The following is a 112,878-nucleotide window of genomic DNA, read 5'->3' as shown; positions in this document are numbered from 1 at the left end:
CTGCGCCGACACCTCGACACCCTCCTCGGTCGGCGTGATGCGCTGCGTCTCGGTGAACGACGTCGCGAGCAGCGCGCCGCCCTCGTTGGTCACCAGCATGAGCGGCGACTGCTCGTCGTCGTTCGCAGACCAGTCCAGCTCGGTCAGCTCGAGATCGGGGTCGGCTCGCTGCTCGTCCTTCCACGCCTTGCCGAACTGCTCGCGCAGCGCGTCGCCCTCCTCGCGGAACCAGGAGGCGTACTCCGAGTCGTCGCCGCGCAGCAGCACGTCGGCGTAGGCCATCGTGATCTCGCGAGCTGGCCGCTGCAGCAGCGGCGTGTTGTCCGGCAGGCTCGCCGCGCCGATCGTCGGGCTCGCGACTGCCGGCACCTGCACGCCGGAGGCGAGCGAGGTCTGGTACACGACGCGGTACGGCTGGCGCGGGTCCGGCTGCTCGAACACGAGCGTCGACTGCGCCTGCGCGGTGTCCTCCCAGGCGACGACGGCCATCACCGTTCGCGGCCAGCTCTCGGTCTGCTGCGGCAGCAGCAGCTGCACGTCGCCATCGGGGATGCCGGGCAGCGCTGCGATCTCGTCGCTCTGGCCGCGGATGGCGTAGTTGGTCCTGCGCGCTTCGAGCATGGGCCCCGCGACGCGACGCTCGATGAGGCGGAAGTCGCGGTCGGCATCGGCCTGCGCGACGGACTCGCGCGTGTCGGCGAGCACGCGCTCGAACTGGCTCTCGGTGATGGCGACCTGCGGCAGCGTCTCCTCCAGGCTCGTCGGCGTCGGCGCGGCCGAGGTCTCGCTCGGCGCCGGGCTGGGCCAGTACTGCGGGCCGCAGCCGGTGAGGGCGATGGATGCGAGCACCGGCAGGGCGATCAGGCCGAAGCGTCGGCGGGTGGGGGCGGCGCGTCGCTCTGCCTTGCCCGAGGTTGGCTGCTCGCCATCGGGCGTCGGAGCGCTCGGGCTCGACGGCTCGCCGGAGGGCAGCTCGGCTGACGACGCCTCCGACGGCCCATCCGCGCCCGCGATGGCGGGCTGCTCGGTGTCGACAGTCGTGCCAGCGACAGCGCCCTGGGCGCCGGACTCCGGCAGCGCCAGGCCGTCACGCGCGTCGCGTCTGAGGCTGCGGCGCTCTGCGCGGGAGAGGTCGCGGTGCGAGCGGCGCTGCGGACCGCGGCGGCGACGATGGCGACGGAGCGCCAACAGGAACAGCAGCAGCGCGAGCGCCAGGAAGATGAGGCCAGCGGTGATGAGCGGGCCGAAGAGCGGCGTCTTGGCGTCGAAGGGCCACTCGACGCGGACGTCGGCGGGCGCGGCCGTGCCCGGCTCGCCCTGGATCGCCATGGAGAAGCCGACGGGCAGGTCGATCTCGAACTGCACCTCGCCGTCTCCGGTGTGCTCCTCGATCCACATGTCGTTGCCGATCAGCGCCGGCAGCGGCTCGTCCGGGCCGGAGAAGGACTCGAGCGTCAGCTGACCCTCGTCGTCGAGCACGGCGAGCGCGTGCTCGTCCTCGCCGACCCAGCCGAGCACGTCGTGCTCGCGGCCGACGACGGCCGTGACGGGCCCGTCGCCGGAGATCGTGACGGTCTGGCGACCGTCGTGCTGGTTCATGGTCTCGCCGGGGACGACGATGATCTGGGCGTCCGTGGTCTGCTCGAGCTGGGAGACGATCGTCTCCGGCGGCGCCCAGATGGTGCGCTGTCCGATGCCGAGGCCGAGCAGGACGAGCGAGATCACGAGGCTCACGGCCGCGAGGATGTATCGCACGAGTTGGGGGTCCTTTCACGCTCGCCGAGAGGATGGCGGGCCGTCTGGAGGGCACCGCGCCCGGCAGGCAAGCCTCCAGGGTACCGGAATCGGGCGTGTCGGCGCCATCCCCGGCTGCAGCGCGCCTGGCGGGACCGGCCGGGCGGGCACCCTAGGATTCTGGATGTGAAGATCAGGAACGGCTTTCTGCTCGGGCTCGCCGGCGGCCTCGGTGTGCTGCTGGCGATCGCCATCGGCGCCGGCGTGCAACAGATCAGCACGGTGCTGGTGTGGGCATTCGCCGGCATCTTCCTGGCCTTGGGCGTCGAGCCGCTCATCCAGTTCCTGATCAAGCGCAAGGTCCCCCGCTGGGGCGCCGTGCTCATCGTCTTCGTGGTCATCCTCGGCATCGCCGTCGGGGCCATCTGGGTCATCATCCCGACGATCGTCGCGCAGTTCTCGGTGCTCATCCAGTCGATCATCGAAGAGATCGAGGGCGGCGCGCTCGAGAGCGTCTTCGACTGGGTGCGCGACACGTTCCCGCAGTTCGATCTCGAGCTCGCGCTCGAGCAGATCACCGGCGCGCTCACCGACTTCGACACCTGGTCGTCGCTGCCGCCGTGGGTGGCAGACCTCGCGGCCGGCATCGTCAGCGGCGTCGGCCAGCTCGCCTTCACGCTCGGCGGCGTGCTCATCGTCATCGTGCTGATGCTCTACTTCACCGGCTCGCTGCCGTCGCTCAAGTCGGGGATGTACCGACTCGTGCCGGCCTCCTCGCGACCGAAGTTCATCGAGATCGCCGAGCAGATCATGCACTCTGTCGGGCGCTTCGTGCTCGGGCAGGGGTCCCTCGGCCTGCTGAACGGCGTTTTGTCGTTCGTCATGCTCTCGATCGTGGGCTCCGACCTGGCCGTCGTGTACGCGTTCATCGCGCTCATCGCCTCGACGATCCCGCTGGTCGGCACGATCTCCGCATCCATCGTCATCTCGCTGCTGGTGCTGCTGCTCGACGGCCCGCAGACGGCGCTGCCGGTGGCGATCTACTACCTCATCTACATGCAGGTCGAGGCCTACGTCGTCAGCCCGCAGATCATGAACCGCGCGGTCAAGGTGCCGGGAGTCGTCGTCGTGCTCTCCGCCCTCATCGGCGGCACCCTGCTCGGCATCCTGGGAGCGCTCGTCGCGATCCCCGTGGCCGCAGCCATCCAACTGATCCTCAAGGAAGTCGTGATCCCGAGGCAGGACGCGAGATAGCCGCAGCCGCCGTCACGCGTCAGCGGGCGGCGGTCAGCTCGCGCGCCAGCAACCGGTGTGCCAGTGCCGGCGATCCTCGACCGCACGCTCGCCGAAGATGGAGTCGGCGCGCCACACGACCACGTGGGCCGTGCCCTGCACGACCGAGCCACCGCATCCGGGGCACACGTAGTCCTTCATCGCGCCGATGGCCGTCATCGGCTGCACGTGCCACTCGCCGGAGCCGCGCTGCTCGATCCGGGCGACGCCGTGCATGAGGCGGTCGACGTCGAGCGGCACGTAGGGCTGCGCGCGACGCTTCGGCCGCCGCGCAGGCATCAGTACCAGCCGACAGACTGCGAGTGGCCCCAGGCGCCGCAGGGCGTGCCGTAGCGGCCGGCGATGTAGCCGAGCCCCCAGGTGATCTGGGTGGCGGCGTTGGTCTGCCAGTCTGCGCCAGCGGTCGCCATCTTCGAGCCGGGCAGTGACTGCGGGATGCCGTAGGCGCCGCTGGAGCTGTTCTGGGCGTAGACGTTCCAGTTGGACTCCCGCTGCCACAGGTTGTAAAGGCAGGAGTACTGGTCTTCGCCCCATCCGCGCGCGAGCACCATCTCTCGTGCGACGGCCTGCGCGCTCCCGGGGTTGGGAGCGACGGCGCGCGGGATGTCGATGGATGCGGCAGCGCCACCCCCGCCAGAGGAGGCAGCAGCCTCGACGGGCTCGGGAGTGGGCGTCGGCGTGGGAGTGTGGACGATGATGTCGTCGCGCACGAGGGCGGCTTGCGCACCCGTGACCTCGTCGAGTGCCTGACCAGGACGGTTCTCGCTCTGCAGCGAGGCGGGCTCCGCCATCACCTCTGTGCTCGGGCTCGCGGCGAGCGTCACGAGCACGAAGCCGGCGGCCGCGATGAGCGAGAGTCCGGAGAGCACACCGCGGGTGCGCGTGGTGCGCGCAGAGGCGGGAGCAGATCGGGTGAACACGAGGAGCGAGGTTATCACGGAACGGTAACGAAGCCGAGGGGGCCTCGTCAGCGCACCGCCAGCATCAGGCTCACGACGGTGTCGAGCAGCGCGTCGACCTCGTCCTCGTCGTACCCGCCGAACTGTGCGTCGAACTGCACCGTGCGCACCTCGCGGGCGGTCATGTCTGGGCCGTCCTGCAGATACTCTGCGATGCGTGCCGCGAAGCGGTCGACCTCGGCAAGGCGGTAGCCGCGCGAGATGCGGCTGACGCGGCGGAACCGCTCGCCGTCGGGGAGCCGCAGCTGCTCGAGGGCGTCCTTGGCGCGAGCACGCACCTTGGCGTACCAGGGCTCCTCGCCGTGCTCGACGATGCCGCGCTCGTGCTCCCGCCGGGCGAACGCCTCCTCCAGCCGCTCGAGGGCCGCGTCGACGTGGGCGGGCGAGTAGCCGCCCTTCTGCATCGTGAAGCTCGTGCGACGGATCGTCGACGAGTCGATCGCTGTGGCAGCGCGAGCATCGGTCGCGTAGGCACGACGAGCGTCCTCGAGGAAGTCCTCGACCTGCTCGATGTCGTAGCCCGGCTGTGACCTGCGGGCTCTCGGGAACGTGCTCATCGTCTCCATCATGCCAGCGACCGGGCGTCGATCATGCGTGCGTCACCTGGAACAGGGCCATCATCACCACGGCGCTTGGCAGGATCGAGTCGAGACGGTCGAGGAACCCGCCGTGTCCCGGCAGGAACGAGCCGATGTCCTTGATGCCCAGATCGCGCTTGATGATCGACTCGGCGAGATCGCCGACGGTCGCGCTGGTCACCAGCAGCACGGCGAGGATGATCCCGAACCACCACTCCTGCCCGAGCATCCACACCGACAACGGGATGCCGGCGGCGATCGCGAAGGCAGCCCCGCCCAGCAGGCCTTCCCAGGTCTTCCCTGGGCTGATGCGCGGTGCGAGCTTGTGCCTGCCGAGCCACACGCCGACGGCGAGCGCGCCGGTGTCGATGACCGTCGTCATGAGGATCATCGCGAGCGCCCACCACTGGCCGCCGTCCTGCGCGGCGAGCAGCACGGTGAACCCACCGAGCACGGCGACGTAGGCGATGCACAGCGCGCCGGCAGTCACATCGGCGAAGACGGAGCCGGCTCCGGTGCGGGTGGAGACGTCGGCGAGCTCGACGAGCCGGACGAGGGCGACGATGCCGATCGCGGCGAGCGTCGACCACCACATGCCGGCAGCCCCGAAGTACCAGGTGACCGGCACGATCGCACAGCCCAGCAGCACGAGCGGCACGCGCGGCACGTCGCGGCCCGCGAAGCGCAGCGCACTGGCGAGCTCGAAGAGCGCGAACCCGATGAGCACGGTCGCGAAGACCATGAACAGCGTCTTGATCCAGAGCAGGCTCACGAGCACCGCGGCGACGAGCACCAGCGCGATGCCGAACGCCGCGACGATGTTGCGGCCGGTGCGCTTGTTGACGCGCTCGCGGGTCGCCTCGATCTGATCGCGTGCGGCGTGGATCTGCGCCTGGATCTGCGCCTCGATCTCGGCGGCGCTCCGATGCTCGCGTCGCATGCGTCGCCTCCCGACTGGCCCGGTCACAGCACGAGTCCGATCAGACCTCGAGGAGCTCGGCTTCCTTCTTCTTCAGCGCCTCGTCGATGCCGTCGATCGTCTGCTTGGTGCCGGCCTCGAGCTCCTTCTCGGCGCGGCCGATCTCGTCGTCGCCGACCTCGCCCTTGAGCTTGTCGAGATCGGTCATCGCCTGGCGACGCACGTTGCGCACCGCGACGCGGGCCTGCTCGGCCTTGTCCTTCACGATCTTGACGTAGTCCTTGCGGCGCTCCTCGGTGAGCTCCGGCATGACGATGCGCACGATGTTGCCGTCATTCGAGGGCGAGACGCCCAGGTGCGGGGCACCGACGATCGCGCGCTCGATCTCCTTGAGCGCGGTCTTGTCGAACGGCGTGATGACGAGCGTGCGCGCATCGGGCTGCTGGAACGACGCGAGCTGCACGAGCGGCGTCGGCGAGCCGTAGTAGTCGACGTTCAGCCGCTGGAACAGCGCGGGGTTCGCCCTGCCGGCGCTGACCGTCTGGAAGTCGTCTTTCGCGACCTCGATGGACTGCGTCATCTTCTCCTTGGCCGAAGCCAGAACATCGCTGATCACGTGGTTCCTTCCCTCACTGTCGAGTCTAAGCGCTCAGGCGCGCACGAGCGTGCCGACGGGCTCACCCAGGATGGCGCGACGCAGCTGGCCGTCGCCCTCCATGCCGAACACCCGCATCGGCATGCGGTTGTCCATGCAGAGGCTGAACGCCGTCGAGTCGACCACCTTCAAGCCGCGCACCAGCGCCTCCTGATACGTGATCTCCTCGTAGCGGGTCGCCTCCGGATCGCTCTTCGGGTCGGCGGAGTAGACACCGTCGACGCCGTTCTTCGCCACCAGCACCTGGTCGGCGCCGATCTCGAGGGCGCGCTGCGCTGCCACCGTGTCGGTCGAGAAGTACGGCAGGCCGGCTCCGGCGCCGAAGATGACCACGCGGCCCTTCTCGAGATGGCGCTCGGCACGCCGAGGGATGTAGGGCTCGGCGACCTGCGTCATCTGGATGGCCGACTGCACGCGCGTCTCCGCGCCGGCCTGCTCGAGGAAGTCCTGCAGCGCGAGGGCGTTCATCACCGTGCCGAGCATGCCCATGTAGTCGGCGCGGCCGCGCTCCATGCCGCGCTGGCTGAGCTCTGCACCGCGGAAGAAGTTGCCGCCGCCGACGACGATCGCGATCTCGACCGTCGCAGCGGCCTCGGCGATCTGTCGCGCGATGGCACCGACGACGTCGGGGTTGACACCCAGGCTGCCGGCGCCGAACGCCTCGCCAGAGAGCTTCAGGAGGACTCGACGGCGCGGCTGTGCTGGCATGTGGGGTCCTCCAGAGGGGTCGCGGCCCGAGCGCGGACCGTGCAGAAGCCTACCGCGATCACGTCCGACGACAGCACGAAGGGCCGGGGTCTCCCCCGGCCCTTCGTGCTGCGTTCTGCTGTCTACGCGCCGATCTTGAAGCGCGCGAAGCCGGTGACCGTGAGGCCTGCGGCGTCGAGCACCTTGGCGACCGACTGCTTGTTGTCGCGGGCGTAGTCCTGGTCGAGCAGGACCATCTGCTTGAAGAAGCCGGTCAGGCGACCCTCGATGATCTTCGGGAGCGCAGCCTCGGGCTTGCCCTCACCGCGAGCGATCTCGGTGACGAGCTCACGCTCCTTCTCGACCTCGGTCGCAGGCACCTCCTCGCGCGTGACGTAGCGCGGGTCGAACATCGCGATGTGCTGCGCGACGGCCCGAGACGTCTCTGCGTCGTCGCCCGTGTAGGCGACCACGACGCCGACCTGCGGAGGCAGGTCCTTCGAGGTGCGGTGCAGGTACACCGCGTGCGCTGCGCCCTCGAGGCGCGCGACCTTCGTGAGCTCGATCTTCTCGCCGATGGTGGCAGCCTGCGCCTCGATGATCGACTGCACGGTGCCGGAGTCTGCCGGTGCGGCGAGCGCCGCCTCGAGGTCGGCGGCGCCGGAGGCCGCGACGGCCGCCACGACGCGCTCCGAGAGCGCGATGAACTTCTCGTTCTTCGCGACGAAGTCCGTCTCGCAGGCGAGGGCGATCATCGTGACGGCACCCTCGCTCTCAGCGGTGGCGACCAGGCCCTCGCTGGTGGAGCGGTCCGCGCGCTTCGCGTTGCCCTTGGCACCCTTCAGGCGAAGGATCTCCGTAGCCTTCTCGACATCACCGTTGGCCTCGTCGAGGGCCGCCTTGGTGTCGCTCATACCGGTGCCGAGCTGCTCGCGCAGCATCTTGAGGTCGGCGATGCTGATGTTGGCCATGCAGCTGCTCCTTAGTTCGACTTGGACGCGTCGGCGTCCTCGGTGGTCTCTGCGGGGGTCTCCTCGGTGGCCGACTCCTCGGCAGCGGCCTCGACGACCGGCTCCTCGGCAGCAGCCTCAGCGGCGGGCTCCTCGGCAGCGGCCTCGACGACCGGCTCCTCGGCAGCGGCCTCAGCGGCGGGTGCTGCGGCCTGCTCCTCGAGCAGCTCGCGCTCCCACTCAGCCATCGGCTCGGCAGCGACGTCGCCGCCGCCGTGGCGCTGCATGAGGCCCTCGGCAGCCGCGTCGGCGACGATCTTCGTCAGCAGCGCGACGGAGCGGATGGCGTCGTCGTTGCCCGGGATCGGGTACTGCACGTCATCGGGGTCGCAGTTCGTGTCGAGGATGGCGATGACCGGGATGCCCAGCTTCCTCGCCTCGTCGATCGCGAGGTGCTCCTTGTTCGTGTCGACGATCCAGAGCGCCGACGGGGTGCGCTGGAGGTTGCGGATGCCGCCGAGCGACTTCTGCAGCTTGAGCATCTCGCGCTTCTTGAGCAGCAGCTCCTTCTTGGTGAAGACCGAGGTGTCTTCGAAGTCGAGCTCCTCGAGCTCCTTCATGCGGCTGAGGCGCTTGGAGATCGTCTGGAAGTTCGTGAGCAGACCACCGAGCCAGCGCTGGTTGACGTAGGGCTGGCCCACGCGCGTCGCCTGCTCGGCGATCGACTCCTGCGCCTGCTTCTTGGTGCCGACGAAGAGCACGCTGCCGCCGTGAGAGACGGTCTCCTTGATGAAGTCGTAGGCCTGGTCGATGTAGGCGAGCGACTGCTGCAGGTCGATGATGTAGATGCCGGAGCGCTCCGTGAAGATGAATCGCTTCATCTTGGGGTTCCAGCGTCGGGTCTGGTGCCCGAAGTGCACGCCGCTGTCGAGCAGCTGGCGAGTGGTGACGACGGCCATGGCCGCCTCCTTCTGTTGCGGTTCTGTCGGCGCGGCCGGTGGCCGAGCCCCTGGCGCCCTGACCCGCTTCCGCCAGCGGCACGGGCACGGGGCTCGAGCTGCTGGACCGAAGGAAGAGGTGTCGCGGTGGGCGCGCGAAGTCATCGCATAGACGATGCCCTCCTATGCTACATGCTGTTCGGCGAACTCCTCGGCACCGTTTGTCCACCGACCCGGTCGCCGTCCGCACGCGCTCCGGCGGTTCCGACGCACCATGGCTGCCATGCGCATCCTCGCCCTCCTCACCGTGCTCGCGCTCGCGCCCTGGGCCTGGCCGGTCGCGCCCCACGAGGTCGTGCGCGCGTTCGAGCCTCCTGCCACGCCCTACGGAGCCGGCCACCGCGGCATCGACATCGCCGCAGCTCCCGGCTCCCCCGTGCTCGCCCCTGCCGATGGCGTGGTGCGCTTCGCCGGCCCCGTCGCTGGCAGGCCGGTGGTCTCTATCGAGCACGACGGCGGGCTCGTCTCGAGCTTCGAGCCCGTGGCGCCAGAGGTCGCTGCGGGCGCATCCGTCGAGCAGGGGCAGCAGATCGGCGTGCTGCTGCCGGGCCATGTCACGGGAGGCGCCCGGCTGCATCTCGGCGCGCGCCTCGATGGCGCCTACGTCGATCCACTCGATCTGCTGGGCGTCGAGCGCCCGGTGCTGCTGCCGATGGGCGGCGGCAAGCACGGCAGGCTCGATCGCCGAGCGCGGGATCGCGCATGCGGCGAGCGGGGTGTGCTCAGGCGCGAGGGTGAGCGGTGCGGTAGGCCTCCGAGAGCCGCTCCAGCGAGACGTGCGTGTAGATCTGGGTGGTGCCAAGGCTCGCGTGCCCGAGCAGCTCCTGCACCGCCCGCAGGTCGGCACCGCCGTCGAGCAGGTGCGTGGCAGCGGTGTGCCGCAGCGTGTGGGGCCCATGCGGGCCGGAGCCGGGGGCCTCCTCGAGCAATGCGGTGACGAGCTCGTGCACACGTCGCTGGCCGAGTCGGCCGCCGCGAGCTCCGAGGAAGAGTGCGGGATGCGGCTCCGCGGGCTTCGCGAGCCGGTCGCGCCCCAGGCGCATCCAGTCGAGCAGCGCGTCGAGGGCCGGGCGGCCGAAGGGCACGACCCGCTCCTTCCCTCCCTTGCCGGTGACGCGCACGGTGAGGCGCTCGAGATCGACGTCATCGATGTCGAGGCCGATGAGCTCGCTGACGCGCAGCGCGGATGCGTAGAGCAGCTCGACGACGGCGAGGTCGCGCCGCGCGACGGGGTCGTCCTCCGCTGCGGCCGCCATGAGCCCCTCGAGCAGGCCGTCGATCGCCTGCCGAGACAGCACCCGCGGCAGGTGCTGGTCTCGCTTCGGCGTCCGCAGCCTTCCTGCGACGTCGGCACCGCCATTGGCGGCGATCCACCGGCTCAGACCCCGAGCAGCGGCACTGCGGCGCGCCAGCGTGGCCTTGCCGAGCCCAGCCTGCGCGCTCGCGTAGAGCCAGTCCCGCAGCGCGTCGATGTCGAGCGCGTCGGCGTCGGAGACGCCCGCACGCTCGCAGTGGTCGGTGAGACTCCGCAGATCGCCGCGGTAGCCGCGCACCGTGTTCGGGGAGTAGCCGCGCTCCCGCTCGAGGTGGGCGAGATAGCCGTCGACCGCCGCGTCGAGCTGCACGTCAGAGCGGCTTCCGGCTGAAGCGCTCCATCCGCGCAGCGGGATCGAGCTGCACCACCTGCTCGACGATGTGCGCGGGGAGCGTCTCGCGCGACTCGTGCGAGAGCGCTGGGACGACCGTGTGCGCGACCGAGTCGGCATAGATCTCGACGATGTTGAACGACTGCGTGGCATCGATGCCGTGCAGCGCGGGCGGCGGACCGCCGAGGTCGTCTGCATAGCTCGTCGCCCCGGCCAGGATCACCGGGATCTCTGCGAAGGTGCCGGAGCCGTTGACGTGCAGGTGACCGGAGAGGATCGCGCGCACATCGCCAGCGTCCAGCAGCTGCGCGAGCCGCCCCTCGTCGCGGAACTCCAGCAGCCGCATGAGCTTGCTGCGGTACGGCAGCGGCGGGTGGTGCATCACGAGCACCGAACCGAGCGCCGGCGGCTCGGCGAGCGCGGCTGCGAGCCACTCGGCCTGCCCTTCGTCGAAGCCCCCGTGGTGCCACCCAGGCATGCTCGAGTCGAGCGAGACGATGCGCAGGTCGCCGACATCGACCACCGAGTCGACGGGGTCGAGCGGGTCTCCGCCGAGACCGAGCGCCGTGCGCATCTGCGGCCGCTCGTCATGGTTCCCGGCCGCCCACACGATCGGCGCGCCGATCGCCGCCGCCACCGGCTCGAGGATCTCGCGGGCCAGAGCGTACGCCTCGCGCTCGCCCAGGTCGGCCACGTCGCCAGAGACGACGATGACGTCGGCGTCGGCTGCTGCCACGCGAAGGCGCTCAGCCGTGTCCCTGAGATGGGATTCGGTGTCGACGAGGCCGGCCAGCAGCGCGCCGCCAGCGAGCAGGTGGGTGTCGCTGAGGTGCGCGATCACCGCCGCGGGTTCTGGATGCATGCCGAAGCTCACTCGCCAAGGCTAACGGCGCAGCGGCCGTTCCGGCGCGCGGTGGTTCCCCTCCGTGGGTCAGGGCAGTCGGCGTGATGCGCAAAACTCTGAAAGGGTGTTGCAGAACTCGTGCGCTCGACGTATTCTGAAATCCTCTTTCAGAAAGGACGTCGGATGTCGACCCCCGAGAAACGCCAGACGATCACCGACCCCGCGGCGCTCGATGCGCTGGCGCACCCGATCCGGCTCGATCTGCTCAGCTTCCTCATGTCCAACGGGCCGGCGACCGCGTCGGACTGTGCCCGTGCCGTCGACGACTCCCCGTCCAACTGCAGCTATCACCTCCGCGTGCTCGCCAAGCACGGCCTGGTCGAGGCTGCCGCATCCGACGATGGCAGGGAGCGACCGTGGCGCGCGACCATCACGGGTCTGAGCCTGGACCTCGACTCCGACGATCCGTCGATGGTCGCAGGCGCCACTGCGGCGCTCGAGGCCTCGGTCCAGCTCGACTATCAGCTCGCCCGCGAGCACATCCGCCACCGCGACCGTCTGGCAGCGCCGTGGCGCGACGTCGATGCCCACGCGCAGTACGGGCTTCGGGTCACCCCGGAGGAGCTCCGGTCGATCGTCGAGCGCATCGACGCCATCGTCCGCCCCTACATCGGCGCGACGCGACACGATGCGCCGGCCGACGCAGCGGTGGCGAACCTGTCGCTGCTCGCGTTCCCGCGACCGACCTTCGGCGGCGCGTCGAGATGACCTCGCGCACCGCCTTCGCGATCCCTGCGTTCCGACGCCTCTGGGGCGCAGGACTCATCTCCGACATGGGCGACTGGCTGCTGTTCATCGCGATGCCGCTCATCGTCTTCCAGCTCACCGGCTCCGCCCTCGGCACGGCGATCGCGTTCCTGCTCGAGCTCGTGCCTGCCGTGCTGCTCGCGCCGCTGGCCGCGCGACTCGTCGGGCGGTTCGACCGGCGCTGGCTGATGGTCGCGGTGAACATCGGCCAGGCGCTCGCGCTCCTCCCGCTCCTCTGGGTGAACGACGCCGCCGATCTCCCGATCGCCTACGCCGTGATCGTCGTGCACGCGTCGCTCAGCACCCTGTTCGAGCCGGCGAAGAACACGCTGCTGCCCGACCTCGTCGATGTCGAGCGCCTGGTCTCCGCCAACGCTCTCATCGGCCTCAATCAGAACCTCGGGCGCCTCATCGGCGGCCCGCTCGGCGGTGTCCTGCTGGCGGTCGGCGATCTCGGTCTGATCGTGGTCGTGGATGCCGCGACCTATCTCCTCTCTGCCATCCTGATCGCCACGCTTCCCAAGGCCACCCCCGCCTCCCTGTCCACGGACCCCGACCGGCCGCCAGGGGGCCTCTGGGAGGCTCTCCGCATCCGTCGTCTGCTGGGCGCATACGCGGTCATCGTCATCACGAGCATCGCCCAGGGCATGTTCCTGCTGCTGTTCGTGCTCTTCGCGCTCGGTCCCCTCCAAGGGTCCGATGCAGACGTTGGGCTGCTTCGAGGCATCCAAGCCGTGGGAGCGATCATCGCGGGGCTGGTGCTCGGATTCCTGGTGCGAGGGTCATCGCCGCGCGCGCTGACGGCTGCGAGCGTGCTCGCCTTCGGCGTGATCTCGCTCGTGACCTGGAACCTGCCAGCGCTGACCACAGGACTCGGATGGTACGTCGTGCTCTTCGCGGCGGTCGGTGCGCCCGGCGTCATCATGTTCGCGGGGCTCATGAGCGTGCTCCAGCAGGAGTCCGAGCCTCGCCAGCGCGGCGCCGTCTTCGCCGCCGTCGGCCTCGCGAGCGCAGTCGGCCAAGGGCTCGGGATCCTGCTCGGCGCGCTGTCGGACACCGCCTTCGGGCTGCTGCCCCTCCTGCAGGTGCAGGGATGCCTCTACCTGTTGGGCGGTCTGATCGCGCTGCTCTGGCTCCCACGCGCCCTCGGCTCGGCGCGCGCACGAGATGCGGACGCCGTCGCCCGCATGTGACCCGCGACCCGCCGACTGTCAGGCGCGCGGAGGCGACGGAGAGCGCCCGAGGCCGCGCACCCAGCCCGATCCGCGCTCGAGGACCGCCCCGCCCAGCTCCAGCAGCGCGAGCACCGCCGTCACATCGCGCGGCGCCATCCCGGTGCGCACCGCGAGCTCGTCCACGCCGCGCGGCGCCCTCGCGCTCATCGCATCGAGCACGCGCAGCTCGTCGCTCGTGCCGCCGCCGAGCGCGACCGACTCCTCGAGCGGGCCGTCGATGAGCTCGACCACGTGCTCTGGTCGTTCGATGACCGCTGCGCCGTAGTCGCGCAGCAGCCGATGGCAGCCGGTGCTCGATCCGGACGTGACCGGGCCCGGCACCGCGCCGAGCGGCCTGCCAAGCGCAGCTGCGTGCCCCGCCGTGTTGATGGAGCCGGAGCGCTGCCCGGCCTCGACCACGACCGTGGCGCTCGCGAGCGCCGCGATCAGGCGGTTGCGTGCGAGGAACCTCCAACGGGTCGGCGGCACGCCGCTCGGCGCCTCTGCGATCACGCAGCCCGTCGCGACGACCCGCTGCAGCAGCTCGTCGTGGCCCGCCGGGTAGAAGCGGTCGAGTCCGCCCGCGAGCACGGCGACCGTCGTGCCGCCGCTCGCGAGCGTCGATCGGTGGGCCGTGCCGTCGATGCCGTAGGCACCGCCGGAGACGATGGCGAAGCGCCGGCCGACGAGCCCTGCGGCGAGCTGCCCGGTGACGAGCTCGCCGTAGCCGGACGAGGCTCGCGAGCCGACCAGCGCAGCCGAGCGGTCGCAGGCGGCGAGCGCCGCCGGGTCGCCCCGGACCCAGAGCGCGGCGGGCGCGTGCGGCCCCAGATCATCGATCGCCAGCGGCCAGTGCTCGTCGGCACGGGTGAGCAGGCGCTGCCGGTGGGCTGCACCCTGCGAGAAGGCTCCGAGGATGCGTTCGGCGCCCAAGCGCGGCAGCCAACGGCTGAGCGCATCGGGCACCATCTGCGCGACTTCGCCATCGTCGAGCGCTTGGGCCCAAGCAGTCGCACTCGTGCCCTCCACGAGCAGCTGCAGCGCGCGCACGTCGCCCACCCGCTCACGCACGAGCCCCGCGACGCCGTCTCCTGGCTCTGGCAGCACCGTCCAGGCACCGGCGGCGAAGCGCGCGATCACCTGGTCGTCGTCGGGCGGAGCCGCGTCGGGCGGCAGCGTGCCGAGCACGGCCTCGCGCAGCAGCGCGAGCTCGATGCGGAATGCCTTCATGCGGGGATCCCCTTCCTCAGCGCGAGCGCACGCCCGACGTGCGTGCGCGTCGGCGACGGCGCGTGGTCGAGATCGGCCATCGTCCACGCGACCCTGACCGTGCGATCGAGCCCGCGCATCGTGAGCGCGCCGTTCTCCAGCGCGCGCTCCAGCGGCGCGAGCAGCGCGCCGTCGAGCGGCAGGTTGCGACGCAGCCAGGGGCCCGGCACGTGACCCATCGCCGTCCACTCCGTGGCGTGCAGCCTGCGAGCGGCACGGGCGCGGGCCTCGGTGACGCGCGCGACCGCATCCGCCGTCGTGCGTCGGCCGTGGCCGCCGGTGTCGGCGCCAGGCACGACGCGATCGACGCGCACCTGCAGGTCGACGCGGTCGAGCAGCGGCCCGGAGAGCCTGCCGAAGTAGCGCCTGCGCTGCTGGGGCGCGCACGTGCAGTCGCCGGTGCCGAACTGCCCGCATGGGCACGGGTTGGCCGCGAGCAGCAGCTGGAACCTTGCGGGGAACGTAGCCGCGCCGGCGGCGCGGTGCACCGTGATGGTGCCCGACTCGAGCGGCTGGCGCAGCATGTCGAGGACGGTGCGCGGAAACTCGGGTGCCTCATCGAGGAAGAGCACCCCGTGCGTCGCACGCGCCGCGGCACCCGGGCGGATCGTGCCGGAGCCACCGCCGATGAGCGAGACCGCGGTGGCCGAGTGGTGCGGATGCTCGAACGGCGGCACGAGGTCGAGCCTCGAGGCCGGGGGCTCCCCCGACAGCGAGCGCAGCGAGGCCACGTCGAGCGCCTGCAGCTGCGTGAGCGGCGGCAGGATGCCCGGCAGCCGCATCGCGAGCATCGTCTTCCCAGCGCCGGGCGGGCCGACCATCATCAGGTGGTGCGCCCCCGCCGCGGCGACCTCGAGCGCGTCGACCGCGTCGCGGTTGCCGAGCACGTCGGCCAGATCGAGCTCGACGTGCGCGCGCTGCGGCACGGGATCGGCAAGCACCGGCTCGACCGGCTCGGGCGAGAGCTCGGCGCCCAGCAGCGCGGCAGCATGCGCGAGGCTCGGCGCACCCAGCACCCGCAGTCCCTCGACGAGCGAGGCCTCATCGGCAGAGGCCGTCGGCACCACGAGCCGTGTCATGCCCGCCGCTGCCGCAGCCCGGGCGAGCGGCAGCGTGCCGGCCACCGGCCGCAGCCTGCCGTCGAGCCCCAGCTCGCCCAGCAGCGCGGTCTCGCCGTCGTCGGGCGGCACCACGCCGCTCGCGCGCAGCACTGCGACCGCCATCGCGAGGTCGAAGTGCGTGCCTGTCTTGGGCAGCGACGCGGGCGTGAGGTTGATGACGACCCTGCCGGTGGGTGCCGTCAGTCCCATGCGCGCGATCGAGCTCCAGGTGCGGTGGCGCGCCTGCTGCACCGCCGGGCCAGGCAGCCCGACGATGTGCACGGCCGGCAGCCCCGAGGACGCGTGCACCTCGATCTGCACCCCGACGCCCGCCAGCCCACGGAGCGCGACGCACTCGGCTCGGCCGAAGCCGCTCACCAGATGCCCCGCAGATGCTCGACCCGCCAGCTGCCCGACCGCGACGCGATGACGCCCACCGCATCCAGCCGCACCGGCCCCCGATGCCCGCTCGCCTCGAGCCACAGGCCCGCGAGCATGCGCAGTCGACGCACCTTGGCGGGCGTGATCGCCTCGAAAGGGTGGCCGTAGGCGAGCCCCCTGCGCGTCTTCACCTCGACGAAGACGAAGGTGTCGCCGTCGACCGCGACGATGTCGAGCTCACCGTGCGCGCAGCGCCACCGCCGGTCGATGATGCGCATGCCCGCGTGCTCGAGGTGCACGCTGGCGGCAGCCTCGCCGTCGAGGCCCAGTTGATCCTTCGCTCGCATGGCGGCAGGAAAGCGGATGCGCCTGTCGGCGCGCGCGAGCCGAGGGCTCGGCTGTGGAGAAGTCGGCCGGGGCCGCCTCGATCACTCCTCGATCGCGAGGTCCTTCGGCAGCTCGAGGTCGCGGGAGGCCAGCTCTTCGACGTTGACGTCCTTGAAGGTCAGGATGCGCGCCGACTTGATGAAGCGGTCGGAGCGGTAGATGTCCCACACCCAGACATCGGTCAGCTCGAGCTCGAAGTAGAAGTCGCTGCCCGCGTCATGGCGGGTGACCTTCACGTCGTTGGCGAGATAGAAGCGCCGCTCGGTCTCCACCACATGCTTGAACATGCTGACGACGTCTCGATACTCCTTGAAGAGGGCCAGCTCGACCTCGCGGTCGTAGTCCTCGATGTCCTCGGGTTCCACGTCGTCATCCTATGGCCCCGGCCGGCACGATGCCGTGCAGCCAGGTGTGCCGGTGCAGCGCCGTCGGGCCGAGCTCGACGATCGCCGCCAAGTGCGCCGCAGAGCCGTAGCCCTTGTTCGACGCCCAGCCGTAGCCGGGGTGGCCCGCATCGACCTCGACCATGTGCGCGTCGCGCTCGACCTTCGCGACCAGCGCAGCCCCGGAGACCGAGGCGCAGTCGCGGTCGGCCTTCGCACGCAGCACCGTGCGCACGGGCCTGCGCAGCGCAGGGGCGAGCCAGTCGTGGATGCCGTCGAGCAGGATCGCCGCTGCCGGCACATCCACCCCCGCCTCGTGCAGGCCGACGAGTGCGCGCCGGCCCGCGAGCCCGAGCGCCACCTGGATGCCGAGGCTGTCGATCTCGTCGTTGCTCGCATGGCCGACGGCGCTGACGCCCCACTCCCGCACGAGCGGCGCGGTCGCGGTGCGCCGCAGCGGCGTCATCGTCTTCGAGTCGCGCAGGTGCTGCGGCCACTCGCCGCAGTCCGCCACGAGCGCGAGCGCTCCGACGCTGACGGGGCCGGCCAGCGCTCCCCTGCCGACCTCGTCCATGCCGATGACGATGGACGCATCCGCCCACAGTCCACGCTCGACCTCCAGCGTCGGCAGCACGGGCATCAGTGCGTCACCGCCTGCGGCAGGATCACCTCGGTCGACGCGGCCTGCGACTCGACGCCGACGAACGACTGCTCGTAGCTGTCGAGCCAGCTCCAGCGCTCGACCGGCCAGGACACCAGGATGGCGCGGCCGACGACCGACTGCATAGGCACGAAGCCGCCGCCCGGCGCGTCCATGTGCGCGCGCGAGTCGCCGGAGTGGTTGCGGTTGTCGCCCATCACCCACAGGTGCCCCTCCGGCACGGTGACCTCGAACGCCATCGAGCTCGCGGGCTGCCCCGGCTGGTCGAGGTGCAGGTACGGCTCGTCGATCGGGACGCCGTTGACGAGCAGCTGGCCGAAGTCGTTGCAGCACTCGACCGTGTCGCCGGGCAGGCCGATCACGCGCTTGATGAGATAGCCGTGGTCGTCCTCGGGCGCCAGGCCGACGAAGGTCAGGAACCAGTCGATGGCGCCGGCGACGCCGGTCTCCTGCTCCTGCGGCGGGTCGGGCAGCCAGCCGCCCGGATCCTCGAACACGACGACCTCGCCGTGGTCGACGGGGATCACGGTGGGCGAGAGCAGGCTCACGATGATGCGGTCGTCGACCTGCAGCGTGTCGTTCATCGACTCGGACGGGATCCAGAACGGCCGGATGAGGAAGGTCTTGACGAGGAACGAGATCAGCAGGGCGATGAGGAAGATCACGACGATGTCGCGCAGGAACAGCAGGATGCTTCGTCCTCGGCGGGCTCTGCCGTCGCCGCGGCCGGCATCACCGATCTCGACCGTGTCCGTCATCCCCGCCCTTTCGCCTCGGCAAGTCTAGGTGTGTGCGGCCCTGCGCCTCGGCACGTGGCCGCCGCGCCACATCACGATTCGGCGACGAACGAAAAGGAGCGGGGCCGGCATCTCGCCGGCCCCGCTCCTCACTCGATCAGCGCTTCTCGCGGATCTTCGCAGCCTTGCCGCGCAGGCCGCGCAGGTAGTAGAGCTTGGCGCGGCGGACGTCGCCGCGGCTGACGACCTCGATCTGCTCGATGACCGGGGAGTGCACCGGGAAGGTGCGCTCGACGCCGACCTGGAACGAGACCTTGCGGACGGTGAACGTCTCGCGCACACCGTGGCCCGAGCGGCCGATGACGACGCCCTGGAACACCTGGACGCGCGAGCGCGCGCCCTCGATGATGTTGACGTGCACCTTGACGTTGTCACCGGGGCGGAAGTCAGGGATGTCGGACTTGAGGCTGACTGCGTCGACCTTGTCGAGAATGTGCATGAGGGAATCGCTCTCTGCGGCCGCCACAGGTCGGTCGCGCTGGTGTGAAGAAAGTGGATGCGGTGCCTGGCGTGCGCTCCCCTGTGGCAGAGGCCGCCCGTGAGGGCGGACCGCGTGCGGCACCAACGATCTATCTTGCCACACCCCGGCCGGGTGCGCCAACGCATCCGCCCCTCTCGGTGTGCGACGAGCGGTGAGCTAGGGCTGCTCTTCGTCCTCGATGCGGATGACGCGGCCGGACTGCGGGCCGTCGATGCGCTCGAAGCTCGCATCCGCCTGGCGCGCCTGCTGCTCGAGCAACGGCGCCTGCATGTCGTTGACCACGCGCTCGACGCGCTTGCGGGTCTCGCGCCCGAGCTCGAGCACCTGCAGCCAGAACAGCACGATGCCGCCGATGATCGTCACCATCACGGCGATCGCGGTGAACGAGTGCGATGCCGTCAGCCAGCCGTCTCCGAACCATGCGGTGAGCGCGCTGCCCGTGCGGCCGCCCGCGGTGTCGACGACCGTGAGACCCATGAGGGCGATCACGAGCAGCCACGGGCCGACCAGGCGCAGGTCGCGCCATGCGACCGCGCGGGGCCCGCGCACCCCCTTGCGGGCGAAGGTCATGCCGACGACCACGGCGATGATGATGGCGAGGCCCGGCCCGAGGAACGCCTGCAGCAGCAGCGCCTCCCCCAGCGGTGCGCCCGCGAGACCGCGGCCGAACATGATCCAGGCCGGCAGCACGATGATCGCGGCGGCGAAGGCCCAGAAGGATGCGCGCAGGATCCAGTGCCGCGGTGCGGCCGGCTGCGCGGTGCGCTGCTGGCCGGTGCGCTGCCCAGGGAGCTGCTGTCCGGGGCTCGTCGGTCGGGGGCTGGTCGCCATGCCTCGAGGCTAGCGAGCGATCCTCTGCGCCGCAGGGGTGTTCGCTGAGGGCTAGCGGGTGCGGGGGGCCTCGGCCGGCGCCTCGGGCGGCAGCAGATCGGGCCGCACCCGGCGCGTGCGCTCGAGCGACTGCTCGTGGCGCCAGGCGGCGACGAGTGCATGGTTGCCGCTGCGCAGCACCTCCGGCACCTCGCGGTCGCGCCACACCTGCGGCTTCGTGTACGAGGGGTGCTCGAGCAGGCCGGACTCGTGGCTCTCCTCGACGAGGCTCTCCGGGTTGCCGACCACACCGGGCACGAGTCGACCGATGGCCTCGATCATCGCCATGGCGGCGACCTCGCCGCCGTTGAGCACGTAGTCGCCCAGGCTCACCTCGAGCACGCGGGCACGGGTGGCCGCGTAGTCGGCGACGCGCGCGTCGATGCCCTCGTAGCGGCCGCAGGCGAAGATGATGCGCGGCTCGGCCGCGAGCTCGCGCGCGAGCGACTGCGTGAAGGGCACGCCCGCCGGCGACGGGAAGACCACCACCGCATCCGTCGCGTCTGTCTCGCCGAGGAGCGCGTCGAGCGCCTCTCCCCACGGCTCGGGCTTCATGACCATGCCTGCGCCGCCGCCGTAGGGCGTGTCGTCGACCGTGCGGTGGCGATCGTGGGTCCAGTCGCGCAGGTCGTGGACGCCGAGCTCGAGCACGCCATCGCGGCGTGCCTTGCCCAGCAGCGAGACGTCGAGCACCCCGAAGAACTCAGGGAAGATCGTGACGATGTCGATCCGCACGGTCTACGCCCGGTCGGTGGCGGATGCGTCGGGCTCGGCGGATGCGTCGGGCTCGGTCGCCGCGTCGGGCTCGGCGGATGCGTCGGGCTCGGCCGCGACCTCGGGGGCATCCTCCTGCTCGAGCTCCTCCAGCAGACCGGCCGGCGGGGTGACCGTGAGGCGGCCGGCGCGCAGGTCGACCTCCGGCACGATCGCCTTCACGAACGGCACCAGGACCTCGTTGCCGTCGATGTCGACGATGAGCATGTCCTGCGCGGGCATCGCGTCGACGCGCACGACGCGGCCGATGCGGGCGCCATCGCGCCAGACCTCGAGACCGGCGAGCTGGTGCACGTACCAGGCATCGGGCTCGCCCGTCAGCTCGGTGGGGTCCTGCTCGACCCAGAGCACCGCCTTGATGAGCGACTCTGCCTCGGTGCGGTCGGTGACGCCGTCGAAGAAGGCGACGGGGCTGCCGTTGTAGACGCGCAGCTCGACCAGCTCGAGTGACTTGCCGTGCCACTTCGACGACGTCGGCACCTGCAGCGCGAACCGCGCGCCCGGGACGAAGCGTCGACCGGGGTCGTCGGTGTAGAGCTCGATCTTGATCGCGCCCTTGAGCCCATGGGCCCGTGCGAGCCGTCCGACACGAAGCTGGGTGCGTGCGGGCACGGCCGGCCTAGCGATCGGTGTCCACCACGTCGACGCGGACGCGGCGTCCTCCGGGGAGCGCACCCATCACGGTGCGCAAGGCGCCGGCGGTGCGACCGCCGCGCCCGATCACGCGACCGAGGTCCTCGGGGTGCACGCGCACCTCGAGGACCTCGCCGCGCTGCGTGTCGCGCGAACCCACGCGCACCTCATCGGGGCGATCGACGATCCCCTTGACGAGGTGCTCGAGTGCATCGCGCAGCATGCTCAGTCCTGCTTCTCGGCCTCGCCGGCAGCTGCCGGCTCGGACTCGACGACGGGCGTCTCAGCGGCGTCGGTCGACGCGACCTCGGCTGCGGGGGCCTCCTCGGCGGGGGCCGCGGGGGCCTCTGCCGGCTTCGCGGCCTTGGCCTTGAGCACGGGCTTCTTGGCCTCGTCGATGGAGAAGACCTTCTTGGGCTCGGGAGCCTTGACCTGGCTCTCCGTGGGGCCCTCGCCCGTGAAGCGACCCCAGTCGCCCGTGAGCTTGAGCAGCGCGGCGACCTGCTCGGTCGGCTGTGCGCCGACGCCGAGCCAGTACTGCGCGCGCTCGCTGTCGATCTTGATGAACGACGGGTTCTCGGTGGGGTGGTACTGCCCGATCTCCTCGATGACGCGGCCATCGCGCTTGGTGCGCGAGTCGGCCACGACGACGCGGTAGAAGGGCGCGCGGATCTTGCCAAAGCGCTTCAGACGGATCTTGACTGCCACAGTTCTCCTGCTTTTTGTGAGTTGTGTTGCACCGCGGCCTGCACATGTGGGGCAGCGCGACCGCAAAGCTCGGTGAGCATCGCGCGCCGGATAGAGGGTCGGCACGGGCTCGACCCCCCATTCTGGCACATGACACGACGACTCGCGCGCCACCGCTCGTCACCGCTTACGCTTCAGCCATGAAGTTCGCCGCGTCCCCCCGCTCGTCGCTCGGCGTCGAGTGGGAGCTCGCCCTCGTCGACCCGACCAGCGGCGACATCGTCCCGCGCGCCAAGGAGCTGCTCGCCGCCATCGACGACACGCGCTTCGACAAGGAGTTCCTCACCGGCATGATCGAGCTGATCACCGGGGTGCACACCACCACGGACGAGGCGATCGACGAGCTCAGGGCGATGCGCGACACGGCGTGCGAGGCTGCCGACCGGCTGGGCGTCGCGCTCATGGGCACCGGCACGCATCCGACCAGCAGATGGCGCGAGCAGGCGCAGGGCGACGACCCACGCTATGAGCGCGTCATCCAGAAGGCGGGCGACTGGGGCCGCCGGCTCATCATCTTCGGCGTGCACAATCACGTGGGCGTCGAAGACAGGGACAAGGTCGTGCCGCTCATGCGCACGATGCTCGACCGGCTGCCGCTCATCCTCGCGCTCTCGGCCTCGAGCCCCTACTGGCAGGGCCTCGACACGGGCTTCGCCTCGCATCGCACGATGCTCTTCCAGCAGCTGCCGACGGGTGGCCTGCCGCCGATGCTCGTCGACTGGGGCGAGTACGAGCGCACGCTGCGCGACATGCTCACCGCCGGCGTCATCGAGGATGTCGGCGAGCTGCGCTGGGATGTGCGGCCCTCCCCTGCGCTCGGCACGATCGAGGTGCGCGTCGCCGACGGCGCCCCCTCGATCGACGACCTCGCTGGCGTGACCGCGCTCATCCACTGCCTGATCGAAGAGGCCTCGCGCGCGCTCGACGACGGCGAGCCGCAGCGGCACCTGCCGTCGTGGCTCGTGCGCGAGAACAAGTGGCGCGCCGCGCGCGACGGCCTCGACGCGACGGCGATCGTCGACGAGGAGGGCACGCTGCAGCCCGTGCGCGACGCGCTGGGCGAGACGATCGAGCGGCTCGCGCCGGTCGCGGCAGATCTCGGCGCCGTGCGCTCCCTCGCGGCGGCCAGCAGCGTGCTCGATCGGGGCGGCTCTGCGGCGCAGCAGCGCGCCGCCTACGCGCGCGGCGGCCACCGGGCAGTGCTGGCCCAGATGCTCGAGGCGATGCGGGCGTAGGCGCTAGGCGTTCTTCCGGTCTTGGTTTCGACTGCGTCGGCCGGCAGGGCCGACGCGCTCTACCCGCTCCCTGCAGAACGCTAGGCGTTCTTCCGGTCGCGCCACTCGAGGAAGGCCGGCACGCGGTCGAGCGCATAGCCGTCGGCGCTGTCGTCGCCGGAGAGCGGGATCGTGAGCAGCCGCGTGCCGGCAGCGTGCAGCGCGTCGAGGCGGTCGAACCCGACGCCGCCGACGCCATCGCGCACGCTCGCGCCGTTGGAGATCTCGATCTCGTCGATGTCGCGGCCGCGCGCCTCGCAGTGACCGCGCAGCACCTCGAGCTTGTGCGGCAGCTCATCGGGGCCGACGAACGAGTGCCAGATATCGGCGTGCTCTGCGACCATCGGCAGCGTCTTCTGCTCGCCCTTGCCGCCGATCAGGATGGGCATGTCGCCCAGCGGCGGCGGGTTGAGCCGCTCCCAGCGGGCGCGGATGCGCGGCAGCGAGTCGGCGAGGGCACGCAGGCGCGAGCCCACCGTGCCGAAGTCGTAGCCGTACTCCGCATAGTCGCGCTCGAACCATCCTCCACCGATGCCGAAGATGAACCGGCCGCCGGAGATGTGGTCGATGGTGCGGGCGACGTCGGCGAGCAGATCGGGGTTGCGGTAGGAGTTGCAGAAGACCAGCGGGCCGATCTGCACCCGCTCGGTCGCGACGGCCCACGCGGCCAGCTGCGTGGTCGCCTCGAAGTGGGTGCCCTCGGGGTCGCCCGAGAGCGGGAAGAAGTGGTCCCAGCCGAAGACGGCGTCGACGCCCATCTCCTCGAGCCGCTTGGCGGCATCGATCGTGGCCTGCACGGTGGTGTGCTGCGGCGAGAGCTGCACGCCGATCCTGGTCGGGCGGTGGACGCCGTATCGCTCGGTCATGCTTCGACCCTATGGGTGCGCAGACGTAGGGTTGCTGCGTGCCAGAACTCTCCCCCATCGCCGAGCGCGCCGCAGCGCCTGCAGTCCTGCCCGTCATCACCGCCGGAGGGCTCCGCTGGCGGCCCGCGACGATCGACGACGCGCCGCTGGTGAACGCGCTCAACAACGCCATGGCCGCTGCCGACGAGGCGCCCTACCGCGAGACCGAGGAGGAGACGCGCGAAGAGCTCGGAGCCACCTGGCGCGATCTCGAGCACGACTCGCTGCTGGGCTTCGACGACGACGGCGTGCTGCGCGCATCCGCGCTCGTCATCGCGTTCCCCGGCGACACGACCACGGTGCGCGCCATCGCGTTCGGCGGCGTGCACCCCGAGCGACGCGGCGAGGGCATCGGCCGCGAGGTGTTCGCGTGGCAGGTCGCGCGCGCCCGTCAGATCCTCGCGGCCTCGGGCAAGGACCTGCCCGGGCGCATCGCCGCCTACGCGGAGGACGACGACCCGCAGTCGAGGCACCGCATGTACCTGCACGCGGGCTTCGAGCCACGTCGCTACTTCTCCGACCTCAAGCGGCCATTGACGGGCGACGCGCCGCCCATCCCCGAGGTCGCGCTGACGGGCTCGCTGCGGCTCGTGCCGTTCTCTGAGGAGGTCGATGACGCCACCCGGCTCGCGCACAACGACGCCTTCCGCGACCACTGGGGCAGCGAGCCGCAGACGATCGAGCAGTGGCAGAACGGCCGCAGCGAGTTCGCAGCGGAGTGGTCGTTCGTCGTCGTCGACGACGCGCCCGATGTGGCGGCGCTGCTGGCGGACGAGGCGACGGATGCGTCCACACGCGCCGCGCTGGAGGCCGGAGACCCGCTCGTGGTCGCCTACTCGCTGAACAGCCGCTTCACCGCCGACTTCGAGGTGCGCGGCTACACCTTCGGCTACACCGATCTGCTCGGCACGCGCCGCGCCTACCGCGGCAGGAAGGCGGCGGTGGCGGCGCTCGCAGCGAGCATGCGGGCGTTCGCTGACTCGGGCATGGACGCCGCGGTGCTCGATGTCGACACCGAGAACCCCTCTGGTGCGCACGGGCTCTACGCGAGCCTCGGGTACACGATGGAGCACGGCTCGCGGATGTACTCGATCGAGCTGTAGAGCGCGTTCCGCAGGTCCGCAGGTCGAGGAGCGCGCGGGCGAAGCCCGCTCGCGTCACGAGACCGCAGGAGCGGGCAGACACCTCCCGGCCTCGTGACGGCAGCGACCTGCGGTCGCGGCCTCCTCGACCGACGGCAGCCTGCCGTCAGGCCGGGGCGTCGAGCGCCTCGCCGACGGGCGTCGCGCCCGCGTTGCAGCGGATCGTGACCCCGCGCAGCTCGGGCCGCGCCACGACCTCCGCGATGAGCCTCGCCACCGTCGCGCGAGGGATCTGGCCCGCCTCGATCGTGCCCTCTGGCTCGTCGATCTCGATGCCGCCCTCGTCCTCGAGCGTGAGTGTCGAGGGAGCGAGGATCACCCAGTCGGCGCCCGAGGAGCGGATCGCCTCGTCGACGAGCGACTTCGCCTCGGCGTAGGCGAAGAAGCCGTTGTCCTCCGGCACGCCGTGCTCACGGCTCGATCCGAAGTACGAGACCATCAGCAGCCGCGCACCCGAGCGGCCCACCGCATCCAGCACCCTGAGCGCCGCGTCGTGGTCGACGGCGCGCGTGCGCTCCGCGGTGCCGCCACCGGCCCCCGCCGACCACACGACGACGTCGTAGCCCTGCAGCAGGTTGTCCACCGCCGACTGCTCGAGCGACTCGAGATCGGCGACGACCGGCTCTGCGCCGGTGGCCTCGATGTCGGCCGAGTGGTCGGGATTGCGGATGACGCCATGGACGGTGTGCTCCGCGTGCGCGAGCATGCGCAGCGCGAGGAGCGCGATCTTGCCGTGGGCGCCGAGGATGATGATGCGTGCCATGCCCCCACCGTACGCGGCCCGGGTGGCGCTCGGGTGCCCGCGCTCAGTAGTAGACGGCGAGCGGGCCGTTGGGTCCTTCGATGACCTGCACGGGGGTGTCGAAGACGCGCGTCAGCACCGCATCCGTCATCATCTCCGCCGCGGTGCCGAACTCGACGATCCGGCCGTCCTTCACGGCGCAGATGCGATCGGCGTAGTGGCCGGCGAAGTTGATGTCGTGCACCACCAGCACGATGGTGCGCCCGAGCTCCTCGGCGGCACGTCGCAGGTGCCGCATCATCTGCACGGAGTGGCGCATGTCGAGGTTGTTGAGCGGCTCGTCGAGCAGCACGTACTCGGTGTCCTGCGCGAGCACCATCGCCACATAGGCGCGCTGGCGCTGGCCGCCGGAGAGCTCGTCGAGGTAGCGGTGCTCGAGCGTGCCGAGGTCGACGAAGTCGATCGCCTGGCTGACGAGCTGCTCGTCCTGCGCGGTCAGCCGCCCCTTCGAGTGCGGGAAGCGCCCGAACGCGACGAGCTGCCGCACGGTCAGGCGAGTGATGAAGTGGTTCTCCTGCCGCAGGATCGAGACGACCTTCGCGAGATCCTTCGAGCGGGTGCGGGTCACGTCGTGCCCGCCGATCTCGATCGTGCCCGAGTCGAGCCCGAGCAGCCGACCGATCATCGTCAGCAGCGTCGACTTGCCCGCGCCGTTGGGGCCGATGAGCGCGGTGATGCCGCCCCTCGGGATCTCGATCGTGACGGGCCCGATCGAGACCTCGTCGCTGTAGTCCTTGCGGACATCCCGGAGCGTGATCACAGCCGGCCCTTTCTGAGGATGACGAAGAGGAAGACGCTGCCGCCGATGAGCTCGATGATGATCGAGACGACGCCCTCCGCATAGAAGACGTGGCGCATGATGAAGTAGGCGCCGCTCAGCACCACGAACGCGAGCAGCACGGCGACCGGCAGGATGCGGCGGTGGTCGTAGGTATCGGCGGCCTGGTAGGCGAGGGTCGCCACCAGGAAGCCGAGGAACACCATCGGGCCGACGAGCGCGGTCGAGACCGCCATCAGGATCGAGACGAGGAAGAGCACCTGCATGAGCTCTGATCGGTGCGACAGCCCCATGCTCATGCTGACGTCGCGGCCGAGCGCGAGCACGTTGAGCTTCCTCGCGCGCAGCCACAGCGCCCCGGCGGCGAGCACGCACAACGGGATCGCCACCGGCAGGTAGGCGGGGTCGGCGTTCGAGACGTTGCCGAACAGGCGCGCGCTCAGCACGTCGAACTCGCTGGGCGAGAGCAGCCGCTGCATGAAGGCCGAGACCGAGCCCAGTCCGCCGCCGATGACGATGCCGATCAGCAGCATCACCGGCAGATTGCCGTAGCGGCCCGAGAGCAGCCAGCCGTAGAGCAGCAGCGAGAAGCCGACCATCAGCGCCACCTGCAGCACGAACTGCGGCACGCCCTGCAGCGCGATGATGCCGGCGATGCCGAGGAAGTAGACAGCCGAGGTCTGCACCGCGGTGTACAGCGACTCGAAGCCCATGATCGACGGCGTGATGATGCGGTTGTTCGTCACCGTCTGGAAGCTGACCGTCGCGACCGCCTGGCAGACCGCGACGACGGCCATCACGATGACGCTCGTGACGCGCATCTCGGCGATGCGCCAGAAGCCGTCAGTGCCGATCGGCATGGGGTTGTCCCAGGCGAGCAGCCCGAAGGCGAAGCCGGCGGCGAGCACGATGAGCGACGCCAGCACGACGCGGTAGCGCAGCCGAGCCCTGCGGCTCGGAAGGGCAGCGGATGTCCGTGGCGGCAGGGTGCCGGCCACGGCCCGGTCGTCACGCACCTCGTGCATCTCAGCCACGGCGCCGCTGCCTCAGCAGGAGGGCGACGAAGACGACAGCGCCGAGCACGCCGAGGATGAGCGAGACCGGCACCTCGAACGGCGCGATGATCGTGCGGCCGACGAGGTCGCAGGCGGTGACGATGGCGATGCCCAGCAGGCACACCCACGGCAGGTTGCTGCGCAGGTCGTCGCCGCGCACCATCGAGACGATGTTGGGCACGATGAGACCCAGGAACGGCAGACTGCCGACGATCACGGTGACGACGCCGGTGGCGATGGCGACGAGCCCGGCCCCCAGCAGCACGACGCGCTGGTAGTCGAGCCCCACGTTGGTGGCGATCTCCTCGCCGAGACCCGCGACGGTGAAGCGGTCGGCGATGACGAACACCGCGACCGCGACGATCGCGACCACCCAGAGGAACTCGTACTGGCCGCGCAGCACCGAGGTGAAGCTGCCAGCGAACCAGACGCCGAGGCTCTGCAGCATGTCGGTCTGCAGCGCGATGAAGGTGGAGACGGCCGAGACGACCGCGCCCAGCATGATGCCGACGATCGGAACGATGAGCGATGCCCGCAGCGACACTCGCCGCAGGAAGAGGAAGAAGACCATCGTGCCGACGAACGCTGCGACGATCGCGCCGGTCATGCGCGGCAGGATGCCGGCGCCCGGCACGACGATCATCACCACCATGAGGCCCAGGCCCGCCCACTCGGTCGTGCCGGTCGTCGTGGGCTCCACGAATCGGTTCTGCGTCAGCAGCTGCAGGACGAGGCCGCACATCGCCATCGCCGCCCCCGCGAGCACGAGCGCGATCGTGCGCGGGATGCGCGTGATCGCGAACATCTCGCTGCCGTCCTCCGCGCCGACCACGTCGTAGACGCCCGTGAAGAGCGAGACGACCAGGAGCCCCGCGACCACCACGACGCCGATCAGCAGGCGCCAGTCGAACAGCTGCCGACGGCTCCGCACGAGCGGGGCCACCGCTGCATCCGTCATGCCTCGTCCATCCTCATCTCCTTCGACCGCGACGATGGCGGGGCCTCTCCGGCCCCGCCATCGCGCATGCGACTCGTGCGTCAGCTCGCGGATTCGAGAGCGTCGGCGAAGCCGTTCAGGAACTCGGTGAAGGTCTGGATGCTCTCGTTCGTGTAGGTGTCGGCGGGCATGTACACGAGGTTTCCCTCCTGCACCGCGGTGACTCCTGTCAGCGCCTCGGAGCCCTCGAGGATGTCGGCGGCAGGCGCGAATGCCGGGTCGTCAGCACCCACGGCGGCGTCGCGATCCATCACCAGGATCCAGTCAGGGTTGGAGTCGGCGATCGCCTCGACCGAGATGTCGTCGCCCTGGTGGTCGTCGGTGGAGCCTTCCACCTCAAGCGCCGGCGTCATGCCGAGGATGTCGAAGACCGGTCCGAGCGTGCGGCCGACCGAGGGCGCGAGATAGCCGATCTCGCCGCCGGTGGTCGTGACTGCCATGACGGACTGCGAGGCGTCGTACGCGTTCGCGGCACGCTCGATGGCGGCATCGAAGTCGGCGACGAGCTGCTCGGCCTCTGCCTGCTTGCCGAAGACCTCGCCGAGCACCGTCACCTGGCGGCGGAGCTCCTCGTCGAAGGCCTCGCCCTCACGCGGCTCGAGCTGCAGGATCGCGGCGTCGGGCACGAGCGCAGCGATGTCAGCGTCACGATCCGAGAATCGCTGGCCGCTGATGACGAGGTCGGGCTCGGCGGCGACGATGAGCTCGAGGTTCGGCTCACGGTGATTGCCGATGTCGACGATCGACTCGTCCTGCGTGTAGGCGTTGGTCTCCGGCATGAGCGCCACCGCGGCGGCCGAGAGCTCGACGCCCCAGTCGGAGAGCGTCTCGAAGGTGCGGTTGTCGAGCGCGACGACCGAGGTCGGGGCTGCAGGCACGGTCTGCGTGCCGCTGTTGTCCTCGACCTGGACGGTCTCGGCAGCGTCCGAGGTCTCGGCGGGGGCGGCGTCGGACGCCGAGCAGCCGGCGAGCACGACTGCTGAGGCAGCGAGCAGCGACAATGCGGCGAGGGATCGCTTCGCGGACATGGAGTCTCCTTGGTGAGGCGTTGTCAGATAAGGCAAGCCTAACCTAAGTTGCATCCGCGAGGGAACGCCACGACCAGATGATCGCTCGACAGGGCAGATCGGCTCAGCCGTTGCCAAGCATGCGCTGCAGCGCTTCCTGATCGGTGCTGGAGAGCTCGCCGAAGGCGCCCTCTGCCTTGGGCTTGCCGAATGCGCTCCCCTGCGGAGCGGCAGACGGGGCTGGCACCTCGGTGCGCTTCGCGGGGTTGCCGGAGCGACGCTGCTGTTTGCTGGGCTTCTGCACGGCCTTCTTGCCCTGGCGCATGCCGGGCATCGGCCCCATGCCGGGCATCTGCGGCACGCCGCCCTTGGCGACGGTCTTCATCATCTTCGCCGCCTGCTCGAAGCGCGCGATGAGCTGGTTGACGTCGGTGACCGTGACGCCAGAGCCGCGCGCGATGCGCAGCCGGCGCGAGCCGTTGAGCAGCTTCGACTGCCTCCGCTCCTGCGGCGTCATCGACTGGATGATCGCCTCGGTGCGCACGAGCTCGCCCTCGTCGAACGAGTCGATGGCCTCGCGCATGCCCTTGCCACCAGGCAGCATGCCGAGCATCTGCTTGAAGTTGCCGGCCTTGCGCAGCTGCTGCATCTGCTTGAGGAAGTCCTCGAGCGTGAAGCCGTCGGTCGCGATCGACTCGGCGAGGCGGTGCGCCTCCTCCTCGTCGAAGGTCTTCTGCGCCTGCTCGATGAGGGTGAGGATGTCGCCGAGGTCGAGGATGCGGCTCGCCATGCGGTCGGGGTGGAAGGGCTCGAAGTCGTCGAGCGTCTCGCCGGTGGAGGCGAACAGGATGGGCTTCCCCGTCATGCCGCGGATCGAGAGCGCGGCGCCGCCGCGGGCGTCGCCGTCGAGCTTCGTGAGCACGACACCGGTGAAGTCGACGCCCTCCTGGAAGGCCTTGGCCGTGGCGACAGCGTCCTGACCGATCATCGCGTCGATGACGAACAGCACCTCGTCGGGCTGCACGGCCTTCCGGATGTCTGCGGCCTGGCGCATCATGTCGGCGTCGACGCCGAGACGGCCGGCCGTGTCGACGATGACGATGTCGTACATCCGTCGCTTCGCCTCGGCCACGCCATCGCGCGCCACCTTGACGGGGTCACCGATGCCATTGCCGGGCTCGGGCGCGAAGACCTGCACGCCTGCCTGGCCGCCGACGACCTGCAGCTGTGTCACGGCGTTGGGGCGCTGGAGGTCGCTCGCGACCAGCAGCGGCGTGTGGCCCTTGCTGCGCAGGTGCTTGGCGAGCTTGCCGGCGAGCGTCGTCTTGCCCGCGCCCTGGAGGCCGGCGAGCATGATCACGGTCGGCGGCTGCTTCGCGAGCTCCAGCTGGCGGCTCTCGCCTCCCAGGATGCTGACGAGCTCGTCGTTGACGATCTGCACGACCTGCTGGGCAGGGTTCAGCGCCTCGGCGACCTCGGCGCCTAGGGCGCGCTCTCGCACCGCGGCGGTGAACGACTTGACGACCTCGAGCGCGACGTCGGCGTCGAGCAGCGCACGACGGATCTCGCGCACCGTCCCGTCGACGTCCGACGCGGAGAGCTTGCCCTTCGTGCGGAGCTTGGCGAGGGTCTCGGTGAGTCGAGTGGAGAGTGAACCGAACGCAGCCATGGTGCCGACCAGTCTACCTTCGCGCGGTGGCGCTCTGGAGCGGCGACCATTTCTGGTCGACGCCGCGAGCCCAGCGCCGCGGCCCGTCTCGGGCCGCGGACACCTGGCATGCTGGTTCCGTCACCGCAGAGGGGGGGTCCCGCATGCGCCTTCGAGGCATGCCGCCGACGCACGCACGGTCGCTCTGGCGCAGCGTGCGTGTGCACGGCATCACGATCACGGCGCTCGCGCGCCACGCTGCGCGTGTGCACGGCGACCGCGCCGGCCTGGTGGTCGACGGCTGGAGCGCGACCTTCCGCGAGCTGTGGCACGCGGCTGAGGGCGTCGCCGCCGTGCTCTACCTCGGCCCACTCGACCGCAGGCCGCTGCCCGTCGCGATCGCCTGCGGCGGCCCTGCCATGCAGATCGCGCTGCTCGCGGTCGCTCGGCTCGGGCTCGACGTCATGCCGCTCAGCCCCCGCGCGCTCGACGAGTTCTCACGCGCCGTGCCCCGCGACGCCCTGCTGATCCACGAGGGTGAGGCGCCGACCTGGCACCACGGGCCGACGGTGACCACCGAGCAGATCATGGAGTGGTCGACGACTGACGGCTCCGGCCTCGCGCGCACCCGCCATCGCGCGCGCATCGTGCTGCCGCTGAAGACGGCATCCGGCACCATCACGCCGCACGTGCAGGGCGCGATGGGCGTGCAGGGGCTCCGGCAGCTCGCCGGTCTGCACGACCGGCTCGGCATCGAGGGCACGGATGTGGTGCTCGCGTGCGCTCCCCCGCACCGCGGCCAGGGCCTGCAGCTGCTGGGCATGGCGCTGCTCGCGGGCGCCACGCTCGTGAGCGCCGCCCACACGCCTGCCGCCGACCGCATCCGCATCATCCGCGAGCGCTTCGTCTCGGTGCTCTCGGCCTCGCCCCGGCAGCTCACGGGCATCCTCGACGAGCTGGAGCGCTCGGGCGAGGCGCCGCCGCGGCTGCGCCGCATCCTGGTGGCGGGCGAGGACATCGACGCCGATCTCGTGCGGCGGCTGCACGCGACCTGGGGCCCGATCGTGCTGACCGCCTACGGCACCGTGCAGACCGGCACGATCGCCGTCGCGACGCCAGAGCTGCTCTCGGCGCATCCCGGCACCGCCGGCCTGCGCCTGCCGGGCAGCGACTTCGGCATCGTCGGGCACGCGGGCCGCGGCGATGCGACCGGGCTGCTGTGGGTGCGCGGCGCGCACGCGACGGTCATCACCGAGGATCAGGCGCGCATCGACGACGGCAGGCTCACGATCGTGGGTGCCCTGTCGCAGCCGGACACGGCCGACTAGCTAGCCGACGAGCTGCTCGACGAAGACGTGCGGCGTGAAGCCCGTCAGGTCGTCGATGCCCTCGCCCTGGCCGATGAGCTTGATCGGGATGCCCGTGCGCTCCTGCACGGCGAGGATGAAGCCGCCCTTCGCGCTGCCGTCGAGCTTCGTGATCACGAGCCCGGTGATGCCGGCCGACTCGATGAAGGCCTGCGCCTGCGAGACGCCGTTCTGGCCGGTGGTGGCGTCGAGCACGAGCAGCACCTCCGAGATCGGCGACTGCTTCTCGATCACGCGCTTGATCTTGCCGAGCTCATCCATCAGCCCGCCCTTGGTGTGCAGGCGGCCGGCGGTGTCGATGATGCACATCGTGTGACCGTGCTGCTTCGCCGCCGCGACGGTCTGGAAGGCGACGGATGCGGGGTCCTGGCCCTCGATCTCGGGCCGCACGACGGCGACGCCGGCGCGCTGCGCCCAGGTGGCGAGCTGCTCGACGGCCGCGGCACGGAAGGTGTCGGCGGCGCCCACGACGACCGACTGGCCGTTGACGACGAGGAAGCGCGCGAGCTTGCCGATGGTGGTGGTCTTGCCGACGCCGTTGACGCCGACGACGAGGATCACCGCGGGCCGCTCCTGCAGCGACAGCGTCGGGTCGTACTCGGCGAAGCGCTCCTCGAGACGCTCCCGCAGCATGCGGCGCAGATCCTGCGGGTCGTCGATCATGAGGCGGGTGACGTCGGCGCGCAGGGCGTCGATCAGCTGCTCGGTGATGTCGGGGCCGAAGTCGGCCATGATCAGCGCCGTCTCGAGGTCGTCCCAGGTCTCCTCCGTGATCGTCTCTCGCTGGAACATGCCCCTGAGGGCGCCGGAGAGAGACCACTTCGCTGCCATGCGTCCATGGTAGGCGGCCCAGCCGGTAGACTCTTGCCTCGGCGAAGGGGAGTATCCCGTCACGCCGCGATCGTCATCACGGAGCCGCAGTGCGGCGCCCGGTCGCGGCGGCGCAATCTGCGCGGGAGAGACGTTCGCGTCCATCCACGCACCCATTCCGAGAGGCCGGCCGCTTTGACCCCGTACCAGATCTTCGAGATCGTCTCCCTGACGCTGCTCGTCGGCGTGCTCATCTTCGACCTGCTGATCGTCATCAAGCGACCGCACGTGCCGTCGATGAAGGAGGCGACCGCCTGGGTCGTCTTCTACGTCTCGCTCGCGCTCGTGTTCGCCGGCGTGCTGTTCGTGATGGGCGACGCGCAGCACGCGGGTGAGTTCGTCACCGGCTGGCTGCTCGAGTACTCGCTCTCGATCGACAACCTGTTCGTCTTCATCATCATCCTGAGCCGCTTCGCGGTGCCGAAGGAGATGCAGCAGCGCGTGCTCATGATCGGCATCCTGATCGCCATCGTGCTGCGCGGCATCTTCATCGTCGTCGGCGTGCAGATCATCGAGTCGTTCTCGTGGGTCTTCTACATCTTCGGCGCCTACCTCGTGTACGTCGCCTGGAAGCAGGCCTTCGGCGGCGAGGACGAGTCGGGCGAGAAGGACAACTTCGTCGTGCGGATGCTGAAGAAGCGCGTCAACGTCACCGACACCTGGAACGGCGGCAAGGCGACGCTCACCCAGGAGGGCGTGCGCTACTTCACGCCCTTCCTCATGGTGATCCTGGCACTGGGCACGACCGACCTGCTGTTCGCGATCGACTCGATCCCCGCGATCTTCTCGGTGACGACCGATCCGTTCCTGGTGTTCGCGTGCAACATCTTCGCGCTCATGGGTCTGCGCCAGCTCTACTTCCTGCTCGGCGGCCTGCTCGACCGCCTCGTCTACCTGCACTACGGCATCGCGGCGATCCTCGGCTTCATCGGCGTGAAGCTCGTCTTCCACGCCATGGAGGCCAACGAGCTGCCGTTCCTCAACAACGGCCAGCCGATCGAGTGGGTCCCCCACATCGAGACCTGGCACTCGCTCGTCGTCATCCTCGTCTCGATGGTCGTCGCGGTCATCGCGTCGCTCATCAAGCTGCGCATCGACGCCCGCAAGACGGGCGACACGTCGCTGCACCTCGGCCCGTCCGAGGCCGAGCTGGGCGCCGACGGCCACTACCACATCGTCGACGCGACGGGCACGGCGTTCTACCGTCCGCTGCGGGTCGAGCCCACCGCCACCGGCACCCTGAAGGTCGTCGACGCGAAGGGCCAGGAGGGCATGGCATCCGACTTCCACGAGGACGAGCTGCGCAGCGCAGCCCGCGCCGACATGGACGAGAGCTCGCTCGAGGAGCTGCGGGAGCACATCCGCGAGCGTGACGCCAGGGCGGCCGGTGCTCGGCCGGCAGACGCACCGTCAGCAGACGCACCGTCTGCCGGCACCGAGGCCGACGACGCCGACCCGAAGGCCTGACGCAGCCGTGACCGGGGCGCCCGGCATCCTCGCGTGGCTCGCGCCGCGCGCGGTGCCGGGCGTCGAGGTCGTCTCCCCCGACGGCTACCGCCGCGCCCTGCCCGGGCCGCGCGTCGCCGGCGTGACGCTGCGCGATGACACGGTCGACACCTCCGACGCCGACCTCGCTCGCCTGTTCGACCTGGTCGACACCGGCACGAGCGGGGCGGATGCGCGGCGCACGGCCGACGAGCGGCTCGCGTGGGCTGCGACACGGCACGACGTGCCCGCGCTGGCTGCGGCGATCGCCGCGCGTCCCGCGCTCGCGCAGCCCGGCTGCGCGGATGCGCACGAGATGCTGATCCGCGCGATCGTCGGCCAGCAGATCACGGTGGCCGCCGCCACGCTGCAGCTGGGGCTGCTGGCCGAGCACGGCGACCCGCTGCCCGCCGCACTGGCCGAGACCGGCATCGATCGCTGCTTCCCCACGATGGCGCAGGTGGCGGCGGGCGCCGACGTTCTGCGCGGACCCGCCGCGAAGACGGCGACCGTGCGACGGGCGGCGGAGGCCGTCGCGAGCGGCGCGATCGATGTGCGCGTTCCCACCGAGGCGGGGGCCGCATCCGACCTTCCCGCGATGCGCGCGCTGCTGCTCGAGCTGAAGGGCATCGGGCCCTGGACGGTCGGCTACCTCTCGCTGCGGCTCGGGGATCCGGATGTGCTGCTCATGGGCGACGTCGCGGTGCGGAAGGGCGCTCGGCAGCTCGGCATCGCCGACCTCGAGGCGTTCGCCGCCGACTGCGCCGGGCATCGCTCGGCGCTCATGCTGCGGTGCTGGGCGGCGGCGTAGCGAGTCTCAACCACGGCTTGAGGTGACTTCAGACGCAGGGGTTGCGCCGGGCCCCGCGCACCACGCATGATGATCGAACCTTCTTCGGAAGGTGATCCTCCTCCGGGAGGATCGGGGGCCCCGAACACTCATACTGTTCGGGGCCTCCACCCTTTCCGGGTGTCCCGCCAGGCCCCGTGAAAGCACGAAGCCCGGCCACCTCATACGTGGCCGGGTTCCTGTGCTTCCATTGGATCAGCGGTCGGCGACGGCACCGTGGACCCCTGTCGGCGTGTCCGTATCTCGGCGGTGAACGTCGGGTGTCCGCGGGCTGTGGGCGTCGGGCCTGGTGTCCTTCGGCCCCGCAGTCTTCGGCCTGTGCACCAGCGTCACGAGCACGACCGACAGGATCATCAGCAGGAACCAGCTGACGATCTTCGAGCCCGATACCGGCTGCCAGCCGTCGACCTGGTCGGGGTAGAGCCACGCTCCCCCGAAGGTCGCGAGGTTCTCGGCGCCCCAGATGACGATCGCGACGAGCGCGAAGGCGACGACGATCGGCAAGCGCAGGTGCGTGCGCAGCACGCGGAACCGCATCACGCATCCACCCCACAGGATCAGCACCGCGGCGACGAGCACCCAGCGGAAGTCCCAGATCCAGTGGTGGGTGAAGAAGTTGGCGTAGATGCCGACCGCCACGAGGATCGTCGCCCACAGCGGCGGGTAGCGCGTGAAGCGCAGGTCGAACATGCGCATCGTGCGCACCATGTAGGAGCCCACTGCCGCATACATGAAGCCCGAGAACAGCGGCACGCCGCCGATGCGCAGCAGCCCCTCCGCGTCGTAGGCCCAGGAGCCGACGTCGGTCTTGAACAGCTCCATGATGGTGCCGCAGACGTGGAAGAGCACGACGACCCAGAGCTCGCGCACGGTCTCGAGGCGGAAGGCGAGCATCGCGACCTGGATGAGCACGGCCGCGATCGTGAGGGCGTCGTTGCGGGCGAGCGGGGCGGCCTCGGGCCACCACACGCGAGCGGCGAGGATGCACAGGAGCAGCAGCCCGCCGAAGATCGCCGCCCAGCCCTGCTTGAGCGCGAACACGCCAAGCTCGATGACGCCGCGACGCCAGCGCGAGCGCCCGCGGCCGTCGAGCAGGCGGTGGGCGGCGCGGTCGATGGCCTCTTCGACCGCCGTGAACTCGCGTGCGCCCGCGACGCCGCCGGTCATCGCCGGGTGGCGGTGACGGTGAACTTCGCGTCGCGGCTCACCTGCCGCGTCTCGCCGACGGCATCAAGCAGCGGGCGGTAGCCGAGCGGGCTGTTCCACACGCACCACAGCTCGCCGCCGGGGGCGAGCGCGCGGCCGGCGTCGGCGATGAGCCGCTCTGCGATGCCGGTGTGCACGGCCGCGCCCACGTGGAACGGCGGGTTGAGCAGGATGAGCCCTGCGGATGCGTCGGGGACGCCCTCGAGGGCGTCTGCCTGCCGTGCGTCCAGGCGGCCGGCGACACCGTTGGCTGCCGCTGTCGCCCGCGTGGATGCGACCGCTGCCGCGGAGTCGTCGGTGGCGAGCACCCGGATGTCGGGCCGCGCGAGCGCGAGCGCGACGCCCAGGACGCCCGTGCCGGACGCCAGGTCGATCGCGTGGGACGCATCCGGCATCGCATCCAGGTGCTGCAGCAGCGTCTGCGCGCCGATGTCGATGGAGGTGCCCGCGAAGGCCGCGCCGTGCGCGACGACGGTCAGCTGGCTGCCGCCGAACGGATGGCGGCGGCTGCGCGGCCAGCTGATGCCGGGGCGCAGCGGGCCCTCGGCGTGCAGCACGCGCGACTTGCGGCGGCCGAGCGTTGCGTGCACGTGCTTGAAGGAGCGGCCGAGCAGCGCGTTCATGCTCATCGACATGTGCTTGACGCGGCCGCCAGCGATGACGCGCACGCGCTCGTCGGCGTGCGTGGCGATGAGCTCGGCGACCTCGTCGAGGGCGTCGAGCGAGCGGGGCAGCTGCAGCAGCACGAGGGTCGCGCCGTCGACGAGGGATGCGTCGAGGGGGTGGTGCGCGAAGCCCGTCATGTCGAGCGCTGCCGCGTTGGCGAGGAGCGCGCGCTCCCCCACCACGGAGTCCTGGTGCACGCGCACCCGAGTGGCGCCGGCGTCGAGGGCGCCGAGCGTGAGCGCCCCGTGGCGGTCGCCGATGACGACGACGTCGCCGAGCGCCCGCCGCAGCGTGGCGGCCTCATCCAGGATCAGCGCGTCGGAGGCGTCGTGCGCCTGCAGCGTCGGATCCTCGACGTCGGGGCTGCGGCTGAGCCGCTCGAAGAGCGCGTCGCGATCGGTCACGCCGTCGATCCTCGCACCGATCGCGGCTGGTGCGCGTCAGTCGCCAGGTGTACGTTCACGCCCGTGACCGCTGCACAGCCTCGTCCGTCCGTCTCGTTCGCCCCGCTGGCCGGTGCCCTCACCGGCCGCCTGACCCTCCCCGACGACCCCGCCTACGACGCGGAGCGCTCCCCCTGGAACCTCTCCGTCGACCAGCGCCCTGCTGCCGTGGTGCATCCCGCCGACATCGACGACCTTCGTGCCATCCTCACGGCGGCGCGCGAGGCGGGCGCGACGGTCGCCGTGCAGCCGAACGGCCACGGCGCCGCAGGCTCCCTCGAGGGCGCGATCCTCACCCGCACGGCGGCCTTCGACCGCCTCGAGATCGATGCGGATGCGCGGGTCGCGGTCATCGGGGCCGGCGTGCAGTGGGGTGCGGTGATCGATGCGCTCGAGAGCACGGGGCTCGCCGTGCCCTCCGGCACCAGCCGCGTCGTCGGCGCCGCTGGCTACACGCTGGGCGGTGGCCACTCGTGGCTGAGCCGCTCCGCGGGGCTGGGCGCGCAGTCGCTGCGGGCCGCGTGGATCCTGCGGCCGGACGGCACGCACGAGCGCGTCGACGACGCATCCGACCCCGACACCATGTGGGCGCTGCGCGGCGCCGGCGGCACAGTCGGGATCGTCACCGAGCTCGAGCTCGAGCTGCTCGAGGCTCCGACGCTGGTCGGCGGATCGCTGACGTTCGACGCCGCCGACGGGCCGGCCGTGCTGCGCGCGCTGCGCGACCTCGCGGGCCACGCGCCCACCGGGCTCAACGTCTTCTGCAGCTCGATGCGCATGCCCGATGCGCCGATGCTGCCGGAGGCCGTGCGCGGCAAGAGCTTCGTGAGCGTCGAGGCACTGGCGCTCACCGAGAGCGACCTAACGGCGCTCGACGCCGTGCGCGCGGCGGCCTCACCGCAGCACGAGCAGGTGGGGCCGACGACGCAGGCGGCGATGGCGGCCGCATCGATGGAGCCGACCGATCCCTCGCCGAGCCGAGGAGGCTCGATCGCGCTCGCCACGCTCGACGACGCGACGATCGATGCGCTGTTCGCCTTCCACGCCGAGCCCGCGCAGGCCGCGCTCGTCGGCGTCAATCTGCGCATGCTCGGCGGTGCGCTCGACTCGCCCTCGCGGCCGGCGTTCGCGACGCTGCAGGGCGCGGGCTGGCTCGCGATGGGGCTCGCGCCGCAGTTCCCGGGCACGCCGCCCGAGCCGGGCGCTGCGAGCCTCGCGGGGCTCGATGCGCTGCTGCGGCCGAGCGCCTCCGAGCGCATGCTGCCGACGTTCCTCGACGAGCGCGGCACGCTCGGTCACTGTGCCTCGGCCGACGACATCACACGGCTGCGCGCGATCCGCGAGGCTGCCGACCCCGACGGCGTGCTGCACGAGGGCCGGCTGCCCCGCTAGGGCGCCGCCCGTGCAGCCAATGTGCAGACGTGACGCCTGAAGCGCGCGAAAGGTTGGGATGCGCTTCCCCACCCCGCGACCTAGCGTGAGGTCATGAGAACCATCGCGTTCATCGGCACGGCCGTCGTCGTCCTCGCCGTCGCGGGCTGTGCATCTCCCGCCGCCGACCAGACCGCCCCCGACACTCCGGTGCCGACCGGAGCAGCGGTGCAGGCACAGCTCGCCGAACTGCCGACGCCCGACCTCGACTCCGCCGTGCTGGCCGTGTCGACCGTCCTCGAGCAGTCGTCCGGCGACCTGCTGTGCGTGGGTCCCGTCGCCGAATCCGCCCCGCCGCAGTGCAGCGGGCTCGAGCTGCTCGGCTGGGACTGGGATGCGATCGAGCACCAGGAGACGGACGGCGTGCGCTGGGCGCAGGGCATCGCGATCGAGGGCGTGTACCAGTTCGAGCCGCAGTCGTTCTTCGCGACCGGCGAGCCGATGAGCGCCGCGGCGATCACGCTGCCGGCGATCGAGATCCCCGCGGGCGAGCTCGACGAGCCGACCATCGAGGCGGTGCAGGCCGACCTCGCGACGATCGAACGCGTCGACATCCTCGGCGCCAGGGGCCAGGAGGGCATCGTCGTGCTCGACGTGATCTGGGACGACGGCAGGCTGCAGGAGGCGGTCAACGCGGTGTACGGCGATGGCGTCGTGTTCGTGCTGTCCGCGCTGCGGCCAAGCGACCCGCCGGAGCAGCCCACGACTCCCGTGCCGCCCAGGGACACCGCGGTGCCGGTGATCACGGGAGCAGAGGCGCAGGCGAGCCTCGCGGAGCTGCCGACCCCGAGCGCGACCGAGCCAGTCATCGCCGTGGGCACGGTGCTCGAAGCCGCGAGCGGAGCGCTCGCCGGCACGCCGGTGCTCTGCAACAACGTGCACACGTCGCTCCCTCCGCAGTGCGGCGGGCCGGCAGTGGTCGGCTGGGACTGGTCGGCCGTCGAGCATGAGGAGCGGTCCGGCGTGCGGTGGATCGACAGCGTCGCGATGCGCGCCACGTACGACGCGGCGACGAACGCACTGACGCCGGCCGAGATGCTCGACCGGGACGACGTCGCCATTCCTGAATACGAGACCATGACCGGCACCGTGGACGCGGCGACCGAGCAGGCCGTGCAGGAGGACCTCCACAGCCTCGGGCGAGCGGATGTGATGGGCAGCGGCACCGGCACCGGCGTCGTGACGCTCGAGGTCGTCTACGACGACGGCTCGATGCAGGCCTGGCTCGACGAGTACTACGGCTTGGGCGTGGTGCACGTCTGGTCGTGGCTGCAGCCCTGAGCTTCGACGACGCGCAGAGCCGCGCCGGGATCGGTCCTCATCTCGCGACGCTACGCGTCGACGGTCTCGCGCTTCGTGCGCTGGCCGACGACCGCCGAGACGCCGTCTTGCCGCATCGAGACGCCGTAGAGCGCATCCGCGATCTCCATCGTGCGCTTCTGGTGGGTGATGATGATCAGCTGGCTGTTCTCGCGCAGCTGCTCGAACACCGTCAGCAGGCGGCCGAGGTTGGCGTCGTCGAGCGCCGCCTCCACCTCGTCCATGATGTAGAACGGGCTCGGGCGAGCCTTGAAGATCGCGACCATGAGCGCCACGGCCGCGAGCGAGCGCTCGCCGCCCGAGAGCAGCGAGATGCGGTCGATCTTCTTCCCGGCCGGCCGCACCGTCACCTCGACGCCCGTCTCGAGCAGGTTGTCGGGATCTGTGAGCGCAAGCGCCCCTGAGCCACCCGGGAAGAGGATCGGGAAGACCTCGGTGAACGCCGCCTTCGTGTCTTCGAAGGCAGCGGCGAAGATCGTCTGCATCGTCTCGTCGAGGTCGGCGATGATCTGCTCGAGATCCTTGCGCGTCGAGGCGAGGTCGGCGAGCTGCTCCGTGAGAAACGTGTGCCGCTGCTCGAGGGCCTCGAACTCCTCGAGCGCGAGCGGGTTGACTCGGCCCAGGCGGCCCAGCTTGCGCTCGGCGTCCTGCAGCCGCGCCTGCTCGGCCTTGCGATCCCAGCCCTCCTCGGGCTCGTACTCGGCCACCAGCACGCGCTCCTCGAGGCCCAGCTCGCTGCCGGCGCGCTCGAGCAGGTTCGACAGGTGCAGCCGCTGCTCGTAGGCCTCCATCTCGGCGACGTGCACGTGCTCGGTGAGCTCCTGCAGCCGCTCGCGCAGGCCGCCCTCGTCACGGCGCAGCCTGCCGAGCTCGTCGTTGCGGTCGCGGCGGGCGGCCTCGCGCTCGGCGAGCACGCCGCGCGCCTCCTGCACCGAGCGCTCCGCGACGCCCAGCACCGGCGGGATCGCCGCGAGCACCCGCGACGCCTGCTCGCGCTGCCGCTCGCGCAGCACCGCACGGCGAGCAGACTCCTCGGCCCGTGCACGCTGCGCCGCGACGTCGCGCTCGAGCGAGTCGGCCCGCGCGAGCTCTGCGCGCACGCGCTCCCTGGCGGTCTCGAGCTCGATGCGCAGGTCGGTCTCGCCGCCGCGCGCCGCCTCGAGCTCCGTGAGCAGCCCGTCCCGTGCTGAGGCGTCGAGCATCGGCCGCGGCTGCGCCTGGAAGCGCTCGAGCGCCTGCTCCGCGGCCTCGACGCCCCGGCCGGCCTCCTCGACGCCGCGCTTCGCCTCGCCGAGGGCGATCTCCGCGCGCTCGTGCTCGCCGGTCGCCGACTCGAGCCGGGCGCGGGCACGGCTGCGCTGCTCGCCGCGCGCCGCCGACGCCGCGTCGTGCGCACGCAGCGCCTCCAACGCATCCGCCGCCGCACGCCTGGCCTGCTGGTGCGCCTGGCGGGCATCCTCGAGCGCGCCCGCCTCGCGCTCGATCGAGGTCGAGAGCTCCTCGAGCCGTTCGGTCGCCGCGTCCCGCTCTGCGATGAGCTCGAGCCTCGACTGCGCGTCGTCGCTGCCGCCGCGCATGAGGTATTCGCTGACGTAGTCGCCGCGCTTCGTCACGATCGTGACGGGGCCACCCAGCTCGAGCCGCGCGATCGCGGGCCCCGCCTGCTGCGCCGCATCGAGCGAGTCGACGATGAAGGTGAACGCGAGCACGCCGAGCACACCCGCGGGCGCATCCACCACCGAGGGCGCGTGCACCGCACCCTCGACCTTCGCGACCGTGGGGCGCATCGGCACGGCGTCGCCGACCACCGCCTCGATGCGGCCGAGCCGCTCGCGGTGGGCGTGCTCGATCGCGGCCGCTGCCGCCTCGCGAGAATCGGCAAGCACCGCCTCGCCGAGCGAGCCGAGCGCCGCTGCGATCGCCGCCTCGTAGCCCTTCTTCACCTTGACGCGCTCGGCGACCAGACCGCCCACGCCGGCGAGCCCGGCGTCGAGGAGACCGGCGGATGCGTTGGCCTTCGACAGCGCGAGTGTCAGGGCTGAGGTGCGGGCGGCGATGGCATCGCGCTCGCGCTCCACCGCGTGCAGCGCCTCCCGCCGCTCGTCGAGCGCCGTGGACAGGCCCGCCTGCGCCTCGTCGGCGTCGCGATAGCCGGTCGAGAGCGATGCGGCGTCGTCGACCTCCTGCTCATCGCCGGTCTCCGCGGCGGCGGCCTTCGCCTCTGCGAGGCGCTGCTCGGCGTTGGTGAGCGCGCTCTCGCGTCGCGTCACCTCCGCCTCGCGGGCGGCGAGCGTCGACTGCGCGACCTCCACCTTCGAGCGGTGACCGGCGGCTTCCAGATCGTGCTTCGAGACGAGCGCGGCCTGTGCCGCGATCTCCTCGTCGAGCGAGTCGAGGTTGGCCCGTGCCAGCGCGGTCGCCGAGGCCGCCTTGCCGAGCCGCCCCTCCGCATCCGCCACCCTGTCCTTGAGCGCGTCGGCCTCGTCGCGCGCCGCCTGCACCATCTCGGGGCTCACGAGCGGTGCGGCGTCGCCCATCTCTGGAGCCTCCTCGAGCAGCGCGAGCCGCTGGCCCGCGAGCGCGTGCAGCGACTGCAGCCGCGAGAGCTCGCGCTCGAGCCCGTGCGCGACGTCGCGCGCCTGATCGACGTCGTCGCCGACCATCGACGCCTCGATGCGGCTCGCGCGCAGCTGCGCCTGCTCGAGCTGCTCCTGCAGCACGATGCGCTCCGACTTGCGCTCCGACTCGGAGCGGGCGGATGCGTCGAGCTGCGCGCGCAGGCTGATGACCTCGTGAGCGATGAGGCGGGCTCGGGCGTCGCGCACGGTCGCCTGGATGGTCGCGGCCTCCTTGGCGATCTCGGCCTGCTGCCCGAGCGGCTTCAGCTGCCGACGGATCTCGCCGGTGAGGTCCTGCAGGCGGTTGAGGTTGGCCTGCATCGCGTCGAGCTTGCGAAGCGTCTTCTCCTTGCGGCGACGGTGCTTGAGGATGCCGGCGGCCTCCTCGATGTAGCCGCGGCGGTCGATGGGCGTGGCCTGCAGCACGTTGTCGAGCTGGCCCTGGCCGACGATGACGTGCATCTCGCGGCCGAGACCGGAGTCGCTCAGCAGCTCCTGCACGTCGAGCAGCCGGCACGACTCGCCGTTGATGGCGTACTCGGAGCCGCCGTTGCGGAAGAGCGTGCGCGAGATCTGCACCTCGGCATACTCGATCGGCAGCGCGCCGTCGGCGTTGTCGATGACGAGCTCGACGTGCGCACGGCCAAGCGGCCCGCTCGTCGCGGTGCCGGCGAAGATGACGTCCTCCATCTTGCCGCCACGCAGCGTCTTCGCGCCCTGCTCGCCCATCACCCAGGCGAGGGCGTCGACGACGTTCGACTTGCCGGAGCCGTTCGGGCCCACGACGCACGTGACGCCAGGCTCGAACTGGAAGGTCGTCGGGCGCGCGAACGACTTGAAGCCCTTGACGGTCAGGGTCTTGAGATGCATGCGGCTCCCGGTTCGTGGCTGCGAACACCGTAGCCGGGCGAGTCGCGATTGCGCGGACGGCACGCGCTGGTCTAGCCTGCAAGGCTGCCCGCAGGCACGGTGCCTCGCGCGAGCGGCAGAGCCGACATGCACACCATCACGATCGACGACCTCGTCCTGCCTGCCAGCTGGGATGACGCATCCGACGCAGGCGAGACCTTCCGCGCCGCCGCCGCGCACGCCGACCGCGTCGGTGACGCCCGCTACGGCGCCGGCGTCACGACCCTCACGCTCCCCGAGCGGCTCGCCGCGTGGCAGTCGACCGACGCCGAGCGCGTGGAGCGGGCCGTCGTGCGCGCTGGCGACCGGGTGATCGCCGCGAGCGCCGTCTGGCTGCCGCAGCTCGAGTCGACCGACATCGGCGACCACATGCTCACGCTCGAGCCGGATCTCCCCGATGCCGACCGCCGCGCCATCCTCGAGGCGCTGCTCGACCACGTCGAGCGCATCGCGGCGGCGTATGGCCGCACGACGCTGATGGGCGGCTCCCCCGCGCGTGCCGACGGAGCGCTCACCGCAGCGACCGGCTTCGGCGCCGTCGACCCCGACGAGCCCGAGGCCGCCGCGCTCATCGCCCGCGGCTACGCGCTCGAGCAGGTCTACCGCATGAGCGTCGCCGACCTGCGCGAGCTCGAGCCCACGCTCGACGAGCGGTGGTCGGATGCGTCGGCCGCTGCCGCGCAGGCGGGCTACGACACGGTCGCGTGGTCGGGCCCGACGCCCGCCGAGCACCGGAGCGCGATGCGCACGCTGCACGAGCGCATGTCGACGGATGCGCCGGTCGGCGGGCTCGCGCTCGAGCCCGAGGTCTGGAGCGACGAGCGCCTGGCCGAGTTCGAGCGGTCGAAGACCGAGGGAGGCCGCACGATGCGCACCGTCGTCGCGCGCCACATCGCCTCCGGCGAGCTCGCGGGCTTCACGAGCCTGTTCGTCGGCAGCGGCGACGTCGCGCGGCAGCACGACACCCTCGTCAGCCGCGACCACCGCGGGCGCCGGCTCGGCATGCTGCTGAAGCTCGCCAACCTCGTGCAGCTGCGCGATCACCACCCGACGCATCCGCGTGTCAGCACCATGAACGCCGAGGAGAATCGGCACATGCTCTCCGTCAACGAAGCCACCGGGTTCCTGCCGGTCGGCTATGAGGCCGTCTGGCAGCGGAAGGACGCAGCATGACCATCGAGCTCCTCGACGTCGCGATCCCCGATCGGTGGGACGAGGAGTCGGAGACCGGTCGGCGGATGCGCGACTACGTGGATGTGCGCAACGCCGTCGTGGTCGACACCTTCGACGGCGACGAGAGCGTCGCGTTCTCCTACCGACAGGCGTGGGCGAACTGGCGCAGCCAGGAGGGCATCGAGGATGTGCTCCGTGTGCTCGCGCTGGACGACGGCGAGCCGGTCGGTCGTGGCTACGCCGCGCGCGGCCTGCTGGAGGCGCAATCGATCGGCGAGCTCGACGTGCTCGTGCTGCCAAACGCCCGCCGTCGGGGCGTCGGCGCCTCGCTCGCCGACGACATGATCGGCCGCATGCGCGAGCGCGGCGTCACGACCTTCCAGGCCTGGGTCACGCATCGCCCCACCACCGACGCAGACCCCGGCCCGCAGCTCACGCCGCCCACGGGCCTCGGCAGCATCGCCGCCGACACGTCGCAGGTGCGGATGCTGCAGCGCTACGGCTTCGCCCTCGAGCAGATCGAGCGCATGAGCGAGCTGCGGCTGGCGACGGCGAGCACCGCGCTCGCCGACCATCGCGCCGAGGCCGAGGCCCTCGCGCTCCCCCGCTACCGGATCGAGACCTGGGAGGGGCGCACGCCCGCCGCGCGGCTCGAGCCGCTCGCCGCGCTGCACGCGCGCATGTCGACCGACGCGCCAGCCGCCGCCCTCGACCACGAGGAGGAGCGCTGGGACACCGAGCGCCTCAGCAGGTACGAGGACGCCCAGATCGAGGGCGGCCGCACGCTGCTGCGCGCGGTCGCCATCGAGGAGGGCACGGATGCCGTGGCCGCGTTCACGACGCTCGTGAGCTCCGACGGCAGCGCCGCCCGCGCGCAGCAGGCCTGGTACCAGCACGACACCCTCGTGCACGCCGAGCACCGCGGACAGCGCCTGGGCATGCTCGTGAAGGCGGCGAACCTGCAGGCGCTGCTGACGCACGCCCCCGCCGCAGTGGTGCGCACGTGGAACGCGAGCGAGAACACCCACATGCTGGCCGTCAACGAGGCGCTCGGCTTCACCCGCATCAGCGACGAGGGTGTCTGGCAGCGGAAGGACGAGGCATGAGCACGCCGGGCGCCGGGCGGCCTGCCCACGATCGGCCCGAGCTCGATGGGCGCACGCTCGATGCGCCCGAGCTCGAGTGGCACCGCCTCGTCGCCCCAGCAGATGCCTTCGACGAGCCTGCGCTGTCGCTGATCGCGCGCTACGTCGCGACCGCCAACCGCGTGACGCAGGCGTTCTGGGGCGACGACGGCCACGACACCACCGTCGACGAGCTCCTCGCCTCGCTGCGGCACGTCGAAGACGACATCACCGAGCGCTTCCTGGTCGTCGCCGAGGGACGCGACGTCGGGCGCGCCATCGCATCCATCGCCCGTGACGAGGGCGCGTCGGTCGCCTACCTCTCCGCCTGGGTGGTGCCGGAGGCGCGCGGCCGTGGCATCGGCCGCGCCATCGCCGAGCGCATCGAGCAGGTCGCGATCGGGCTCGGCGCCACGACCCTGCAGGCATGGGTCGACCACCGCGCGCCGGTCGAGGGCGGCGAGGCGATCCCGGCAGCGACCGGCCACGGTGCGCTTGCCGCCGATCCGGCCGCACGGCTGGCCGTCTCGATGGGCTACGCGCTCGAGCAGGTCGACCGCATCTCCGAGCTCGACGTCGAGACGGCGCGGCGCACGCTCGAGGCGCACAGGGCGGATGCCCTGGCGCACGCGGGCGACGCCTACGAGCTGCGCTCGTGGGCAGGCGCGACGCCGCCGGAGCTGCTCGATGCCATGGCCGTGCTGCACGCCCGCATGGTCACCGACGCGCCGAGCGCCGACCTCGAGGTCGACGACGAGCGCTGGGACGCCGCGCGCCTCGGCCGCGTGGAGGCCGAGTGGGCGGAGGCCGGCCTGACTGCGCTGCAGGCCGTCGCGATCCACCGCGCGAGCGGCGAGGCAGTCGCCTTCACGGTGCTGCTGCTGCCGGCGCCCGGCAGGCCCGCCTTCCAGGAGGACACCCTGGTGCACGCCGACCATCGCGGCCACCGCCTCGGCATGCTCGTGAAGACCGAGAACCTGCTGCAGCTCGGCCGGCTGCACCCCGACCGCACCCGCATCGTCACCTGGAACGCCGAGGAGAACCGGCCGATGCTGCGCGTCAATGAGGCGCTCGGATTCGTGCCCATCGGTGCCGAGGGAGGCTGGCAGCGCCGCACTCCTCCGCCGGTCGAGGGTCAGCCACGGGCCGCGTCTCGAGACCGCACAGCATCGGCTGACAGCATGGAGGCATGAGCGACACCGACGTGCCCGCGACCGACGCATCCGCCGACCTCTCCGCATCCGCCGACCTCTCCGCATCCACCGATCTCGCCGCAACCGTCGACCCCACCGCATCCACCGACGGCCTGGCCGTCGAGCTGCGGGCCGCCGTCACGAGCGGGCTCACCCGCCCGCGTGCCTACCGCGAGCAGCAGCTCGACGCGCTCATTCGCATGCTGCTGCAGAACGTCTCGCTCTGGGAGACGGCCCTCGCGCAGGATCTGGGCAAGAGCCAGATCGAGGCGCACATGAGCGAGATCGCGTTCACGGTCGGCGAGGCGAGATCGGTGCGGCGCAAGCTGTGGCGCTGGATGCTGCCCACGCCCGTGCCGATGCAGCTCGCCCTGCAGCCCGCGATCGGCAGGACCGTGCCGGAGCCGCTCGGCGCGACGCTCGTGATCGCGCCGTGGAACTACCCGGTGCAGCTCGCGCTCGGCCCGCTGATCGGCGCGATCGCGGCGGGCAACGCCGTGGTGCTGAAGCCCTCGGAGGTGGCGCCCGCGACCTCAGCGCTGCTGGCCAGACTCGTGCCCGCCTACCTCGACGCGCGCTCCGTGCGGGTCGTCGAGGGCGGCGTGCCCGAGACGACCGCGCTGCTGGAGCAGCGCTGGGACCTCATCTTCTACACCGGCAACGGGCAGGTCGGTCGCGTGATCGCGGCAGCGGCGGCGAAGCACCTCACGCCCACCGTGCTCGAGCTCGGCGGGAAGAGCCCCGTCTACGTGCACCGCTCCGCCGACATCGCCGGGGCCGCGCGCCGCATCGCGTGGGGCAAGTGGCTCAACGCCGGGCAGACGTGCGTGGCGCCCGACTACATCCGCGTCGACCGCGAGGTGGCAGACGAGCTCGTCGAGCAGCTGCGGCAGGCGACCGCCGAGCAACTGGGCGACGCCCGCAGCTCCCCCGATTACTCCCGCATCGTGAACGGCAAGCACCTCGAGCGACTGCGGGGCCTGCTCTCAGGCGGCACCGTCGTCACCGGCGGCGACACCGATGCCGACGAGCGCTACTTCGCACCGACCATCCTCACCGAGGTCGACGAGGATGCGCCGGTGATGCAGGAGGAGATCTTCGGCCCGATCCTGCCGGTGCTGCCGGTCGACGGGGTCGACGGCTTCATCGCGTCGATGCGGGAGCGCGACAAGCCGCTCGCGCTCTACCTGTTCGCGAGGGATCGCGAGGTGGTGCGGCGGGTCGAGCGCGAGACCTCCTCTGGGGCCCTGGGCGTGAACGTCGCGGTGGCGCACTCCGCGGCGCGCTCGCTGCCCTTCGGCGGCGTGGGCGAGAGCGGGATGGGCAGCTACCACGGGCACCACTCGTTCGAGGCGTTCAGCCACCGCAAGGCGGTGCTGTCGAAGTCGACGACGATCGACACGCTGCGGCTGCTCTACCCGCCGTTCTCGCAGCTGCGCGGCGAGATCGTCAAGCGCATCGCCGGCTGACGCCCCCAAGCCCAGCCGATCCCCGATCCGCGATCCCGCCGCTCGCCGCAAGCCGCTCGCCGCAGGCCGCTCGACGCGCCGCGCACAACGCAAGCTCTGCAGCCCGCGATGGCTGCTTTCCGGCCCAGTCCGGCCCAACTGCCGCCGAACGCCCGCCGACGGCTTGCGTTGTGCACACGGCAGGGAGCAACGGGGCCCCAGTCCCTCGGCTCTGGACTCAGCCACTCAGCGCTTCGGCGCCACGTGCTCCGTCGCCCAGGCCACGAGCGGCTGCAGGTCGTCGACGGTGTCGAACACCGCGTCGAGCAGGGCGGGCCCCACCGCATCCGCCTCCGTCAGCTCGCGCCGCGCCGTGAGCCACTTGAAGCGCAGCAGCGCGATGCGCGGGTGCTCGGGGTCGACGCCGCGCGGCGCCGTCTTCAGCTGCTCGCCGCCCAGATCGTAGCCCGCCTGCTCGAGATCGGCGACGATCTGCTCCAGCTCGGTGCCGGCCCCGACAGCCTCGACCGCGGCGCGATAGGCCTTCGTGAACGAGGCGTCACCGAAGAAGCCGCCGCCGAGCGAGACGCCCGTGGCGTCGAGGTTCAGGTACCAGCCGATGCCGGGCGCACGCTGCGCGAACATGCCCTGCCGGGTCTTGTAGGGCGTCTTGTCGTTGCTGAAGCGCACGTCGCGGTATGGGCGATAGATCTTGACCGTGTTGGCGAGCGGCTCGAGCTCCTCGGCGAGCGCCTCGAACGGGGCTCGGACGTGCTCGTCGTAGCGCGGCTTGTTGTCGAGCCACCAGGCCCGCTCGTTGTGCAGCTCGAGGTCGCGGTAGAACGCGAAGGCCGCTGGCGTGAATCCTGCGAAGACCATCGATCCAGCCTACGCCGCGGCAACCGCACCCATCCGCCGCGACTGGGGCACCTGTGCCCGACTGGGGCTGGCACGCCGGCCCCAGTCGGGCACAGGTGCCCCACTGGGTGCGCGAGGCGGCGCAACCTACTGGCCCGCGCGCCGCGTCCACCTTCGGAACCAGCGGTACTGTCGCCGTATGCGCCGTGCGACACCCATCGTCTCCGCCATCGTCGCTGGGCTGGCGCTCGCTGCCTGCACGAGCACCACACCCCCCGAGCCTTCCGCCTCAGCGGCCGTAATCAGCGACGCCACAACCTGCGAGGCCTTCGGCGATGTGCTGACGATCACGTCGAACGCCGACATCGCGCGCGACGAGGGGCGCATCGAACAGGTGGAGCACAGCGGCTGGTACCGGCTGGCGACGCGAGTGCTGGACCGAATCCCGACGACCGGCGAGGGTGCAGTGAACGATGTCATCGTCGCGCTCCGTGACGCGGCGCCTCCTATCGCTTCCGGTGCCGCTGCAGCTGGCGGCATCGGCTCGACCGCATGGGACGAGGCCCTCGCAGCACTGCTGCCTGCTTGCCAGGCTGCAGGGTCTGATCTCGCCGTAGAGGGATTCACCGGAGGGTAGGCGGCAATGGGCCGCACCGACCCAGGAGCCGTCCGGGCGAAACCTACGGACGAGCGAGACCCCTCGGCCGCCGCTGGCACCGCGGGCAGCGCGTCGACGAGCGGTTCGCCCAGGGCTCGCGCACCATGAGCGTGCCGCAGCGCGGGCAGGGCAGCCCGCCGCGGCCGTAGGCGTTGAGGCTGTGCTCGAAGTACCCGGCCTGGCCGTTCACGTTCACGTACTGCGCATCGAACGAGGTGCCGCCCTCGGCGAGCGCCTGGTCGAGAACGTCGCGCACGTCGGCGAGCAGCCCGAGCGCTCGCGCCTGCGTCAGCCGCTGCCCGGGCGTCGCGTAGTGCAGCCGGCTGCGCCACAGCGCCTCGTCGGCGTAGATGTTGCCGATGCCCGAGACCAGCTGCTGGTCGAGCAGCGCGGCCTTCACTCCCTGGCGGCGCAGTCGCAGGCGGCGGGCCACGGTGGATGCGTCGAAGTCGGGGTGGATCGGATCGAGCGCGATGTGGGCGGCTTGGTCGGGCACGCCCTGGCCATCCTCGGTGGCGCGCATCGGTCGCACGGCCAGCCCGCCGAAGAGCCGCTGATCGGCGAAGCGGATCTCGAGCTGCCCCCTGCCGGCCGGGTGCAGCGCCGGCTGATCGAGCAGCAAGCGGATGCGCGTGTGGCGGTCGGCCGGTGCACCGGGCTCGCGCACCAGCACCTGACCGGACATGCCGAGGTGGGCGAGGAGCGCATGACGCGGGCGATGCGCGTGGAGCGCATCCGACCCACCAGCCTCCGGCTCGACGACGAGCGGAATCCAGAGGAACTTGCCTCGGCGTGCGGGCGCTTCGAGCGTGCGGCCGACGAGCGCGGCCTCGAACGCGGCGGCGTCGCCGTCGTGGCGGCCGATGGAGCGCGCGTCGAGCACCTCGACGCCGTCGATGCGGGCACCGGTGACGGCAGGCGCGAGGCCCGCGCGCACGACCTCGACCTCCGGCAGCTCGGGCATCGTGGTGGTCGTCAGCGCTGCTCGGTGAGCTGCGCGTGCGCTGCGAGCGCTGCCGCCATCTCGGCGACCTTCTTGCTGGTGCCCGTGCCGGTCGCGACGGCGGCGTCGTCGATGTGCACGGTGGCAGTGAAGCTGCGGGCGTGGTCGGGGCCCTCTGCCTCGATCTCGTAGGAGGGGGCACCCTTGCCGAGAGCGGCGGCGACCTCCTGCAGCGCGGTCTTCGGGTCGAGCGCGGCGCCCGTGCGACCCGGGTCATCGAGCAGCGGGCCGACGAGCCGCAGCACGAGCTGCGCAGCGGCAGTGTGCCCGGCGCTCAGGAACGCGGCGCCGAAGACGGCCTCCATGGTGTCGGCCAAGATCGACGCCTTGTCGGCGCCACCCGAGGCTGCCTCGCCCTTGCCGAGCAGGATGTATTCGCCCAGCCCGAGGATCCGCGCGACCTCGGCGAGCGCGACGGTCGAGACGACGCCGGCGCGACGCTTCGCGAGCTCGCCCTCCGTCGCGTCTGGCAGGCGCCCGTAGAGCTCGATCGTGATGGCTTGGCCGAGGATCGAGTCGCCGAGGAACTCGAGGCGCTCGTTGTGCGGCACTCCGCCCTGCTCGTAGGCCCACGAGCGATGCGTCAGGGCAAGCACGAGAAGCTCGGGGTCGATGTCGACCCCGAGCTGCTCAAGCAATCGGCTCAGCTGCGCGGTGCGCGCACGAGCCGCTGCGTCTGTCTGTTCCGTCACGCGACGGCGATCCTCGTGAGAGGGATCAGACGTCGGCGACCTTGCGGCCCTTGTACTCCATGTACAGCGGCGTGCCGGCCGAGTCCTCGACGACCTTCGCGCGGTGCGGGAGGCTGTAGACGGTCTTGCCGCCCTCGATGGTCTTGACCAGCTTGGGCGCTTCGGCCTTCCACTGCGAACGGCGCGCACGGGTGTTGGACCGCGACATCTTCCTCTTGGGAACAGCCATTGCTCACTCCTTCTTCGACGCCTGGGCGTCATCTTCCGACGTGTCGTCGGATACGTCTTGTTGGAATCCCTGCAGCGCAGCCCATCGCGGATCGATGGTCTCCTCCGGCACGTGATCGGTGCCAGGCTCGAGCCGCTCCCCTGTCTCTGGATCGAGCCCAGAGCAGTCCGGTCGGTCGACCGGTTGGAACGGCAGCGCCAGCACAACCACATCCCGAACCACCGAAAGCATGTCGACGGTGTCGTCGACAACGAGGTAATCGGATTCCGACGCACCATCATACGTGAACAGCTCCAGGAAGTCGACATCGACATCCAGGTCGAACTCCGTGAGGCAGCGCGCGCAGGTCGCGAGGGCCGTCACCCCGGCGGTGCCGGTGGCGAGGATGCCCTCGTGCACGCTCTCGAGGCGCAGCACGAGATCGATGGGCTGCTCGGGCAGCACAGTCGCGAGACCCTCGCCGATCTTCTCGCCGAAGGGCGCGGTCGCGTAGACCTCGCGCATCTGTCCGGGCTTCCGCGCGATCTCGCGCACAGAGATCACGAACGGGTGGGGGGTGGCCATGCACCCAGTCTACGGGCGGAGCCGCAGGTCGGGTTCTCCACAGGTCTACCTCTGGGTCGCTCGCGTGTCAGTGGCCGCTGATTGACTGCCTGCATGACCACGGATGGCCTGGACGCGGACGACTACATCGCCGCGATCCGCGCCGGTGCCGTCGACCCCTTCGGCCACACGGCCGACGAGCTGCAGGAGTCGCTCGAGGCGTTTGACCGCGACCTCACCGAACGCCTCATGGCGCTCTCGGATGCGGAAGTCGAGGAGGTCGTCGCCGGTCGCATGGCGCTGCCGCCGCTGCCGGGCCCTGTCGAGTCGGAGCACCTCGCTCGGCAGCGTGCGGAGTCGGCGTACGTGGGACACGCTCGCGCCCTGCACGTGCAGCGCGCCAGGATCGAGGCCGAGGAGCGGGAGCTGCTGGCGGCCCGCTTCGCGCGACTGCGCGAGGAGCCGGGCGTGCTCGACACGAACCTGCGCGAGGCGGCCTCGAGCCTCGCGGTCGAGCTGCACCTCTCGGATCGCACGATCGAGCGGCGCATGACCGACGCGTGGCACATCGTCTCCGAGCTGCCGCTGACCCACGACGCACACAAGGCCGGCCGCATCACGGCGGGCCACGTGCGCACGATCTCCGACGCGACCCGGGCGCTGCGCATCGACAGCGGTGTCGGCGCCGACGATCGGGCGCGGGTGGAGGCCGAGCTGGTCGCGGTCGCCGAGGTGGCCACGCCCGGGCAGCTGCGCTCGAGGGCGAAGCGGATCGTGGACCGCATGCTCACGGCGCCGCTGCAGCAGCGCCACGAGGTGGCGCGCGAGACGCGCTCGGTGGGCCTGTTCGATGCCGGCGATGGCATGGCCGATCTCTGCGCGCGCGTGCCGGCCGCGTTCGGTGCCGCGGTGCTCGACCGGCTCAGCCAGGCTGCCCGCGGCAAGCCGAAGGACGACCCGCGCACGTTCGACCAGTTCCGTGCCGACGCCTTCATCGAGCTGCTGCTCACCGGGCAGACGCCGCTCGATGCGACCGGCATCAACGCGCTGCGAGCCACGATCACCGTCACCATCCCCGCCACGGCCCTGCTGGCGGACGAGCAGCCCGAGCCCAGCTCGGAACTGCGCTTCCCTGCCCTGCTCGACGGCGACATCCTCGTCGACGCCGCCACGATCCGCTCGCTCGCCGCCGACACGGTCACCTGGCAGCGGCTCTTCCTCGACCCCGTCAGCGGGATCCCGATCACGGTCGACACCTACACGCCCTCCCGTGCCATGCGTCGCTGGCTGCGCGCACGCGACGGCCGCTGCCGCTGGCCCGGCTGCACCAACCCCGTCTCCCGCGCCGACCTCGACCACACCGAAGACTGGGCCAAGGGCGGCCGCACCAGCCTCGTGAACCTCGCGCACCTCTGCAGACGACATCACACGATGAAGCACGCCACCGCCTGGACGGTCGAGCAGCTCGAGCACGGCATCCTCGAATGGACCAGCCCACTCGGCGTCATCATCCGCGACGAGCCCGAACCCCAAGGCCCCCGATTCATCGACACGACCGCGAACGACGAACCGCTCTGGGGGCCGGTCGTCTGCACCGAACCCAGCCTCCCCAACGCACCACCGGTGGCGCTCCCGTTCTGACACCCGGTGCGGCTCGAAGGCCTCGACGCCACCGACCCCGCGCGGCGCAAAAATAATTCGCTGAGGATTCCTGCACCTGGGTGCCATGATGCATCCGTGACAGCGTTGCGCGCGGTGCCCCTTGCACTCATCGGCTGGCTCGTGTGCGTCGAGCTCACGAGCGGCGTCCTGCAGGGCTACTACGTGACGCTCACCCCCGATATCGCGCGGCACGTCGGCGTGACGGATGCCGACGTCAACTGGTTCGAGGCCGGACAGCTGCTGCTCTCCGCCCTGATGGTGCCGGTGTTGGCCAAGCTCGGCGACATGCACGGCCACAAGAAGATGCTGCTGCTCTCGACCGCGATCACGGCGGGCGCCAGCTGGTGGATGGCGTTCGCCGGCGACTTCTGGAGCTACCTCATCGCCTTCTCGCTGCAGGGCGCCTACACCGTGTGGCTGCCGCTCGAGGTGGCGCTCATCTTCGACCGCGGCCGGCGCACCGGCGTCGCCCCCTCCGCGACGAGGCGCGCTGCCGGCCTGCTCGTCATCGCTCTCGAGGCAGGCGCGATCATCGGCGCCCTCGGCGCAGCGATGGCGTTCGGCGCATTCGGCGAGGCGATGCCACCGACGCTCATGCTGCCCGCCGCCATGGTCACCCTCTGCTTCTTCGCGATCCTCTGGGGCGTGCCGGAATCCGAGCCGCTCCCCGACCGGAAGCTCGACGCGGGCGGCTTCGTGCTGCTCGCGCTCTCGCTGCTCACGATCACCTCCGGCCTCACCTTCCTCAAGATCGGCGGTCCGGAGGCGTGGTGGGGCTGGGCCGTCATGGCCATCGGCGTGGCGCTGCTGCTGCCGTTCGGGCGCTGGGTGCTCGGCAAGGACGACCCGGCGATCGACCTGCGCGTCATGCGCCGACCCGAGATGTGGCCGGTGCAGCTCACCGCCGGCCTCGTCGGCGTCAGCCTGCTCGGCGCCCAGACACCGCTCGCGACCTACGCCGGCACCGATCCATCGCTCGGCTACGGCCTGGGGCTCGACGCCAGCGGGCGCTCGATCCTGATCGGCGTCTACCTGCTCTCGCTCATCGTGGGGGCCGCGACCCTCACGGTGCTCTCCGCGCGCATCCGGCCCCGCCTGCTGCTCATCGCCGCCGCGACGCTCGTGGGCGTCGGCTACCTGCTGCTCGTGCCCTTCCACCTCGAGATCTGGCAGGTCTTCGCATGCATGGCGATCGCCGGCATCGGCTCGGGTGCGCTCGTGGGCGCGCTTCCCGCCGCAGCCGCCGCAGCCGCCCCGCGCGGTCAGACCGGCGTCGCGACCGCCATGACCAACACCACCAAGACGATCGGCGGCTCGTTCGCGTCATCGATCTTCGCCATCGTGCTCGCCGTCGGCGCCATCGGCACCGCTGCCAGCATCGGCGGCTACATCGTGGTCTGGATCATCTGCGGCGTCACCGCGCTGGTCGCCGCGGTCGGCCTCGTCGCCGTGCCGAAGCTCGCGTTCGCCGACCCGGAGCCGGTGCCCGAGTCCACGCCTGCCACCCGGCCCTGAGCGCGCCCACCGGCTACGCTCACGGCGTGCTCCCTCCCGAGTTCGTCGACATCCCCGGCGGCACCCTCCACCAGCGCGACGCCCGCACCGGCACCGAGCGCGACGTGGAGCTGCGTCCGTTCCGCCTGGGCAGCACGACGCTGGCGCGCGCCGACGGCATGCCGATGCACGGCATCCGCTGGAACGACGCGATCCGGCTGTGCAACACGATGTCGGCGGATGCGGGACGCACGCCGGTCTACGACGTGACGGGCGCGCACGTGGCCTGGGACGCATCCGCCGACGGCTACCGACTGCCGACCGAGGCCGAGTGGGAGCACGCGTGCCGCGCAAGCGCCGCGACGGCTGCCCCGGCGCCGCTCGCCGCCATCGCGTGGACCGCAGGCGACGGCATCGATGGCCCGCAGCCGGTCGCAGGCAAGGAGCCGAACGCCCTCGGGCTGCACGACATGCTGGGCAACGTGTGGGAGTGGTGCTGGGACTACGCCGATCCGGCGCGCTACGCCGACTACCGCAGCCTGCGCGGCGGCGGCTGGGCCGACCGAGCCTTCAGCGTGCGCGCATCCGTGCGGCGCGGCACCGCTCCCGATGCGCTGCTGGAGGACGTGGGCCTGCGCATCGCGCAGGGCGCCGTCGCCGAGCCTGGTGCGAGCGCTGCGCAGGGCTGGTCGGCCGCCGCCGATCGCGAGCGCGCCGACATCCGCGGCCCGCTGCCGGTCGGCTGGACGCCGCTGCGCGAGCTGCTGGACTGACGGTCAGCCCTTGGCGACCAGCGGGCCCTTGTGCACCATCCAAGGATGCGTCTGCGCGACCGGCTTGATGATCGTCTCGTCGACCGAGACGTGGCCGGGCAGCGCCAGGATGTCGGTCATCACCCGCGCGACATCGTCGGCCGAGAGCGGATCCTGCACGTCCTTGTAGACCGCATCCGCCTTCGCCTGATCGCCCTCGAATCGCACGAGGCTGAACTCCTCGGTCCAGACCATGCCGGGCGCGACCTCCATGACGCGGATCGGCTCGCCGTGCAGCTCGAGGCGCAGCACATCGACGAGCTGCTTCTCGGCCGACTTCGCCGCGTTGTAGCCGGAGCCGTTCTTGTAGGCGACCGTGGCCGCGATCGAGGTGACGACCATGATCTCCGCATAGCTGCCATCGGCCGTGGATGCGCGCAGCAGCGGCAGCACGGCGTCGATGACGCGCTTGGTGCCGATCACATTGGCCTCGAACATCCAGCGCCAGTCGTCGATCGTCGTCTCAGCCAGCTCCGCCGCACCCTTCGCACCGCCCGCGACCTGCACGAGCCCCGTCGGGCCGAAGGCCGCGGCCGCCTCGGCGAACGCCGCGACAGCGGCCTCGTCCGTGAGGTCGGCGACGAACGTCTCGCAGCCGATGTCGGCCGCGAGCGCCGCGAGCCGCTCCTCGCGCCTGGCGACCGCGAGCACCTGCCAGCCGCGCGCGACCGCCTGCCTGGCGACGGCCTCACCGATGCCGCTCGACGCTCCCGTGATGATGATCCGCTTGTCGCTCATACCGCCATGCAAGCATCCGAGGCACGCACCTCGCCACTCCGCGCGAGTGTTACGTCGTGCGACCTGCCGCGCTGGCAGTTTCCGGATGCTCGCACCAGACTCGAGGAAAGGCTTCAGACCGTCCCGGTGCAGCCGGGCCCAGCAAGGAGAGATCATGAGCGACTGGAAGTTCGAGACCCTGCAGGTCCACGCAGGTGCACAGCCCGACCCGACCACCAAGGCGCGCATCACGCCCGTCTACCGCACCACCTCCTACGTGTTCGACAACGCCGACCACGCAGCCCGCCTGTTCGGCCTCGCCGAGTTCGGCAACATCTACTCGCGCATCATGAACCCGACGAACGACGTCGTCGAGCAGCGCCTCGCCGCGCTGGAAGGGGGCAGCGCCGCCCTCCTCCTCGCATCCGGCCAGTCGGCCACCACCTACTCGATCCTCAACATCGCGAACGCCGGCGACCACATCGTCTCCTCGTCGTCGATCTACGGGGGCACCTACAACCTGTTCCAGTTCACGCTCCGCAAGCTCGGCATCGAGGTCACCTTCGTCGAGGATCAGGACGACCTCGACGAGTGGCGCCGCGCCATCCGCCCCAACACCAAGGCGGTCTTCGCCGAGACCATCGGCAACCCGCGCATCAACCTGCTCGACATCGCCGGCGTCTCCTCGGTCGCGCACGACGCGGGAGTGCCGCTGATCGTCGACAACACGATCGCCACGCCCTACCTGATCCGCCCGCTCGCGCACGGCGCCGACATCGTCGTGCACTCGGCGACGAAGTTCCTCGGCGGCCACGGCTCGGTCGTCGCCGGCGCCATCGTCGACGGCGGCACCTTCGAGTGGTCGAAGTCCGACAAGTTCCCCGGCCTCACGCAGCCCGACGAGTCGTACCACGGCGTCACCTTCACCGAGGCGCTCGGCGACGCGATCGCCTACATCATCAAGGCCCGCGTCACGCTGCTGCGCGACGTCGGCGCATCCGCCTCCCCCGACTCCGCCTGGCAGCTGCTGCAGGGCATCGAGACGCTCTCGCTGCGCCTCGACCGCCACGTCGCGAACGCCACGGCGGTCGCGCAGTTCCTCGAGGGGCACCCGCAGGTCGCCGGCGTGCACTACGCCGGCATCCCCTCGAGCCCCTGGCACGAGCGCGGCAAGCAGCTCGCGCCGAAGGGCACGGGCGCAGTGCTCTCGTTCGAGCTCGTCGGCGGCGTGGAGGCCGGCAAGGCGCTCGTGGAGTCGCTCGAGCTCTTCAGCCACCTCGCCAACATCGGCGACGTGCGCTCGCTCGTCATCCACCCCGCATCCACCACGCACGCGCAGCTCACGCCCGAGCAGCAGCTCACCGCCGGCGTCACGCCGGGCCTCGTGCGCCTGTCGGTCGGCATCGAGCACGTCGACGACCTGATCGCCGACCTCAGCACCGGCCTCGCGGCCGCGGCGGAGAAGGCGCAGTCGCTCGAGGCCTCCGCGGCCTGACGACAGACGGAGAGGGCGGGCATCGTGGACTGGCAGCTGAGCGACGACGCGCAGCCTGCCTCCAGGGTGCCCGCCGCCCGTCTGATCGACCCCGTCTCCGGCGCGCCCGGCTCGATCGAGGCGAGGCCCGTTCCCGTCACGGGCGCCTGGCGTCCGGGCGACGACCCTGGCGATCGATCCTTTGCCCGGATCGGCGATGTCGATGTCGAGGCGGGCGGGACGATCGCGGATGCGGTGGTCGCCTACGAGACGTGGGGCGCGCTCAACGAGGCACGCGACAACGCGGTGCTCGTGCTCCACGCGCTCACGGGCGACAGTCACGTGCGCGGCGCCGCGGGTCCCGGTCACACGACCTCCGGATGGTGGGAGGAGGTCGTCGGGCCTGGGCTCGCGATCGACACCGAGCGGCACTTCGTCGTCGCCCCGAACATGCTGGGCGGCTGCCAGGGCACGACCGGCCCGGCCTCGCTCGCAGCCGACGGGATCGAGTGGGGCTCCCGCTTCCCCCGCGTGACCGTGCGCGACCAGGTCGAGGCGCAGCGACGGCTCGCCGACCGCCTCGGCATCGAGCGCTGGCGCGCCGTCGTCGGCGGCTCCATGGGCGGCATGCACGCCCTCGAATGGGCGATCGCGCACCCGGAGCGCGTCGGCGCAACGGCACTGCTCGCCTCCAACGCGGCGACGAGCGCCGACCAGATCGCGCAGAACACGCTGCAGATCGAGGCGGTCACGACCGACCCCGGCTGGCTCGGCGGCGACTTCTACGACCTCCCGGGCCACGCCGGACCCGCCCGCGGCCTCGCGCTCGCCCGCCGCATGGCCATGCTGGGCTACCGCTCCCAGCAGGAGCTCAACGAGCGCTTCCAGCGCGAATGGCAGTCGAGCGTCGACCCGCTCGCCGGCGGGCGCTTCCAGGTGGAGTCGTACCTCGACGTGCACGGCAACCGCTTCACGCGGCGCTTCGACGCCGGCAGCTACGTGCGGCTCGTCGACGCCATGACCACGCACGACGTGGGTCGAGGCCGCGGCGGCGTCGAGGCGGCGCTCGAGCGCGTCAGCTCACCGACGCTCATCGTCGGCATCTCCAGCGATCGGCTCTTCCCGGTCGCCGATCAGCAGCGCCTCGCCGCGGGCATCGCCACCAGCACCTCCGGCAGCGACCCGATCGTGCTCGAGAGCGGATTCGGGCACGACGCCTTCCTCATCGAGTCCGGTCGCGTGGGCGACCTGCTCGCGACGCTCATCGACTGAGAGCGCATAGGGACCTCGCCGCGCTGCCCGCACGAGCATCCACACCGCTCCCACCAGGATCCCCACGTGCACGAGGTTGCGCAGCGTCAGCAGCAGCACTCCGAGCGGATCGGCGACCACGAGCCAGTCGTAGGTCCAAGGGAACTGCAGCTGCGTCAGCACCGCGACGAGCCCGATCGCCCCGACCCCGATCCAGTGCCGTCGCGCCCCGGCCTCGGCCAGCAGCACCGCCGGCACCGTGAGCCACAGCACGAATTGCGGCGAGCCGACCTTGTTCGTCACGATCATCGCCGCGACGAGCGCGACCGCCAGCCAGACGGTCGCCTCGCTGCCGTGCGAGCGCCGCACGGCGATGACGCCGAGCACGCACAGCGCCAGGACGGCAGCGACGAGCACGGGCGTGGCGAGATCAGCGACCCGCCCGACGCCGTCGAAGTCGACCTGGAAGGTGTAGATCTGCCGGTCGAAGTAGACGTAGGCGTCGCCGAGCGATGCCAGCCACATGAACGGCGTCGCCGCGACCGCCTCGATCTGCAGGCCGCGATCCTCCTGCTGGAACAGGAATGACAGCCCGTGCGGCGAGCCCAGCAGCGCCGCCACGAGCAGCACCGCGCCTGACACGAGCGCACCCGCGGCCAGGATCCGCAGCCGCTGCTTGCGCGCGATCAGCAGCGCCAGATAGAGCACGCCGGGCCACACCTTCATCCATGCCGCGACCGTGAACGCCGCGGCCGCCCAGCCCGGCCTCCCCTGCCGCAGCACCGCGAGCCCGATGATGCAGATCGCCACTGCGACCGTGTCGATGCGCCCGAGCGCCACCGGCCCGAGCGCGAGCTGCAGCCCGAGCCACACCCATGCGAGCACGTGCCCCCGAGGCACCCGCAGCAGCATCGCGAACGCGACCGCGTCCAGGGCCGTGACCATGAGCATCCAGACGACCGGCAGCGCATCCGGCCCCAGCACGTTCGAGACCAGGATCGGTGCCCACGCCAGCAGTGGGTAGACCCACTCGACGTCGATGCCGAACCACTGGCCCGCGAGCCCCTGCTCCACCCAGAAGGGGTAGACGGTGAGCACGTCGCCGTACGCATCGGAGACGCTCGGCACGTTGAGGATCGCGAGCAGGGCGTGCACGCCGCCGAACGCGAGCCACAGCCACGCGCGATCTCGGGTCAGAACAGCCTCCTGGTGGCGTCGCGCACCTCGCCGACGAGCTCCTCGATGATGTCCTCGAGGAACAGCAGCCCGGTCGTCTCGCCATGCTCGTCGAACGAGCGCGCGATGTGCGCGCCGGTCGAGCGCATGAGCGCGAGCGCATCCTCGACCTCGGCGTCCTGGTAGATCGAGGCGAGCTGGCGGATGCGCTTGGCCGGCACGGGCAGGTCGGCGTGCACATCGTCGGCACCCAGCACATCCTTGATGTGCACGTAGCCGTTCGGCGTGCCTTCGGCGTCGGTGACGATGTAGCGCGAGAAGCCGCGCTCGCGCACCGCCGCCTCGATGTCGGTGGGCGTTGCGCCGTCCGGCAGCGTGACGATCTCGTCGAGCGGCAGCGCCACGTCGCGCACGCGGCGCTCCGTGAACTCGAAGGTGCGGCTGATGGCCCCGGTCGGGTCGAACAGCAGCCCCTCGCGCTTCGAGGTCTCGACGATCGTCTCGACCTCGTCGATCGTGAACGCGCTCGCCGCCTCATCGACCGGCTGCACTCCGAACAGGCGGAGGATGCCGTTCGCGACCGCGTTCATGACCCAGATGATGGGCTTGAAGATGCGGGAGATCAGCACGAGCGGCGGCGCGAGCAGCAGCACAGCCTTGTCGGGCACCGTGAACGCCGCGTTCTTCGGCACCATCTCGCCCAGCACGACGTGCAGGTAGGTGACGAGCAGCAGCGCGATCACGAACGCGACGATCGAGACGGCCTCTGGCGCGAGCCCGGTCCATTCGAGCGGGCCTTCCAGCAGGTGGTGGATGGCCGGCTCGGAGACGTTGAGGATCAGCAGCGAGCAGATCGTGATGCCGAGCTGGCACATGGCGAGCATGAGCGAGACGTGCTCCATGGCCCACAGCGCCAGCTTCGCAGCGCGGTTGCCGCGATCGGCCATCGGCTCGATCTGGCTGCGCTTTGCGGAGATGACGGCGAACTCCGCGCCGACGAAGAAGGCGTTGGCTGCCAGCAGGATGAAGAGCCACATGATGCCGAGCCAGTCGTTCATCGCTCCTCCTCCTGCTCCACCGGGCGCATGATGTGTCGCACGCGATCAACGCGGCGGCCGTCGACGCGCTCGACGCGGAGCGTGCCGCTCTCGATCTCGACCGTGTCGCCGATCACCGGCAGCGTGCCGAGCTCGGCCATGATGAAGCCGCCGACGGTCTCGTACGGGCCGTCCTCCGGCACTTCGATGCGTGCACGCTCGAGCAGCTCGTCGGGGCGGAACTCACCGGGGAAGGTCGTCCAGCCCGGGCCTTGGATCACATCCACGTGCATCCGGTCGTGCTCGTCGGCGACTTCCCCAACGACCTCCTCGACCAGATCCTCGAGGGTCGCGATGCCCGCCGTGCCGCCGTACTCGTCGACGACGATCGCGAGCTGGTAGCCGCTCTCCTTCAGGTCGGAGAGCAGCGCGTCGAGATGCACCGACTCCGGCACGCGGTGGGCATCCTCGGCGATCGCGGCGACGGGCACGTCGGCCCTGCGCTCGCGCGGCACCGAGATCGCCTGCTTCACGTGCGCGATGCCGATCACCTCGTCGAGGTCGCCGTCGATGACCGGGAAGCGCGAGAAGCCGGTCTTGTGCGCGAGCGCGACAAGCTGGGCGACCGAGTCGCCTCGCTCGATCGCCTCGACGCGCGGACGCGGGGTCATGACGTCGCCCGCAGAGAGCTCCGAGAAGCGCAGCGTGCGCGAGAGCAGCGTCGCCGCATCCGCGTCGAGCGCGCCCTCCATGGCGCTGCGGCGCACGAGGGTCGCGAGCTCCTCCGCGGTGCGGGCGCCCGAGAGCTCCTCCTTGGGCTCCAGGCCGATGGAGCGCAGGATGCCGTTCGCCGAGCCGTTGAGCGCGAGCACCGCGGGCTTGAAGACCGCCGTGAACGCGCGCTGGAACGGCGTGACGCCGATGGCGGTGCCGAGCGGCTTCGCGAGCGCGAGGTTCTTGGGGACGAGCTCGCCGATGATCATCGACAGGATCGTGGCGCCGGTCATGGCGATCACGCTCGAGAGCGGCCCGGCGAAGCCCTCCTCGAGTCCCCACGAGACCAGCACGGGGGTGAGCATCCGCGAGATCGCGGGCTCCATCGTGTAGCCCGTGAGCAGCGTCGTGAGCGTGATGCCCAGCTGCGCGCTCGAGAGGTGGGTCGACGTCTGCTTGAGCGCCTTGATGGTGCCGTCGAGGCGAGCCTCGCCGCGTGCGCGGCGTGCTTCGACCTCCGAGCGGTCGAGGTTGACCAGCGCGAACTCGCTGGCCACGAAGAGGCCGGTTCCGATCGTCAGGATGACGCCCAGGGCGATGAGGATGAGATCCATCAGCCGATCGGTTCCGGCAACGGACTATGACTGTTGTCGTCGTTCACGCGAGCATCTTAGCGGCCACGGCCACGAGCATCCCCGTGCCCGACATCCATGCCGAGTCCGTCACCAGCTGACCGGCAGCGCCTTGCCCTCCTCGTAGCCGGCGGCCGACTGCACGCCGACGCGCGCGCGGTCGCGGAACTCCGGCACCGTTGACGCGCCCGCGTAGGTGAAGGAGGAGCGCACGCCGGAGGTGATCATGTCGAGCAGATCCTCGACGCTCGGTCGCTGCGGGTCGAGCAGGATCGTCGAGGAGGAGATGCCCTCGGCGAAGAGCGTCTTGCGCGCGAGCTCGTAGGCGTCGAGGCCGGCGTTGCGGTCGAGCACGGCCTTCGTCGACGCCATGCCCCACGACTCCTTGTAGAGGCGGCCGCGCTCATCGCGCTGCAGCCTGCCTGGCGCCTCGATGGTGCCGGCGAACCAGGAGCCGACCATGATGCTCGAGGCGCCCGCCGCGAGCGCAAGCGCGACGTCGCGCGGGTAGCGCACGCCGCCGTCGGCCCAGACGCGAGCGCCGAGCTCGAGCGCCGTCGCCGCGGTGTCGAGCACGGCCGAGAACTGCGGGCGGCCGACCGCCGTCATCATGCGCGTCGTGCACATGGCGCCGGGCCCCACGCCGACCTTCAGGATGGATGCCCCGGCGGCAACGAGGTCGCGCACGCCGTCGGAGGACACCACGTTGCCCGCCGCCACGGGGATCTCGTCGCCGATCGCGGCGCGCACGCTCTCGAGGGCGCGCAGCATGCCGCCCTGGTGGCCGTGCGCCGTGTCGACGACGACCACGTCGGCGCCGGCGTCGACGAGTGCCTTCGCCTTCGCCCCGGGGTCGCCGTTGATGCCGACGGCGACGGCGACGCTGAGGCGTCCGGATGGGTCGAGTGCCGGGCGGTAGATGTCGAGCCGAAGGGCGCCGAGGCGGGAGGCGACGCCGACGCAGCGGCCGTCGTCGACGACCGGCGCGACGACGACGCCCTCGCGCTCGAGCGCTGCGAACATCGTGCGGCCGTCGGCGGCGTCGGCGAGCGAGAGCACCGGCAGGTGCGAGTGCAGCAGATCGCCGAGCCGGGCATCGGGCAGCGCGGAGGCGAGGCGCTCAGCCGGAATCGCTCCCAGCAGCGTGCCGTCGTCGTGCTCGATGACGACGCAGTGGCCGGCGATCGCGGGCACGCGCTCGAGCACGTCGGCGACGACGTCGCCGGGCTTGGCGAGGTGCGGCGACTCGAGGCCGATCGGCTGCGCCTTGACCCACTCGATGGAGGCGATGGTCTGCTCGAGCGGCGGATCCTGCGTCAGCACGGCGAGCGCGCCGCGACGGGCGAGTGTCGCGGCCATGCGAGGCCCCGTGACCGAGTTCATGTTGGCCGCGACGATCGGGAGCGTCGCGGTCGTGCCGTCGTCGGGCGACAGGTCGACGCCCATGCGCGAGCCGATGTCGCTGCGGCTGGGCACCAGGAAGACGTCCGAGTAGGTGAGGTCGTGCTCGGGGACGTCGTCGATGAATCGCATGCAGCAAGGGTAATCCGGGTCAGTCCTTCGCCTGGCCCCAGTCGCCCACGATCGCGGTCTGCACGGGGAAGTCGATCGGGAAGCCGCCGAAGAGCAGCCTGCCGGCCTCCGCGGCGGCCGCCCGGATGGCCTCGGCCACCGCATCCGCGCGCTCCTCAGGCGCCTGCACGATCACCTCGTCGTGCAGGAAGCAGACGAGCGCCGCGCCCTCGACGTCTCGGATCGCGCGCCGCACGCCGGCCATCCACGCGAGCGCCCACTCCGCGGCCGTGCCCTGCACGACGAAGTTGCGCGTGAACCGCCCCCAGGCACGGGCCTGGCGGATGCCCCGCTCGTCGTCGCGCCAGCTGCCGGGCAGCGGCGACGTGCGGCCGAGCCAGGTGCGCACGCGCTCCCGCCGCTCCCCGGCACGGGCAGCCGACTCGACGATGCCCATCGCCTTCGGGTAGGCGCGGGCGAGCCGCGGGAGCACGACCGCAGACTCCCCCGTCGTGCCGCCGTAGAGCGCTCCGAGCATCCCGATCTTCGCCTGCTGCCTCGTCTCGACGACGCCTCGGTCGACGAGGCCCTGATAGAGGTCGGTGCCGCGTCCGGCCGCTGCGAGCGCCTCGTCGCGCGCGATGGCGGCGAGCGCGCGCGGCTCGAGCTGCGCCGCGTCGGCGACCACGAGCCGCATGCCCGGCTCGGCGGCGACCGCGCCGCGGATCTGCCTGGCGATCTGCATCGCACCCGAGCCCTCCGTCGCCCAACGGCCCGTCACGACGCCGCCGGGCACGTACTCGAGCGCGAGCCGACAGCGGCCGCGATCGTCGATGCGCGCCCAGCGCTGCGACCAGCTCCAGCCGTTCGCGGTGTGCAGCCGGGCGAGATGCTTGTACTCGATGAGCGGCGCGATCGCCGGATGCTCCTGCTCCTCGAGCTCCCAGCGTGAGGTCGACGCCACGTCGAGGCCCGCGCGCTTGAGCGCCTTCAGCACCTCCTGCGGCGAGTCAGGGTTGAGCGTCGGCGCCGACAGCGCATCCCGGATCTCGACCGCGAGCGCGTCCATGCGGCGCGGCCTCGCGGCCGGGCCGGCCCCGAGCGGTCGCTCGCCGAGCGCCGCCACCAGCAGGGCGTCGTGCCTGGCACGGTCGAAGGGCAGCCCCTGGCGGCTCAGCTCGACCGCGATCACGCCGCCCATCGACTCGGCCGCCGCGAGCATCCGCAGCCCCGCATCGTCGCCGATCGCCGCCTCCTGCAGCGACAGCTGCTCGGCCACGGCATCGAGCGACTCCGCCTCCGGCGCGAGCGAGAACAACCCCTCGGCATCCGTCCGCAGCGCGCGCGACCACCGCTCCTCGGCCTCGAGCCCGCGCGCCTCCGCCAGGATCCGGTGCACCAGCCGCACGTCGCGCACCCGCTCGAGCGCCACCCCGGCATCGAGCAGCGCCGGCACGATCGCCTTCGCGTCCTGCCAGACGATGCGCGCACCGGGCGCAGCCAGCCGCCTGTCGTCGGCGACGTGCGCGCTCGCGTGCACCGCCGCATCCGTCGCCCGCCCGTCGACGAGGGTCGCCACCGCGATGCGCGCGCCGCGATCGAGCGGTGCGACCCCTATGTCGATGCGCTCGGTGTCGATGCGCTCGATGTCGATGCGCTCGGCGTCGATGCGCTCGGCGTCGGTGCGTCCGGCGTCGGAGCGCACGGCATCGGAGCTCGCGTCGGCCATGACTGCACGCTAGTGGGCAGGTCCGACACCCGCCGTTCACCCGGATGCGGCACGATAGGCACTGGAGACAGCGATGACTGCGCAGGTGGTGGTGCTCAACGCGACGCTCGAGCCGATCGGCGTCGCTTCGCTGCAGCGCGCTGTCGCGTTCATCGTCAAGGAGCGCGCGCAGATCATGCTCGCCGCCGACGGCACCATCCGCTCGAACTCCGTCGAGCTGCCCGTGCCGCGCGTCGTGGTGTTCAACGACTACGTGCAGATCCCCCACACGCGGCTCTACGACCGCATGCCGTGGAGTCGCAGGGGCGTGCTCGATCGCGACCGGCGACGCTGCGCCTACTGCGGTGGCGCGGGGGCGACGATCGACCACATCCAGCCGACCTCGCGCGGCGGCGAGTCGACTTGGCTCAACACGATCACCGCGTGCGTCAAGTGCAACGGCGCCAAGGGCAGCCGCACGCCCACGGAGGCGAGCATGCCGCTGCAGTACGAGCCGCGCGTGGTGTGGCGCCGCGAGGTGATGATGCTCGCCGTCGAAGCCGCCGGCGTCGACCTGCAGGAGCTCGGCCTGGTGCGCTGACCGCTGCGCGTCGCCACTATGCTTGTTGGCAGTGTGGCCGCGGACTGCCTGCGGCATGCCCGGAGATTCGAAAGAGGCGATCGATACCGTGTCCACCCCTGCGGACGAGAACGATTTCGGAGCGAATGAGTGGCTCGTCGAAGAGCAATATCAGCTCTTCCTCAAGGACAAGGACTCGGTCGCCCGATCGTGGTGGCCCATCCTGGAGCGCTACGCAGAGCAGCGCGATGCAGGTGGGGCCGCGACCAGCATGAGCGAGGCTCCCAAGCCCGCCACGCCGAAGCCGACGGATGCCGCGCAGACGGATGCGGGGAAGGCCGACGCGGCGAAGGCCGACGCGGCGAAGGCTGGCGCTGAGAAGGCGACGCCGCCGCAGTCGGCCCCCCCAGCGGCAGCGCCTGCGCCTGCAGCCGCCTCGACCACGCCCACGAAGCCCGCTCCGCCGCGCCAGCCGACGCGCGCGCAGTCGCGCCCGGACCAGCCCGTCGACTCCGGCGAGGGCCAGCACGCGCAGGACGCCCCGCACGAGAACACCGAGGGACAGGCCGAGACTCCCGCGCCCGCGGCGAAGTCCGACGGCGGCATCGTCGCGAAAACCACGGCGCAGGCCGCACGGCCCATGCCGGTGCCGGCGGATGCGCCCACGGCAGAGGCGAAGAAGGCCGCAACTCCGGAGAAGGCCGTCGACGAGCCCGTCGTGACGACCCTCCGCGGCATGCCGAAGACGCTCGCGGCCAACATGGACAAGTCGCTCTCGATGCCGACTGCCACGAGCGTTCGCACGGTGCCGGCGAAGCTCATGATCGATCAGCGCATCGTCATCAACAACCACCTGCGCCGCACGCGCGGCGGCAAGGTGTCGTTCACGCACATCATCGGCTACGCGCTCGTCCAGGGTCTCAAGGCGTTCCCGAGCCAGAACGTCTACTACGACGTCGTCGACGGCAAGCCCGCGATGATCGCGCCGCCGCACATCAACCTCGGCATCGCGATCGACATCCCCAAGCCCGACGGCACGCGCGCGCTGCTGGTGCCGAGCATCAAGGGCTGCGAGTCGATGGACTTCTCGGAGTTCGTCGACGCCTACGAGGCCCTGGTGAAGAAGGCGCGCGCCAACAAGCTCGACGCCGGCGACTTCGCCGGCACGACCCTCTCGCTCACCAATCCGGGCGGCATCGGCACTGTGCACTCGGTGCCCCGCCTCATGCCCGGCCAGGGCTGCATCATCGGCGTCGGCGCGCTCGACTACTCCGCGGAGTTCATGGGCTCGAGCACCGAGTCGCTCGCGACCGCAGGCATCGGCAAGACGGTCACGCTGACCTCGACCTACGACCACCGCGTGATCCAGGGTGCCGGCTCCGGCGAGTTCCTGAAGATCGTGCACGGCCTGATCGTGGGCGAGCAGGACTTCTACAAGGGCATCTTCGCCGACCTGCGCATCCCCTACGAGCCCATCAAGTGGGCGACGGATGTGTCGGTGCGGGAGGCCGACGAGCTCTCGAAGCAGACGCGCGTCACGACGCTCATCAACGCCTTCCGCGTGCGCGGCCACCTGATGGCCGATATCGACCCGCTCGAGTACGTGCAGCGCACCCACCCCGACCTCGAGATCGAGCAGCACGGCCTCTCGTTCTGGGACCTCGACCGCGAGTTCGTCACCGGCGGCTTCGGCGGCAAGCGCTCCGCGCTGCTGCGCGACATCCTCGGCGTGCTGCGCGACTCGTACTGCCGCACGATCGGCGTCGAGTACATGCACATCGCCGACCCCTCGCAGCGCCAGTGGTTCCAGAGCCACCTCGAGGTGCCCTACGTCAAGCCCACGCACGACGAGCAGATGCGGATCCTGCGCAAGCTCAACGAGGCGGAGGCGTTCGAGACCTTCCTGCAGACCAAGTACGTCGGCCAGAAGCGCTTCTCGCTCGAGGGCGCGGAGTCGGCCATCGCCTTCCTCGACGCCCTGCTCGCGGGTGCCGCCGGCTCGGGCCTCGACGAGGTCGCGATCGGCATGCCGCACCGCGGCCGCCTCAACGTGCTCACCTCGATCGCAGGCAAGACCTACGGCCAGGTGTTCCAGGAGTTCGAGGGCGCTGCGGTCTTCCAGGGCTCTGGCGACGTGAAGTACCACCTGGGCAACGCCGGCGAGTTCACAGCGGCAGACGGCTCGACCGTGCCGGTGTACCTCGCCGCGAACCCCTCGCACCTCGAGGCCGTCAACGGCGTGCTCGAGGGCATCGTCCGCGCCAAGCAGGACCGCCTGGGCAACGGCGAGCACACGGTGCTCCCCGTGCTCGTGCACGGCGACGCAGCGAACGCCGGCCAGGGCGTGGTGTTCGAGACGCACCAGCTGTCGCAGCTGCGGGCCTACAAGACCGGCGGCACCGTGCACCTGGTCGTGAACAACCAGGTCGGCTTCACGACCCCGCCGTCGGAGTCGCGCTCGTCGACCTACGCGACCGACATCGCGAAGTCGATCCACGCGCCGATCCTGCACGTGAACGGCGACGACCCCGAGGCCGTCGTGCGCGTCGCGGAGCTGGCCTTCCAGTACCGCCAGGAGTTCAAGCGCGACATCGTCATCGACCTCATCTGCTACCGCCGGCGCGGGCACAACGAGGGCGACGACCCCACCATGACGCAGCCGCTCATGTACTCGCTCATCGAGCAGAAGCGCTCCGTGCGCACCCTCTACGCCGAGAACCTCGTCGGCCGCGGTGACATCACCAAGGAGGAGTACGCGTCCGCCCAGGCCGACTTCCAGGGCAAGCTCGAGCAGGCCTTCATGGAGACCCACGCCGCGGCGACGGGCTCGATGCCCGTGGTGACGCCCGAGCCCGCCGAGGTCGTGTCGGGCGAGCCCGAGACCACCGGGGTCGACGCATCCGTGATCGAGGCGATCGGTGACGCGCACGGCAACCCGCCGGAAGGCTTCAAGGTGCACCCCAAGGTGCAGCAGGTGCTCGACAAGCGCATCAAGGCGAGCCGCGAGGGCGGCGTCGACTGGGCCTTCGGCGAGCTGCTGGGCCTCGGTTCACTGCTGCTCGAGGGCACGCCGGTGCGCATGTCCGGCCAGGACACGCGGCGCGGCACCTTCGTGCAGCGCCACGCCGTCATGCACGAGCGCGACAACGGCCAGGAATGGCTGCCGCTGGCGAACCTGGGGGCCGAGCAGGGCCGCCTCTCGATCTACGACTCGCTGCTGAGCGAATACGCATCGATGGCGTTCGAGTACGGCTACTCGGTCGAGCGTCCCGACGCGCTCGTGCTGTGGGAGGCGCAGTTCGGCGACTTCGCGAACGGCGCCCAGATCGTCATCGACGAGTTCATCGCCTCCGCCGAGCAGAAGTGGAACCAGCACTCCTCGCTCGTGCTGCTGCTGCCGCACGGCTACGAGGGCGCAGGGCCCGACCACTCGTCGGCGCGCATCGAGCGCTTCCTGCAGATGGCCGCAGAGAACAACATGACGATCGCGCGCCCCTCGACGCCCGCGAACCACTTCCACCTGCTGCGTCGCCAGGCATACGCACGGCCGCGCCGACCGCTCGTCGTCTTCACCCCGAAGGCAATGCTGCGCCTGCGCGACGCGACGAGCGCCGTGGAGGACTTCACCAGCGGTCGATTCCTGCCGGTGATCGACGACCAGCAGGTGCAGGACGACGCCGCGGTGACGCGCGTGCTGCTGCACTCGGGCAAGATCCACTACGACCTCAAGGCGGAGCTTGCCAAGCGGGAGCGCAGCGACATCGCGCTCGTGCGCGTCGAGCAGCTCTACCCGCTCCCGGTCGACGAGATCAACGCCGCAGTCGACCGCTACCCGGGCGCCGAGCTCGTCTGGGTGCAGGAGGAGCCGCTGAACCAGGGCTCCTGGCCGTTCATCCACCTGGCGCTCCCCCGGCACCTGCACGGCCGCACGCTGCGCGTGATCGGCCGGCAGCAGTCGGCGAGCCCGGCGACCGGCTCGGCGAAGCGCTCCGCGCGCGAGCTCACGGCCATCCTGGAGGCCGCACTGGGCTGATCCGCGAACGGGCTCCACCGAGCCCGCGCGATGAGCCCGAACCTCAGCACTCCCTCAGCAGACAGAGATCCCCGCACCCCAAGAGGTGCGGGGATCTTTGGTTGGCTTCCCTCGCAAGTTTGCACATACTGTTACCAAACAGTGTTATCGCAATGACCGCGAGCAAGTCTCCCGGTCGACTGGGAGTGGGTGCGCAACGTGCAGAGAGCGACGCGGCCGGTGACGGCGCGCATGGCGACGCGGTGGTTCGGGGCAGCAGCAGCGGCGAGCGCGGCGACCGCCGATCGGCTGCCGACCTTCGCCCTCCCGGGAGCGCAGTCGCCTCGATCGACGCCCGCGCTCGCCCGCAGGCGCCAGTGGGAGCGCACGACGCGCGGTCGGCTGGCGCTCGCCGACACCGCCGTCGTGCTGCTGACGACAGTCATCGTGGCGATCGGCGTGCTCGGCACCGCCCCGACGCTCGAGATCGTCGCGCCGCAGCAGGTGCTCGCGGCCCCGGCCCTCACCTCGCTCGTCTGGCTCATCGCGCTGGCAGCACTGCACTCGCGCGACTCCGTGATCCTGGGCTCCGGCGCGCTCGAGTACCGCCGCGTCGTGCACGCCACCGCCCTCTCGTTCGGCCTGCTGGCGGTGCCGTGCCTCGCGACGGCCGACTGGCCCGCGATGCGGATGCAGCTACTCATCGCGCTGCCCGCGGGTCTGCTGGCGCTGCTCATCAGCCGGTGGCAGTGGCGCCGCTGGCTGCTCAGCCGCCGACGCATCGGCGAGCTGGCCTCGCGCACCATCCTGATCGGCGATCGCGAGGAGGTCGCCTACGTGCTCGAGCGGCTGGAGAGCACGCACGACCTCAGCTACCACGTGGTCGGCGCAGCCATCGCGGGCAGCACGGGCGAGCCGATGACGCTCGGCGGTCGCACCATCCCGGTGCTCGCCACGCGGGAGTCGATCGCGGCGACCGCAGAGCGCATGGGGGCAGACACCGTCATCCTGGCCAGCAATCCCGATGCCGATCCCGGCTATCTGACGCGCCTCAGCCGCCAGCTCGAGGGCACCTGCGCTCAGCTCGTGCTCTTCAGCAGGCTGACGGATGTCGCCGGCCCTCGCATCTCGTTCCGCCCGGTCGACGGCCTGCCGCTGATCCAGGTGCGCATCCCCACCTTCGACGGCGGGACGCACGTGCTCAAGCGCGCACTCGACATCGTCATCTCAGGCTTCGCGCTGCTGGCGGTCGCCGTGGTCGCCGTGCCGATCGCCACCGCGATCAAGCTCGACTCCCCCGGTCCTGTGCTGTTCCGCCAGCAGCGCGTCGGTCGTGATGGGCACACGTTCGCGATGCTGAAGTTCCGCACCATGCACGTCGACGCCGAGCAGCAGCTCGCAGCGCTGCAGGCGCAGAACGAGGGCGCCGGCCCGCTCTTCAAGATGCACGACGACCCGAGGGTGACCAGAGTGGGCCGCTTCCTGCGCGCACACTCGCTCGACGAGCTGCCGCAGTTCTGGAACGCGTTCATCGGCGAGATGAGCGTGGTCGGCCCGCGCCCGCCGCTGCCCGACGAGGCCACCACCTACGACGGCGTGGTCGTGCGCAGGCTCTACCTGAAGCCCGGCATCACCGGGCTGTGGCAGATCAGCGGTCGCAGCGATCTCAGCTGGGATCAGAGCGTGCGGCTCGACCTCCGCTACGTCGAGAACTGGTCGGTGATGCAGGACCTCATGATCATCGTCCGCACCGCGCGCGTCGTCCTGCGCCCATCCGGCGCCTACTGAGGAGCTCCCATGCGCATCGCCATGCTCGGCACCCGCGGCGTGCCCGCCGCCTACGGCGGCTTCGAGACCGCCGTCGAGGAGATCGGCTCCCGCCTCGCCGCCCGCGGTCATGAGGTCGTCGTCTACGGCGACCGCACGCATCCGGACGTCTCCGAGCACCTCGGCATGCGGGTCGTGCACCTGCCGTCGCTGCCCGTGAAGCAGCTCGAGACCCTCAGCCGCTCCGGGTTCGCCACGCTGCATGCCCTCGCCGGCGCCAAGCCAGACGTCGCCTTCGTCTTCAACGCAGCCAACGCCCCCTACGTATCGCTGCTGCGGGCGCGCGGGATCCCCGTCGCCGTGCACGTCGACGGGCTTGAGTGGCGGCGAGCGAAGTGGGGCGGCGCGGGCCGCGCCTACTACCGCTGGGCGGAGGCGCGCTCGGTGCGCACTGCCGACGCGCTCATCGCCGATGCGCCAGGCATCGCCGAGTACTACGCGGCCGAGTTCGGCGCGCCGACCGAGCTGATCCGCTATGGCGCCCCGGTGCTCCACAGCTGCAGCACCGCGCCGCTCACGGCCCTCGGCCTCGAGCCCGCGCGCTTCCACCTCGTCGTGGCGCGCTTCGAGCCCGAGAACCACGTGCTGGAGATCGTCGAGGGCTACCGCCGCAGCGGATCGACGCTGCCGCTCGCCGTCGTCGGCTCCGCCCCCTACAGCGCCGACTACACCCGTGCGGTGCGCGACGCTGCCGCGGGCGACGACCGCATCCGCCTGCTCGGCGGCGTCTGGGATCAGTCGCTGCTCGACGCGCTCTACGCGCATGCCTACACCTACGTGCACGGCCACTCGGTCGGCGGCACCAACCCCTCGCTGCTGCGCGCCATGGGCGCCGGCACCGCCACGATCGCCTGGGATGTGGGCTTCAATCGCGAGGTGCTCGCCGACGACGCGTGGGCCTTCGACAGCCCCGAGCAGCTCGCGGCGATCCTCGCAGAGGCGGAGGCTGACGAGCCGCTCGTCATCGCCAGGGGCCTGCGCTCGCGCGAGCGCGCGTCGCGCGTCTTCCGCTGGGACGACGTCGCCGACGACTACGAACGGCTCGCGAGCGAGATCGCTGCGGGCGCGTCGATCCACAGAACGAGCAAGACCGCCAGGAGGACAGTGCAGAATGCGAGGTGAGACCCCGAGAGAGGCGGCGCGATGACGCTCCACGAGTACGCCACTGCACTGCTCAAGCACTGGTTGGTCATCGTCGTGCTGGCACTGCTGGGCGCGGCCGCGGGCTACGGGGTGTCGCAGTTCATGGACGAGCGCTACCGCTCCGAGACGACGGTCATGATCAGCCCGGCACGCGGCGACAGCACGAGCGAGCTCGTGCAGGGGTCGAACTACGTGCAGAGCGTGGTGCAGACCTACGCGGTGCTCGCCCGCTCCCCCGTGGTGCTGCAGCCGGTCATCGACGAGCTCGGCCTCGACGAGACCGCGACGAGGCTCGCGGCGCGCACGGATGTGGAGGCGCCGCTGAACACGATGGTGATCGAGATCGGCGTGACGGATGCGACGGCCGATGCCGCGCAGGCGGCCGCCGATGCGATCGCGGCAGAGTTCGCCGATGCCGTGGCAGAGACCTCGCCAGAGGGCGCTGACGGGCAGCCCGCCGTGCGCGTGTCGGTGATCTCCCCCGCGCGGGCGCCCCTGTCGGCCATCGCCCCGAACACCCGCATGAACACGGTGCTGGGCGGGGCGGCCGGGCTCGCCCTCGGCGTGCTCGCCGCGCTCGCGCTGCGCCGCTTCGGCGGGCGCCTCGGCAGCCTCGACGACCTTGACGAGGCCGTCGACGCCCCGGTGCTGGGCGCGATCGGCCGTGCGAGCGGCGGCGTCGTCGAGGCGCTGCGCGAGCATCCGGCCGGCAGGGTCGCGGAGTCGGTGCGGCAGACGACGGCCGCCCTCAAGTTCGTCGACATGGATCACGAGCACCGGGTGCTCATCGTGACGAGCGCCGGGGCGGGTGAGGGCAAGTCCTCGACGTGCGTCGGGCTCGCGCTGACGCTCGCGGAGGTCGGCAGCCGGGTGCTGCTGGTCGAGGCCGACCTGCGCAGGCCGACGATCGCGCGGATGACGGGCATCGAGGGCGCGGTCGGCCTGACGACCGTGCTGGTCGGCGATGCGACGCTCGCGGAGGCGGCGCAGTCCTGGGGGCACGAGCGGCTCCACGTGCTGCCGAGCGGTCCGAAGCCGCCCAATGCCGGGCAGCTGCTGACGAGTGCGCGCCTGCGTGCCGTGCTCGACCAGGCGCGCGCCGACTACGAGTACGTCATCATCGACACGCCTCCGGTCGGGGCGGTGAGCGATGCCCTGTGGCTCGCACCGGCCGCCGACGCGGCGATCCTGGTGGCGCGCGCCGACCGCACGCGGCGCGACGCGCTGCGCAGGGCCATCGCCGCGATCGACGGCACCCCCGCTCCCGTGCTGGGCGTGGTGCTCAACGGCGTCGCGCTCGCGCGCGGCCCGTACGACCAGCGCGAAGGATGAGCTCCCTCCTCGCCCTCGCCGCCAAGGCGGCGACGATGGCGATCTCGCTCGTGTGCGGTGTGCTCACGACGAGGCTGATCCTGGGCGAGGCCGGCGTCGAGCACTACGCGCTCTACGCCCTGCTGACCGTGCTGCCGTCGCTGCTGGCCTTCACCGACCTCGGCGCGGGCGCCGTGATCGTCAATGGGGTCGCGACGAGCGACGACCCACGCGGCGACCCGCAGCTGACGGCGCAGCTCACCTCGGTGGGGCGCATCGTCGTCGGCTTCGCTGCGGTGCTGATGCTCGTCAACACGCTGCTGCTCGTGACCGGCGGCTGGAACGTCGCGCTCGGCGACGCGGGCGGCCTGCCGAACGCGGGCGTCGCCGCCTGGGCCTGCCTGACGGTGTTCTGCCTCGGCATCCCGGTCGGCATCTGGGTGCGGATCATGCTGGGGCTCCGCCGCAACCACATCGTGATCCTGCTGCAGGGCCTGATCTCGCCGCTCACGCTGCTGGGCGTCTTCCTGCTCACCCGCATGCCGGAGGGCGAGGGGCACGGCTTCCTCGCCATCGCCTCCTACGCCGCATCCTTCGTCGTCAGCGCCATCGGTCTCGCGCTCACCTGGCGCAGCACATCCCCCCTCATCCCGCGCGCGGCCGCGATGGTGCCGCATCCCCGCAGGCACCCGGGCGTGCGGGTGATGGATGTGGGCTGGCCGATGCTCGCGCAGCTGATCTCGTACCCGATCGCCGTCAGCACGCAGCGCTACGTGCTTGCGCAGTCGGGCGATGCCGCACAGGTCGCGGAGTACGGCGTGGTGGCGCAGGTCTTCCTGGCCCTGAACGGGCTCGTGCTGGCGGCGGGGCTCGCGCTCTGGCCGATCTACTCGCGCAAGCGGCACCTGGGCGAGCTGCGCCGCGGGCCGGCGCCCATGGCGTGGCTGTTCGCGGGCTCCGTCGCCGTCGCGACCGCGCTCGTCTGGCTGCTCGAGGATCCGATCTTCGCCTTCATCACCGACGGCCAGATCGACGTCTCGGGGTTCACCGTGCTCGCGTTCGGCCTGATGGTCACCTGTGTCGCGGGCGTCTACCCGCTCGGCATGTTCATCATGGACAAGCCCGGCATCCGCTTCCAGGTCGTGCCGACGCTCTCGATGGCGCTCGGCAGCCTGGCGCTCTCGATCTGGCTCGCGCCCGTGCTCGGTGCGCCCGGACCCCCGCTCGGCAATGCGGTGGCGCTGCTCGTGTGCCAGATCGTGCCGTTCTCGATCTACATCGCGCGGCATCGCGAGCGGCTCACGGCGAAGCAGACGCAGGATGCCTGAGGTCGTCGGCGCCGTCGGCTCGAGCGCACGACCGTGCGGGAGTGCCGAGCGCTCAGCGCAGCGCGGCGAAGGCCGAGATCGACGCGTCCCAGGCGCCGCCGAGCAGCCAGTCGGTGATGCGCACGTAGCGCTCCACGTAGTCGGCCTGCGTCAATCCGCGCTGCTCGCCCGCGCCCGCTTCCGGAGCCGGCACGCCGCCCGCGACGGCGTCCTCGAGGGCGCGCGCCAGCGCATCCGCATCCCCCGGCTCCACCAGCCGCGCGGTGCCGTCGACGTAGTCGTCGAGACCGCCGGTGCGCGAGACGACCAGCGGCCGGCCGGCACCCAGCGCCTCGATGCAGCTCGTGGTGCCGGAGGCGTGGCGATTGTGTCGCAGCGGCACGACGACGCAGCTCGCCTCCCGCATCGATGCCGTCAGGCTCTCGCGGGTCGCAGAGCGCACGCGCTCGACGTTGGCCGGCCAATCGATCTCGCCTGCTGCGCGACTGGTCGAGACGACGCGGAAGCGCAGCCTCGGCAGCCGTGCCGCGACGGTGGCGAGCAGCGCCCAGTCGCGGTCGATGTCGTTGCCGACCGCCAGCACGAGCGGCGGCTGCGCGGCGGATTCGGCTCGCACGCTCGGCAGCGCCTGCGTGCCGAACGGCACCAGCTCGGCGCGGCGGCCCGGCACCGCGGCCCGGGCATCCTGGAGGTTGATGCGCGAGTGCACGACCTCGATCGCGTGCCGGCGGAGCTGCCTGGCGATCCATCGCCGGCGCCAGGGCGCGATGCGGGGCCAGGCGTCCCACAGCCACACCGACTGCGCGAGCACGGGCGGGCCGGCGCCGCGGAGCACCGCTGCGACGGCGAGGTGCTCCCGCTCGGTGTGCGTCCACACGGCGTCGGCGCCGCGCAGCAGCGCGCGGTTGCGCCAGATGTGCACGAGGTCGAAGCCGAGCCGGGCGGCGAGCGCGCGGCGGACGCGGGAGACCGAGGCGGACTCGGGATGCGAGCGGGTCCAGGCCAGGTCGAACCGGTCGGCGGCTCGGTGGTAGCCGTAGGGCGTCGCGTCGAGCACCTCGCCGCGCGCATGCCGCTCGCGCCAGCGCTCGACGTCCTGGTCGTAGGACAGCGCGACCACGATGCGCGGCATCACGCTCATCGCTCGCTTGCCCGTGGCATCATGGCGCCATCATAGAAGCGCATCGAGCGCCCGACCGAGGAGAGCCCATGCAGGCGCCCACCGCTCGCGTCGCGCTGATCACCATCGCGGTGCCGGCGCTCGCGGCGGCCGCGGCGGGCGTGCGCCTGCTGGTGATGCCGGGCATCAGCGTGGCCCTCATCGTCGCCGTCGTGCTCGCACCGGTCTGGCTCGGCGCCCTCACGCGCTACCGCTGGACGCGCGCGCTGCTTGTGCTCGGGCTGCTCGCGGCGGCCTGGGGCGCGCTGCTCTCGGTGCTCGAGACCGCACGTCCCACCGGCACGACCCTGATGCTCAACCAGACAGGGCAGCTGCTCGCGCTGATCGGCGGCGCCGGGCTGCTGCTGTGGGCGCGGACCAGCATCGGCAGCGGCTGGACCACGACCGCCTTCGGCGTCGGCACGCTCGTGAACGCGCTGCTGATGGGACCGCATCCGGCCAACCCCTGGAAGTACTCGCTCGCGATCCCGATCTCCCTCATCGTGCTCGGCCTGTCGATGCATTGGCGCAGTCGGATCCTGCCCATCGTGGTGCTCGCCGGCCTGGCTGCAGCATCGGCGGCGTCGGACTCCCGCTCTATGACGTCGTTCCTGCTGCTCGCGGCGGCTGCGCTGCTGTGGCAGTCCTTCGCACCCAGCCCTGGCGCGAGGCCGAACGCAGGGCAGACGCTCGTGTGGCTGGCCGTCGCCGGCCTTGCGGCCTTCATGCTGCTGCAGGCGCTCATCCTCGACGGTGTCCTCGGCCAAGCCGCGGCGCAGCGCTCCGAGGCGCAGCTGGACACCTCCGGCTCGCTCCTGACCGGCGGTAGGCCGGAGCTCGGCGCCGCGATCGCGCTCATCGGCGCCGAGCCGCTCGGCTACGGTTCCGGCACTCGCCCGGTCTCGAGCGACGTGTGGCTGGCGAAGTCCGGCATGGATCTGCTGGGCTACAACCCCAACAACGGCTACGTCGAGGTCTTCATGTTCGGCGGTCACTTCGAGGTCCACTCCGTGCTCGGCGACCTGTGGGTGTGGTTCGGACCGCTCGGGGCGGCCGTCGCCATCCTCGTCGCAGCGACCGGCCTCTTCGGCACCGCTTCTGCGCTCGCGCGCCGCACCGCGAACGGTCCGCTCGTGCTGCTCACGATGCTGGGGCTGTGGGACGTGCTCTTCAGCCCGATGCTCACCTCGTACAGCACGCTCGCGCTGCTGTTCGCGCTTGCGGCGCTGCCGGCGGTCACGGCACCGGGGGTGGCGCAAGGCCTCAGCCCTGCGTCACCACCCAGCGGTCGAACCTGAGCACCTGCGTCGGGTTGGTCGAGACCGAGCTGAGCGCCGCGCGGATGCCGAGGAAGCCTGCGGCCTGCATGGCCGCCGTGCCGTCGGTCGACGAGGCCGTCCAGCCGCTCGGCTCGGGCGAGCCGTCGAGCCAGACCGCTGCCCGCACCGTCGTCGGGCTGGTCCCTGTCACCTGCAGCCGAACGTGCAGGTCTGCGCCCGCGGTGTAGGTCTGGGGCAGCAGCACGTTGCCGCCGGGCAGGATCGTCTGATCGCGCATCAGGTAGACGCGGATCAGCCCGTTCGGCTCGAGCCGCACGCGCGTCGAGTAGTACGAGGAGCCGACCTGTCGCCCGATCACGTCGATGCTCATCGTGCCGCCCGCCGACGCCTGGTCGGAGGACAGCGTGACCTCGACCTGGTTGCTCGTGCCGGTGATGCCGGCCATGCGGGCCTCGCGGGTCTGCGTCGGAGCCAGGGCGATGGCACCTTCCCCGCCGCTCACCGAGAACGCCGCCGTGCCGCCCAGCGCCGCCCATGCCGGACCGACCTCTGGCGTGCCCCATGCGCTGCTGGCCGTTCGCGTGAAGCTGTCGAACGAGACCGCGCCGGGCGGCACCGGGGCGCCGGCGGTGACGGCGCGCGTCACCTGCGCCGTCGCGCCCTCGTCGTCCGTGACCGTGAGGGTGACGTCGTACTCGCCGTCAGCCGCATACGTCCTGCTCGTGGTGGCACCGGTGCCGGTCGAGCCGTCACCGAAGCTCCACGCGTAGGAGGCGATCGATCCGTCCGGGTCGGTGCTGCCGCCCGCGTCGAACGAGACGGTCATGCCCGACTCGGCAGCGGTGAACGCCGCGGTCGGCGCCTGGTTCGGCGCGACGATCGTGACCGACTCGGTGTCGACCGCGGTCGCGCCCCGGTCGTCGGTCACGGTCAGCTCGATCGTGTAGTCGCCGCCGGCGGCGTAGTCGTGCGTCGCGGTGGCGCCGCTGGCCGTCTCGCCGTCGCCGAAGTCCCACGCGTAGGACGCGATCGCCCCGTCCGGGTCGCTCGAGCCGCTGCCGCTGACCTCGACCGACATGCCGTCGACCGATGCCGTCGCGACGGCTGTCGGCGCGGCGTTCGGGCCCTGCACCGTGACCTCCTCGGTCGCCGTGCCCGTGACGCCCTCCGCATCCGTCACCGTGAGCGTCACCGTGTAGGTGCCGCCGCCGGCGTAGGCGTGCGTCGGGGTCGCGCCGGTGCCGTCGTCACCGTCGCCGAAGTCCCACGCGTAGCTCGCGATCGTCCCGTCGGGGTCGGAGGAGGCGGATGCGTCGAAGTCGACGCTCAGGCCCGTGACGTCGGTCGTGAAGTCGGCCGTCGGCGCCTGGTTGGCGGCTCCCTCGGTGGCGAGCTCGTAGTGCTCGCGCACCTGGTTGGCCGTGAGCGGAGCGCTGTACACCGCGACCTCGTCGAGCGAGCCCACCCAGAACGGGTCGCCGACCCAGGTGGTGTCGCCGCCGAGCCGCCAGTAGCCGGTGTAGGCCTCGGCGGTCGCGATCGAGTTCGAGCCGATGAGCTGGCCGTCGACGTAGAGCTGCATCCCGCTCGGCGACTGCTGCCCGACCACGTGGTGCCACGTGCCGTCGTTGTAGGCGGCGGGAGTCTGCAGCACCTGCGCGCTGCCGCTCCAGATGCCGAACTGCAGCTGGCCGCCCGGCGTCATCATGATGTGCCGGTCGTACTGCGAGGAGGCGTTCGTCGCCGTGCTGTTGCTGGTGCCGAAGCCGACGAGCTTGCCGCCGCGAGTCGAGCTGGTGCGGAACCACGTCTCGACCGAGAACGACGTCGGGCTCTGCATCGAGCTCGCGCTCGCCACGATCTGCCGGTTGCTCCAGGTGCCAAGGATGTTGCGCGACGACGCGAAGCCGACCGCCGTGTTCGCGACGCCGTCGAGCGCGCCCGCCTGGCCGTAGCCGAACTGGGCGCTGCCTGCCCGCAGGTAGGAGCCGGCGAGCCCGTTCGGCCCGGCGTCCCGTGCGACCGTGCCGCTCGCCTCACCCAGGCGCCAGTAGAGCGTCGGGTCGTGGCTGAACACGGATGCGCCGTAGGCGTCGGCGGGAGCGGTCGGGATCGTGGAGGCGCGGCCGGAGGCGACGCGGTGCCCGTCGACCTCGGCGCGGGTCAGCACCCGGTCGTAGATGGCGACGTCGGCGATCGAGCCGCTCAGGAACCGCGCGTTGACGTTGGGCCAGCCGTCGATGTTGTCGCCGCCGACGCGCCAGTAGCCGTCGTACGGCTGCGCCGAGGTCGTATCAGCACGGGTGCCGACACGGGCGCCGTCGACGAAGAGCGTCATGCCGCCGGATCCCAGGGTGCCGACGACGTGGTGCCACTGGCCGTCGTTGTAGCCGGAACCGCTCTGCAGCACCCGCACCTGCCCCGGGTGGACGCCCCAGGTGATGGTGCCGTTGCCGGAGAGATAGATGTGCCGGTCATAGCTGGCTGAGGTGCCCGTCGGGGTGTTGCCGAAGCCGACGATCTTGCCGCCCTGCGTGCTGGTGGTGCGGAACCACGCCTCCACGGAGAGCTCCTGCGCGGCAGACTCCAGCGCACGCGTGCTGCCGTACGAGTTCGTCGCGCCGGTGAACGTGGTCGCTCGCGTCGAGCCATCGGTCGCCTGACCCGCGGCGGTGCGGCCGGTGTTGGCCGTCAGCGTCAGGTCGGTGCCGCCCATCCAGTCGAGCCCCGTCGTTCCGCTCGTCTCGCCCAGCGGCCAGTAGTGCAGGGGGTCATCGTCGAGCACGTCGAGCGCATAGGCCGGCGTCGTGCCGGCGGCGGCGATCGTCACGCTCGTCCAGTCGGACTGCGTCCAGTTGCCGTCCGCGTCGGAGACCCGCACGCGGTAGCTGTAGCTCTGCCCCGACTCGACAGTGGTGTCCGAGTAGCGCAGGAACGGGCGCTTCCAGTAGGTCGACGACTCGGTGACCGTGTGCAGCGGTGCGCTCACGCCCTGCCGGTAGACCTCGTAGGTCAGCGCTGCGCTGTCGGCGTCGTAGTTCGCCTGCCAGCCGATGCGCGCCTCCCCCTCGCGGAACGAGGTGGTGCTGATCGGGTAGAGACCGCCCTGGATGCTCGGCCCGATGTCGTTCGGGGCGACGTCACGAGGCGCGAATCGCACCAGGCCCTGCTGCCGGATGCCGTTGATGGAGGTGAACTCGCCGCCGTAGAGCACGTAGTCACCGGCGGAGGCCACGCTCCACCCAGCCTGGTCGATGCCCGACACCGAGCCGGTGCCCCAGATCGGGTACCAGTGCAGCAGCTTCGCTGCCGGGTTGCCGGTGAAGCTGCGGTAGCCCCAGATGTCGGGAGTGATGGCGTTGCCGCTGGGCTCGGCGTCGAACGCGAGCGAGTGGTTGAGGTACCAGGGGTCGAGCTGCGGGAACTCGCCGATGTTGCCGCAGTAGTGGGTGTGCGCGGCGGTGTAGAGGATGCCGTTGTGCGGCGCGACCGAGTAGGTGTCGCCGTGGCAGTCCTCCATCCAGATCATCGTGCCGTCTGCCCAGCTCGCCCGGAAGGCACCTTCGAAGTCGTCCTGCTGCTTGTTGCCGCCGAAGTCGTAGCCGGAGCCGTAGACGCTCGTGCTGTCGGCGGCGAGCGAGTAGATGGCGGCGTTGGTGCCGCCGTTGCGCAGCACGCTGTTGACGGCCCACGGCAGGCTCGCGCCCGTCTGCGCGTCGAGTGCAGCCATGCCCCGACCGGGGTTGTCGGAGCCGTTCGTGGTGAGGAAGGAGCCTCCCGCGACCACCTTCGAGCCGTCCGGCGAGACGACGACGGCGCGAGCGAGATAGCCGCCCGTGTGCACCGGGTTGAACGGCAGCAGCGCGCCGGTGGTGGCGTGCACGGCGGCGACACCGGTGCGCGTGGCGTTGGCGACGTTCGTGAACTGCCCGGCGACGTACACGGCCGAACCGGTCGTCGCGAGGCCGAACACGGTCGAGTTCGTGCCGGGTCGCCAGTTCGGCAGCAGCGCACCGGTCGCCACGTTGAACGCTGCGAGGCGGTAGCGGGCCTGGCCGTTGACCGCGGTGAAGGCGCCGCCGATGTAGAGGGTCGCGCCATCGGGCGAGGTCGCGGCGGCCATGATGCGGCCGTTGACCTGCGGTGCGAACGAGCCGTCGAGCACACCGGTCGTGAGGTTGTAGGAGAGCAGGTTCGATCGCGGCGTCAGCTGCGTGCCCGGGTTGGCTCCGGCTGGCCTGGCGTTCGAGAACTGTCCGCCGGCGAAGACCCGGTTGCCCGCGACGGCCTGCGCGTAGACGATGCCATCGATCTGCACGGTGGGCAGCGGATCGGAGCTGACGGGCTCACCGACCGCCGCGACGGCCTCCTCGACCGCCGGCGCTGGCAGCACCGGCGCGGCCGACGACGGGGGTGCCGCCAGCTGATTGCCGATGAGCAGGGTCGCCGATGCGACGATCGCGATGCCGATCTGGCCGAGTCTTGCGACGCGTGATCCCGGTGTCCGGAATCCGGCCTCTGCTTGTGATGCCACAGTGCAGCTCCCCGTTGACGGTCCGCCGTAGGGCGGGCACCTGACCGCACGTCATCGCACGGCCTGGGGTCACTGTACGAATGCCACCACTGCGGCACCACCAGTTTCCGAACAGTGTTTTCTTCAGGTTTCCACAGGAAGCGCGATCAGCGCAGGTCGCCGCGGAAGGTGAAGGTCGGCTGCCCGGGCACGACGTCGACGCCGACGAGCACATCGGCGAGCTCGGCGTCGCCCGCCTCGAAGAGGTACACGCCCGCTGCCGACTCCCCCGGCGCGATGCTGCCGCCGAACGGGCTGCCGCCGGGCTGCATGAGCGAGTTGCCGGGCCTGCGCGCGTCGCCGAAGTACGCGTTCACGACGATGAGGCCCGCATTCAGGGGCTCGCTCGTGGCATTGCTGACCTCGATCGTGAGCCGCACGGCGGGGCCGGCGATCTCACCGGGCGCGATCGCCTGGCCGTCGACCTGCTCGATCTGCGCGAGCTCGACGCGCACGGTCTCACCGTCGGAGACCTCCTGCTCGGCGACCTCCGTCGGTGCGACGGGCTCCGCCTCCGGGGCGATGGGTGCATCGGATGCCGGTGGTGCTGCAGTGGTCGCGGCCGGCGGCGGGGTGGCTGCCGGTGTCGCCGGTGGGGCCGAGGTCGCTGAGGGGTCGGCGCTGGGATCGACGGAGGGCGCCGCGGAGGCGCTGTCGGTCGGTGCAGTCGGCGTCGCGCCGCCCCCGGCTGCGACAGCCGCCCAGACGATCCCGACGACGATCAGCAGTGCGGCAGCAGCGATGATGATCCATCGACGCTGTGCGGAGGTCCGCTCGACCATGGCAGCCTCCCTCGACCGTGTCGGAAGTCTACGTCTGCAGCTCCGTGCGCCGACTCAGGGCTTCCTCAGCGATCCGGCTGCCATCGCGCAGGCCTCGCCACAGCGCTCGCAGCGGCCTGATCGGTCGCAGCAGCTGCCGCCTGCCGCCGCGCATCACGATCCGCCAGGCCGCCGGCAGCGAGCGCCGCTGCCAGCGACGGATCCCGTCCGCGTCCAGATGCCCGGCCGCGAAGCGCATCCGGTTGCGGATGTTCCAGTAGTAGTACAGCTCCGACTTCGCCTCCTCGCGCTGGCTCGTCTCCTTGTGGGTGCCGCCCTCGTCGTGGAGCGCAACCGCCCCATGGACCACCAGCAGCTCGCCGCCGCGCTCGACCACGCGGCGGGAGAAGTCGACGTCCTCCCAGTAGAGGAAGTAGTCGTGGTCGAAGCCGCCGCTGAGCTCCCACACCTCGCGGGTGATCCAGAGGCAGGCGCCAGACAGCCAGGGCACCGGCCGCCCGTCCGGGTGCTCCGGACGGCGCTTCGGATGCCGGATCTCACCGTCGACGAGGTCGATGTCGAGCCCCGAGAACCACACGCGCCCCGAGGGGCTGCGCACGACCGGCGAGCGCAGCGTGCGCGCATCCCCCGCCGCCGCGAGCGCCTCGACTCCCTGCCGGTCGATGCTCGCGTCCGGGTTGAGCACCAGCATCGCCGCCGCGCCATGCTCGAGCGCGTGGGCGACGCCCGCATTCACCCCGCCACCGAACCCGGTGTTGTCATCGAGCGCGACGAGATCCCACCCCATCCGCTTGGTGAGCGCCGTGACGGCGGCCCGTTCCTGAGCGGTGCTGAAGTTGTCGACCACGACGACGCGTGCCTCCGGCACCGCCGCCGCGGTCATCGCCAGGTGCTGCGCGAGCAGCGCGCTCGAACCGTAGCTCACCACGACGATCGCCAGCCCTCGCACGCGGCCCCCTTGTTCGTCGTCGCTCGGTCCTGGGTAGTGTAAGCCGCGACCTGGAGGTCGGATGCGGGTGCTCTTCGATGGCTACTGGTGGGCAGACGGCCCGGCGGCGAACCGCACCGTGCAGCGCGAGATCCTGTTGGCCTGGCGACGCGCGTTCCCCGAGGACCAGGTGGCGGTCGCGCTGCGCAGGGGCGCAGATGCCGACGGCCTCCCCGCGGGCGTCGGCGTGCGGCGCACCGCGCTGTGGCCGCAGGGCGTCTCGAACGCGCTCGAGCTCGGCGGCAGCGGCGCCGATCTGGTCATCGCGCACAACTTCGCGCCGCTCACCGGCACGAGCGCTGTCTTCGTCCACGACGCGATGTTCGTCGACCACCCCGAGTGGTTCAGCCGCGCGGAGCGCGTCTACTTCTCCGCCATGCTGCCGAGCGCCCGCCGCGCGCGCCTCGTGGCGACCTCCTCGGCCACCGAGGCGGCGCGCATCGAGCGTGTCGCGCCGCACCTCGCGCCGGTCGCCGCCATCGGCCTGGGCCCCACCCCCGCGATCGTCGACGAAGAGCCCGTGCGCCCGCAGATCGCGGCAGACCTCACGTCCTTCGCCCTCACGGTCGGCAGGCTCAACGTGCGCAAGAACCTCGCTGCCACCATCGCCGCAGCGGGAGCGAGCGAGCGCGTCACGGCGGACTCGCCGCTGATCGTGGTGGGCTCCGGCGCGCACTCCGGCGTCGCAGGTGATCTCGACGCCGCGCTCGCCACGCTGCCCGACCCGCATGCCGTGCGCATCGCCGGCAGGCTCACCGATGCCGAGATCGCCTGGCTCTACCGGCACGCGAGCCTCGCCATCAGCCTCTCCCTCGACGAGGGCTTCGGCCTCACGCCGCTCGAGGCGCTCGCCCTCGGCGCTCCCCTGCTCGTCAGCGACATCGCGGTGCATCGCGAGACCATGGGCGCTGCTGCGCGGTTCGTGGCACCGGATGCGGTGGCTCACGCGCTCGGCGCCGCCGTCGATGCGGCATGGGGAGCCGAGCCGTCGCCGGATGCTCGGCAGGCGGCGCTGGATCGCTGGAGCTGGCAGCAGGTCGTGCAACGACTGCGGAAATCTTGCGCCAACGCAGGGATACGCGAACCATAACGGTGTGATTGAATCCTCCTCAACCGGGGAGGCGTCACACTATGACCGGCATCAGCGAAGTCATGGCTCAGCTGCGCACAGCGCAGAAGTCGTCGAGGGGCGCGCCCGCATACTCGCGGTTCGTCAACCGTCCCCTTGGCCGCCCCCTCGCCGCCACCGCTGCGACGCTCGGCATGACGCCGACGCAGGTGACGCTCGTGAGCGGGGCATGCACCTTCGCCGGGATCGCGGCGATCGCGCTGCTGCCGATCGCCTGGTGGTCCTCGGTCCTCATCGCGGTGCTGCTGGTGCTCGGGTACGCCCTCGACTCGGCGGACGGGCAACTCGCGCGGCTCACCGGCTCCTTCTCGCACTCGGGTGAGTGGCTCGACCACATGTTCGACGCCGCGAAGGCGGTCACTATCCACCTCGCGGTGCTGGCGGCCTGGCTGCGCTACCCGGTGCTCGATCCGCGGCTGCTGATCGTGCCTGCCGCGTTCGCGGCGATCGCCAGCACCTTCTTCTTCGGCATCATCGCCGTCGATCTGCTGCGACGCATCCACCGGCTCGAGCACCCCGACGCGCCGGTCGCAGAGCGACGGGGCGGCACCTCGGTGCTGTACTCCCTCCTGGTCGTCCCCAACGACTACGGGCTGCTCTGCATCCTGTTCCTGCTGCTGTGGCTGCCCGCCGCCTTCGTGCCGCTGTACACCGCGCTCGCAGCAGTCAACGCACTGCTGCTGGTGGTCGCCGCCGCGCGCTGGCACCGCTCGCTGCGTGCACTCGAGACGCCGTCATGACGCAGCTGCGGGTCATGCAGTCGTTCCGCGCTCCGCGCCCCACGACCAACCCCTACATCACGATGCTCGACCGCGCTCTGGGCGACTCCGGTGAGGTGCTGCACCTGCGATTCGACTGGCGGCGGGCGCTCGTGGGCGACTACGACGTCTTCCACTGGCACTGGCCCGAAGGCAAGCTCCACGGCTCGACCTGGTGGCGGACCGCGGGCAAGACCGCGCTCACCGCCGCCCTGTGGCTGCGGCTGCGCCTCTCGCACCGCATCGCGGTCGTGCGCACGGTGCACAACGTCGAGCTGCCCGACGACGGCCGACTCCGCCGCGCCCTGCTGGCCAGGATCGAGCGCGACGCCGATCTGCTGATCGCGCTCAACTCCGAGACGCAGCTCGACGGGCGACCGCACGCGCGCATCCCCCACGGCCACTACCGCGACTGGTACGCCGGGCAGCCACGCGCCCAGCGGGTGCGCGGACGCATCAGTGCCTTCGGTGGCGTGCGGCGCTACAAGAACGTCGGTGTGCTCGTCGACGCCTACGCCGATGCCAGCAGCCACCGCGCCGACCTCAGCCTCGAGATCGGCGGACGCCCCTCGACCCCGGAGCTCGCCGAGACGCTGCAGCAGCGCGCCGAGTCGCTGCCGAACGTCGACATGCGGCTGCGATTCCTCCCCGACGACGAGCTTGTGCGGCTCGCGACGCAGTCGGAGCTCGTCGTGCTCGCCTACCGCTTCATGCACAACTCGGGCAGCGTGCTGGCCGCCCTCTCGCTCGACCGACCGGTGCTCGTGCCGCGGAACCCCGTCAACGAGGCGCTCGCGCTCGAGGTCGGCGACGCCTGGGTGCACATGTACGACGGCGAGCTGCGCGGCGACCAGCTGCTCGCGGCGCTTGCCGGAGTCGAGGCGATCCCGGCGGGCGCTCAGCCCGATCTGACGCTCCGCGAGTGGGCGCGCACCGCCGCCGACCACGCCGACGCGTACCGGCGCGCGGTCGAGATCAAGCGAGCCCAGGCATGAGCGCGCTCGCCGAGGCCGCGTTCCGCGCGAAGCTCGCCGTCGCTGGGCGCTCGAGCGTCGCGGCCCTCGAGGCCTTCCGCGAGGCGGATGCGCTCCCCCCCAAGCGCATCGAGGAGCTCTCGCTGCGTCGCGCCGCCGACCATGCACGCTTCGCGATGGAGCACAGCCCCTTCTACCGGGACTACTACCGCGATCACGGCTTCCGCCCCAGCGATCTCGCCGACCCCGACGCCTTCACCGTGCTCCCGCTGGTCGACAAGGCGATGCTGCGCGAGCACGGCAAGAGCATCCGCACCGACGAGGCCACTGACCGCACCGCTGCCACCTCGAAGACGGGTGGCAGCACCGGGCTGCCGCTCCACATCCAGCGCGACCTGCGATTCCCGGCCCGCGCGCTCGAATGGCGGCTGTTCTCGTGGTGGGGTGTGCGCCCCTGGGACGACCGGGGCATCCTCACCCGCCACATGCACCAGGGCGGCGCGCGCATCCGTCATGGCCTCTCCTGGTGGCCGTCCCGGCACATCCAGCTGGATGCCTTCCACATCGACGACGACGCAGCGCGGGCGTTCGCGGCGCAGTGGCAGCGGGTGCGCCCACGGTTCCTGCTGGGCTACGGCGGCGGCGTGCTCGACCTCGCGCGCAGGCTCGACCGGCTCGGCACCACGCTCGAGCCGCCGCACGCGATCGCGGTCACGGCGGCACCGCTCGCCCCTGGCACCCGCGCCGAGATCGAGGCGGCGTTCGGCGCGCCGGTGCACGACCACTACCGCTCGGCGGAGGTGCCGTGGCTGGCCGGCGAGTGCGCCGAGCACGACGGGCTGCACGTCTTCGCCGACGTGCGGCGCGTGGAGATCCTGGGCGAGGACGATCGCCCGCTGCCGGACGGCACCGAGGGCTCGGTGGTCGCGAGCGACCTGACGAATCGCGTCTTCCCCGTCATCCGCTATCGCATCGGCGACATCAGCCGCCGACTGCGCGGCACATGCGCGTGCGGCCGCGGCCTGCCGCGCCTCGGCGCGATCGCGGGACGGGCGTCGGATGCGGTGCGGCTGCCTGACGGGACGACGATCGCGGGTGCGCTGGGGCACATCTTCGACGACGCGCCGCTCTCGGTGCGGCAGTTCGAGATCGTGCAGGCGGCCGATGGTGGGGTGACGCTGCGCTGCATCCCGAACCCCGCCGATGCGACGGCCGCCGAGGCAGGCATCGCAGGCGCCGAGCGACGGCTGCGGCAGGCGCTGCGCGGGCTCGTGCCGATCGCCGTCGAGCGCGTCGCCGAGATCCCGCAGGTGGGCGGCAAGATGCGCTTCATCCGCAGCGAGTACCGGGAGGCCGCATGAGCTCCCGCATCGCCGTCGGCATCCCGACCTATCGGCGCCCAGAGCGGCTCGCCGAGCTGCTCGCGGCGATGCCCGCGCGCATCGCCGAGGTGACCGGTGACGTCGAGGTGGTCGTGCTCGTGGTCGACAACGACGCATCCGGCACCGCACGCGATGTCGCGAGCACCGCCGCCGTGCCCGTGCGCTACGCCGTCGAGCCGACCCCTGGCATCGCCGCGGTGCGCAACCGGCTGCTCGACGCAGCCGCCGACTGCGACGCGATCGCCTTCATCGACGACGACGAGGTGCCGCTGGCGGGCTGGCTCGCAGAGCTGGTCGCCACCTGGCGGCGCACCGGCGCCGCAGCGGTGATGGGGCGGGTGATCTCGGTGTTCGACGAGGACGCCGATCCCTGGGTGCTCGCGACCGGCGTCTTCCGGCGCCGCAGCCGTCCCACCGGTCTCGAGCTGCAGGCCGCGGCGTGCGGCAACCTGCTCGTCGACCTGGCGCAGGCGCGCTCGGCGGGCGTTGGCTTCGATCCGACGCTCGGCCTCGCGGGCGGCGAGGACACGCTGTTCTCGAAGCAGCTGATCGCGGCGGGCGGTCGCATCGTCTGGTGCGACGAGTCGCAGGCGGAGGACGCCGTGCCGGCCGACCGCGTGACCCGCGCCTGGGCGATGCGCCGCGCATTCAATGGCGGCAACACGGCCGTGCACGTCGAGCTGCGGCTGGCGCAGCGGCCGCACGCCCAGCTGCTGATCCGCGCGCGTCGCCTCACCGGCGGCTGCGCGCGTGCGGTCGCGGGCTGGCTCCGTCACCTGGTCGGCCGCGTCACCGGCGACCTCACCGCCGACGCACGAGGCATGCGCACCGCCTACCGGGGCCTCGGCATGGTGGCCGCCGCCGGCGGCCACCTGCATCGGGAGTACGCACGCGAACCACAGGGAGCGATCGCATGACGACGCAGGCCGGTGCGGTTCGCACGCAATTCCGCGGCCTCCAGGCGCTGCGGTTCGTCGCGGCGAGCAGCGTCGTCCTCCACCACTCATTGCTGTACGCGCACGAGCGGCTCGACTCGAGCGTGCCGGTCTGGGGCATCGGCGCCGTCGAGCTGTTCTTCGCGATCAGCGGCTTCGTGGCGGTGGTCGCGACCCGAGGCTTCCGCGCGCGCAGCGATGGCTGGAAGTACTACATCGTGCGCCGCGGCATCCGCATCCTGCCGATGTACTGGGTCGCAACCACCGTCAAGCTCGCAGTGCTCATCGTCGCGCCCGCCGCCGTGCTGCACGCGACGCTCGACTGGGGCATGGTCGCGAGGTCGTATGTGCTGCTGCCGTCGGTCAACATCGACGGCGATATCGCTCCGCTCCTGGGCGTCGCGTGGACGCTGCTGTTCGAGACCTTCTTCGCGGTCGTCTTCATGCTCGCACTTGTCATCGGCTGGCGACCCGTGCTCGTGACCGGCATCATCCTGTCGCTGTGCGCCCTTGGCGGACTGCTGCGGCCGGCCGAGTTCGATCCCATGCTGATCTACTTCGACCCGCGGCTGATCTACTACATCCTCGGCCTGGTCGTCGGCGTCTACGCGGCCAAGCGCTCCGCCTGGCTCTTCGTCGCCGGTATGGTCTGGGTCTACGCCCTGCACTTCATCCTGCAGCCGACGCGTCTCGACAGCCTCATCCGCATCACGGTGATCGCGGCCCTGCTGATCTTCGTGATGCTGGCCGAGAAGCAGCTCGAGCGCCTGCCGCAGCTCTTCGTCACGCTCGGCAACGGCGCTTACTCGCTCTATCTCTTCCACCCGCTCATCGCCCCGGCGGTGCCGGCAGCGTTCGCTGTCATCGGGCTGCAGGTCGGATGGCTCGCCGTGGTGGGCTCCGTCGCCGTCGCGATCCTCGCGAGCGTGCTGCTCTATCGCTTCGCCGAGGATCCGGTCACGCGATGGCTGCAGCGCGTGCTCCCCTACGGCGGCAGGCCGCCCCGACCAGCATCCGCACAGCATCCGCCGTCGGCGGTCGAAGAAGGAGCCCATCGATGACGACACGCATCGGCTACGCCGCAGGAGGCTTCGACCTCTTCCACGTCGGGCACCTCAACGTGCTGCGGCACGCGCGCGAGCATTGCGACGAGCTCGTCGCCGGTGTGGTCAGCGACGAGATGCTGCGCGAGGTCAAGGGCGTCGAGCCCGTGATCCCGACGCTCGAGCGGGTCGAGATCGTGCGCTCCATCCGCTGGGTCGACCGTGTGCACGTCGAGACGGTGCCCGACAAGCTCGACACCTGGCGCGAGGTGGGGTTCACCCACTTCTTCAAGGGCGACGACTGGCGCGGCACCGAGAAGGGGGCGCGGCTCGAGCGCGAGTTCGCAGAGGTCGGCGTCGAGATCGTCTACTTCCCCTACACGGCGCACACCTCGAGCACCGCGCTGCGACGGGCACTCGCTCGTCTCGACGAGATGTCGGATGCGGCGGCACGGCCCGCGCGCGCCGTCGCCGTCGGCCGTTAGTCCCGCGACGCCAGGAAGCTGTAGACCTCGGTCTCGTCGACGCCCGGGAAGGCGCCGGGCGGGAGCGCGGCGAGCAGGTGCGAGTGCGCCCTGGCGCTCGGCCACGCCTTCCCCGACCACTCCTCGGCGAGCTCCACGGGAGGCTGGCGGCAGCACGACGGGTCGGGGCAGCGCGACACGGAGCGCTCCTTCGTCGCCCGGCCGCGGAACCACTTCGCCTCCGAGAATGGCACGCCGATCGAGAGCGAGTACTCGCCGCTCTGGCTGCGCTCTGTCATCGCCGTGCACCAGAAGGTGCCCGCGGGGGTCTCGGTGTACTGCTCGAAGGGGTTGACCTTGTCGGCGACATCGAACACCTCGCGGCTCGTCCAGTGCTTGCACACCGGCTGCCCCTCGATCGCGCCCGTGTGGTCGGCGGGGAAGGTCACGCCGTCGTTCTCGTACGCCTTGTAGATGATCCCCGACTCGTGCACCTTCTGGAAGTGCAGGCGGATGCCCAGGTGCACCGTCGCGAGGTTCGTCAGCCGGTGCGCCGCCGTCTCGTAGGACACCGCGAACGCATCCCGCAGATCCTCGACCGCCAGCTGCCGCTCCTGCTTCGCCGCGAGCAGGAACTCGCTCGCCGTGCGCTCGGGCATCAGCAGCGCTGCCGCGAAGTAGTTCGTCTCGATGCGCTGGCGCAGGAAGCCGCCGTAGTCCGCCGGCACCGAGTGCCCGAGCACGTGGTGCCCGAGCGCCTGCAGCAGCACGGAGCGGGGGTCGTGCCCCGTATGGCTCGAGCGCGAGAGGTAGATGCGCTTGCGCTTGTAGTCCATCACTGAGCGCGTCGAGTGCGGCAGGTCGCCCACATGGTGCACCGAGAAGCCGAGCCGCTCGGTGATCGCGGCGATGAGGTGCTGCGAGAGCGGCCCGGCCTGGTAGCCGACCTTCGCGAGCATCGCCGCGGCCTCCGCCTCGATCTCCGGGAAGTGGTTGTCGCGGGCGCGCATCTCGCCACGCAGTTGCGTGTTCGACCTCCGCGCCTCCTCCGGCGTCGCCACGCGCTCCTCCGCGACCCGATCGAGCTCGTCGACGAGCGCGAGCATCGTCGTCAGCACGTCGTCTGGCGTGCGCGGCCCGACGCGCATCGTCGGCAGCCGCTTCTGCTGCCAGGTCGAGGACTGCATCGCGCGCTCGAGCCGCAGCTCCATCGCCGCGCGAGCAGAGGGCGGCGCCGTGCCGGTGAGCTGCTCGAGCGTCACGCCGTAGAGCGCCGTGAGTTGCTGCAGCTGCGAGAACCGCGCCTCGCGCTTGCCGTTCTCGAAGCCCGAGAGCTGCGAGGGCGCGAGCCCGACGGCGTCGCGGACGGCGTCGAGCGTCAGCCCGGCCTGCTTGCGCGCGTGGCGCAGCGACTTGCCGAGCTGCAGCGCATCGACCTGCTGCGGCTCGGGCGCCGAGCGGTCTGGCCGGTTCCAGGTGCCGGATGCGGTGCCGGATGCGGTGCGTGCGGTGGTCATGCGAGCACCATACGACAGAACTGCGCACCGTGGCAGAAATGAAGAACTTCATCAACGCATCCACCACCATCTGTGCAGATCTGCACCCAGAGTTGTGCTCACGACCACCGACGGGGTGATCAGGACCCCGACGAACGAGGAGGACACCATGACGGAGCAGCACGACAGCCAGCTGGCCACCGAAGCCGCAGAGCTCGAGCTCGAGTGGGCGGCCGACGCCCGCTGGACCGGCGTCAAGCGCGACTACTCCGCCGCCGACGTCGTGCGGCTCCGCGGCTCCGTCGTCGAGGAGCACACCCTCGCCCGTCGGGGTGCAGAGCGTCTCTTCGAGCGCCTCCACACCGACGAGACGCCCGTGCGTGCCCTCGGCGCCCTCACCGGCAACCAGGCGGTGCAGCAGGTGCGCGCCGGCCTCGAGGCCATCTACCTCTCGGGCTGGCAGGTCGCGGCCGACGCGAACCTCTCGGGTCAGACCTACCCCGACCAGTCGCTCTACCCCGCCAACTCGGTGCCGGCCGTCGTGCGGCGCATCAACAACGCGCTGCAGCGCGCCGACCAGATCGAGCGCAGCGAGGGCACCCCGACGGTGGCCGACTGGTTCGCGCCGATCGTCGCCGACGCCGAGGCCGGCTTCGGCGGCCCACTCAACGCCTTCGAGCTCATGCGCAGCATGATCGTCGCGGGCGCGGCGGGCGTGCACTGGGAGGACCAGCTCGCGAGCGAGAAGAAGTGCGGCCACCTGGGCGGCAAGGTGCTCATCCCGACGCAGCAGCACGCACGCACCCTGAACGCTGCGCGCCTGGCGTCCGACGTCGAGAACGTGCCGAGCGTCATCATCGCCCGCACCGACGCCGAGGCGGCCACGCTGCTCACGAGCGACGTCGACGAGCGCGACCAGCCGTTCCTCACCGGCGGCCGCACGAGCGAGGGCTTCTACGAGGTGCGCAACGGCATCGAGCCCTGCATCGCCCGCGGCCGCGCCTACGCCGAATACGCCGACCTGCTCTGGATGGAGACCGGCAAGCCCGACCTCGAGGTCGCCCGCGCCTTCGCCGAGGGCATCAAGAGCGAGTTCCCCGACCAGCTGCTGGCCTACAACTGCTCGCCCTCGTTCAACTGGAAGAAGCACCTCGACGACGACCAGATCGCCGCCTTCCAGCGCGAGCTCGGCGCCATGGGCTACCGCTTCCAGTTCATCACGCTGGCCGGCTTCCACGCGCTGAACCACTCGATGTTCGACCTCGCGAAGGGCTACGCCGAGCAGCACATGTCGGCCTACGTCGACCTGCAGGAGCGCGAGTTCGCCGCAGAGGCGCAGGGCTACACCGCCACCAAGCACCAGCGCGAGGTGGGAACGGGCTGGTTCGACCAGGTCGCGACCGCCCTCAACCCGAGCTCGGGGACGCTGGCTCTGGCCGGCTCCACCGAGTCCGAGCAGTTCCATTGAGCAGCACCACAGACAGCAGAAGGAGGAAGACGACATGAACATCCGCATCCGCATCACCGCCACCGCCGAGGGCCAGGAGCGCGTGCTCACCCACGACGCCCTGTCGTTCCTGCTCGAGCTGCACGACGCCTTCGAGCCGACGCGCCAGCAGCTGCTGCAGGATCGCCGCAAGCGGCGCGCCGCCTTCGCCGACGGTGAGACCCCGCGCTTCCTCGAGTCGACCAGGCGCATCCGCGAGGACAGCAGCTGGAGGGTCGCGCCGCCGGCCCCCGGCCTCGAGGATCGCCGCGTCGAGATCACCGGCCCCATCGAGCGCAAGATGACCATCAACGCGCTCAACTCGGGAGCCAAGGTCTGGCTGGCCGACTGCGAGGATGCCTCGAGCCCGCTGTGGCGCAACGTCATCGCCAGCCAGGTCAACCTGCAGGACGCGATCCGCCAGCAGATCGAGTTCACGAGCCCGGAGGGCAAGGAGTACCGCGTCACCGCCGCAGAGACGCCGACGATCGTCGTGCGGCCCCGTGGCTGGCACCTCGACGAGCACCGCATCATCGTCGACGGCAAGCCGATGTCTGGCTCGCTGGTGGACTTCGGCCTGCACGTGTTCCACAACGCCGACGAGCTCATCGCTCGCGGCTCAGGCCCGTACTTCTACCTGCCGAAGCTCGAGAACCATGCAGAGGCGCGGCTGTGGAACCGCGTCTTCGTGATGGCGCAGCAGCTGCTGGTCCTCCCGCAGGGCACCATCCGCGCGACCGTGCTGATCGAGACGATCACTGCCGCGTTCGAGATGGAGGAGATCCTCTTCGAGCTGCGCGAGCACTCTGCGGGCCTCAACGCCGGACGCTGGGACTACCTGTTCTCGATGATCAAGGCGTTCCGCCTCCGCGGGCCGGAGTTCGTGCTCCCCGACCGGGCGCAGCTGACGATGACGGCGCCCTTCATGCGCGCCTACACCGAGCAGCTCGTGCGTGCATGCCACCGTCGTGGCGCGCACGCCATCGGCGGCATGGCGGCCTTCGTGCCGAGCGCCAAGGATCCGGAGGCCACCGAGCGGGCGCTGTCGGCAGTCGCGAGCGACAAGTCCCGCGAGGCCGGCGACGGATTCGACGGCTCCTGGGTCGCGCATCCGGGCCTCGTGTCGACCTGCCGCGAGGCGTTCGACGCCGTGCTCGGCGAGCGGCACAACCAGCTCGACCGCAGCCGGGAGGACGTCGCGGTCGACGCCGCAGCGCTCATCGACCTGTCGACGACGCCCGGCGAGATCACCGAGACGGGCCTCCGCTCGAACATCGAGATCGGCATCCGCTACATGGAGGCGTGGCTGCGCGGCCACGGCGCCGTCGCCATCCACTCGCTGATGGAGGATGCGGCGACCGCCGAGATCTCCCGCTCGCAGATCTGGCAGTGGATCTACAACGAGTCGCAGACCGCTGACGGTCGCACCATCACTCGCGAGCGCTGCGAGTCCATCGTCGACGAGCTCGACCGCGGCTTCGAGCGCAGCAAGGGCAATCGCTACCGCGAGGCGATCGCGCTGTTCCGCGAGATCGCGCTGGAGACGACCTACCCGGCCTTCCTCACGCTCGCGGGCACCGAGCGCTACCTCGCGGAGGGCGTGGAGCGTGCGACGACCGGTCCCATCCCGGTGACGGATGCCTCGGCTCCCGACGTGCAGGACGCCGACGAGGAGCGCGAGGCAGCCTGATCCTCCAGCACACGCAGAAGGCGGGACCCCCGATCGGGGTCCCGCCTTCCTGTTGCTGGCTGAGCCAGTGAGCGAGCGGCGGTCTCGAAGGGTCAGGCGTGCTGCGCCTTCGCAGCACGCAGACTCTCGAGCAGCCGCTCGCGCAGCTCCTCGGGCGCGCGGTCCTTGCATGCACCCTGCAGGGCGACGGTCAGCGTCTCGCCCACGTGATGCTCTGCCGAGCACTCCTCGCAGGTGTCGAGGTGGGAGCGCACATCGGCGGCGTCCTCAGCGCACAGCTCCTTGTGGAGGTACTCCTCCAGCGCTGCCCGCGCCTGGGTACAGTCCTGTTTCTCATCGAGCGTGGTCACGACTTCTTCTCCTTGTCGGTGCTCGCCTGCACAGCGATGCCCTGTTCTGCCGCGTAGTCGGCCAGCATGCCGCGCAGCAGCTTGCGGCCGCGGTGCAGGCGACTCATGACGGTGCCGACCGGAGTCTGCATGACCTCGGCCGTCTCTGCGTAGCTGAGGCCCTCGACGTCGACCCAGTAGACCGCCATCCGGAAGTCGACGGGGACCTGCTGGAGCGCATCCTTCACGATGCCGGAGGGCATGCGGTGGATGGCCTCGGCCTCTGCGCTGCGCGACGACATGGCAGTGAACGACTCGGCGTCGCCGATCTGCCACTCCTCCATGTCATCGAGCGGGGCCTCGAAGGGGCGGCGCTGCTGCTTGCGGTAGGTGTTGATGTAGGTGTTGGTCTGGATCCGGTAGAGCCAGGCGCGCAGATTGGTGCCCTGCTTGAACGAGCCGTACGCGGCATAGGCCTTGAGCAGCGTCTCCTGCACGAGATCCGCGGCATCTGCCGGGTTGCGCGTCATGCGCATCGCGGCCGCGTAGAGCTGGTCGGCGTACTGCATCGCCTGCTCTGCGAAGTCGTCGCGCTTGCTGGCCTCGGCCTGTTCGCTTGTCATCGCCCGCGAGTCTAGTGTCGCCTCGCGCTCGCGCAGTGTCGCAGTGGGCACAGGCACCTCCTCCGGAACTCTCCCTGACCGATAGATTGCAACCGATGAGCCAGGCAGATCATTCCCACACAGCACGGCGATGGACGGCACCGACCGCGACCGCCAGGCTCGACGCGCGCGTGCAGCTGCCGGGCTCGAAGAGCCTCACGAACCGCGCGCTGCTGCTGGCGGCGCTCGCCGACGGCCCCTCGACGCTCCACCGCCCGCTCCGCAGCCGGGACGCGACGATCATGGCCGACGGCCTGCGTGCGCTCGGCGCTGTGATCCGAGAGGTGTCCGGCGATGGGGCATTCGGCCCCGACCTCGCCATCGTGCCGCAGCCGATCGCCGGCGGCGGGCACATCGACTGCGGCCTCGCGGGCACCGCCATGCGCTTCCTGCCCGTCGTCGCCGCGCTCGGCGACGGCCCCGTCTCGTTCGACGGCGATCCGCACGCGCGCAAGCGACCCATGGAGCAGACGATCGCCGCGCTGCGGGGCCTTGGCGTGCGGGTCGACGCCGACGAGCCGCGGCTGCCGTTCACGGTGCACGGGGCCGGCGGCATCGTGGGCGGCGAGCTCGAGATCGACGCGAGCGCCTCGAGCCAGTTCGTCTCCGCGCTGCTGCTCGCGGCTCCCCGCTTCGAGCGGGGGCTCACGCTGCGCCACCGCGGCGAGCGCCTGCCCTCGATGCCGCACATCGAGATGACCCTCGCGGCGCTGCGACAGCGCGGCGTCGAAGCCGGCCCGCTCGAGACCGGTGCGTCCGGCGCGGCAGCCTGGCGCGTCGAGCCCGGCGCCATCGCTGCGCTCGACGAGCAGATCGAGCCCGACCTCTCGAACGCTGCGCCCTTCCTCGCGGCGGTCGTGGCAGTGGGCGGCCGCGTCGTGCTCGACGGATGGCCGGCGCAGACGACGCAGGTGGGCGCCATGCTGCCGGAGCTGCTCGCGGCGTTCGGCGCATCGAGCTCGGTGGCGGATGGGTCCCTGACGGTCGAAGCCGTCGGTGGCGCGATCCCCGGTGCCACGCTCGACATGCACGCGGCCGGCGAGCTCTCCCCCACGATCATCGCGCTGGGCGCCATCGCCTCGGCGCCGGTGGAGGTGACCGGCATCGGCCACATCCGCGGGCACGAGACCGACCGCATCCAGGCCCTGGTCGACAACATCGCCGCGCTCGGCGGCCGCGCCACTTCGCTGCCGGATGGCATCCGCGTCGAGCCTGCACCGCTCACGGGCGGCGAGTGGGGCGCCTACGACGACCACCGCATCGCCACCGCCGCCGCCGTGGTCGGGCTGCGCGTGCCCGGCATCGAGGTCGATGACATCGGCGCGACCGCGAAGACGATCCCCGAGTTCCCAGAGCTCTGGGCCGCGATGCTCGACGGTCGAGGATGAGCGGCGCATGAGCTGGATGCAGGAGTTCGAGGACCCCTACGAGGAGTACGACGAGTCGAGCGTGCGCGAGCGGCCGAACCCGAAGGCGAACCGGCCGCGCTCGAAGCACCGTCCCGAGCACGAGGACGCCGTCACCGGCATCGTGACCACGGTGGACCGCGGCCGCTACACGCTCGCTGTGCGCGTCGGCGAGCCCGACGAGGCGGTCGTGACCGCCGCCAGGGCGCGTGAGCTGCGCAAGCAGGCGATCGTCGCGGGCGACCGCGTCGACGTCGTCGGCGACACCACCGGCGAGACCGGCTCGCTCGCCCGCATCGTGCGCATCCAGCCGCGCACGACCGTGCTGCGACGCTCGGCAGACGACGCGGATGTCATCGAGCGCGTCATCGTCGCGAATGCCGACGTCATGCTGATGGTGGTCGCCTCCGCCGATCCGCCGCCCCGCGCGGGCATGGTCGACCGCTACCTCATCGCGGCGTTCGATGCGGGCATCACGCCCGTGCTGGTGATGACGAAGACAGATGTCGCCGACCCCGAGCCCTTCCTGGCGAACTTCGCGGGGCTCGACATCGAGGTTTGGCGCTCCTCCATCGACGACCCGCCCGCCGAGGCGCTGCGCGAGCGGCTGGCCGGCCACACGACCGTCGCCGTCGGCCACTCGGGCGTCGGCAAGTCGACGCTCGTGAACGCTGTCGTGCCGGACGCGCACCGCGCCGTCGGCCACGTCAACGCCGTCACCGGCCGTGGCCGCCACACCTCGTCATCGACGGTGTCGTTCCGGCTCGGCGACGGCTGGATCATCGACACGCCCGGTGTGCGCTCCTTCGGTCTCGGGCACGTCGCGACCGGCAGCGTGCTGCGCGGCTTCCCCGATCTCGCAGAGGTCGCGGAGGACTGCCCGCGCGGCTGCACGCACCTGGTCGACGAGCAGTACTGCGAGCTCGCGATCGCTGCCGCCGACGGCAGGCTCGAGCCCCGCCGCGTCGACTCGATGCAGCGCGTGCTCGGCACGCTCCTCGCCGCGCGCGAGCTGCGGCACCAGGAGTGAGCGGGCGGGCAGCGCAGAGGCCTACGCTGGAGGCGTGACCCGCTCCGACGACGATCTCGCCCTGGCGCTGCGGCTCGCAGACGCCGCCGACGCCATCTCCTCCGACCGCTTCGGCGCTCGCGACCTGCAGATCGCGACGAAGCCCGACACCACCTTCGTGACGGACGCCGACCGCGCGGTCGAGCAGCGCATCCGCGACCTGCTCGCCGCCGAGCGGCCGGACGATGCGATCTTCGGCGAGGAGTTCGGGCAGGCGGGCGACGCGGCGCGCCAGTGGATCATCGACCCGATCGACGGCACGGCGCACTTCCTGCGCGGGGTGCCCATCTGGGCGACGCTCATCGCGCTGGCGGTCGACGGCGTTCCGGTCGTCGGCGTCGTCTCCGCCCCCGCGCTCGGCGCGCGCTGGTGGGCGGCGAAGGGGCAGGGCGCGTGGAAGCTCGCGGCAGGTGCGGCGACGCCCGAGCGGCTGCAGGTCTCGGGCGTGGCGACACTGGCGGAGTCGGCGATCTCGTACAACTCGATCCAGGGCTGGGACGGCGCCGGCCGGATCGACGACCTCGTGGCGCTGCAGCGCGACGTGTGGCGGGCGCGCTCCTATGGCGACGCGTGGAGCTACATGCTGCTGGCGGAGGGGACCGTGGATGCGGTGGCCGAGTTCGACCTGCAGCCGTACGACATGGCCGCGCTCGTGCCCGTGATCGAGGAGGCGGGCGGCACGTTCACGTCGATCGACGGCGCACCCGGCCCCTGGCACGGCACCGCGCTGGCGACCAACGGGCACCTGCACGCGCCGCTGCTCGAGCGCCTCACGCGCTGACGGACGCCGCGCGCTGACGGGCGCCCCGCGCTGACGGATCAGGCCCCGCGGCGGGCTCGCACCCGGCCGCAGGGCCTGTCTTGCGTCGACCGCGATCGACGCCGGTGCTCAGAGCGCCTGGATCGCGACGCTCAGCAGGACGGTGCCGCCCGCCTCGACGGTCGAGATCGCGACGATGTGGGTGTCACCCTGGTAGACCGTCGCGACCGTGCCGGCGATCTCGGTCGCGCCGCCCTCCATGGGGGCGAAGCCCGCGGCCTCGAGCTCGGCGGCGTAGGCATCGGAGACACCGGTGTCGGCGACCTGGAAGGCACCGACGATCTGGCCGGCTGCCGATGCATCCTGCTGCAGCTCGCCGTCGGGCACGGGCACCTCCGCAGGCCAGCCCTCGATGGGGGCGTCGGGGTTGCCGGCGTCGGGCTCGGCGGCCGCGTCGGTGGTCTCGGTCGTCTCACCGGAGTCAGACTGGCTGGTCTCGGGGCTGGTCTCCTCGGCGGCGTCCGGCGGCGTGCTCATGCAGCCGACGAGGCCGAGGGCGAGCGCGGCGGTCAGCGCCAGTGCGGAGATGGGTCGGAGCTGCATGGCGGGTTCCTCTCGTGCGCATGACCGTCACGCGCGCCTCGAGCCTCGCACAGCATCCGCACAGGCACCTGGATGTCGCCCGTCGGAGCGAGCCGGTCGCTCACCCCGCGGCGGCCGCCTCGAGCGCCGCGATGTCGAGCTTGCGCATCCGCATCATCGCCTCGTTGACCGCGGCCCCGCTCGGACCCGCCGCGAGCTCCAGGTAGCGGCGCGGCACGACCTGCCACGAGAGGCCGAAGCGATCCTTGCACCAGCCGCACACCGACTCCGCGCCGCCGTCGGCGACGAGCGCATCCCAGAGCCGGTCGACCTCCTCCTGCCCGTCGACCACGACCACGATCGAGACCGCCTCGGTGAGCGGGAACTGCGGACCACCGTTGAGCAGCATGTAGGGGGTGCCTGCGAGCGTGAGCTCGACCGTGAGCGCGTCGCCCGCGCCGCCGCTCGGGAACGGGTTGGGATCGGGATAGCGCGTGATGGTGCCGATCGACGAGCCGGGCACGAGGGAGACGTAGCACTCGGCCGCCTCTTCGATGCGCCCGTCGAACCAGATGCAGGTGCTGGTGTCCATGCCGGTCATCGTCCTCCTGCATCCGCGGCTTCGGTAGCCTGGAATCCATGCGCGAGATCACCCCTGCCGAGACCGCCGACCGCCCGATCGTCGACGTGCGCGAGCCGCACGAGTGGCAGCTGGGGCACGCCGACGGCGCGATCCACATCCCGATGGGCGAGATCGTGGAGCGGCTGCACGAGGTGCCGGACGGCGCGGCGATCATCTGCCGCTCCGGCGCCCGCAGCGCCCAGGTCGTCGCCTACCTCGAGCATCAGGGGCTGGATGCGGTGAACGTCTCGGGCGGCACGCTCGCCTGGGCGGCGGACGGCCGCCCGATGGTGGGCGCGGTCGTCTGACCACACCCACCGCCACGGTCATCGAGACCTGACCACCACGGTCATCGAGTAGGCGGCGAACGCGTCTAGCTCGCGACGATGAGCTTCTTGTTCATGAACTCCTCCATGCCGTGCGGGCCGAGCTCACGGCCGAAGCCGCTGCGCTTGGTGCCGCCGAAGGGCATGTCGTAGTCCTCGGCGCCCGCGCCGTTGATCGAGACCATGCCCGCGTCGAGGCGGTCGGCCACCGCCATGGCGAGCTCGGCATCGGTGCACCACAGGCGCGAGCCGAGGCCGAAGGGCGTGCCGTTGGCGATGCGCACGGCATCGTCGACATCCTTCGCGCGGTAGATCGTGCCGACCGGGCCGAAGAACTCCTCGCGATACGCGTCCATGCCTTCGGTGACCCCGCCCAGCAGCGCGGGCTGCACGCGCGTGTCGCCCGACTCGGCGACGTCGCCCACGACGATCTGCGCCCCCTCGGCGATCGCCGAGCCGACCTGCTCGCGCAGGCGGTCGGCGGCCGCCTGCGATGACAGTGCGCCCACCAGGGCGCCCTCGTCGGCGGCCTCCCCCACCTCGAGCGCGGAGAGCGCTGCCGCGAGCTTCGACGAGAAGTCGTCGAACAGCTCGTCGACGACGATGAAGCGCTTCGAGGCGTTGCACGCCTGGCCCGAGTTCTCCATCCGTGCCTCGACGGCGGCCTCGACCACGGCATCCATGTCGTCCGTCGACAGCACGATGAAGGGGTCGGATCCGCCGAGCTCGAGCACGACCTTCTTGAGGTTGCGGCCGGCGATCTCGGCGACCGCTGCACCGGCACGCTCGGAGCCGGTGAGCGAGATGCCGCGCACGCGCGGGTCGGGGATCACGAGCTCGCCGATCTGGTCGTTCGTGGCGAAGATGTTCTCGTAGGCGCCAGCCGGCAGGCCCGCCTCTGCGAGGATCTCGACGATCACGGTGGCCGACCACGGGCACTGCGGCGCGTGCTTGAGCAGCACGGTGTTGCCGAGCACGAGGGTCGGGAAGGCGAAGCGCGCGACCTGGTAGTAGGGGTAGTTCCAGGGCATGATGCCGAGGATGACGCCCTGCGACGCCTTGCGCACGCGCGCGTCGACGCCCGAGCGCACCTCGAGCACCTCGTCGGCGAGGAACGCTTCGGCGTTGTCGGCGTAGTAGCGGATGATCTCGCTCGAGAACTCGGCTTCAAAGATGCCCTGGTCGATGGGCTTGCCCATCTCGGTGCGGATGATCTCGGCGAGCTCCCGCGAGCGGGCGGCGAAGGCGTCAGCCGCCTTCGCGATGACGGCGGCACGCTCGGCGATCGGCGTCGTCGACCACGTCGCATGCGCCGTGTGCGCGCGCTCGATGGCCGCTCGGATGTCGTCGTCGCTGGCCGTCGGGAACTCCTTCACGACCTGGCCGGTGTAGGGGTCGGTGACTCGGTACTCGCTCACGATCTGCCTCCTCGCATCGTCGGATGCACCCAGGCTAGTGGGCGCCAGCGGCTGGCCGAAGTGGCGGCGTGCGGCTGCTCGCAGGTACCGGACGCCGGCGCGCAGGACGAGCGCGATGCCGAAGACAGCGCGGAGCACCATCCCCGAGGGACGGCGCCTCGAAAGGCTCAACAGCGTGCGACTCGACCGATGGTGGAGATGGGGGGAATCGAACCCCCGTCCAACGCTCGGACCGTGCGGCTTCTCCGGGTGCAGCTCAGGGGTAGCGTTCTACTCGGCTCCGACCTTTGTCCTGAGCACCTAGGTCGACGAGCCCAGTCACAGTTTTAGTCCCGCGAGCCCCTGTGACGCAGGAGCGCAGCAAGCTCTCTAGATGACGCCAGGATCCGGGGCGAGAGCGAACCCGGTCTGACGGACTTCAGGCTCGCTTATGCAGCGAGGGCGAAGTCGGTGCGCTTTGCGTTGGCACCTATTGGTTTGCAGGGGGCGTTCAAGAGATAACCCTGCATCCTCTACCCGCTTCCCGCTCCGACTGAGGCGCTGTCGAAACCGATCATCCCCATGGAGTGGTGCGAGTCGCACGCTGTTGAGTTTCCAATGCCGGATGCGTCCGGCGCGCTGGCTGGGCCAGCCCACCACAGTACCGCGCGGGACGTCGCCCCCGCAAGGGCGCGACGCAGCGATGCCCGACGCAGCCATTGGATCCCCTCAAGGTTCTGAGACATTGTTTCAAAACGGCCCGCGCGCTCCTACGGTGACCCTATGGCGCACGCAACGACCGCAGCCGGCCGACTCGACTTCCTCGACGGCGTCCGCGGGGTCGCCTCGCTGCTGGTGGTGGTGCACCACACCGTGGAAGCCCTCTCGCGCGAGTACTCGATCTGGGCGCACAGTCACGTGGACCTCGGCAGGCTCGGGATCGTCGCGTTCTTCGTCGTCTCCGGTTACGTGGTGGGGCTCACCCTGAGCGGACAATCCGCGAGAACATTCGTCGTCCGACGCTTCTGGCGTCTGTACCCCGTCTACTGGATCACGACCGCGATCTGGCTGACGGCCTGGCTCATGCTCGGCAATCCGATGCCCGCGGAGCTGGGCGCGTTCGCGATCGCCGTCAACCTGACGATGGTGCAGGGCGTCATCGGCGGTTGGTCGATTCTCACGCCTGCCTGGACGCTCGGCATCGAGATCGCCTTCTACTCGCAATCAGTCGCCGCGAAGCTCGTGCGGCGACTGCACTGGGTGTCATGGGCGGGTTGGCTGTGGCTCGCCGCGTTCGGGGTGCTGGCGATGTCAAACCTGCTGGCAGGCACGTCGTACTCGGCGCTCGTGCCGTTGCTGCTGTTCACAGCTTCGCTCGGCTTCGCCCTCTTCCGATGGGATGTGGCGCGCGACCGCTCGTTCTGGCCGCTGCTCGCGGCAGCGGTCTTCATCGTGCCACTCCTGGGCATGGCGCTGGGCAACGAGCCGCAGCCGGGCGTGTGGCCGCCGATGGGCTTCAACGTCTCCTATCTCGCTGGCCTGGCGCTCTTCGCCGGCTTCTACGCGATCCGCCACGTTGCCCTGGCCAGACCACTGCTCTGGCTCGGCGGCATCTCGTACTCGCTGTACCTCATCCACCTCACGGCCATCCAACTCGTCGGACACACACCGCTGTGGCAGATCCCGATCGCCGGCCCGCTTGCGGCAGCCGCGCTGTCGCTGGCCCTCGCAGCCGTCCTGCACCGATGGGTCGAGCGCCCGTCGACTGCGCTCGGTCGCCGCCGCAGCGCGAGCGGGGTCAGCCGAAGAGCAGCTCCGCCTCGCGATAGCGATGCTCGGGCACGCGCTTGAGGTCACCCAGCGCATCCGCCATCGGCACCCGCACGATGTCAGTGCCGCGCAGCGACACCATGGTGCCCCACGCCTGCTCGACGATCGCGTCGATCGCCGCGAGGCCGAAGCGCGTCGCGAGCACGCGGTCGGCGCCGCTCGGTGCGCCGCCGCGCTGGATGTGCCCCAGCACGGTGGAGCGCGACTCGATGCCGGTGCGCTCCTCGATCATCGGCGCGAGCAGCTCGCCGATGCCGCCCAGCCGCGGCCGGTTGAAGGCATCGAGGCCCTTGTGGGAGTGCGCCTCATCCATGCCCTCGAGCTTGAAGCCCTCCGAGACCACGACGAGCGGCGCACGGTTGCGGTCGTAGACCGACTGCACGTAGTCGCAGATCCACTCGATCGAGCGCGGCTGCTCGGGGATGAGCGTGACGTGCGCGCCCGTGGCGATGCCCGTGTGGAGCGCGATCCAGCCGACGTGCCGCCCCATCACCTCGAGCACCATGCAGCGCATGTGCGAGTCGCCGGTGGTGCGCAGGCGGTCGCCGGCCTCCGTTGCGATCTGCACCGCCGTGTCGAAGCCGAAGGTGTAGTCGGTGGCGGCGAGATCGTTGTCGATCGTCTTCGGCACACCCACGATCGGCAGGCCGTCATCGGCAAGCCGATTGGCGGCCGCGAGCGTGCCCTCGCCGCCGATCGCCATGACGGCGTCGATCCCGAGCCGATCGAGCGTCGCCCTGACCTTCTCGGGCCCGCCGTTCGGCCCCTCATACGGATTGGTGCGGCTGGTGCCGAGGATCGTGCCGCCGATGCGGCTCGTGCCGCGCACCGACGAGCGGTTGAGCACGCGCACGTCGCCCTCGACGAGCCCGCGATAGCCGTCGCGGATGCCGACGAACTCGAGGCCGTGGTGCACCATGCCTGTGAGCACCGCTGCTCGGATGACTGCGTTGAGTCCGGGGCTGTCGCCTCCGGACGTGAGGATGCCGACTCGCATTTCACCTTCCACCGGAAGGCCCTGGGTGAACCCTGCCGGCGCGACCATTCAATCGTGCGCGGCGACCGCTGTCGAACGCGGGAGCCGAGCGACGGCGACGTCGCCGGGCTAGTCCCCCATGCGGTTGCGCGTGCGCATCGCGCGGTCGGCCTCGCGCTTGTCCTGCCGCTCGCGCAGCGCGTGGCGCTTGTCGTACTCGCGCTTGCCCTTCGCGACCGCGAGCTCGACCTTGGCGCGGCCGTCAGAGAAGTAGAGCGACAGCGGCACGAGCGTGTAGCCGCCCTGCGACACCTTCGCGGCGAGCTTCTCGATCTCCTCGCGGTGCAGCAGCAGCTTGCGCTTGCGGCGCGGCGGATGGTTCGTCCAGGTGCCCTGGCCGTACGTCGGGATGTGCACGGCGTCGAGCCACGCCTCGCCACCGTCGACGAAGGCGTAGCCGTCGACGAGCGATGCCCTGCCAGCGCGCAGCGACTTCACCTCGGTGCCCGTGAGCACGAGGCCCGCCTCGACGCGATCCTCGATCGTGTAGTCGTGGCGCGCCTTGCGGTTCTGCGCCACGACCTTGTGGCCCTGTTCGCGCGGCATGGGTGGCTCCTGGAGTCGGTGTCTGTCGGTGCTGCCCGGATGCTGGGCAGCCGTTCAGTCTAGCCCACCGAAGCAGCTCCGGTCAGATCTTCAGGTACCTGCGGATCGCCACGGCCGCCGCGACGCCCGCGAACAGCACGCCGACGCCGACGAGCACGGGAGCCACCACCAGGGCGTCGTCGATCGTCACGATCGCGATCGTCTGCAGCATCGGCGCCACGTAGCCCTGCAGGAAGAAGTGCACGACCGCGATCACCGAGGCTGCCGCCAGCACCGCACCGAGCAGCGCCGCGACCACGCCCTCGATGATGAACGGCGTCTGGATGAATCGATTCGAGGCGCCCACCAGACGCATGATGCCGAGCTCTCTCTTGCGCGAGAACGCCGACAGCCTGATGGTGGTGGAGATCAGCAGCACCGCAGCGACGAGCATGAGCACAGCGATGCCGATCGCGGCAAGGCTCGCGGTGTTGAGCACCTGGAAGATCGGTTCGAGCAGCGCCTGTTGGTCGCGCACCTCCAGCACCCCGGGCAGCGCCGAGGTCGCCTCCTGGATGAGCACCGCATCCTGTGGCGTCGCAGGCTGCACCCAGAGGGCCTCATTCATCGTCTCGGGGCTGGCGAACTCGGCGCTCGTGGTGCCGCCGAACTGCTCCATGAAGTTCTGATACGCCAGCTCGCGATCCTCGAACTCCACGTGACTCACGTAGGGCGCGATCGCGCCGGTCTCCAGCACATCCCGCACCGCCTGCACCTGCTCGCCGGTGGCCGCGGTCTGCGTGCACGTCTCGGTCGCGTCGACCGGGCCGCAGAAGTAGATGCCCACCTGCGCGCGGTCGTACCAGAAGCCCTTCATCTGGTTGATCTGCATCTGCAGCAGGATCGCCGCGCCCACGAATGAGAGCGAGATGAACGTGACGAGCACGACCGAGACGACGACCGAGAGGTTGCGGCGCAGACCGTTCCAGACCTCCTGCGCGATCAGCTGGAGCCTCACGCGATCTCCTCCTCGTCCTCGAAGGTGTCCTCGAGGTCGGCCAGCTGGCGCTTGTAACTGCCGTGCGCCTCGTCGCGCATGATGACGCCGGCGTCGAGCTCGACCACGCGCTTCTGCAGCTCATCGACGATGGAGGCTTCGTGCGTGGCCATCACGACCGTCGTGCCGCCCTCGTTGATGCGGGCGAGCAGCGCCATGATGCCGGCACTGGTGGATGGGTCGAGGTTGCCGGTGGGCTCGTCGGCCAGCAGGATCGGCGGGCGGTTGACGACGGCGCGCGCGATCGCGACGCGCTGCTGCTCACCGCCGGAGAGCTCGTGCGGCAGGCGGCTCGCCTTGCCGGCGAGGCCGACGATCTTGAGCACGTCGGGCACCGCCTCCGAGATGAAGCCTCGGCTCTTGCCGATCACCTGCAGCGTGAACGCGACGTTCTCGTAGACCGTCTTGTTGTTGAGCAGGCGGAAGTCCTGGAAGACGACGCCGAGGTTGCGGCGGAAGAAGGGCACGCGGCGGCTGGGCAGCGCCTTGAGGCGCTGGCCGAGCACGTGCACCTCGCCGGTGGAGGGGTTCTCCTCGCGGAGCACCATGCGGATGAGCGTGGACTTGCCGGAGCCGGAGGCGCCGACGAGGAACACGAACTCGCCCTTGAGGATCTCCAAGGAGATGCCCTCGAGGGCGGGGCGGGCCTTGCGGGAGTAGGTCTTCGAGACCTCGTCGAAGCGGATCATGACCTGTCGAGGCTACGGGCGGGGATGCGTTGGGGCCGTCACCGCACCGGCGCGGCGCACGATCGCGACGGTCTCGTGACGGCTGCCAGCCTGCGGCCGGCGGCCTCCTCGACCTACGAGGACTGCCACTCGTCGATGCGGCCTGTCGCCTTCGCGGCTCCCAGGATGCCCAGGTGCATGCGCTCCTGCGGGCCGAAGTAGCTGCGCTCGTACAGCTCGTGCCGCGCGCCGAAGCCCGTGCCGACCGCATCCCACAGCTCGCCCATGATCTCGAGCCGCTCCCGTGCATCCGCCCCGCCCGAGCCGCGCAGCAGCGGCTCGATCGGCGCGACGAGCTCGCTGCCGAGCGAGTCGAGCGGCACCGGCAGGTGCGCGAACGCCGAGGCGAGCATCGTCTGCAGGTTCACGCGCATCCGGCTGTAGGCGTCTGGCCCGTAGGCCGCGAACGCCATGGCCGCGTGCGGTCCGGGCCCGATCGAGTCGCCCGAGGGCACCGCCTGCTCGATCATCGCGTCGCGCAGCGCGGCGACCGTGTCGCGGTAGGCGATCAGCTCGCCCAGCGCCGCCTGCACGCCGCGCAGCTCGCTCGAGCCCATGATCTCGGTGGCCCGCACCGCGAGCCCTGCGATGCGTTCGAGCTTCGCCTCGAGCCGCGTCGTCGCCTGGAAGACGAGCCGCACGTTCCAGCCGACGGCGCCCGTGTTGAACGCCAGCATCGTCTCGGGGTCGCGGATGAACACGTCCTCCCACGCCACCAGCACGTCGTCGAAGACCACCAGCGCGTCGTGCTCGCCGAAGCGGTTCGCGAGCGGCTGGTCTGCACGCGCCGGCGTGCCGCGCGTGTAGATCCGGATGCCTTCGGTCGCCACGGGCACGGAGGCCGCGATCGCGAAGTCGGCCGTCTGCACCTCGCCGCCGAAGTGCGAGACGAGCAGTCGCTGCGCCGTCGCAGCACCCGTCACGACCGCCTTCGCGCCGCGGATCACGACGCCCTCGTCGGTCTCGCGCACGACGTGCAGGAACACATCCCCCACCTCATCCGGCGGCAGGTCGCGGTCGACGGGCGGGTTGACGAGCGCCTGCGCGTAGTGCGTGACGTCGCGCTGATCGCGCGCCAGCATGTCGCGCACGTTCTGCTCGAAGCGGCCGAAGAACGGCGCGTGCGCGGCCATCGAGGTCACGACGCACGCCATGAACTCCGGCGTGCGTCCCACCCAGCCGTGCGTCCTGCGCTGCCAGGCGCGGATCGCGTCGCGCTGCAGCCGCAGGTCATCGCGGGTCTGCGGCAGCACCCAGAACGGATGCGTGAGACCGGCGTCGTCCTCGGTGGGCACGAGCGGCACGTCGGTGTCGGGCGCGTGCAGCGTGTCGAAGAGCTCTGCGATCGTCGCGGCGACCCCAGCGAACGCCGGATGCTCGGCCACCCGATCGACGCGCTCTCCGTCGTGGATGACGACGCGGCCGTCGTCGAGGCTCGCGAGGTACTCGCTGCCGGTCTGTGGTCGACCGGCCTGGGGCCGACCGGTCTGGGGCTTGCCGTCGTACGCCCCGCCCTGCGCCTGCGTCATGCCGCTCCTAGTCGTCGGAGACCTGCTGCTCGCGCTTGCGCCACCGGATGCCCGCGGCGATGAAGCCGTCGAGGTCGCCGTTGAACACGGCATCGGGGTTGTTCACCTCGTGCAGCGTGCGCAGATCCTTGACCATCTGGTAGGGCGCGAGCACGTAGGAGCGCATCTGGTCGCCCCAGCTCGCGGCGATGTTGCCGGCGAGATCCTTCTTGCGGGCTGCCTCTTCCTCGCGCTTGAGCAGCATCAGGCGGCTCTGCAGCACACGCATCGCGGCTGCGCGGTTCTGGATCTGGCTCTTCTCGTTCTGCATCGACACCACGACACCCGTGGGGATGTGCGTGATGCGCACCGCAGAGTCGGTCGTGTTGACGCTCTGACCGCCGGGGCCGGATGAGCGGAAGACGTCGACCCGGATGTCGTTCTCGGGCACCTCGATCTCGTCGACCTGCTCGAACAGCGGCACGACCTCGACCGCGGCGAAGGAGGTCTGGCGCTTGCCGCCGGCGCCGAAGGGGCTCATGCGCACGAGGCGGTGGGTGCCCGCCTCGACCGACATGTTGCCGAAGGCGTAGGGCGCGTCGATCTCGAACGACGCCGACTTGATGCCCGCCTCCTCCGCATAGCTCGTCTCATGCACGGTGACGGGCATGCCGTGCTGCTCGGCGTACCGCAGGTACATGCGCAGCAGCATCTCGGAGAAGTCGGATGCGTCCACACCGCCGGCGCCTGCGCGGATCGTGACGACGGCGGGCAGCGCGTCGAACTCGCCGTCGAGCAGCGTGCGGACCTCGAGCTCGGAGATGATCTTCTTCAGACCCTTGAGCTCCTTCTTGGCCTCGAGCTGCGTCGCCTCGTCGCCCTCCTCGTTCGCCATCTGCACGAGCACCTCGAGGTCGTCGATGCGCGCCTCGGTCTCGGTGATGCGCTTGAGGTCGGCCTGCGCGTGGCTCAGCTCGCTCGTGACCTTCTGGGCCGCATCTGGGTCGTCCCAGAGATCGGGGGCGCCTGCCGCCTCTGACAGCCGCTCGAT

101 protein-coding genes, 1 other RNA gene and 2 pseudogenes (2 of these 104 running past the window's edge) are annotated in these 112,878 nt (G+C 71.1%); 42 read left to right on the top strand and 62 right to left on the bottom strand.

Annotation, left to right across the window (positions count from 1 at the left end):
• On the bottom strand, nucleotides 1-1,734 hold the 5' portion of the coding sequence (locus tag MKD51_RS07485) for a hypothetical protein (RefSeq protein ID WP_240239705.1). It extends 171 nt beyond the left edge of the window; 1,734 of the gene's 1,905 nt are visible here — the first part of the coding sequence; its start codon is at nucleotides 1,732-1,734; the stop codon falls past the left edge of the window.
• Nucleotides 1,735-1,920: 186 nt separating this feature from the next.
• Between MKD51_RS07485 and MKD51_RS07480 the strand changes: the two genes are divergently transcribed.
• Complete coding sequence (locus MKD51_RS07480) at nucleotides 1,921-2,988, top strand: AI-2E family transporter (protein ID WP_240239704.1); 1,068 nt, start codon at nucleotides 1,921-1,923, stop codon at nucleotides 2,986-2,988.
• 33 nt (nucleotides 2,989-3,021) lie between these two features.
• Here MKD51_RS07480 and MKD51_RS07475 read toward each other — a convergent pair whose 3' ends face one another.
• The 8 genes from MKD51_RS07475 to rpsB all read right to left on the bottom strand — a co-directional run bounded on the left by MKD51_RS07475 (nucleotide 3,022) and on the right by rpsB (nucleotide 8,734).
• Complete coding sequence (locus MKD51_RS07475) at nucleotides 3,022-3,306, bottom strand: hypothetical protein (RefSeq protein ID WP_240239703.1); 285 nt, start codon at nucleotides 3,304-3,306, stop codon at nucleotides 3,022-3,024.
• On the bottom strand, nucleotides 3,306-3,965 hold the full coding sequence (locus MKD51_RS16320; RefSeq protein ID WP_346986697.1) for a lytic transglycosylase domain-containing protein: 660 nt from the start codon (nucleotides 3,963-3,965) through the stop codon (nucleotides 3,306-3,308). The genes MKD51_RS07475 and MKD51_RS16320 overlap by 1 nt, the downstream gene beginning before the upstream one ends.
• 29 nt (nucleotides 3,966-3,994) lie before the next feature.
• Entirely contained in the window at nucleotides 3,995-4,543 is a 549-nt protein-coding gene (locus tag MKD51_RS07465) for a DivIVA domain-containing protein (RefSeq protein WP_240239702.1), read from the bottom strand.
• Nucleotides 4,544-4,574: 31 nt separating this feature from the next.
• Entirely contained in the window at nucleotides 4,575-5,504 is a 930-nt protein-coding gene (locus tag MKD51_RS07460) for a phosphatidate cytidylyltransferase (RefSeq protein WP_240239701.1), read from the bottom strand.
• A gap of 40 nt (nucleotides 5,505-5,544) precedes the next feature.
• Nucleotides 5,545-6,099 (bottom strand): ribosome recycling factor, encoded by a 555-nt coding sequence (gene frr / locus MKD51_RS07455; RefSeq protein WP_240239700.1) that lies wholly within the window; start codon nucleotides 6,097-6,099, stop codon nucleotides 5,545-5,547.
• A gap of 33 nt (nucleotides 6,100-6,132) precedes the next feature.
• On the bottom strand, nucleotides 6,133-6,846 hold the full coding sequence (gene pyrH / locus MKD51_RS07450) for a UMP kinase (RefSeq protein WP_240239699.1): 714 nt from the start codon (nucleotides 6,844-6,846) through the stop codon (nucleotides 6,133-6,135).
• 122 nt (nucleotides 6,847-6,968) lie between these two features.
• Nucleotides 6,969-7,796: a translation elongation factor Ts gene (tsf, locus tag MKD51_RS07445; protein ID WP_240239698.1), complete on the bottom strand. Its 828-nt coding sequence runs from the start codon at nucleotides 7,794-7,796 to the stop codon at nucleotides 6,969-6,971.
• An 11-nt stretch (nucleotides 7,797-7,807) separates the two neighbouring features.
• Nucleotides 7,808-8,734 (bottom strand): 30S ribosomal protein S2, encoded by a 927-nt coding sequence (gene rpsB / locus MKD51_RS07440; protein WP_240239697.1) that lies wholly within the window; start codon nucleotides 8,732-8,734, stop codon nucleotides 7,808-7,810.
• A 154-nt stretch (nucleotides 8,735-8,888) separates the two neighbouring features.
• Here rpsB and MKD51_RS07435 point away from each other — a divergent pair.
• Nucleotides 8,889-9,374: pseudogene (locus MKD51_RS07435) on the top strand (M23 family metallopeptidase); the annotation flags it as partial.
• A 121-nt stretch (nucleotides 9,375-9,495) separates the two neighbouring features.
• Here MKD51_RS07435 and MKD51_RS07430 read toward each other — a convergent pair.
• Together MKD51_RS07430 and MKD51_RS07425 are read right to left on the bottom strand one after the other, a co-directional pair.
• Nucleotides 9,496-10,398 (bottom strand): tyrosine recombinase XerC, encoded by a 903-nt coding sequence (locus MKD51_RS07430; RefSeq protein WP_240239696.1) that lies wholly within the window; start codon nucleotides 10,396-10,398, stop codon nucleotides 9,496-9,498.
• Between the two features lies 1 nt (nucleotide 10,399).
• Entirely contained in the window at nucleotides 10,400-11,293 is an 894-nt protein-coding gene (locus MKD51_RS07425) for a metallophosphoesterase (RefSeq protein WP_240239695.1), read from the bottom strand.
• A gap of 153 nt (nucleotides 11,294-11,446) precedes the next feature.
• Between MKD51_RS07425 and MKD51_RS07420 the strand changes: the two genes are divergently transcribed.
• Together MKD51_RS07420 and MKD51_RS07415 are read left to right on the top strand one after the other, a co-directional pair.
• Complete coding sequence (locus tag MKD51_RS07420) at nucleotides 11,447-12,031, top strand: helix-turn-helix domain-containing protein (protein WP_240239694.1); 585 nt, start codon at nucleotides 11,447-11,449, stop codon at nucleotides 12,029-12,031.
• Complete coding sequence (locus tag MKD51_RS07415) at nucleotides 12,028-13,263, top strand: MFS transporter (protein ID WP_240239693.1); 1,236 nt, start codon at nucleotides 12,028-12,030, stop codon at nucleotides 13,261-13,263. Before MKD51_RS07420 ends, MKD51_RS07415 begins: the two co-directional genes overlap by 4 nt.
• 18 nt (nucleotides 13,264-13,281) lie before the next feature.
• On the opposite strand, the gene dprA is transcribed toward MKD51_RS07415, so the two are convergent.
• From dprA to rpsP, 12 genes are all read right to left on the bottom strand, one after another.
• Nucleotides 13,282-14,514 carry a DNA-processing protein DprA gene (gene dprA, locus MKD51_RS07410; RefSeq protein ID WP_240239692.1) on the bottom strand — a complete coding sequence of 411 codons (1,233 nt, stop codon included), beginning with the start codon at nucleotides 14,512-14,514 and terminating at the stop codon, nucleotides 13,282-13,284.
• Entirely contained in the window at nucleotides 14,511-16,031 is a 1,521-nt protein-coding gene (locus tag MKD51_RS07405; RefSeq protein ID WP_240239691.1) for a YifB family Mg chelatase-like AAA ATPase, read from the bottom strand. Before MKD51_RS07405 ends, dprA begins: the two co-directional genes overlap by 4 nt.
• Entirely contained in the window at nucleotides 16,028-16,381 is a 354-nt protein-coding gene (locus tag MKD51_RS07400; protein WP_240239690.1) for a YraN family protein, read from the bottom strand. Before MKD51_RS07400 ends, MKD51_RS07405 begins: the two co-directional genes overlap by 4 nt.
• Nucleotides 16,382-16,462: 81 nt before the next feature.
• Nucleotides 16,463-16,786, bottom strand: a complete 324-nt coding sequence (locus tag MKD51_RS07395) for a DUF2469 domain-containing protein (RefSeq protein ID WP_240239689.1) — start codon at nucleotides 16,784-16,786, stop codon at nucleotides 16,463-16,465.
• Nucleotides 16,787-16,790: 4 nt separating this feature from the next.
• Nucleotides 16,791-17,444: a ribonuclease HII gene (locus MKD51_RS07390; RefSeq protein ID WP_240239688.1), complete on the bottom strand. Its 654-nt coding sequence runs from the start codon at nucleotides 17,442-17,444 to the stop codon at nucleotides 16,791-16,793.
• The gene (gene lepB / locus MKD51_RS07385; RefSeq protein WP_240239687.1) at nucleotides 17,444-18,223 is read right to left on the bottom strand and encodes a signal peptidase I; all 780 of its coding nucleotides are present in this window, start codon (nucleotides 18,221-18,223) and stop codon (nucleotides 17,444-17,446) included. The genes MKD51_RS07390 and lepB overlap by 1 nt, the downstream gene beginning before the upstream one ends.
• Before the next feature lie 136 nt (nucleotides 18,224-18,359).
• Nucleotides 18,360-18,701 carry a 50S ribosomal protein L19 gene (gene rplS / locus MKD51_RS07380; RefSeq protein ID WP_240239686.1) on the bottom strand — a complete coding sequence of 114 codons (342 nt, stop codon included), beginning with the start codon at nucleotides 18,699-18,701 and terminating at the stop codon, nucleotides 18,360-18,362.
• Between the two features lie 198 nt (nucleotides 18,702-18,899).
• Nucleotides 18,900-19,574, bottom strand: a complete 675-nt coding sequence (locus MKD51_RS07375) for a hypothetical protein (protein WP_240239685.1) — start codon at nucleotides 19,572-19,574, stop codon at nucleotides 18,900-18,902.
• A gap of 51 nt (nucleotides 19,575-19,625) precedes the next feature.
• A complete protein-coding gene (gene trmD / locus MKD51_RS07370) occupies nucleotides 19,626-20,348 on the bottom strand; it encodes a tRNA (guanosine(37)-N1)-methyltransferase TrmD (RefSeq protein WP_240239684.1) in 723 nt (240 codons plus the stop codon).
• 3 nt (nucleotides 20,349-20,351) lie between these two features.
• Nucleotides 20,352-20,999, bottom strand: a complete 648-nt coding sequence (gene rimM, locus MKD51_RS07365) for a ribosome maturation factor RimM (RefSeq protein ID WP_240239683.1) — start codon at nucleotides 20,997-20,999, stop codon at nucleotides 20,352-20,354.
• Between the two features lie 7 nt (nucleotides 21,000-21,006).
• On the bottom strand, nucleotides 21,007-21,243 hold the full coding sequence (locus MKD51_RS07360) for an RNA-binding protein (protein ID WP_240239682.1): 237 nt from the start codon (nucleotides 21,241-21,243) through the stop codon (nucleotides 21,007-21,009).
• A 2-nt stretch (nucleotides 21,244-21,245) separates the two neighbouring features.
• A complete protein-coding gene (rpsP, locus tag MKD51_RS07355; protein WP_240239681.1) occupies nucleotides 21,246-21,728 on the bottom strand; it encodes a 30S ribosomal protein S16 in 483 nt (160 codons plus the stop codon).
• Between the two features lie 179 nt (nucleotides 21,729-21,907).
• Between rpsP and MKD51_RS07350 the strand changes: the two genes are divergently transcribed.
• Nucleotides 21,908-23,002, top strand: a complete 1,095-nt coding sequence (locus MKD51_RS07350; protein WP_240239680.1) for a glutamate--cysteine ligase — start codon at nucleotides 21,908-21,910, stop codon at nucleotides 23,000-23,002.
• Between the two features lie 80 nt (nucleotides 23,003-23,082).
• Here MKD51_RS07350 and MKD51_RS07345 read toward each other — a convergent pair whose 3' ends face one another.
• Nucleotides 23,083-23,907 (bottom strand): LLM class F420-dependent oxidoreductase, encoded by an 825-nt coding sequence (locus MKD51_RS07345; RefSeq protein WP_240239679.1) that lies wholly within the window; start codon nucleotides 23,905-23,907, stop codon nucleotides 23,083-23,085.
• Nucleotides 23,908-23,945: 38 nt separating this feature from the next.
• On the opposite strand from MKD51_RS07345, the gene MKD51_RS07340 reads away from it, so the two are divergent.
• Nucleotides 23,946-25,049: a GNAT family N-acetyltransferase gene (locus tag MKD51_RS07340; RefSeq protein WP_240239678.1), complete on the top strand. Its 1,104-nt coding sequence runs from the start codon at nucleotides 23,946-23,948 to the stop codon at nucleotides 25,047-25,049.
• A 145-nt stretch (nucleotides 25,050-25,194) separates the two neighbouring features.
• Here the strand turns inward: MKD51_RS07340 and MKD51_RS07335 are convergent, their stop codons facing one another.
• The 6 genes from MKD51_RS07335 to ffh all read right to left on the bottom strand — a co-directional run bounded on the left by MKD51_RS07335 (nucleotide 25,195) and on the right by ffh (nucleotide 31,396).
• Nucleotides 25,195-25,851, bottom strand: coding sequence for an NAD(P)H-binding protein (locus MKD51_RS07335; protein ID WP_240239677.1), 657 nt, complete (start codon nucleotides 25,849-25,851; stop codon nucleotides 25,195-25,197).
• A gap of 43 nt (nucleotides 25,852-25,894) precedes the next feature.
• On the bottom strand, nucleotides 25,895-26,650 hold the full coding sequence (locus MKD51_RS07330) for an ATP-binding cassette domain-containing protein (protein WP_240239676.1): 756 nt from the start codon (nucleotides 26,648-26,650) through the stop codon (nucleotides 25,895-25,897).
• The gene (locus tag MKD51_RS07325) at nucleotides 26,647-27,693 is read right to left on the bottom strand and encodes an iron chelate uptake ABC transporter family permease subunit (RefSeq protein ID WP_240240866.1); all 1,047 of its coding nucleotides are present in this window, start codon (nucleotides 27,691-27,693) and stop codon (nucleotides 26,647-26,649) included. The genes MKD51_RS07330 and MKD51_RS07325 overlap by 4 nt, the downstream gene beginning before the upstream one ends.
• Nucleotide 27,694: 1 nt before the next feature.
• The gene (locus MKD51_RS07320) at nucleotides 27,695-28,681 is read right to left on the bottom strand and encodes an iron chelate uptake ABC transporter family permease subunit (protein ID WP_240239675.1); all 987 of its coding nucleotides are present in this window, start codon (nucleotides 28,679-28,681) and stop codon (nucleotides 27,695-27,697) included.
• A gap of 80 nt (nucleotides 28,682-28,761) precedes the next feature.
• Entirely contained in the window at nucleotides 28,762-29,748 is a 987-nt protein-coding gene (locus tag MKD51_RS07315; protein ID WP_240239674.1) for an ABC transporter substrate-binding protein, read from the bottom strand.
• Nucleotides 29,749-29,851: 103 nt separating this feature from the next.
• On the bottom strand, nucleotides 29,852-31,396 hold the full coding sequence (ffh, locus tag MKD51_RS07310; protein ID WP_240239673.1) for a signal recognition particle protein: 1,545 nt from the start codon (nucleotides 31,394-31,396) through the stop codon (nucleotides 29,852-29,854).
• A 158-nt stretch (nucleotides 31,397-31,554) separates the two neighbouring features.
• On the opposite strand from ffh, the gene MKD51_RS07305 reads away from it, so the two are divergent.
• The gene (locus tag MKD51_RS07305) at nucleotides 31,555-32,703 is read left to right on the top strand and encodes an AMP-binding protein (RefSeq protein ID WP_240239672.1); all 1,149 of its coding nucleotides are present in this window, start codon (nucleotides 31,555-31,557) and stop codon (nucleotides 32,701-32,703) included.
• Here the strand turns inward: MKD51_RS07305 and ftsY are convergent, their stop codons facing one another.
• On the bottom strand, nucleotides 32,704-33,573 hold the full coding sequence (ftsY, locus tag MKD51_RS07300) for a signal recognition particle-docking protein FtsY (RefSeq protein WP_240239671.1): 870 nt from the start codon (nucleotides 33,571-33,573) through the stop codon (nucleotides 32,704-32,706).
• 174 nt (nucleotides 33,574-33,747) lie between these two features.
• Between ftsY and MKD51_RS07295 the strand changes: the two genes are divergently transcribed.
• A complete protein-coding gene (locus tag MKD51_RS07295) occupies nucleotides 33,748-35,079 on the top strand; it encodes a TerC family protein (RefSeq protein ID WP_346986696.1) in 1,332 nt (443 codons plus the stop codon).
• A gap of 7 nt (nucleotides 35,080-35,086) precedes the next feature.
• Entirely contained in the window at nucleotides 35,087-35,908 is an 822-nt protein-coding gene (locus MKD51_RS07290) for a hypothetical protein (protein ID WP_240239670.1), read from the top strand.
• A gap of 234 nt (nucleotides 35,909-36,142) precedes the next feature.
• Here the strand turns inward: MKD51_RS07290 and MKD51_RS07285 are convergent, their stop codons facing one another.
• Nucleotides 36,143-37,114 (bottom strand): DUF817 domain-containing protein, encoded by a 972-nt coding sequence (locus tag MKD51_RS07285; protein WP_240239669.1) that lies wholly within the window; start codon nucleotides 37,112-37,114, stop codon nucleotides 36,143-36,145.
• Nucleotides 37,111-38,223 carry a methyltransferase gene (locus tag MKD51_RS07280; RefSeq protein ID WP_240239668.1) on the bottom strand — a complete coding sequence of 371 codons (1,113 nt, stop codon included), beginning with the start codon at nucleotides 38,221-38,223 and terminating at the stop codon, nucleotides 37,111-37,113. Before MKD51_RS07280 ends, MKD51_RS07285 begins: the two co-directional genes overlap by 4 nt.
• Before the next feature lie 63 nt (nucleotides 38,224-38,286).
• Here MKD51_RS07280 and MKD51_RS07275 point away from each other — a divergent pair, with 63 nt between their 5' ends.
• A complete protein-coding gene (locus tag MKD51_RS07275) occupies nucleotides 38,287-39,654 on the top strand; it encodes an FAD-binding oxidoreductase (protein ID WP_240239667.1) in 1,368 nt (455 codons plus the stop codon).
• A 93-nt stretch (nucleotides 39,655-39,747) separates the two neighbouring features.
• Nucleotides 39,748-40,974: a hypothetical protein gene (locus MKD51_RS07270; RefSeq protein WP_240239666.1), complete on the top strand. Its 1,227-nt coding sequence runs from the start codon at nucleotides 39,748-39,750 to the stop codon at nucleotides 40,972-40,974.
• Between the two features lie 50 nt (nucleotides 40,975-41,024).
• Here MKD51_RS07270 and smc read toward each other — a convergent pair whose 3' ends face one another.
• The gene (gene smc / locus MKD51_RS07265) at nucleotides 41,025-44,501 is read right to left on the bottom strand and encodes a chromosome segregation protein SMC (protein WP_240239665.1); all 3,477 of its coding nucleotides are present in this window, start codon (nucleotides 44,499-44,501) and stop codon (nucleotides 41,025-41,027) included.
• A 126-nt stretch (nucleotides 44,502-44,627) separates the two neighbouring features.
• Here smc and MKD51_RS07260 point away from each other — a divergent pair, with 126 nt between their 5' ends.
• The 4 genes from MKD51_RS07260 to MKD51_RS07245 are packed head-to-tail and all read left to right on the top strand — an operon-like array spanning nucleotide 44,628 to nucleotide 49,499.
• Nucleotides 44,628-45,713, top strand: a complete 1,086-nt coding sequence (locus MKD51_RS07260) for a GNAT family N-acetyltransferase (RefSeq protein ID WP_240239664.1) — start codon at nucleotides 44,628-44,630, stop codon at nucleotides 45,711-45,713.
• Complete coding sequence (locus MKD51_RS07255; RefSeq protein WP_240239663.1) at nucleotides 45,710-46,819, top strand: GNAT family N-acetyltransferase; 1,110 nt, start codon at nucleotides 45,710-45,712, stop codon at nucleotides 46,817-46,819. The genes MKD51_RS07260 and MKD51_RS07255 overlap by 4 nt, the downstream gene beginning before the upstream one ends.
• Entirely contained in the window at nucleotides 46,816-48,030 is a 1,215-nt protein-coding gene (locus MKD51_RS07250) for a GNAT family N-acetyltransferase (RefSeq protein ID WP_240239662.1), read from the top strand. Before MKD51_RS07255 ends, MKD51_RS07250 begins: the two co-directional genes overlap by 4 nt.
• Nucleotides 48,027-49,499 (top strand): aldehyde dehydrogenase family protein, encoded by a 1,473-nt coding sequence (locus MKD51_RS07245; RefSeq protein WP_240239661.1) that lies wholly within the window; start codon nucleotides 48,027-48,029, stop codon nucleotides 49,497-49,499. Before MKD51_RS07250 ends, MKD51_RS07245 begins: the two co-directional genes overlap by 4 nt.
• Nucleotides 49,500-49,724: 225 nt before the next feature.
• Here the strand turns inward: MKD51_RS07245 and MKD51_RS07240 are convergent, their stop codons facing one another.
• Entirely contained in the window at nucleotides 49,725-50,357 is a 633-nt protein-coding gene (locus tag MKD51_RS07240; protein WP_240239660.1) for a DUF2461 domain-containing protein, read from the bottom strand.
• Here MKD51_RS07240 and MKD51_RS07235 point away from each other — a divergent pair.
• Entirely contained in the window at nucleotides 50,338-50,973 is a 636-nt protein-coding gene (locus tag MKD51_RS07235) for a hypothetical protein (RefSeq protein WP_240239659.1), read from the top strand. The genes MKD51_RS07240 and MKD51_RS07235 overlap by 20 nt on opposite strands.
• A gap of 43 nt (nucleotides 50,974-51,016) precedes the next feature.
• On the opposite strand, the gene mutM is transcribed toward MKD51_RS07235, so the two are convergent.
• The 4 genes from mutM to MKD51_RS07215 form a co-directional block, all read right to left on the bottom strand.
• Nucleotides 51,017-51,958, bottom strand: a complete 942-nt coding sequence (mutM, locus tag MKD51_RS07230) for a bifunctional DNA-formamidopyrimidine glycosylase/DNA-(apurinic or apyrimidinic site) lyase (RefSeq protein WP_240239658.1) — start codon at nucleotides 51,956-51,958, stop codon at nucleotides 51,017-51,019.
• A gap of 11 nt (nucleotides 51,959-51,969) precedes the next feature.
• A complete protein-coding gene (gene rnc / locus MKD51_RS07225; RefSeq protein WP_240240865.1) occupies nucleotides 51,970-52,644 on the bottom strand; it encodes a ribonuclease III in 675 nt (224 codons plus the stop codon).
• 70 nt (nucleotides 52,645-52,714) lie between these two features.
• Complete coding sequence (rpmF, locus tag MKD51_RS07220; RefSeq protein ID WP_092918636.1) at nucleotides 52,715-52,918, bottom strand: 50S ribosomal protein L32; 204 nt, start codon at nucleotides 52,916-52,918, stop codon at nucleotides 52,715-52,717.
• Between the two features lie 3 nt (nucleotides 52,919-52,921).
• The gene (locus tag MKD51_RS07215; RefSeq protein ID WP_240239657.1) at nucleotides 52,922-53,482 is read right to left on the bottom strand and encodes a YceD family protein; all 561 of its coding nucleotides are present in this window, start codon (nucleotides 53,480-53,482) and stop codon (nucleotides 52,922-52,924) included.
• Nucleotides 53,483-53,575: 93 nt separating this feature from the next.
• Here MKD51_RS07215 and MKD51_RS07210 point away from each other — a divergent pair, with 93 nt between their 5' ends.
• The 3 genes from MKD51_RS07210 (at nucleotide 53,576) to MKD51_RS07200 (ending at nucleotide 57,390) form a co-directional block, all read left to right on the top strand.
• Complete coding sequence (locus MKD51_RS07210) at nucleotides 53,576-55,102, top strand: HNH endonuclease signature motif containing protein (protein WP_240239656.1); 1,527 nt, start codon at nucleotides 53,576-53,578, stop codon at nucleotides 55,100-55,102.
• Nucleotides 55,103-55,198: 96 nt separating this feature from the next.
• The gene (locus tag MKD51_RS07205) at nucleotides 55,199-56,638 is read left to right on the top strand and encodes an MFS transporter (protein ID WP_240239655.1); all 1,440 of its coding nucleotides are present in this window, start codon (nucleotides 55,199-55,201) and stop codon (nucleotides 56,636-56,638) included.
• Nucleotides 56,639-56,664: 26 nt separating this feature from the next.
• Entirely contained in the window at nucleotides 56,665-57,390 is a 726-nt protein-coding gene (locus MKD51_RS07200) for an SUMF1/EgtB/PvdO family nonheme iron enzyme (protein ID WP_240239654.1), read from the top strand.
• Between the two features lie 3 nt (nucleotides 57,391-57,393).
• Here MKD51_RS07200 and MKD51_RS07195 read toward each other — a convergent pair whose 3' ends face one another.
• Nucleotides 57,394-58,167: an SDR family oxidoreductase gene (locus MKD51_RS07195; protein WP_240239653.1), complete on the bottom strand. Its 774-nt coding sequence runs from the start codon at nucleotides 58,165-58,167 to the stop codon at nucleotides 57,394-57,396.
• A gap of 154 nt (nucleotides 58,168-58,321) precedes the next feature.
• Here MKD51_RS07195 and MKD51_RS07190 point away from each other — a divergent pair, with 154 nt between their 5' ends.
• Together MKD51_RS07190 and MKD51_RS07185 are read left to right on the top strand one after the other, a co-directional pair.
• Nucleotides 58,322-59,641: a bifunctional o-acetylhomoserine/o-acetylserine sulfhydrylase gene (locus MKD51_RS07190; protein WP_240239652.1), complete on the top strand. Its 1,320-nt coding sequence runs from the start codon at nucleotides 58,322-58,324 to the stop codon at nucleotides 59,639-59,641.
• A gap of 24 nt (nucleotides 59,642-59,665) precedes the next feature.
• Nucleotides 59,666-60,892, top strand: coding sequence for a homoserine O-acetyltransferase (locus tag MKD51_RS07185; RefSeq protein WP_240239651.1), 1,227 nt, complete (start codon nucleotides 59,666-59,668; stop codon nucleotides 60,890-60,892).
• Between the two features lie 297 nt (nucleotides 60,893-61,189).
• Here MKD51_RS07185 and MKD51_RS07180 read toward each other — a convergent pair.
• The 5 genes and pseudogenes from MKD51_RS07180 to MKD51_RS07160 form a co-directional block, all read right to left on the bottom strand.
• Nucleotides 61,190-61,945, bottom strand: a pseudogene (locus MKD51_RS07180) (glycosyltransferase 87 family protein); the annotation flags it as partial.
• Nucleotides 61,946-62,064: 119 nt separating this feature from the next.
• Entirely contained in the window at nucleotides 62,065-63,105 is a 1,041-nt protein-coding gene (locus MKD51_RS07175; protein ID WP_240239650.1) for a hemolysin family protein, read from the bottom strand.
• Nucleotides 63,102-64,412: a hemolysin family protein gene (locus MKD51_RS07170; RefSeq protein ID WP_240239649.1), complete on the bottom strand. Its 1,311-nt coding sequence runs from the start codon at nucleotides 64,410-64,412 to the stop codon at nucleotides 63,102-63,104. The genes MKD51_RS07175 and MKD51_RS07170 overlap by 4 nt, the downstream gene beginning before the upstream one ends.
• Nucleotides 64,413-64,520: 108 nt before the next feature.
• Nucleotides 64,521-65,963: a GuaB1 family IMP dehydrogenase-related protein gene (locus MKD51_RS07165; RefSeq protein WP_240239648.1), complete on the bottom strand. Its 1,443-nt coding sequence runs from the start codon at nucleotides 65,961-65,963 to the stop codon at nucleotides 64,521-64,523.
• 19 nt (nucleotides 65,964-65,982) lie between these two features.
• Nucleotides 65,983-67,671, bottom strand: a complete 1,689-nt coding sequence (locus MKD51_RS07160) for a bifunctional 3'-5' exonuclease/DNA polymerase (RefSeq protein WP_240239647.1) — start codon at nucleotides 67,669-67,671, stop codon at nucleotides 65,983-65,985.
• A 73-nt stretch (nucleotides 67,672-67,744) separates the two neighbouring features.
• Here MKD51_RS07160 and MKD51_RS07155 point away from each other — a divergent pair, with 73 nt between their 5' ends.
• From MKD51_RS07155 to MKD51_RS07130, 6 genes are all read left to right on the top strand, one after another.
• A complete protein-coding gene (locus MKD51_RS07155; protein ID WP_240239646.1) occupies nucleotides 67,745-68,251 on the top strand; it encodes an HNH endonuclease in 507 nt (168 codons plus the stop codon).
• Between the two features lie 88 nt (nucleotides 68,252-68,339).
• Nucleotides 68,340-72,263, top strand: coding sequence for a multifunctional oxoglutarate decarboxylase/oxoglutarate dehydrogenase thiamine pyrophosphate-binding subunit/dihydrolipoyllysine-residue succinyltransferase subunit (locus MKD51_RS07150; protein WP_240239645.1), 3,924 nt, complete (start codon nucleotides 68,340-68,342; stop codon nucleotides 72,261-72,263).
• Between the two features lie 231 nt (nucleotides 72,264-72,494).
• On the top strand, nucleotides 72,495-74,030 hold the full coding sequence (locus tag MKD51_RS07145; protein ID WP_240239644.1) for a sugar transferase: 1,536 nt from the start codon (nucleotides 72,495-72,497) through the stop codon (nucleotides 74,028-74,030).
• Nucleotides 74,031-74,039: 9 nt separating this feature from the next.
• Nucleotides 74,040-75,191: a glycosyltransferase gene (locus tag MKD51_RS07140; RefSeq protein WP_240239643.1), complete on the top strand. Its 1,152-nt coding sequence runs from the start codon at nucleotides 74,040-74,042 to the stop codon at nucleotides 75,189-75,191.
• A 21-nt stretch (nucleotides 75,192-75,212) separates the two neighbouring features.
• Nucleotides 75,213-76,544 (top strand): polysaccharide biosynthesis tyrosine autokinase, encoded by a 1,332-nt coding sequence (locus tag MKD51_RS07135; protein ID WP_240239642.1) that lies wholly within the window; start codon nucleotides 75,213-75,215, stop codon nucleotides 76,542-76,544.
• Nucleotides 76,541-77,851 carry an oligosaccharide flippase family protein gene (locus MKD51_RS07130; RefSeq protein ID WP_240239641.1) on the top strand — a complete coding sequence of 437 codons (1,311 nt, stop codon included), beginning with the start codon at nucleotides 76,541-76,543 and terminating at the stop codon, nucleotides 77,849-77,851. The genes MKD51_RS07135 and MKD51_RS07130 overlap by 4 nt, the downstream gene beginning before the upstream one ends.
• Nucleotides 77,852-77,903: 52 nt before the next feature.
• On the opposite strand, the gene MKD51_RS07125 is transcribed toward MKD51_RS07130, so the two are convergent.
• Nucleotides 77,904-78,992 carry a glycosyltransferase gene (locus MKD51_RS07125; protein WP_240239640.1) on the bottom strand — a complete coding sequence of 363 codons (1,089 nt, stop codon included), beginning with the start codon at nucleotides 78,990-78,992 and terminating at the stop codon, nucleotides 77,904-77,906.
• Nucleotides 78,993-79,060: 68 nt separating this feature from the next.
• Between MKD51_RS07125 and MKD51_RS07120 the strand changes: the two genes are divergently transcribed.
• Entirely contained in the window at nucleotides 79,061-80,308 is a 1,248-nt protein-coding gene (locus tag MKD51_RS07120; RefSeq protein WP_240239639.1) for a hypothetical protein, read from the top strand.
• Here the strand turns inward: MKD51_RS07120 and MKD51_RS16315 are convergent.
• The 3 genes from MKD51_RS16315 to MKD51_RS07105 all read right to left on the bottom strand — a co-directional run bounded on the left by MKD51_RS16315 (nucleotide 80,274) and on the right by MKD51_RS07105 (nucleotide 86,594).
• A complete protein-coding gene (locus tag MKD51_RS16315) occupies nucleotides 80,274-84,824 on the bottom strand; it encodes a LamG domain-containing protein (protein WP_240239638.1) in 4,551 nt (1,516 codons plus the stop codon). The two genes, MKD51_RS07120 and MKD51_RS16315, sit on opposite strands and share 35 nt — an antisense overlap.
• 146 nt (nucleotides 84,825-84,970) lie before the next feature.
• The gene (locus MKD51_RS07110; RefSeq protein ID WP_240239637.1) at nucleotides 84,971-85,645 is read right to left on the bottom strand and encodes a hypothetical protein; all 675 of its coding nucleotides are present in this window, start codon (nucleotides 85,643-85,645) and stop codon (nucleotides 84,971-84,973) included.
• A gap of 28 nt (nucleotides 85,646-85,673) precedes the next feature.
• Nucleotides 85,674-86,594, bottom strand: a complete 921-nt coding sequence (locus tag MKD51_RS07105; RefSeq protein WP_240239636.1) for a glycosyltransferase family 2 protein — start codon at nucleotides 86,592-86,594, stop codon at nucleotides 85,674-85,676.
• Between the two features lie 61 nt (nucleotides 86,595-86,655).
• On the opposite strand from MKD51_RS07105, the gene MKD51_RS07100 reads away from it, so the two are divergent.
• From MKD51_RS07100 to MKD51_RS07070, 7 genes are read left to right on the top strand one after another with little or no spacing between them, the layout of a single operon-like run.
• Entirely contained in the window at nucleotides 86,656-87,723 is a 1,068-nt protein-coding gene (locus tag MKD51_RS07100) for a glycosyltransferase (RefSeq protein WP_240239635.1), read from the top strand.
• A gap of 41 nt (nucleotides 87,724-87,764) precedes the next feature.
• Nucleotides 87,765-88,502: a CDP-alcohol phosphatidyltransferase family protein gene (locus tag MKD51_RS07095; protein WP_240239634.1), complete on the top strand. Its 738-nt coding sequence runs from the start codon at nucleotides 87,765-87,767 to the stop codon at nucleotides 88,500-88,502.
• On the top strand, nucleotides 88,499-89,515 hold the full coding sequence (locus MKD51_RS07090) for a glycosyl transferase (RefSeq protein ID WP_240239633.1): 1,017 nt from the start codon (nucleotides 88,499-88,501) through the stop codon (nucleotides 89,513-89,515). Before MKD51_RS07095 ends, MKD51_RS07090 begins: the two co-directional genes overlap by 4 nt.
• A complete protein-coding gene (locus MKD51_RS07085; protein WP_240239632.1) occupies nucleotides 89,512-90,855 on the top strand; it encodes a hypothetical protein in 1,344 nt (447 codons plus the stop codon). Before MKD51_RS07090 ends, MKD51_RS07085 begins: the two co-directional genes overlap by 4 nt.
• Entirely contained in the window at nucleotides 90,852-91,793 is a 942-nt protein-coding gene (locus MKD51_RS07080) for a glycosyltransferase (RefSeq protein WP_240239631.1), read from the top strand. The genes MKD51_RS07085 and MKD51_RS07080 overlap by 4 nt, the downstream gene beginning before the upstream one ends.
• Nucleotides 91,790-92,872, top strand: a complete 1,083-nt coding sequence (locus MKD51_RS07075; protein ID WP_240239630.1) for an acyltransferase — start codon at nucleotides 91,790-91,792, stop codon at nucleotides 92,870-92,872. The genes MKD51_RS07080 and MKD51_RS07075 overlap by 4 nt, the downstream gene beginning before the upstream one ends.
• The gene (locus MKD51_RS07070; protein ID WP_240239629.1) at nucleotides 92,869-93,339 is read left to right on the top strand and encodes an adenylyltransferase/cytidyltransferase family protein; all 471 of its coding nucleotides are present in this window, start codon (nucleotides 92,869-92,871) and stop codon (nucleotides 93,337-93,339) included. The genes MKD51_RS07075 and MKD51_RS07070 overlap by 4 nt, the downstream gene beginning before the upstream one ends.
• On the opposite strand, the gene MKD51_RS07065 is transcribed toward MKD51_RS07070, so the two are convergent.
• The gene (locus tag MKD51_RS07065) at nucleotides 93,336-94,835 is read right to left on the bottom strand and encodes a helix-turn-helix transcriptional regulator (RefSeq protein ID WP_240239628.1); all 1,500 of its coding nucleotides are present in this window, start codon (nucleotides 94,833-94,835) and stop codon (nucleotides 93,336-93,338) included. The genes MKD51_RS07070 and MKD51_RS07065 overlap by 4 nt on opposite strands.
• A 148-nt stretch (nucleotides 94,836-94,983) precedes the next feature.
• Here MKD51_RS07065 and aceA point away from each other — a divergent pair, with 148 nt between their 5' ends.
• Together aceA and aceB are read left to right on the top strand one after the other, a co-directional pair.
• Nucleotides 94,984-96,282 carry an isocitrate lyase gene (gene aceA / locus MKD51_RS07060; RefSeq protein WP_240239627.1) on the top strand — a complete coding sequence of 433 codons (1,299 nt, stop codon included), beginning with the start codon at nucleotides 94,984-94,986 and terminating at the stop codon, nucleotides 96,280-96,282.
• 34 nt (nucleotides 96,283-96,316) lie between these two features.
• Complete coding sequence (aceB, locus tag MKD51_RS07055) at nucleotides 96,317-97,990, top strand: malate synthase A (protein WP_240239626.1); 1,674 nt, start codon at nucleotides 96,317-96,319, stop codon at nucleotides 97,988-97,990.
• Nucleotides 97,991-98,082: 92 nt separating this feature from the next.
• Here the strand turns inward: aceB and MKD51_RS07050 are convergent, their stop codons facing one another.
• Together MKD51_RS07050 and MKD51_RS07045 are read right to left on the bottom strand one after the other, a co-directional pair.
• A complete protein-coding gene (locus tag MKD51_RS07050; protein WP_240239625.1) occupies nucleotides 98,083-98,340 on the bottom strand; it encodes a zf-HC2 domain-containing protein in 258 nt (85 codons plus the stop codon).
• Entirely contained in the window at nucleotides 98,337-98,942 is a 606-nt protein-coding gene (locus MKD51_RS07045) for a sigma-70 family RNA polymerase sigma factor (RefSeq protein ID WP_240239624.1), read from the bottom strand. The genes MKD51_RS07050 and MKD51_RS07045 overlap by 4 nt, the downstream gene beginning before the upstream one ends.
• Nucleotides 98,943-99,037: 95 nt before the next feature.
• On the opposite strand from MKD51_RS07045, the gene aroA reads away from it, so the two are divergent.
• Genes aroA through MKD51_RS07030 form a run of 3 tightly spaced genes read left to right on the top strand, consistent with a single transcriptional unit; the run spans nucleotide 99,038 to nucleotide 102,237 of the window.
• Nucleotides 99,038-100,369 carry a 3-phosphoshikimate 1-carboxyvinyltransferase gene (aroA, locus tag MKD51_RS07040; protein ID WP_240239623.1) on the top strand — a complete coding sequence of 444 codons (1,332 nt, stop codon included), beginning with the start codon at nucleotides 99,038-99,040 and terminating at the stop codon, nucleotides 100,367-100,369.
• Nucleotides 100,370-100,376: 7 nt separating this feature from the next.
• On the top strand, nucleotides 100,377-101,417 hold the full coding sequence (gene rsgA, locus MKD51_RS07035; protein ID WP_240239622.1) for a ribosome small subunit-dependent GTPase A: 1,041 nt from the start codon (nucleotides 100,377-100,379) through the stop codon (nucleotides 101,415-101,417).
• 34 nt (nucleotides 101,418-101,451) lie between these two features.
• Nucleotides 101,452-102,237 (top strand): inositol monophosphatase family protein, encoded by a 786-nt coding sequence (locus MKD51_RS07030; protein ID WP_240239621.1) that lies wholly within the window; start codon nucleotides 101,452-101,454, stop codon nucleotides 102,235-102,237.
• A 108-nt stretch (nucleotides 102,238-102,345) separates the two neighbouring features.
• On the opposite strand, the gene MKD51_RS07025 is transcribed toward MKD51_RS07030, so the two are convergent.
• Entirely contained in the window at nucleotides 102,346-102,819 is a 474-nt protein-coding gene (locus MKD51_RS07025) for a hypothetical protein (RefSeq protein WP_240239620.1), read from the bottom strand.
• A 100-nt stretch (nucleotides 102,820-102,919) separates the two neighbouring features.
• On the bottom strand, nucleotides 102,920-103,390 hold the full coding sequence (locus MKD51_RS07020) for a VOC family protein (protein ID WP_240239619.1): 471 nt from the start codon (nucleotides 103,388-103,390) through the stop codon (nucleotides 102,920-102,922).
• A gap of 47 nt (nucleotides 103,391-103,437) precedes the next feature.
• Here MKD51_RS07020 and MKD51_RS07015 point away from each other — a divergent pair, with 47 nt between their 5' ends.
• Complete coding sequence (locus MKD51_RS07015; RefSeq protein WP_240239618.1) at nucleotides 103,438-103,728, top strand: rhodanese-like domain-containing protein; 291 nt, start codon at nucleotides 103,438-103,440, stop codon at nucleotides 103,726-103,728.
• Nucleotides 103,729-103,793: 65 nt separating this feature from the next.
• Here MKD51_RS07015 and MKD51_RS07010 read toward each other — a convergent pair whose 3' ends face one another.
• Both MKD51_RS07010 and ssrA read right to left on the bottom strand, forming a co-directional pair.
• On the bottom strand, nucleotides 103,794-105,164 hold the full coding sequence (locus MKD51_RS07010; RefSeq protein ID WP_240239617.1) for an aldehyde dehydrogenase family protein: 1,371 nt from the start codon (nucleotides 105,162-105,164) through the stop codon (nucleotides 103,794-103,796).
• A 190-nt stretch (nucleotides 105,165-105,354) separates the two neighbouring features.
• Nucleotides 105,355-105,725, bottom strand: a transfer-messenger RNA (tmRNA) gene (gene ssrA, locus MKD51_RS07005).
• A gap of 201 nt (nucleotides 105,726-105,926) precedes the next feature.
• Between ssrA and MKD51_RS07000 the strand changes: the two genes are divergently transcribed.
• Nucleotides 105,927-106,994 carry an acyltransferase gene (locus tag MKD51_RS07000; RefSeq protein ID WP_240239616.1) on the top strand — a complete coding sequence of 356 codons (1,068 nt, stop codon included), beginning with the start codon at nucleotides 105,927-105,929 and terminating at the stop codon, nucleotides 106,992-106,994.
• Here the strand turns inward: MKD51_RS07000 and MKD51_RS06995 are convergent.
• The 6 genes from MKD51_RS06995 to prfB all read right to left on the bottom strand — a co-directional run.
• Entirely contained in the window at nucleotides 106,942-107,970 is a 1,029-nt protein-coding gene (locus tag MKD51_RS06995) for a 6-phosphofructokinase (protein WP_240239615.1), read from the bottom strand. The genes MKD51_RS07000 and MKD51_RS06995 overlap by 53 nt on opposite strands.
• Before the next feature lie 108 nt (nucleotides 107,971-108,078).
• The gene (gene smpB, locus MKD51_RS06990; protein WP_240239614.1) at nucleotides 108,079-108,555 is read right to left on the bottom strand and encodes an SsrA-binding protein SmpB; all 477 of its coding nucleotides are present in this window, start codon (nucleotides 108,553-108,555) and stop codon (nucleotides 108,079-108,081) included.
• An 82-nt stretch (nucleotides 108,556-108,637) separates the two neighbouring features.
• Complete coding sequence (gene ftsX, locus MKD51_RS06985) at nucleotides 108,638-109,552, bottom strand: permease-like cell division protein FtsX (protein WP_240239613.1); 915 nt, start codon at nucleotides 109,550-109,552, stop codon at nucleotides 108,638-108,640.
• Entirely contained in the window at nucleotides 109,549-110,280 is a 732-nt protein-coding gene (gene ftsE, locus MKD51_RS06980) for a cell division ATP-binding protein FtsE (protein WP_240239612.1), read from the bottom strand. Before ftsE ends, ftsX begins: the two co-directional genes overlap by 4 nt.
• Before the next feature lie 113 nt (nucleotides 110,281-110,393).
• Complete coding sequence (locus MKD51_RS06975) at nucleotides 110,394-111,848, bottom strand: 4-hydroxyphenylacetate 3-hydroxylase N-terminal domain-containing protein (protein ID WP_240239611.1); 1,455 nt, start codon at nucleotides 111,846-111,848, stop codon at nucleotides 110,394-110,396.
• Between the two features lie 7 nt (nucleotides 111,849-111,855).
• A protein-coding gene (prfB, locus tag MKD51_RS06970; RefSeq protein WP_240239610.1) for a peptide chain release factor 2 crosses the window boundary here: on the bottom strand, nucleotides 111,856-112,878 show its 3' portion. Its footprint extends 96 nt past the window's final position; 1,023 of the gene's 1,119 nt are visible here — the last part of the coding sequence; its start codon lies off the right edge, out of view — the gene reads right to left on this strand; its stop codon occupies nucleotides 111,856-111,858.

Origin of the sequence: Agrococcus sp. ARC_14 (genome assembly GCF_022436485.1) — a bacterium.
In the GTDB taxonomy this organism is placed as follows: Bacteria; Actinomycetota; Actinomycetes; order Actinomycetales; family Microbacteriaceae; genus Agrococcus.
The sequence above is the reverse complement of the archived record's forward strand: the minus strand, read 5'-3'. Positions and strand labels throughout refer to the sequence as shown.

Excerpts from the sequence above, each read along its gene's own strand:
- MKD51_RS07475 (WP_240239703.1), bottom strand. The coding sequence starts at position 3,306 with ATGCCTGCGCGGCGGCCGAAGCGTCGCGCGCAGCCCTACGTGCCGCTC.
- MKD51_RS07465 (WP_240239702.1), bottom strand. The coding sequence starts at position 4,543 with ATGAGCACGTTCCCGAGAGCCCGCAGGTCACAGCCGGGCTACGACATC.
- MKD51_RS07460 (WP_240239701.1), bottom strand. The coding sequence starts at position 5,504 with ATGCGACGCGAGCATCGGAGCGCCGCCGAGATCGAGGCGCAGATCCAG.
- pyrH (WP_240239699.1), bottom strand. The coding sequence starts at position 6,846 with ATGCCAGCACAGCCGCGCCGTCGAGTCCTCCTGAAGCTCTCTGGCGAG.
- tsf (WP_240239698.1), bottom strand. The coding sequence starts at position 7,796 with ATGGCCAACATCAGCATCGCCGACCTCAAGATGCTGCGCGAGCAGCTC.
- rpsB (WP_240239697.1), bottom strand. The coding sequence starts at position 8,734 with ATGGCCGTCGTCACCACTCGCCAGCTGCTCGACAGCGGCGTGCACTTC.
- MKD51_RS07420 (WP_240239694.1), top strand. The coding sequence starts at position 11,447 with ATGTCGACCCCCGAGAAACGCCAGACGATCACCGACCCCGCGGCGCTC.
- MKD51_RS07415 (WP_240239693.1), top strand. The coding sequence starts at position 12,028 with ATGACCTCGCGCACCGCCTTCGCGATCCCTGCGTTCCGACGCCTCTGG.
- dprA (WP_240239692.1), bottom strand. The coding sequence starts at position 14,514 with ATGAAGGCATTCCGCATCGAGCTCGCGCTGCTGCGCGAGGCCGTGCTC.
- MKD51_RS07400 (WP_240239690.1), bottom strand. The coding sequence starts at position 16,381 with ATGCGAGCGAAGGATCAACTGGGCCTCGACGGCGAGGCTGCCGCCAGC.
- MKD51_RS07390 (WP_240239688.1), bottom strand. The coding sequence starts at position 17,444 with ATGCCCGTGCTGCCGACGCTGGAGGTCGAGCGTGGACTGTGGGCGGAT.
- lepB (WP_240239687.1), bottom strand. The coding sequence starts at position 18,223 with ATGACGGACACGGTCGAGATCGGTGATGCCGGCCGCGGCGACGGCAGA.
- rplS (WP_240239686.1), bottom strand. The coding sequence starts at position 18,701 with ATGCACATTCTCGACAAGGTCGACGCAGTCAGCCTCAAGTCCGACATC.
- MKD51_RS07375 (WP_240239685.1), bottom strand. The coding sequence starts at position 19,574 with ATGGCGACCAGCCCCCGACCGACGAGCCCCGGACAGCAGCTCCCTGGG.
- MKD51_RS07360 (WP_240239682.1), bottom strand. The coding sequence starts at position 21,243 with ATGCTGCGCGATGCACTCGAGCACCTCGTCAAGGGGATCGTCGATCGC.
- MKD51_RS07350 (WP_240239680.1), top strand. The coding sequence starts at position 21,908 with ATGAAGTTCGCCGCGTCCCCCCGCTCGTCGCTCGGCGTCGAGTGGGAG.
- MKD51_RS07345 (WP_240239679.1), bottom strand. The coding sequence starts at position 23,907 with ATGACCGAGCGATACGGCGTCCACCGCCCGACCAGGATCGGCGTGCAG.
- MKD51_RS07335 (WP_240239677.1), bottom strand. The coding sequence starts at position 25,851 with ATGGCACGCATCATCATCCTCGGCGCCCACGGCAAGATCGCGCTCCTC.
- MKD51_RS07325 (WP_240240866.1), bottom strand. The coding sequence starts at position 27,693 with ATGCACGAGGTGCGTGACGACCGGGCCGTGGCCGGCACCCTGCCGCCA.
- MKD51_RS07320 (WP_240239675.1), bottom strand. The coding sequence starts at position 28,681 with ATGACGGATGCAGCGGTGGCCCCGCTCGTGCGGAGCCGTCGGCAGCTG.
- MKD51_RS07315 (WP_240239674.1), bottom strand. The coding sequence starts at position 29,748 with ATGTCCGCGAAGCGATCCCTCGCCGCATTGTCGCTGCTCGCTGCCTCA.
- ffh (WP_240239673.1), bottom strand. The coding sequence starts at position 31,396 with ATGGCTGCGTTCGGTTCACTCTCCACTCGACTCACCGAGACCCTCGCC.
- MKD51_RS07305 (WP_240239672.1), top strand. The coding sequence starts at position 31,555 with ATGCCGCCGACGCACGCACGGTCGCTCTGGCGCAGCGTGCGTGTGCAC.
- ftsY (WP_240239671.1), bottom strand. The coding sequence starts at position 33,573 with ATGGCAGCGAAGTGGTCTCTCTCCGGCGCCCTCAGGGGCATGTTCCAG.
- MKD51_RS07285 (WP_240239669.1), bottom strand. The coding sequence starts at position 37,114 with ATGACCGGCGGCGTCGCGGGCGCACGCGAGTTCACGGCGGTCGAAGAG.
- MKD51_RS07270 (WP_240239666.1), top strand. The coding sequence starts at position 39,748 with ATGAGAACCATCGCGTTCATCGGCACGGCCGTCGTCGTCCTCGCCGTC.
- smc (WP_240239665.1), bottom strand. The coding sequence starts at position 44,501 with ATGCATCTCAAGACCCTGACCGTCAAGGGCTTCAAGTCGTTCGCGCGC.
- MKD51_RS07260 (WP_240239664.1), top strand. The coding sequence starts at position 44,628 with ATGCACACCATCACGATCGACGACCTCGTCCTGCCTGCCAGCTGGGAT.
- MKD51_RS07255 (WP_240239663.1), top strand. The coding sequence starts at position 45,710 with ATGACCATCGAGCTCCTCGACGTCGCGATCCCCGATCGGTGGGACGAG.
- MKD51_RS07250 (WP_240239662.1), top strand. The coding sequence starts at position 46,816 with ATGAGCACGCCGGGCGCCGGGCGGCCTGCCCACGATCGGCCCGAGCTC.
- MKD51_RS07245 (WP_240239661.1), top strand. The coding sequence starts at position 48,027 with ATGAGCGACACCGACGTGCCCGCGACCGACGCATCCGCCGACCTCTCC.
- MKD51_RS07240 (WP_240239660.1), bottom strand. The coding sequence starts at position 50,357 with ATGGTCTTCGCAGGATTCACGCCAGCGGCCTTCGCGTTCTACCGCGAC.
- mutM (WP_240239658.1), bottom strand. The coding sequence starts at position 51,958 with ATGCCCGAGCTGCCGGAGGTCGAGGTCGTGCGCGCGGGCCTCGCGCCT.
- rpmF (WP_092918636.1), bottom strand. The coding sequence starts at position 52,918 with ATGGCTGTTCCCAAGAGGAAGATGTCGCGGTCCAACACCCGTGCGCGC.
- MKD51_RS07215 (WP_240239657.1), bottom strand. The coding sequence starts at position 53,482 with ATGGCCACCCCCCACCCGTTCGTGATCTCTGTGCGCGAGATCGCGCGG.
- MKD51_RS07210 (WP_240239656.1), top strand. The coding sequence starts at position 53,576 with ATGACCACGGATGGCCTGGACGCGGACGACTACATCGCCGCGATCCGC.
- MKD51_RS07195 (WP_240239653.1), bottom strand. The coding sequence starts at position 58,167 with ATGAGCGACAAGCGGATCATCATCACGGGAGCGTCGAGCGGCATCGGT.
- MKD51_RS07190 (WP_240239652.1), top strand. The coding sequence starts at position 58,322 with ATGAGCGACTGGAAGTTCGAGACCCTGCAGGTCCACGCAGGTGCACAG.
- MKD51_RS07175 (WP_240239650.1), bottom strand. The coding sequence starts at position 63,105 with ATGAACGACTGGCTCGGCATCATGTGGCTCTTCATCCTGCTGGCAGCC.
- MKD51_RS07170 (WP_240239649.1), bottom strand. The coding sequence starts at position 64,412 with ATGGATCTCATCCTCATCGCCCTGGGCGTCATCCTGACGATCGGAACC.
- MKD51_RS07165 (WP_240239648.1), bottom strand. The coding sequence starts at position 65,963 with ATGCGATTCATCGACGACGTCCCCGAGCACGACCTCACCTACTCGGAC.
- MKD51_RS07160 (WP_240239647.1), bottom strand. The coding sequence starts at position 67,671 with ATGGCCGACGCGAGCTCCGATGCCGTGCGCTCCGACGCCGGACGCACC.
- MKD51_RS07155 (WP_240239646.1), top strand. The coding sequence starts at position 67,745 with ATGACTGCGCAGGTGGTGGTGCTCAACGCGACGCTCGAGCCGATCGGC.
- MKD51_RS07145 (WP_240239644.1), top strand. The coding sequence starts at position 72,495 with ATGGCGACGCGGTGGTTCGGGGCAGCAGCAGCGGCGAGCGCGGCGACC.
- MKD51_RS07140 (WP_240239643.1), top strand. The coding sequence starts at position 74,040 with ATGCGCATCGCCATGCTCGGCACCCGCGGCGTGCCCGCCGCCTACGGC.
- MKD51_RS07135 (WP_240239642.1), top strand. The coding sequence starts at position 75,213 with ATGACGCTCCACGAGTACGCCACTGCACTGCTCAAGCACTGGTTGGTC.
- MKD51_RS07130 (WP_240239641.1), top strand. The coding sequence starts at position 76,541 with ATGAGCTCCCTCCTCGCCCTCGCCGCCAAGGCGGCGACGATGGCGATC.
- MKD51_RS07125 (WP_240239640.1), bottom strand. The coding sequence starts at position 78,992 with ATGAGCGTGATGCCGCGCATCGTGGTCGCGCTGTCCTACGACCAGGAC.
- MKD51_RS07120 (WP_240239639.1), top strand. The coding sequence starts at position 79,061 with ATGCAGGCGCCCACCGCTCGCGTCGCGCTGATCACCATCGCGGTGCCG.
- MKD51_RS07110 (WP_240239637.1), bottom strand. The coding sequence starts at position 85,645 with ATGGTCGAGCGGACCTCCGCACAGCGTCGATGGATCATCATCGCTGCT.
- MKD51_RS07100 (WP_240239635.1), top strand. The coding sequence starts at position 86,656 with ATGCGGGTGCTCTTCGATGGCTACTGGTGGGCAGACGGCCCGGCGGCG.
- MKD51_RS07095 (WP_240239634.1), top strand. The coding sequence starts at position 87,765 with ATGACCGGCATCAGCGAAGTCATGGCTCAGCTGCGCACAGCGCAGAAG.
- MKD51_RS07090 (WP_240239633.1), top strand. The coding sequence starts at position 88,499 with ATGACGCAGCTGCGGGTCATGCAGTCGTTCCGCGCTCCGCGCCCCACG.
- MKD51_RS07085 (WP_240239632.1), top strand. The coding sequence starts at position 89,512 with ATGAGCGCGCTCGCCGAGGCCGCGTTCCGCGCGAAGCTCGCCGTCGCT.
- MKD51_RS07080 (WP_240239631.1), top strand. The coding sequence starts at position 90,852 with ATGAGCTCCCGCATCGCCGTCGGCATCCCGACCTATCGGCGCCCAGAG.
- MKD51_RS07075 (WP_240239630.1), top strand. The coding sequence starts at position 91,790 with ATGACGACGCAGGCCGGTGCGGTTCGCACGCAATTCCGCGGCCTCCAG.
- MKD51_RS07070 (WP_240239629.1), top strand. The coding sequence starts at position 92,869 with ATGACGACACGCATCGGCTACGCCGCAGGAGGCTTCGACCTCTTCCAC.
- MKD51_RS07065 (WP_240239628.1), bottom strand. The coding sequence starts at position 94,835 with ATGACCACCGCACGCACCGCATCCGGCACCGCATCCGGCACCTGGAAC.
- aceA (WP_240239627.1), top strand. The coding sequence starts at position 94,984 with ATGACGGAGCAGCACGACAGCCAGCTGGCCACCGAAGCCGCAGAGCTC.
- aceB (WP_240239626.1), top strand. The coding sequence starts at position 96,317 with ATGAACATCCGCATCCGCATCACCGCCACCGCCGAGGGCCAGGAGCGC.
- MKD51_RS07045 (WP_240239624.1), bottom strand. The coding sequence starts at position 98,942 with ATGACAAGCGAACAGGCCGAGGCCAGCAAGCGCGACGACTTCGCAGAG.
- aroA (WP_240239623.1), top strand. The coding sequence starts at position 99,038 with ATGAGCCAGGCAGATCATTCCCACACAGCACGGCGATGGACGGCACCG.
- rsgA (WP_240239622.1), top strand. The coding sequence starts at position 100,377 with ATGAGCTGGATGCAGGAGTTCGAGGACCCCTACGAGGAGTACGACGAG.
- MKD51_RS07025 (WP_240239620.1), bottom strand. The coding sequence starts at position 102,819 with ATGCAGCTCCGACCCATCTCCGCACTGGCGCTGACCGCCGCGCTCGCC.
- MKD51_RS07020 (WP_240239619.1), bottom strand. The coding sequence starts at position 103,390 with ATGGACACCAGCACCTGCATCTGGTTCGACGGGCGCATCGAAGAGGCG.
- MKD51_RS07015 (WP_240239618.1), top strand. The coding sequence starts at position 103,438 with ATGCGCGAGATCACCCCTGCCGAGACCGCCGACCGCCCGATCGTCGAC.
- MKD51_RS07000 (WP_240239616.1), top strand. The coding sequence starts at position 105,927 with ATGGCGCACGCAACGACCGCAGCCGGCCGACTCGACTTCCTCGACGGC.
- MKD51_RS06995 (WP_240239615.1), bottom strand. The coding sequence starts at position 107,970 with ATGCGAGTCGGCATCCTCACGTCCGGAGGCGACAGCCCCGGACTCAAC.
- smpB (WP_240239614.1), bottom strand. The coding sequence starts at position 108,555 with ATGCCGCGCGAACAGGGCCACAAGGTCGTGGCGCAGAACCGCAAGGCG.
- ftsE (WP_240239612.1), bottom strand. The coding sequence starts at position 110,280 with ATGATCCGCTTCGACGAGGTCTCGAAGACCTACTCCCGCAAGGCCCGC.
- MKD51_RS06975 (WP_240239611.1), bottom strand. The coding sequence starts at position 111,848 with ATGACGCAGGCGCAGGGCGGGGCGTACGACGGCAAGCCCCAGACCGGT.